102 protein-coding genes, 1 tRNA gene and 3 pseudogenes (1 of these 106 cut by a window edge) are annotated in these 115,343 nt (G+C 66.9%); 38 read left to right on the top strand and 68 right to left on the bottom strand.

Going from position 1 to position 115,343, the window contains the following annotated elements:
- The 3 genes in view from SKC41_RS10125 to SKC41_RS10115 are tightly spaced (at most 44 nt apart) and all read left to right on the top strand, a layout consistent with a single transcriptional unit that may run on beyond the window.
- A protein-coding gene (locus tag SKC41_RS10125) for an acyl-CoA dehydrogenase family protein (protein WP_330977504.1) crosses the window boundary here: on the top strand, window positions 1-865 show its 3' portion. It extends 71 nt beyond the left edge of the window; 865 of the gene's 936 nt are visible here — the last part of the coding sequence; its start codon lies off the left edge, out of view; its stop codon occupies window positions 863-865.
- Window positions 862-1,812 carry an acyl-CoA dehydrogenase IpdE2 gene (ipdE2, locus tag SKC41_RS10120; protein ID WP_330977503.1) on the top strand — a complete coding sequence of 317 codons (951 nt, stop codon included), beginning with the start codon at window positions 862-864 and terminating at the stop codon, window positions 1,810-1,812. Before SKC41_RS10125 ends, ipdE2 begins: the two co-directional genes overlap by 4 nt.
- Before the next feature lie 44 nt (window positions 1,813-1,856).
- Window positions 1,857-2,978 carry a pyridoxal phosphate-dependent aminotransferase gene (locus SKC41_RS10115; RefSeq protein ID WP_442931675.1) on the top strand — a complete coding sequence of 374 codons (1,122 nt, stop codon included), beginning with the start codon at window positions 1,857-1,859 and terminating at the stop codon, window positions 2,976-2,978.
- Here the strand turns inward: SKC41_RS10115 and SKC41_RS10110 are convergent.
- Window positions 2,968-4,791 (bottom strand): fatty acyl-AMP ligase, encoded by a 1,824-nt coding sequence (locus tag SKC41_RS10110; protein ID WP_330977501.1) that lies wholly within the window; start codon window positions 4,789-4,791, stop codon window positions 2,968-2,970. The genes SKC41_RS10115 and SKC41_RS10110 overlap by 11 nt on opposite strands.
- Before the next feature lie 260 nt (window positions 4,792-5,051).
- Window positions 5,052-5,882: an arylamine N-acetyltransferase family protein gene (locus tag SKC41_RS10105; protein ID WP_330977500.1), complete on the bottom strand. Its 831-nt coding sequence runs from the start codon at window positions 5,880-5,882 to the stop codon at window positions 5,052-5,054.
- A 165-nt stretch (window positions 5,883-6,047) separates the two neighbouring features.
- On the opposite strand from SKC41_RS10105, the gene SKC41_RS10100 reads away from it, so the two are divergent.
- The 3 genes from SKC41_RS10100 (at window position 6,048) to SKC41_RS10090 (ending at window position 13,320) form a co-directional block, all read left to right on the top strand.
- Window positions 6,048-9,155, top strand: a complete 3,108-nt coding sequence (locus SKC41_RS10100) for a Kelch repeat-containing protein (protein ID WP_330977499.1) — start codon at window positions 6,048-6,050, stop codon at window positions 9,153-9,155.
- 174 nt (window positions 9,156-9,329) lie between these two features.
- A complete protein-coding gene (locus SKC41_RS10095) occupies window positions 9,330-12,512 on the top strand; it encodes a Kelch repeat-containing protein (RefSeq protein WP_330977498.1) in 3,183 nt (1,060 codons plus the stop codon).
- A 373-nt stretch (window positions 12,513-12,885) separates the two neighbouring features.
- Window positions 12,886-13,320 carry a hypothetical protein gene (locus tag SKC41_RS10090; protein ID WP_330977497.1) on the top strand — a complete coding sequence of 145 codons (435 nt, stop codon included), beginning with the start codon at window positions 12,886-12,888 and terminating at the stop codon, window positions 13,318-13,320.
- Between the two features lie 21 nt (window positions 13,321-13,341).
- Here the strand turns inward: SKC41_RS10090 and hsaB are convergent, their stop codons facing one another.
- From hsaB to hsaA, 4 genes are all read right to left on the bottom strand, one after another.
- Entirely contained in the window at window positions 13,342-13,908 is a 567-nt protein-coding gene (gene hsaB, locus SKC41_RS10085; protein ID WP_330977496.1) for a 3-hydroxy-9,10-secoandrosta-1,3,5(10)-triene-9,17-dione monooxygenase reductase subunit, read from the bottom strand.
- Window positions 13,909-13,922: 14 nt separating this feature from the next.
- Window positions 13,923-14,825, bottom strand: coding sequence for an iron-dependent extradiol dioxygenase HsaC (gene hsaC, locus SKC41_RS10080; RefSeq protein WP_330977495.1), 903 nt, complete (start codon window positions 14,823-14,825; stop codon window positions 13,923-13,925).
- Window positions 14,825-15,706, bottom strand: a complete 882-nt coding sequence (gene hsaD / locus SKC41_RS10075) for a 4,5:9,10-diseco-3-hydroxy-5,9,17-trioxoandrosta-1(10),2-diene-4-oate hydrolase (protein WP_330977494.1) — start codon at window positions 15,704-15,706, stop codon at window positions 14,825-14,827. The genes hsaC and hsaD overlap by 1 nt, the downstream gene beginning before the upstream one ends.
- An 80-nt stretch (window positions 15,707-15,786) precedes the next feature.
- Window positions 15,787-16,971, bottom strand: a complete 1,185-nt coding sequence (hsaA, locus tag SKC41_RS10070; protein WP_330977493.1) for a 3-hydroxy-9,10-secoandrosta-1,3,5(10)-triene-9,17-dione monooxygenase oxygenase subunit — start codon at window positions 16,969-16,971, stop codon at window positions 15,787-15,789.
- 158 nt (window positions 16,972-17,129) lie between these two features.
- Between hsaA and SKC41_RS10065 the strand changes: the two genes are divergently transcribed.
- Together SKC41_RS10065 and SKC41_RS10060 are read left to right on the top strand one after the other, a co-directional pair.
- Window positions 17,130-18,224 carry a ferredoxin--NADP reductase gene (locus SKC41_RS10065; protein WP_330977492.1) on the top strand — a complete coding sequence of 365 codons (1,095 nt, stop codon included), beginning with the start codon at window positions 17,130-17,132 and terminating at the stop codon, window positions 18,222-18,224.
- 47 nt (window positions 18,225-18,271) lie between these two features.
- Window positions 18,272-18,808, top strand: a complete 537-nt coding sequence (locus SKC41_RS10060) for a hypothetical protein (protein WP_330977491.1) — start codon at window positions 18,272-18,274, stop codon at window positions 18,806-18,808.
- Window positions 18,809-18,814: 6 nt separating this feature from the next.
- Here the strand turns inward: SKC41_RS10060 and SKC41_RS10055 are convergent, their stop codons facing one another.
- From SKC41_RS10055 to SKC41_RS10015, 9 genes are all read right to left on the bottom strand, one after another.
- Window positions 18,815-19,666, bottom strand: coding sequence for an ABC transporter permease (locus SKC41_RS10055; protein ID WP_330977490.1), 852 nt, complete (start codon window positions 19,664-19,666; stop codon window positions 18,815-18,817).
- Window positions 19,663-20,529, bottom strand: coding sequence for an ABC transporter ATP-binding protein (locus SKC41_RS10050; protein ID WP_330977489.1), 867 nt, complete (start codon window positions 20,527-20,529; stop codon window positions 19,663-19,665). The genes SKC41_RS10055 and SKC41_RS10050 overlap by 4 nt, the downstream gene beginning before the upstream one ends.
- A gap of 1 nt (window position 20,530) precedes the next feature.
- Complete coding sequence (locus SKC41_RS10045) at window positions 20,531-26,071, bottom strand: type I polyketide synthase (RefSeq protein ID WP_330977488.1); 5,541 nt, start codon at window positions 26,069-26,071, stop codon at window positions 20,531-20,533.
- 100 nt (window positions 26,072-26,171) lie between these two features.
- Complete coding sequence (locus SKC41_RS10040; protein WP_330977487.1) at window positions 26,172-27,905, bottom strand: NAD(P)/FAD-dependent oxidoreductase; 1,734 nt, start codon at window positions 27,903-27,905, stop codon at window positions 26,172-26,174.
- Window positions 27,906-28,155: 250 nt separating this feature from the next.
- Window positions 28,156-29,457 carry a cation:proton antiporter gene (locus tag SKC41_RS10035; protein WP_330977486.1) on the bottom strand — a complete coding sequence of 434 codons (1,302 nt, stop codon included), beginning with the start codon at window positions 29,455-29,457 and terminating at the stop codon, window positions 28,156-28,158.
- 286 nt (window positions 29,458-29,743) lie between these two features.
- Window positions 29,744-30,334: an LppA family lipoprotein gene (locus tag SKC41_RS10030; RefSeq protein WP_330977485.1), complete on the bottom strand. Its 591-nt coding sequence runs from the start codon at window positions 30,332-30,334 to the stop codon at window positions 29,744-29,746.
- A 1-nt stretch (window position 30,335) separates the two neighbouring features.
- Window positions 30,336-32,126, bottom strand: a complete 1,791-nt coding sequence (locus SKC41_RS10025; RefSeq protein ID WP_330977484.1) for an alpha/beta hydrolase — start codon at window positions 32,124-32,126, stop codon at window positions 30,336-30,338.
- A complete protein-coding gene (locus SKC41_RS10020; RefSeq protein ID WP_330977483.1) occupies window positions 32,107-32,430 on the bottom strand; it encodes a WXG100 family type VII secretion target in 324 nt (107 codons plus the stop codon). The genes SKC41_RS10025 and SKC41_RS10020 overlap by 20 nt, the downstream gene beginning before the upstream one ends.
- A gap of 95 nt (window positions 32,431-32,525) precedes the next feature.
- Window positions 32,526-34,676 (bottom strand): acyl-CoA dehydrogenase, encoded by a 2,151-nt coding sequence (locus tag SKC41_RS10015; RefSeq protein WP_330977482.1) that lies wholly within the window; start codon window positions 34,674-34,676, stop codon window positions 32,526-32,528.
- A 265-nt stretch (window positions 34,677-34,941) separates the two neighbouring features.
- On the opposite strand from SKC41_RS10015, the gene SKC41_RS10010 reads away from it, so the two are divergent.
- Both SKC41_RS10010 and kstR read left to right on the top strand, forming a co-directional pair.
- Window positions 34,942-35,928, top strand: coding sequence for an alpha/beta hydrolase (locus SKC41_RS10010; RefSeq protein ID WP_330977481.1), 987 nt, complete (start codon window positions 34,942-34,944; stop codon window positions 35,926-35,928).
- Window positions 35,929-36,269: 341 nt separating this feature from the next.
- Complete coding sequence (gene kstR / locus SKC41_RS10005; RefSeq protein WP_175364543.1) at window positions 36,270-36,872, top strand: cholesterol catabolism transcriptional regulator KstR; 603 nt, start codon at window positions 36,270-36,272, stop codon at window positions 36,870-36,872.
- Here kstR and SKC41_RS10000 read toward each other — a convergent pair.
- On the bottom strand, window positions 36,869-37,948 hold the full coding sequence (locus SKC41_RS10000; protein ID WP_330977480.1) for a LacI family DNA-binding transcriptional regulator: 1,080 nt from the start codon (window positions 37,946-37,948) through the stop codon (window positions 36,869-36,871). The genes kstR and SKC41_RS10000 overlap by 4 nt on opposite strands.
- 149 nt (window positions 37,949-38,097) lie before the next feature.
- On the opposite strand from SKC41_RS10000, the gene SKC41_RS09995 reads away from it, so the two are divergent.
- From SKC41_RS09995 to SKC41_RS09970, 6 genes are all read left to right on the top strand, one after another.
- The gene (locus SKC41_RS09995) at window positions 38,098-39,027 is read left to right on the top strand and encodes a metal ABC transporter solute-binding protein, Zn/Mn family (RefSeq protein WP_330977479.1); all 930 of its coding nucleotides are present in this window, start codon (window positions 38,098-38,100) and stop codon (window positions 39,025-39,027) included.
- A complete protein-coding gene (locus tag SKC41_RS09990) occupies window positions 39,023-39,841 on the top strand; it encodes a metal ABC transporter ATP-binding protein (protein ID WP_330978824.1) in 819 nt (272 codons plus the stop codon). Before SKC41_RS09995 ends, SKC41_RS09990 begins: the two co-directional genes overlap by 5 nt.
- Window positions 39,838-40,698: a metal ABC transporter permease gene (locus SKC41_RS09985; RefSeq protein ID WP_330977478.1), complete on the top strand. Its 861-nt coding sequence runs from the start codon at window positions 39,838-39,840 to the stop codon at window positions 40,696-40,698. Before SKC41_RS09990 ends, SKC41_RS09985 begins: the two co-directional genes overlap by 4 nt.
- 66 nt (window positions 40,699-40,764) lie before the next feature.
- Entirely contained in the window at window positions 40,765-41,523 is a 759-nt protein-coding gene (locus SKC41_RS09980) for a LamB/YcsF family protein (protein ID WP_330977477.1), read from the top strand.
- The gene (locus tag SKC41_RS09975; protein WP_330977476.1) at window positions 41,523-42,443 is read left to right on the top strand and encodes an MBL fold metallo-hydrolase; all 921 of its coding nucleotides are present in this window, start codon (window positions 41,523-41,525) and stop codon (window positions 42,441-42,443) included. Before SKC41_RS09980 ends, SKC41_RS09975 begins: the two co-directional genes overlap by 1 nt.
- 3 nt (window positions 42,444-42,446) lie before the next feature.
- The gene (locus SKC41_RS09970) at window positions 42,447-43,688 is read left to right on the top strand and encodes an SLC13 family permease (RefSeq protein ID WP_330977475.1); all 1,242 of its coding nucleotides are present in this window, start codon (window positions 42,447-42,449) and stop codon (window positions 43,686-43,688) included.
- Window positions 43,689-43,820: 132 nt separating this feature from the next.
- Here SKC41_RS09970 and SKC41_RS09965 read toward each other — a convergent pair whose 3' ends face one another.
- On the bottom strand, window positions 43,821-46,442 hold the full coding sequence (locus SKC41_RS09965; protein ID WP_330977474.1) for a helix-turn-helix transcriptional regulator: 2,622 nt from the start codon (window positions 46,440-46,442) through the stop codon (window positions 43,821-43,823).
- Window positions 46,443-46,612: 170 nt separating this feature from the next.
- Here SKC41_RS09965 and SKC41_RS09960 point away from each other — a divergent pair, with 170 nt between their 5' ends.
- The gene (locus SKC41_RS09960) at window positions 46,613-48,007 is read left to right on the top strand and encodes an FAD-dependent oxidoreductase (RefSeq protein ID WP_330977473.1); all 1,395 of its coding nucleotides are present in this window, start codon (window positions 46,613-46,615) and stop codon (window positions 48,005-48,007) included.
- On the opposite strand, the gene SKC41_RS09955 is transcribed toward SKC41_RS09960, so the two are convergent.
- From SKC41_RS09955 to carD, 6 genes are read right to left on the bottom strand one after another with little or no spacing between them, the layout of a single operon-like run.
- Window positions 48,004-48,996 (bottom strand): glycerophosphodiester phosphodiesterase, encoded by a 993-nt coding sequence (locus tag SKC41_RS09955; protein WP_330977472.1) that lies wholly within the window; start codon window positions 48,994-48,996, stop codon window positions 48,004-48,006. The two genes, SKC41_RS09960 and SKC41_RS09955, sit on opposite strands and share 4 nt — an antisense overlap.
- A gap of 5 nt (window positions 48,997-49,001) precedes the next feature.
- Window positions 49,002-49,934 carry a 23S rRNA (guanosine(2251)-2'-O)-methyltransferase RlmB gene (gene rlmB / locus SKC41_RS09950; protein ID WP_330977471.1) on the bottom strand — a complete coding sequence of 311 codons (933 nt, stop codon included), beginning with the start codon at window positions 49,932-49,934 and terminating at the stop codon, window positions 49,002-49,004.
- 11 nt (window positions 49,935-49,945) lie between these two features.
- The gene (gene cysS, locus SKC41_RS09945) at window positions 49,946-51,355 is read right to left on the bottom strand and encodes a cysteine--tRNA ligase (RefSeq protein ID WP_330977470.1); all 1,410 of its coding nucleotides are present in this window, start codon (window positions 51,353-51,355) and stop codon (window positions 49,946-49,948) included.
- 52 nt (window positions 51,356-51,407) lie between these two features.
- On the bottom strand, window positions 51,408-51,887 hold the full coding sequence (gene ispF, locus SKC41_RS09940; RefSeq protein WP_330977469.1) for a 2-C-methyl-D-erythritol 2,4-cyclodiphosphate synthase: 480 nt from the start codon (window positions 51,885-51,887) through the stop codon (window positions 51,408-51,410).
- The gene (gene ispD, locus SKC41_RS09935) at window positions 51,884-52,555 is read right to left on the bottom strand and encodes a 2-C-methyl-D-erythritol 4-phosphate cytidylyltransferase (RefSeq protein ID WP_330977468.1); all 672 of its coding nucleotides are present in this window, start codon (window positions 52,553-52,555) and stop codon (window positions 51,884-51,886) included. Before ispD ends, ispF begins: the two co-directional genes overlap by 4 nt.
- 15 nt (window positions 52,556-52,570) lie before the next feature.
- A complete protein-coding gene (carD, locus tag SKC41_RS09930; protein WP_007166539.1) occupies window positions 52,571-53,059 on the bottom strand; it encodes an RNA polymerase-binding transcription factor CarD in 489 nt (162 codons plus the stop codon).
- Window positions 53,060-53,361: 302 nt separating this feature from the next.
- Between carD and SKC41_RS09925 the strand changes: the two genes are divergently transcribed.
- Genes SKC41_RS09925 through disA form a run of 3 tightly spaced genes read left to right on the top strand, consistent with a single transcriptional unit; the run spans window position 53,362 to window position 56,476 of the window.
- Complete coding sequence (locus SKC41_RS09925) at window positions 53,362-53,916, top strand: hypothetical protein (RefSeq protein WP_442931583.1); 555 nt, start codon at window positions 53,362-53,364, stop codon at window positions 53,914-53,916.
- A gap of 50 nt (window positions 53,917-53,966) precedes the next feature.
- Complete coding sequence (radA, locus tag SKC41_RS09920; protein WP_330977467.1) at window positions 53,967-55,376, top strand: DNA repair protein RadA; 1,410 nt, start codon at window positions 53,967-53,969, stop codon at window positions 55,374-55,376.
- Window positions 55,377-55,402: 26 nt separating this feature from the next.
- A complete protein-coding gene (gene disA, locus SKC41_RS09915) occupies window positions 55,403-56,476 on the top strand; it encodes a DNA integrity scanning diadenylate cyclase DisA (protein ID WP_330977466.1) in 1,074 nt (357 codons plus the stop codon).
- Here the strand turns inward: disA and SKC41_RS09910 are convergent, their stop codons facing one another.
- The gene (locus tag SKC41_RS09910) at window positions 56,477-57,283 is read right to left on the bottom strand and encodes a hypothetical protein (RefSeq protein ID WP_330977465.1); all 807 of its coding nucleotides are present in this window, start codon (window positions 57,281-57,283) and stop codon (window positions 56,477-56,479) included.
- A 113-nt stretch (window positions 57,284-57,396) separates the two neighbouring features.
- The gene (locus SKC41_RS09905) at window positions 57,397-58,014 is read right to left on the bottom strand and encodes a carbonic anhydrase (protein WP_330977464.1); all 618 of its coding nucleotides are present in this window, start codon (window positions 58,012-58,014) and stop codon (window positions 57,397-57,399) included.
- Window positions 58,015-58,044: 30 nt separating this feature from the next.
- On the opposite strand from SKC41_RS09905, the gene SKC41_RS09900 reads away from it, so the two are divergent.
- Entirely contained in the window at window positions 58,045-58,929 is an 885-nt protein-coding gene (locus SKC41_RS09900) for an A/G-specific adenine glycosylase (protein ID WP_330977463.1), read from the top strand.
- On the opposite strand, the gene SKC41_RS09895 is transcribed toward SKC41_RS09900, so the two are convergent.
- Window positions 58,879-59,667, bottom strand: a complete 789-nt coding sequence (locus tag SKC41_RS09895) for an alpha/beta fold hydrolase (RefSeq protein ID WP_330977462.1) — start codon at window positions 59,665-59,667, stop codon at window positions 58,879-58,881. The two genes, SKC41_RS09900 and SKC41_RS09895, sit on opposite strands and share 51 nt — an antisense overlap.
- A 64-nt stretch (window positions 59,668-59,731) precedes the next feature.
- Here SKC41_RS09895 and mhuD point away from each other — a divergent pair, with 64 nt between their 5' ends.
- A complete protein-coding gene (gene mhuD, locus SKC41_RS09890) occupies window positions 59,732-60,052 on the top strand; it encodes a mycobilin-forming heme oxygenase MhuD (RefSeq protein ID WP_330977461.1) in 321 nt (106 codons plus the stop codon).
- Complete coding sequence (locus SKC41_RS09885; RefSeq protein ID WP_442931582.1) at window positions 60,015-61,409, top strand: serine hydrolase; 1,395 nt, start codon at window positions 60,015-60,017, stop codon at window positions 61,407-61,409. Before mhuD ends, SKC41_RS09885 begins: the two co-directional genes overlap by 38 nt.
- Window positions 61,410-61,681: 272 nt before the next feature.
- On the opposite strand, the gene SKC41_RS09880 is transcribed toward SKC41_RS09885, so the two are convergent.
- From SKC41_RS09880 to SKC41_RS09790, 19 genes are all read right to left on the bottom strand, one after another.
- Window positions 61,682-62,230: a histidine phosphatase family protein gene (locus SKC41_RS09880; RefSeq protein ID WP_330977460.1), complete on the bottom strand. Its 549-nt coding sequence runs from the start codon at window positions 62,228-62,230 to the stop codon at window positions 61,682-61,684.
- Window positions 62,227-63,030 (bottom strand): CbtA family protein, encoded by an 804-nt coding sequence (locus SKC41_RS09875; protein ID WP_330977459.1) that lies wholly within the window; start codon window positions 63,028-63,030, stop codon window positions 62,227-62,229. Before SKC41_RS09875 ends, SKC41_RS09880 begins: the two co-directional genes overlap by 4 nt.
- A gap of 6 nt (window positions 63,031-63,036) precedes the next feature.
- Window positions 63,037-63,246 carry a CbtB domain-containing protein gene (locus tag SKC41_RS09870; protein ID WP_090607359.1) on the bottom strand — a complete coding sequence of 70 codons (210 nt, stop codon included), beginning with the start codon at window positions 63,244-63,246 and terminating at the stop codon, window positions 63,037-63,039.
- Between the two features lie 164 nt (window positions 63,247-63,410).
- Window positions 63,411-63,791 (bottom strand): YbjQ family protein, encoded by a 381-nt coding sequence (locus SKC41_RS09865; RefSeq protein ID WP_090607361.1) that lies wholly within the window; start codon window positions 63,789-63,791, stop codon window positions 63,411-63,413.
- Window positions 63,792-63,922: 131 nt separating this feature from the next.
- Window positions 63,923-66,457 carry an ATP-dependent protease ATP-binding subunit ClpC gene (gene clpC1 / locus SKC41_RS09860; protein ID WP_330977458.1) on the bottom strand — a complete coding sequence of 845 codons (2,535 nt, stop codon included), beginning with the start codon at window positions 66,455-66,457 and terminating at the stop codon, window positions 63,923-63,925.
- A 297-nt stretch (window positions 66,458-66,754) separates the two neighbouring features.
- Window positions 66,755-67,093, bottom strand: coding sequence for a histone-like nucleoid-structuring protein Lsr2 (gene lsr2 / locus SKC41_RS09855; protein ID WP_085223269.1), 339 nt, complete (start codon window positions 67,091-67,093; stop codon window positions 66,755-66,757).
- A gap of 120 nt (window positions 67,094-67,213) precedes the next feature.
- The gene (gene lysS, locus SKC41_RS09850) at window positions 67,214-68,722 is read right to left on the bottom strand and encodes a lysine--tRNA ligase (protein WP_330977457.1); all 1,509 of its coding nucleotides are present in this window, start codon (window positions 68,720-68,722) and stop codon (window positions 67,214-67,216) included.
- A gap of 57 nt (window positions 68,723-68,779) precedes the next feature.
- Window positions 68,780-69,595: a type III pantothenate kinase gene (locus SKC41_RS09845; protein WP_330977456.1), complete on the bottom strand. Its 816-nt coding sequence runs from the start codon at window positions 69,593-69,595 to the stop codon at window positions 68,780-68,782.
- A 2-nt stretch (window positions 69,596-69,597) separates the two neighbouring features.
- Window positions 69,598-70,053 (bottom strand): aspartate 1-decarboxylase, encoded by a 456-nt coding sequence (gene panD, locus SKC41_RS09840; protein ID WP_330977455.1) that lies wholly within the window; start codon window positions 70,051-70,053, stop codon window positions 69,598-69,600.
- Entirely contained in the window at window positions 70,053-70,982 is a 930-nt protein-coding gene (gene panC / locus SKC41_RS09835; RefSeq protein ID WP_330978821.1) for a pantoate--beta-alanine ligase, read from the bottom strand. The genes panD and panC overlap by 1 nt, the downstream gene beginning before the upstream one ends.
- 5 nt (window positions 70,983-70,987) lie before the next feature.
- On the bottom strand, window positions 70,988-71,899 hold the full coding sequence (locus tag SKC41_RS09830) for a Rossmann-like and DUF2520 domain-containing protein (RefSeq protein WP_330977454.1): 912 nt from the start codon (window positions 71,897-71,899) through the stop codon (window positions 70,988-70,990).
- A gap of 116 nt (window positions 71,900-72,015) precedes the next feature.
- Window positions 72,016-73,416: a DUF6779 domain-containing protein gene (locus SKC41_RS09825; RefSeq protein ID WP_330977453.1), complete on the bottom strand. Its 1,401-nt coding sequence runs from the start codon at window positions 73,414-73,416 to the stop codon at window positions 72,016-72,018.
- A 144-nt stretch (window positions 73,417-73,560) separates the two neighbouring features.
- On the bottom strand, window positions 73,561-74,037 hold the full coding sequence (locus tag SKC41_RS09820) for a DUF3180 domain-containing protein (RefSeq protein WP_330977452.1): 477 nt from the start codon (window positions 74,035-74,037) through the stop codon (window positions 73,561-73,563).
- Window positions 74,037-74,582 carry a 2-amino-4-hydroxy-6-hydroxymethyldihydropteridine diphosphokinase gene (gene folK, locus SKC41_RS09815; protein ID WP_330977451.1) on the bottom strand — a complete coding sequence of 182 codons (546 nt, stop codon included), beginning with the start codon at window positions 74,580-74,582 and terminating at the stop codon, window positions 74,037-74,039. Before folK ends, SKC41_RS09820 begins: the two co-directional genes overlap by 1 nt.
- Window positions 74,582-74,980, bottom strand: a complete 399-nt coding sequence (gene folB, locus SKC41_RS09810; protein ID WP_330977450.1) for a dihydroneopterin aldolase — start codon at window positions 74,978-74,980, stop codon at window positions 74,582-74,584. Before folB ends, folK begins: the two co-directional genes overlap by 1 nt.
- The gene (folP, locus tag SKC41_RS09805; RefSeq protein WP_330977449.1) at window positions 74,973-75,815 is read right to left on the bottom strand and encodes a dihydropteroate synthase; all 843 of its coding nucleotides are present in this window, start codon (window positions 75,813-75,815) and stop codon (window positions 74,973-74,975) included. The genes folB and folP overlap by 8 nt, the downstream gene beginning before the upstream one ends.
- Window positions 75,812-76,420: a GTP cyclohydrolase I FolE gene (gene folE, locus SKC41_RS09800; RefSeq protein WP_330977448.1), complete on the bottom strand. Its 609-nt coding sequence runs from the start codon at window positions 76,418-76,420 to the stop codon at window positions 75,812-75,814. The genes folP and folE overlap by 4 nt, the downstream gene beginning before the upstream one ends.
- 15 nt (window positions 76,421-76,435) lie before the next feature.
- Window positions 76,436-78,817 carry an ATP-dependent zinc metalloprotease FtsH gene (gene ftsH, locus SKC41_RS09795; protein WP_330977447.1) on the bottom strand — a complete coding sequence of 794 codons (2,382 nt, stop codon included), beginning with the start codon at window positions 78,815-78,817 and terminating at the stop codon, window positions 76,436-76,438.
- Between the two features lie 353 nt (window positions 78,818-79,170).
- Window positions 79,171-79,587: a VOC family protein gene (locus tag SKC41_RS09790; protein WP_330977446.1), complete on the bottom strand. Its 417-nt coding sequence runs from the start codon at window positions 79,585-79,587 to the stop codon at window positions 79,171-79,173.
- Window positions 79,588-79,682: 95 nt separating this feature from the next.
- On the opposite strand from SKC41_RS09790, the gene SKC41_RS09785 reads away from it, so the two are divergent.
- The 5 genes from SKC41_RS09785 to SKC41_RS09765 all read left to right on the top strand — a co-directional run bounded on the left by SKC41_RS09785 (window position 79,683) and on the right by SKC41_RS09765 (window position 85,306).
- Window positions 79,683-80,651 (top strand): alpha/beta fold hydrolase, encoded by a 969-nt coding sequence (locus tag SKC41_RS09785; protein ID WP_330977445.1) that lies wholly within the window; start codon window positions 79,683-79,685, stop codon window positions 80,649-80,651.
- Complete coding sequence (locus SKC41_RS09780; RefSeq protein ID WP_330977444.1) at window positions 80,648-81,835, top strand: LLM class flavin-dependent oxidoreductase; 1,188 nt, start codon at window positions 80,648-80,650, stop codon at window positions 81,833-81,835. Before SKC41_RS09785 ends, SKC41_RS09780 begins: the two co-directional genes overlap by 4 nt.
- Window positions 81,835-82,848 (top strand): zinc-binding dehydrogenase, encoded by a 1,014-nt coding sequence (locus tag SKC41_RS09775; RefSeq protein WP_330977443.1) that lies wholly within the window; start codon window positions 81,835-81,837, stop codon window positions 82,846-82,848. The genes SKC41_RS09780 and SKC41_RS09775 overlap by 1 nt, the downstream gene beginning before the upstream one ends.
- A gap of 56 nt (window positions 82,849-82,904) precedes the next feature.
- Entirely contained in the window at window positions 82,905-84,494 is a 1,590-nt protein-coding gene (locus SKC41_RS09770; protein WP_330977442.1) for an HNH endonuclease signature motif containing protein, read from the top strand.
- A 71-nt stretch (window positions 84,495-84,565) separates the two neighbouring features.
- Window positions 84,566-85,306 carry an SIMPL domain-containing protein gene (locus SKC41_RS09765; protein WP_330977441.1) on the top strand — a complete coding sequence of 247 codons (741 nt, stop codon included), beginning with the start codon at window positions 84,566-84,568 and terminating at the stop codon, window positions 85,304-85,306.
- Between the two features lie 29 nt (window positions 85,307-85,335).
- On the opposite strand, the gene hpt is transcribed toward SKC41_RS09765, so the two are convergent.
- Genes hpt through dacB form a run of 4 tightly spaced genes read right to left on the bottom strand, consistent with a single transcriptional unit; the run spans window position 85,336 to window position 89,367 of the window.
- On the bottom strand, window positions 85,336-85,989 hold the full coding sequence (gene hpt, locus SKC41_RS09760; protein WP_330977440.1) for a hypoxanthine phosphoribosyltransferase: 654 nt from the start codon (window positions 85,987-85,989) through the stop codon (window positions 85,336-85,338).
- 11 nt (window positions 85,990-86,000) lie between these two features.
- Complete coding sequence (gene tilS, locus SKC41_RS09755) at window positions 86,001-86,960, bottom strand: tRNA lysidine(34) synthetase TilS (protein WP_330977439.1); 960 nt, start codon at window positions 86,958-86,960, stop codon at window positions 86,001-86,003.
- On the bottom strand, window positions 86,939-87,985 hold the full coding sequence (locus SKC41_RS09750; protein ID WP_330977438.1) for a zinc-dependent metalloprotease: 1,047 nt from the start codon (window positions 87,983-87,985) through the stop codon (window positions 86,939-86,941). Before SKC41_RS09750 ends, tilS begins: the two co-directional genes overlap by 22 nt.
- Complete coding sequence (dacB, locus tag SKC41_RS09745; protein ID WP_330977437.1) at window positions 87,982-89,367, bottom strand: D-alanyl-D-alanine carboxypeptidase/D-alanyl-D-alanine endopeptidase; 1,386 nt, start codon at window positions 89,365-89,367, stop codon at window positions 87,982-87,984. The genes SKC41_RS09750 and dacB overlap by 4 nt, the downstream gene beginning before the upstream one ends.
- A gap of 125 nt (window positions 89,368-89,492) precedes the next feature.
- Between dacB and SKC41_RS09740 the strand changes: the two genes are divergently transcribed.
- Window positions 89,493-89,981, top strand: a complete 489-nt coding sequence (locus tag SKC41_RS09740) for an inorganic diphosphatase (RefSeq protein WP_330977436.1) — start codon at window positions 89,493-89,495, stop codon at window positions 89,979-89,981.
- Window positions 89,982-90,039: 58 nt separating this feature from the next.
- Window positions 90,040-90,732, top strand: coding sequence for a hypothetical protein (locus SKC41_RS09735; RefSeq protein WP_330977435.1), 693 nt, complete (start codon window positions 90,040-90,042; stop codon window positions 90,730-90,732).
- 1 nt (window position 90,733) lies between these two features.
- Here the strand turns inward: SKC41_RS09735 and SKC41_RS09730 are convergent, their stop codons facing one another.
- Window positions 90,734-91,813, bottom strand: coding sequence for a DUF475 domain-containing protein (locus SKC41_RS09730; protein WP_330977434.1), 1,080 nt, complete (start codon window positions 91,811-91,813; stop codon window positions 90,734-90,736).
- Window positions 91,814-91,950: 137 nt separating this feature from the next.
- Here SKC41_RS09730 and SKC41_RS09725 point away from each other — a divergent pair, with 137 nt between their 5' ends.
- Genes SKC41_RS09725 through SKC41_RS09715 form a run of 3 tightly spaced genes read left to right on the top strand, consistent with a single transcriptional unit; the run spans window position 91,951 to window position 94,299 of the window.
- Window positions 91,951-93,246 carry a hypothetical protein gene (locus tag SKC41_RS09725; RefSeq protein ID WP_330977433.1) on the top strand — a complete coding sequence of 432 codons (1,296 nt, stop codon included), beginning with the start codon at window positions 91,951-91,953 and terminating at the stop codon, window positions 93,244-93,246.
- Window positions 93,247-93,259: 13 nt separating this feature from the next.
- Window positions 93,260-93,961 (top strand): glycosyltransferase family 2 protein, encoded by a 702-nt coding sequence (locus tag SKC41_RS09720; RefSeq protein ID WP_330977432.1) that lies wholly within the window; start codon window positions 93,260-93,262, stop codon window positions 93,959-93,961.
- Window positions 93,958-94,299 (top strand): DUF2304 domain-containing protein, encoded by a 342-nt coding sequence (locus tag SKC41_RS09715; RefSeq protein ID WP_330977431.1) that lies wholly within the window; start codon window positions 93,958-93,960, stop codon window positions 94,297-94,299. Before SKC41_RS09720 ends, SKC41_RS09715 begins: the two co-directional genes overlap by 4 nt.
- On the opposite strand, the gene SKC41_RS09710 is transcribed toward SKC41_RS09715, so the two are convergent.
- The gene (locus SKC41_RS09710; protein ID WP_330977430.1) at window positions 94,296-95,240 is read right to left on the bottom strand and encodes a GDP-mannose 4,6-dehydratase; all 945 of its coding nucleotides are present in this window, start codon (window positions 95,238-95,240) and stop codon (window positions 94,296-94,298) included. The two genes, SKC41_RS09715 and SKC41_RS09710, sit on opposite strands and share 4 nt — an antisense overlap.
- Here SKC41_RS09710 and SKC41_RS09705 point away from each other — a divergent pair.
- The gene (locus SKC41_RS09705) at window positions 95,206-97,014 is read left to right on the top strand and encodes a hypothetical protein (protein WP_330977429.1); all 1,809 of its coding nucleotides are present in this window, start codon (window positions 95,206-95,208) and stop codon (window positions 97,012-97,014) included. The two genes, SKC41_RS09710 and SKC41_RS09705, sit on opposite strands and share 35 nt — an antisense overlap.
- A gap of 10 nt (window positions 97,015-97,024) precedes the next feature.
- On the opposite strand, the gene SKC41_RS09700 is transcribed toward SKC41_RS09705, so the two are convergent.
- From SKC41_RS09700 to SKC41_RS09685, 4 genes are all read right to left on the bottom strand, one after another.
- The gene (locus tag SKC41_RS09700; RefSeq protein WP_330977428.1) at window positions 97,025-97,330 is read right to left on the bottom strand and encodes a DUF3060 domain-containing protein; all 306 of its coding nucleotides are present in this window, start codon (window positions 97,328-97,330) and stop codon (window positions 97,025-97,027) included.
- 134 nt (window positions 97,331-97,464) lie between these two features.
- Window positions 97,465-97,728, bottom strand: coding sequence for a hypothetical protein (locus SKC41_RS09695; RefSeq protein WP_330977427.1), 264 nt, complete (start codon window positions 97,726-97,728; stop codon window positions 97,465-97,467).
- A gap of 118 nt (window positions 97,729-97,846) precedes the next feature.
- Window positions 97,847-97,922, bottom strand: a tRNA-Thr gene (locus tag SKC41_RS09690).
- A 65-nt stretch (window positions 97,923-97,987) separates the two neighbouring features.
- On the bottom strand, window positions 97,988-99,196 hold the full coding sequence (locus tag SKC41_RS09685) for a DNA polymerase III subunit delta' (protein WP_330977426.1): 1,209 nt from the start codon (window positions 99,194-99,196) through the stop codon (window positions 97,988-97,990).
- Window positions 99,197-99,306: 110 nt separating this feature from the next.
- On the opposite strand from SKC41_RS09685, the gene SKC41_RS09680 reads away from it, so the two are divergent.
- Entirely contained in the window at window positions 99,307-100,968 is a 1,662-nt protein-coding gene (locus SKC41_RS09680) for an adenylate/guanylate cyclase domain-containing protein (RefSeq protein WP_330978820.1), read from the top strand.
- A gap of 12 nt (window positions 100,969-100,980) precedes the next feature.
- On the opposite strand, the gene topA is transcribed toward SKC41_RS09680, so the two are convergent.
- The 3 genes from topA to cspA form a co-directional block, all read right to left on the bottom strand.
- The gene (gene topA / locus SKC41_RS09675; RefSeq protein ID WP_330977425.1) at window positions 100,981-103,794 is read right to left on the bottom strand and encodes a type I DNA topoisomerase; all 2,814 of its coding nucleotides are present in this window, start codon (window positions 103,792-103,794) and stop codon (window positions 100,981-100,983) included.
- Window positions 103,795-104,066: 272 nt separating this feature from the next.
- Window positions 104,067-104,666 (bottom strand): hypothetical protein, encoded by a 600-nt coding sequence (locus SKC41_RS09670; RefSeq protein ID WP_330977424.1) that lies wholly within the window; start codon window positions 104,664-104,666, stop codon window positions 104,067-104,069.
- Between the two features lie 178 nt (window positions 104,667-104,844).
- Window positions 104,845-105,048, bottom strand: coding sequence for a cold shock protein CspA (gene cspA, locus SKC41_RS09665; protein WP_090607448.1), 204 nt, complete (start codon window positions 105,046-105,048; stop codon window positions 104,845-104,847).
- Between the two features lie 248 nt (window positions 105,049-105,296).
- On the opposite strand from cspA, the gene SKC41_RS09660 reads away from it, so the two are divergent.
- The gene (locus tag SKC41_RS09660) at window positions 105,297-107,612 is read left to right on the top strand and encodes a DEAD/DEAH box helicase (RefSeq protein ID WP_330977423.1); all 2,316 of its coding nucleotides are present in this window, start codon (window positions 105,297-105,299) and stop codon (window positions 107,610-107,612) included.
- Between the two features lie 33 nt (window positions 107,613-107,645).
- On the opposite strand, the pseudogene SKC41_RS09655 reads toward SKC41_RS09660, so the two are convergent.
- From SKC41_RS09655 to SKC41_RS09645, 3 genes and pseudogenes are all read right to left on the bottom strand, one after another.
- Window positions 107,646-107,867, bottom strand: a pseudogene (locus SKC41_RS09655) (SDR family oxidoreductase); the annotation flags it as partial.
- 169 nt (window positions 107,868-108,036) lie between these two features.
- Entirely contained in the window at window positions 108,037-108,711 is a 675-nt protein-coding gene (locus SKC41_RS09650; protein WP_330977422.1) for a TetR/AcrR family transcriptional regulator, read from the bottom strand.
- Between the two features lie 50 nt (window positions 108,712-108,761).
- Window positions 108,762-108,905, bottom strand: a pseudogene (locus SKC41_RS09645) (amidohydrolase family protein); the annotation flags it as partial.
- 178 nt (window positions 108,906-109,083) lie between these two features.
- On the opposite strand from SKC41_RS09645, the pseudogene SKC41_RS31850 reads away from it, so the two are divergent.
- Both SKC41_RS31850 and SKC41_RS09640 read left to right on the top strand, forming a co-directional pair.
- A pseudogene (locus SKC41_RS31850) lies at window positions 109,084-109,194 on the top strand (hypothetical protein); the annotation flags it as partial.
- 309 nt (window positions 109,195-109,503) lie between these two features.
- Window positions 109,504-110,541: a PAS domain-containing protein gene (locus tag SKC41_RS09640; protein ID WP_330977421.1), complete on the top strand. Its 1,038-nt coding sequence runs from the start codon at window positions 109,504-109,506 to the stop codon at window positions 110,539-110,541.
- A gap of 1 nt (window position 110,542) precedes the next feature.
- Here SKC41_RS09640 and SKC41_RS09635 read toward each other — a convergent pair whose 3' ends face one another.
- The 7 genes from SKC41_RS09635 to ssd are packed head-to-tail and all read right to left on the bottom strand — an operon-like array spanning window position 110,543 to window position 115,021.
- Complete coding sequence (locus SKC41_RS09635) at window positions 110,543-110,839, bottom strand: Rv3654c family TadE-like protein (RefSeq protein ID WP_330977420.1); 297 nt, start codon at window positions 110,837-110,839, stop codon at window positions 110,543-110,545.
- Window positions 110,840-110,870: 31 nt separating this feature from the next.
- A complete protein-coding gene (locus SKC41_RS09630; RefSeq protein WP_330977419.1) occupies window positions 110,871-111,173 on the bottom strand; it encodes a TadE family type IV pilus minor pilin in 303 nt (100 codons plus the stop codon).
- A gap of 23 nt (window positions 111,174-111,196) precedes the next feature.
- Entirely contained in the window at window positions 111,197-111,388 is a 192-nt protein-coding gene (locus tag SKC41_RS09625; RefSeq protein WP_330977418.1) for a DUF4244 domain-containing protein, read from the bottom strand.
- Between the two features lie 36 nt (window positions 111,389-111,424).
- Complete coding sequence (locus tag SKC41_RS09620) at window positions 111,425-112,018, bottom strand: type II secretion system F family protein (protein WP_330977417.1); 594 nt, start codon at window positions 112,016-112,018, stop codon at window positions 111,425-111,427.
- Window positions 112,015-112,815, bottom strand: a complete 801-nt coding sequence (locus tag SKC41_RS09615) for a type II secretion system F family protein (protein WP_330977416.1) — start codon at window positions 112,813-112,815, stop codon at window positions 112,015-112,017. Before SKC41_RS09615 ends, SKC41_RS09620 begins: the two co-directional genes overlap by 4 nt.
- On the bottom strand, window positions 112,812-113,975 hold the full coding sequence (locus tag SKC41_RS09610; RefSeq protein WP_330977415.1) for a TadA family conjugal transfer-associated ATPase: 1,164 nt from the start codon (window positions 113,973-113,975) through the stop codon (window positions 112,812-112,814). Before SKC41_RS09610 ends, SKC41_RS09615 begins: the two co-directional genes overlap by 4 nt.
- Window positions 113,972-115,021 carry a septum site-determining protein Ssd gene (gene ssd / locus SKC41_RS09605; protein WP_330978819.1) on the bottom strand — a complete coding sequence of 350 codons (1,050 nt, stop codon included), beginning with the start codon at window positions 115,019-115,021 and terminating at the stop codon, window positions 113,972-113,974. Before ssd ends, SKC41_RS09610 begins: the two co-directional genes overlap by 4 nt.
- Between the last annotated feature and the right edge of the window lie 322 nt (window positions 115,022-115,343).

Raw genomic sequence — 115,343 nt, 5'->3', positions numbered from 1 at the left:
CCTGCCCGGTGCGCTGCGCGCGTGGTCCGACGGCGACATCGCGCCCGGCCGCAAGGTGTGGGAGCAGCTGGCCAACCTCGGCGTCACCGCGCTGATGGTGCCGGAGAAATACGATGGCCTCGACGCCCACCCCGTGGATCTGGTGGTCGCGCTCGAACGCCTCGGCCGCTGGTGTGTACCCGGCCCGGTCGCCGAATCCATCGCCGTGGCCCCTGTTTTGCTCGCTGACGACCAGCGTTGCGCCGAATTGTCCTCCGGTGAACTGATCGCCACGGTCGCGCTGCCGCCGCACACCCCGCGCGCGGTGGACGCGCGAGCCGCCGGGCTGGTGCTGCTGGCCACCGGCGAGGGCGTCAGCGAAGCGGACGCGGGTGGGTGCCACCGGTCCGTGGACCCCAGCCGGCGCCTGTATGACGTGGCGGCTACCGGTGCGACCTGGCAGGCAGATATCCAGCGCGCCTATGAGTTCGGTGCACTGGCCACCGCGGCGCAGTTGGTCGGGGCTGCCGAGGCCCTCCTGAATGACACCGTCGAATACGCCAAGCAGCGCGCGCAGTTCGGCCGGCTGATCGGCTCCTATCAGGCGATCAAGCACAAGCTGGCCGACGTGCACATCGCGATCGAACTGGCGCGCCCGCTGGTCTACGGCGCGGCCTTGTCGTTGGAGTCCCGTGACGTGAGCGCGGCGAAAGCCGCGGCGTCCGACGCCGGCCTGCTGGCCGCGCGGTCGGCGTTGCAGACGCACGGCGCGATCGGCTTCACCCAGGAAAACGACCTGTCACTGTGGCTGCTGCGGGTGCAGGCACTGCGGTCGGCCTGGGGCACGCCCGAGGCGCACCGGCGCCGAGTGTTGGAGGCATTGTGAGCGAGGAACGGGAACTGCTGCGCGAGACCGTCGCCGCGCTGGTCACCAAACACGCCAACCCCGCGGCCGTGCGGGCCGCGATCGAATCCGAGCACGGCTATGACGAATCGCTGTGGCGGCTGCTGTGCGAGCAGGTCGGTGCCGCAGCGCTGGTGATACCCGAGGAGCTGGGCGGGGCCGGCGGTGAATTAGCCGATGCCGCAACGGTTCTGCAGGAGCTCGGCCGCGCCTTGGTGCCCTCCCCACTGCTGGGTACCACGCTGGCGGAGCTCGCGCTGCTGGCCGCACCCGAGCCGGATGCCGAGACGCTGGAAGCGCTGGCCGCGGGCGCCTCGATCGGAGCGCTGGTGTTCGACGCGGACTACGTCGTCAACGGCGACATCGCCGACGTCGTGGTCGCCGCGGCCGATGGAGAACTGAGCCGGTGGACCCGGTTCAGCGTGCAGCCCACGACCGCGATGGACCCCACCCGACGACTGGCCCGCGTCCAGCCCGAAGACACCCTCGCGGTGGGCCCCGACCCGGGCCTGGCCGACACCGCGGCCATCCTGCTGGCGGCCGAGCAGATCGGGGCCGCCGAACGCTGCCTGGAACTGACCGTCGAATACGCCAAGAGCCGAGTGCAATTCGGCAGGCCGATCGGCAGCTTCCAGGCACTCAAGCATCGGATGGCCGATCTGTATGTCGCGATCTCCGCGGCCAAGGCCGTCGTGAACGAAGCATGCGACGACCCCACGCCCACCAACGCCGCAACGGCTCGGCTGGCCGCCACCGAGGCGCTGTGTACTGTGACGAGCGAGGGCATCCAGCTGCACGGGGGCATCGCGATCACCTGGGAGCACGACATGCACTTGTATTTCAAACGCGCACACGGCAGCGCACAGCTGCTCGACTCGCCGCGAGAGGTGCTGCGCCAACTCGAATCCGAGGTGCTCGAAACGTCGTGAACGCCTCCGTCGCGCTGCGCGCCGGCATCCCGCCCTTCCACGTGATGGATGTCTGGCTGGCGGCCGCGGAGCGCCAGCGCAGCCACGGCGATCTGGTCAATCTCTCGGCGGGGCAACCCAGCGTGGGCGCTCCGGAGCCGGTCCGGGCCGCGGCGGCAGCGGCCGTACAAGCCAACCAGCTGGGTTACACCGTCGCCCTGGGCATTCCCGAGCTGCGCGTCGCTATCGCGGCGAATTACCAACGCCTGCACGGTATCTCGGTCGAATCCGACGCGGTCGTAGTCACCACGGGATCCTCGGGCGGGTTCTTGCTGGCGTTTCTGGCGTGCTTCGACGTCGGGGATCGGGTCGCGCTGGCCAGCCCCGGCTACCCGTGCTACCGAAACATCCTGTCCGCGTTGGGATGCGAGGTGGTGGAGATCCCGTGCGGCCCGGAGACCCGATTCCAGCCCACCGCGCAGATGCTCGCCGAACTCGACCCGCCGGTGCGCGGTGTCATCGTGGCCAGTCCGGCCAATCCCACCGGCACCGTCATACCGCCCGAAGAGCTGGCGGCGATCGCATCGTGGTGTGACGCGTCCGACGTCCGGCTGATCAGCGATGAGGTCTATCACGGACTGGTCTACGAGGGCGCCCCGCAAACCAGCAGCGCCTGGCAGACGTCGCGAAACGCCGTGGTGGTCAACAGCTTTTCTAAGTACTACGCGATGACCGGCTGGCGGCTGGGCTGGTTGCTGGTGCCGCCGGAGCTGCGCCGCGCGGTGGACTGCCTGACCGGCAACTTCACCATCTGCCCGCCGGTGCTGCCGCAGATCGCCGCGGTCGCCGCGTTCACGCCGCAGGCAACCGCCGAAGCCGAAGGCAACTTGAATCACTACACGGTCAACCGCTCGCTGCTGCTGGACGGGCTGCGCGGAATCGGTATCGACCGGCTGGCTCCGACCGACGGTGCGTTCTACGTCTACGCCGACGTCTCGGACTTCACCGACGACTCGCTGGCATTCTGTTCAAAACTGTTGGCCGACACCGGCGTTGCGATTGCTCCGGGTATCGACTTCGACACCGCGCGAGGCAACAGGTTCGTCCGGCTGTCGTTCGCCGGACCGACCAGCGACATCGAGGAAGCCCTGCGCCGAATCGGGCCGTGGCTGTCGGTCAGCGGTTGAACTTGCCGGCGAGGTACTCGGCGCGGGCGGCACTGCGGGCGAGTTTGCCGCTGGTAGTGCGGGGAATGGTGCCGGCGGCCACCAGCCGCACGTCGGCGATCCGGACCTGGTGGTTGCGCGAAATGGCCGCCCGCACAATGTCGGCGATCTGACCCAGGTCGGTACGTCCGGCGCCGGCGGCTCGCTCGGCCACGATCACCAGCTGCTCGCCGGAGCCGTGATCGGTGGATCCGAGCGCCGCGGCGGGAACGGAGAAGGCGGCGACATAGCCGGTACGGATGGCGGGCGAGGACTCGCTGACCGTGGTTTCGATGTCGAACGGGTAGTGGTTGCGGCCGTCGATGATGATCAAGTCCTTGATCCGGCCGGTCAGGTATAACTCGCCGTCCAGGTAGACGCCGAGATCACCGGTCGCCAACCAGCAGCCGTTGTCGGCGGCGCCCTCGGCATGGCTGCCCTGGTTGAGCCGGGACTGCAGCTTGTTGCCGAACACGCGTCGGGTTTCGTCCTCGCGTCCGAAGTAGCCGCGGCCGATGTTGACGCCTTGCAACCAGATTTCGCCCACGGTGCCGTCGGGCACCTCGGCGCCGTCGGGGTCGGCGATCACCGCCCACTGATCGGGGATCGGCTGCCCGCAGGACACGTGAGCGACCGCGTTGGGATCGTCGGCCGCGACGATCACCGCGCGCCCGGACCCGAGCTGTTCGCGGTCGAGGTAGATCACGCTCGCCGCGGCCTCCTGCGAGATGCTGGCCACCGAGAGCGTCGCCTCCGCCATCCCGTAGGACGGCTTGACCGCATTCGCGGGCAACCCGTAGGGAGCAAACGCGTTGGTGAACTTCTCGATCGCCGACATCGTCACGGGCTCGGACCCGTTGAGGATGCACACGACGTTGCTGAGGTCGAGCGTCTCGCCGGCCGGCGGCAATCCACGCTCGGACGTCAGTTCGAAGGCAAAGTTCGGTGCCGCCGCGAAGGTGCGGCCGTAGGTCGACTCGATGCCCAATTGCTTGATCCAGCGGTAAGGCCGGCGAAGAAACGCCATCGGATCCATGATCGTGACATGCGCCCCGAAGAACGCCGTGAACATGATCATCATCAGCCCCATGTCGTGAAACAGGGGTAGCCAACTCACCGTGCGGACATCCACGTCCAGCCCGCCGGTCATGACCATCTGCATCGCGTTGGTGTAGACGGAGCGGTGGGTGATCTCCACCCCGGCCGGTGACCGTGTCGAACCCGAGGTGTACTGCAAGTAGGCAATGTCGTCGGTGTGCAGGTCAGCGCCGGTGAACATTGACCCGAGGGTCTCGGGCAGCGCGTCCACCGCAATCATCCGCGGGCGCTCGTTGGGCGCCAGCGTCCGGATAAACGTGCGGACAGACTCGGCGACGGCAGTCGTGGTCAATACCGCCGCGGGCCGGGCGTCTTCCAGTACCGCGGCCAACCGCTCGGCATGCCCGGACATGGTCGGCGCGAACAGCGGCACGGCGATGTTGCCTGCATAGACGCTGCCGAAGAACGCCGCGACGTAGTCGAGGCCCTGTGGCGCGAGGATCGCCACCCGGTCCCCCGGCTTGGTGACCTGCTGCAGCCGGGCGCCGATCGAACAGACTCGGACCCACAGCTGGTTCCAGCTGAGCACCACGGCCCGCCCATCTGGTTCGTGCGAGTAGTCGAGGAAACGGTAGGCCGGGCTGTCCCCGTGCTCAGCGCGGTTTTTGTCGAAGTACGACGTCAGCGTCAGGCCTTCGGGTACGACGATTGCAGCCTCGCGGGACGCGAAACGCTCCGCATCGTCCAAGGGGGCCACAACATCATCCAAACAAAGATCCCGACTCACGGTAGGACAGATTAATGGGCGCGTGTGCTATTCGCCGCACCGGTTCGATATGGCGGAGATCACGATCGGGCCGCTATCGGCGCATTTGTCACTGCTGGTGGCCTGATGGCACGGCCTGAGCTGCCCCGAAAAATTTGCCGGGCGACCATTTTGAGCAGACGTTTTTCGGTCGCCGAGACAGCCGGCGAAATGTTTCTTGCAAACTCCGCGCGGGTCGGAGATTTCGTTGCTCAATTGCCGACGATTTCGGCGATGCGCGCTTCGAGCCGGCCGCGCTCGCCGATCTCGTCGATATTGATGCCGAACCGGTCGCTCAGGGCGTCGATCACCGCGGCCGCATCCTCGAGAACGATCTTTTCGGTCCCGCCGTCGCGGTGGATGGCCAGGTTACGTCCGGACAGGTTGATCCGGGTGTCGCCGCTCACCCGGGCAACCATCAGGCCGGTCACGAAGTGCGAGGCCGGGTTTGTCGAGACGTACCAGCTACCCATCTGCAGATCGATCTGCGGCCGGGTTTGGGTGGTGAATTCGTACAGCGACTGCCACTCACCGCGCAGTTCGGCCTGTAGCACCAGGCCGTCGCCGCGGTCCTCGAGCCGATAGGGCTCGTGCGTGGTCTGCTGGGTGTTGCCGATTTCGAAGCGAATCGGAGACGTCAGGGTCTGGCCGCCGAAACCGACGTCGACGAGATAGGACCCCTGCGAACCGGGGAACGTCACGGCCAACACGGTGTGGGTCTGGGCGGGCACCGCAGCGTCGGGCGCCAGCATCCAGATCACCCGTCCGGTCAATCGCCGTACCCGAAAGCCGACTTCGGCCAGCACGTAACCCAACAGCCCGTTGTGCTCGTAGCAATAGCCACCGCGGCGCCGGTACACCAGCTTGTCGATCAGGGCGTCCGGACCCAGGTCGTCGACCGGCACGCCCATCATCGGATCGAGATTCTCGAACGGGATCGTCTGGGTGTGAGCGGTCATCAGACCCTGCAGCACCTCGAGGGTCGGTTCGACGGCACCGCCGTAACTGATGCGGTCGAAGTACGCGGTCAGATCCAGTGTCATGGCTCCATTCTGACTGAGGGTTAACCACCAGGAAACCCAAGGCGACAGAAGGTGTTTGGATCAAGTTCATGCCTCGCCCAGATAGTTCCGCTCACAGCGCGCGCAGGGTCGGAGTTTAGTTACGCTTGAGCCCGCGAGTCGCACTTACGCAGGAGGTTGCCCGCCGTGGCTGATGCACCCAAGACCGAAGGCCCGGCACCTGCATCCAAGGGAATCCCGGAGGAGTTGGCCGCCGCCGGATTCGACAACGCCCGCCAGGTCGGCAAGGGCGGCGCCGGGGTGGTCTACCGCTGTCACGAGACGGCGTTGGGCCGCAAGGTCGCAATCAAAGTGATGCCGTCGAGCTTCGACGAGGAGAGCCGGGAACGCTTTCTGCGTGAGGGCTATGCGATGGGCGGGCTCTCGGGGCACCCGAACATCCTGAACATCTTGCGGGTCGGGATCACCTCGAGTGGCCAGCCCTACATTGTGATGCCTTACTGTGCCGAGGATTCCCTGGCGGTGCGGCTGCGCCGCGAGGGTCGCATCCCGTGGCCGGAAGCCATGCGTATCGGGGTGAAGTTGAGTGGCGCATTGGAAACCGCCCACCGGACCGGCATTTTGCACCGCGACATCAAGCCCGCCAACGTGCTCGTCAGCGACTACGGCGAACCGCAATTGGCCGACTTCGGGATCGCTCACATCCAGGGCGGGTACGAAACGACGAGCGGATTCTTCTCCGGCACAATCGACTACACACCGCCGGAGTCGTTAGCGGGCAATCCTGCGACGGTGGCCTCCGATATATATTCGCTCGGCGCCACGATTTACACGCTGATCGCCGGAACCGCCCCCTACGAGCGCCTGGCGAGCGAAGACCTCGTCGCTCAGTACCTGCGTATCAGCACCACCTCGGTTCCCGATTTGCGCGCCAACGGAGTCCCCGACACGGTCTGCGCGGCAATCGAAAGCGCGATGGCGGTGGACCCCGCGGACCGCCCCGGATCCGCGGCGGAATTGGGCCGCGAGTTCCAGGCCGCCCAACGCAGCAACGGCCTGCCCGCCGACGCGATGGCAATCACCGACTCCGGTCGCTACTCGATACGTGCGGCGGCCGTTGAGATCTCCCAATTGGAGGGGCCCGCATCCGGCGACGACGAAGCTCAGGTACCGCCCGCGGCCCCGGCCACCCTGGTCCGGGAATCCGTTATCCAGCGCGAATTTTCGGATGCGGCCCCGGTCTTGCGCGCCGTCTACGACGCCGAGGTACAGCCAGAAATTGCGCAGGCGCACCAAGACGGTGACGGTGGCGCACCGCCGGAAGACGATTCGTCCGGCCCCGCCGGACCGCCCGGCGGAAAGCCTCCGATGGGGGCGCGGGCGGCGGGGTGGTTCTCGGAGCCGGGAAAGAAGCACAGCCGCATCGGATTAACCGCCGGCGCGGCCGTCATGGTCGCCGTGTTGATCGCCGGCGTCGTCTATGCCACGCTGCCGTCCGGCGCGGACAACCACACGACGGCCTCGAGTGCGCAACAGCCCTCGGTGCACCCCGCGCAACAGGCTGTTCAGTGGACGCCGATCTCGGATGCGCGGGTGGCCCGCTATGCGGTGGCAACGACGCAAGTCGACGGCACCGTTTGGGTTTTCGGCGGAATTCGAAGCGACGGCACCGTCACCGCGCGGCACGAGGGCTATGACCCGGCCATCGACGAATGGAAACGCGGCGACGATCTGCCGGTCGCGGTTTCGCACGCGATGGCGGTCACCTGGCAGGGCAACCCGGTGGTGCTGGGCGGATGGACGACTGAAGACGGTAAAAACGTTGCTGCAGACCAGGTTTGGCGGGTTGTCAACGGTCACTGGGTCGAGCTGCCGCACCTGCTGCAACCCAGGGCTGCGGCCGCGGCAGCGGTGGTGGGTGACCGCATCGTGGTCACCGGAGGTGTCGACGCGAACGGTGCCCTGCTGAGTACCACCGAAGTGTTCGACGGCAATGCGTGGACCCTGGGCGCGCCGCTGCCCACGCCTCGGCAACTGCTGGCCGCGGCATCCGACGGAAAGCAGGTGTACGCGGTTGGCGGAACGAACGGGGCCGACCTGGCGACGGTCGAGGCGTATGACCTCGGCACCAAATCGTGGACGTCGTTGCCGGCGTTGCCCAAAGCCCGCAGCGAGCTCGGCGCGACGGTCGCGGACGGACGGCTGGTGGCCCTTGGCGGCGTCTCGTCCGGCCAGGTCCTCAAGAGCGTTTCCATCTACGATCTGACGACCAGAACCTGGTCCGGCCTGCCGGATATGGCGACCGCACGACACGGCATGGCGGTCGCCTCGGTGGAGCAGTCGGTCTACGCGATCGGCGGATCGACGGCGATCGGTGATCAGCAAGCGGTCACGTCGGCCGAGATGCTCAAGCTGCCGCCCCGCAAGACCCAGCCGGCGCCGCCGTGGCGTCCACTCCCGGACGCTCCGACTCCCCGGCTGATGATGGCGTCGGCCGTGCTCAACAACAAGGTCTGGATCATCGGTGGCCTGCGCAACGGCGTTGCGCTGCAAACGGTTGAGAGCTACGAGCCACGCACCGGAATCTGGGCACCCGGTCCTGCGTTGCCGACTGCGCTGCACCACGCGGCGGCGGCGGCGTACCGCGGCGAAGTCGTCGTGCTCGGCGGCACAGGCGACAACATCGCCGACGGGTCCAACAAGGTATTCGCTCTGCGCGGCGGCAACTGGGTGGAGCTACCGTCGCTGCGGCACGGCCGGGCGGCGCCGGCCGCGGCGGTCGTCGGCGACAAACTGGTGGTCGTCGGCGGGCAGAACGGCAAGCAGCTCGTCCCGCAAACCGAGGTCTTCGACGGCACTTCGTGGAAGGACGCCGCCGACCTGCCGACCCCGCGCGAACATCTGGCCGCGGTATCGGATGACACCTACGTCTACGCGCTCGGCGGCAGGTTACTTTCCCCCGACCAGAACTCCGGGGCATTGGAGCGGTTCGACCTGGGGTCGGGAACATGGGCGAAGTTGGTGGGTATGCCGACTCCGCGCGGCAGCTACGGTGCCACCTACATCGACGGCCGCATCGTCGCGCTCGGCGGCGAAGAGCCGTCGACGGTGCTCAACGTCGGCGAGATGTACGACATCGCCACCGGGAAGTGGACGACGCTGCCGCCGATGCCCACCCCGCGCCACGCCGAGGTGGTGGCCGCCGTCGGCAACACCGTCTACGTCATCGGCGGCGCGAACCGCCCCTCACATGAAGGTCCCGTCGCGACCGTCGAGGCCCTCGATTTCAGCTAGTGCGGCTGTTCAGGACGCCTTTGCTGGTGGTCTCACGCGTCCGGCCACAGCACGTAGCGGGCCCCGGCGGGTTTCCGCCGACTGATCATGCTCGAATCATGTCCCCGAACAAGCACCTAGCGCTACTCTTGAGCTCGCGAATCGACAATCGCGGGGAAGTTGAGCGCCAAGAATATGGGTGATGGGTCCCCCAAAGACGCAACGCCGCCCAGCGGCATCATCGCGGAATTGTCCGACTCTGGATTCGAGGACGCACGCCAAGTCGCCAGGGGCGGCGCTGGAGTCATCTACTGCGCCTACGAGACAGCGCTGGGGCGCAACGTCGCGATCAAAGTGCTGCCGTCGCACATAGACGAAGAGAGCCGCGAGCGTTTTTTGCGTGAAGGCTATGCGATGGGCGGACTCTCGGGGCATCCGAACATCGTCAACATCCTGCGGGTCGGTGTGACCGACAGCGGCCGGCCCTACATCGTGATGCCCTACATGGCCTCGGATTCCCTGGCGGTCCGGTTGCGCCGCGAAGGGCCGATCGCCTGGCCCGAGGCATTGCGAATCGCCGTAAAGCTTTGCGGCGCACTGGAAACCGCACACCGAAGCGGCACCTTGCACCGCGACATCAAGCCCGCCAACGTGCTGGTCAGCGACTACGGCGAGCCCCTGCTGAGTGACTTCGGGATCGCCCACATCGAGGGTGGTTACGAAACAGCGACCGGGTTCTTCTCGGGCACAATCGACTACACCGCACCGGAGGTCATGACCGGCAAGCCGGCCACCGTGGCCTCCGACATCTACTCGCTGGGCGCCACGATCTATGCGCTGATCGCCGGCGCGGCCGCGCATGAACGCAAGAACGACGAGGACCTCGTCGCGCAGTACCTGCGCATCAGCACGACACGGGTTCCCGACATGCGTCCGGAAGGAATCCCGGAATCCGTCTGCGCGGCGATCGAACATGCGATGGCGATCGATCCGGCGGAACGGCCCGCGTCCGCCGCGGAGTTCGGCCGCGAACTGCAGTCCGCCCAGAAACTCAGCGGTCTACGACCCGACTCGATGGCAATTACCAGCACCGCAACCGAATCGGGCCGCACCCTCAACCCGCAGCCGGGCGTCGGTGCGCAGACGTCGATTGCCTCTACCGACGCGGTCGCGTCCGCACCGGACGGTACGACGTCGACCGTTCCCGGCTCGGTTCCCCCGGCCGCGGACCCGGGCCCCACCCAGGCGATCGGCGACGTCGCCGGGGGCGCTTCACCGCGTCTGCAGCCCGGGCCTCCCGATCCGCGCGAGTTCTCCGAAGCGGCAAACATCTTGCGCGGCGCCTCCGCCGCGGAAACCCAAGCATTGCTTGGAGCTTCGGCGAGCGGTGGCTCCGGAATGAGCCCGCCGAGCGGTCCGGGCCAACCGGCGTCGTCCGGTTCGGTCCCGCCCTCCTGGCGCAAACCGTTCTTGGTCAAGGTGCGAGAGTCGTTCTCCGAGCCCGGCAAGGGGCGCAAGCGCGTTGCGATGATCGCCGGCGCCGCCCTCGTCGTCGTGCTGTTGGTCATCGGCGGTTTGTTCCTGCTGACGCCCGACAACAAGAACCAGCAGCCGGTCGCGGGCCAGCCGACGACCCAAGCGCCAGTTGTGTGGAAGCCGATCACCAACGATCGCGTGTCACGCGTTGAGACGGCGACGACGCAGGTCGACGGAACCATCTGGGTATTCGGCGGGATCCGGAGCGACGGCGCGGTCACGGCACTGCAAGAAGGCTACGACCCCGTCATCGACAGCTGGAAAGGCGGCGACGATCTACCTGTCGCCGTGCAGGACGCGATGGCCGTCAACTGGCAGGGCAACCCGGTCGTACTCGGCGGCTTCAAAAGCGTCGGCGGCAAAAACGTTGCGACCGACCAGGTTTGGCGAGTCGTCAACAGTCGCTGGGTAGAGCTACCGCATCTGTTGCAGCCCCGTGCGGCGGCCGCGGCCGCGGTCGCGGGCGACCGCCTGGTCGTCACGGGCGGTGTGGACGCCAACGGCGCACTGCTGAACACCACCGAGGTCTTCGACGGCACCTCCTGGACCCTCGGCGCTCCGATACCGACTCCGCGCCAGCAGCTGGCCGCGGCCTCGGACGGCAAGCTCGTCTACACGGTGGGTGGAACCACCGGGGACTCCGACCAGGTCAACGTCGAGGCATACGACCCGGTCGCCAAGACCTGGACGACCTTGCCCCCGCTCCCCCAGGCGCGCAGCGACCTCGGCGTCGTCATCACCGACGGACGGCTGGTGGCCGTCGGAGGGGTGTCCGGCGGGCAGGTCCTCAAAAGCGTTTCGGTGTTCGATCTGATGAGCAAAACGTGGTCCGGTCTCCCCGACATGTCGACCCCGCGGCACGGCATGGCTGTCGCGGCGGTCGAGAAGTCCGTATACGCGATCGGCGGATCGAGCGCCATCGGCACTAGCGAGCCGACGTCGACGGCGGAGGTGCTGAAGCTGCCGGCCCGCAAGATTCAGCCTGCCGCGCAATGGCGTTCGCTGCCGGACGCGCCGACGGCCCGGCTGATGATGGCGTGGGCGGTGCTCAACGACAAGATCTGGATCATGGGCGGCCTACGCAACGGCGTTGCCCTACAAACGGTCGAGAGTTACACCCCGAAAACCGGTGCCTGGGAAACCGGGCCGCCGTTGCCCATCCCGCTGCACCACGCCGCCGCCGCGACCTACCGCGGTGAGGTGGTCGTGCTCGGCGGCGCGAGCGACAACATCGCCGACGGCTCCAACAAGGTGTTCGCGCTGCGCGGCGGCAACTGGGTGGAGTTACCGCCGCTGACGCACGCTCGCGCGGCGCCGGCCGCGGCGGTGGTCGGCGACAAACTCGTCGTTGTCGGCGGGCAGAACGCCAAGCAGCTCGTCCCGCAGACCGAGGTGTTCGACGGCAGCTCGTGGAAGGACGCCGCCGACATGCCTACCCCGCGCGAGCACCTCGCCGCGGTCTCCGATGGCACCTACGTGTACACGATCGGCGGGCGGTTCCTGTCCTCGGACAAGAACTCCGCGGCCCTCGAGCGGTTCGACCCGCAATCCGGTCAATGGACCAAGTTGGTGGGTATGCCGACGCCGCGCGGCAGCTACGGCGCGACGTACATCGACGGCCGGATTTTGGCGATCGGCGGCGAAGAACCGACCCGGGTGCTCAACGTCGTCGAGATGTACGACATCTCCGAAGGGAAGTGGACTACGTTGCCGCCGATGCCGACGCCGCGGCACGCCGAGGTGGTGGCCACGGTGGGCAACACGGTCTATGTCATCGGCGGCGCGAACCGGCCTACCCATGAGGGCCCGATCGCGACGGTCGAGGCCCTGGACTTCATGTAGCGGATCCTGCCAGCTGCCGCTGGCAGGTGCTCAAACAGCGGTCGAGGCGGCCGGCTGTAGCGGCGCTTTTTGGGCTTGTTTGATATATGTGTAATACGGGGATCCGCTAGAACGGATCGGCCCGGTGGCCCGCCCCCTCAACGGGCCACCGGGAACCCATCACCGCGATGCTCGGCAACGAGAGATCCTCTCTGAGATGCCCGAAGACGCGAGCATCGAAACCCACTCGACAGGGATCGGCCGGCCCGAGTTTCGTTGTTTTATTTGTGTGCAATACGGGGATTCGTCCAAAGGGCCGAAGCGCCAATAACACCCATCCTCGAAGACGGAGCCCATGATGAGTACCAACACGATGTGGATTGTGGTCGCAGTAGTGGCAATCGTGCTGATCGCCGCGCTTTTCGTGGTGATCAGCAAGAGCCGAAACCGCCACCGCATGCGGAAGGCCGAAGCGATCCGCGAGCAGGCACGAGTCGAGTCGGCCAGGGTCGAACGGCGAGAGGCACTCGCGCAGGAGACGGCCGCGAAGGCACGCGCTGCGCAGGCCGAGGCCGAGGTGAAAGCCGCCGAAGCCGCCCGGCTGCAGGAGCACGCGGCCAAACATCAGCGCGACGCGGCGGCATCGCGGGATCGACTTCAGGAACAGTTCGACCGTGCCGACAGCATCGACCCGAAGACCGGCAACAAGGACCGCGAGGAGGCAGAGTCCGCCCGGGACCGCGACGACGCATGGTCGTCCGAGTCGCCGGATGCGATGACGGACGCGGAAGCCGTCAAGCACGAGACCTATCGCGGCACGCGCGGCTAAGCCCGGGCCAGCGACACGGCGCTATAGCCAGGTGTCCTGGGTCGTCGCGGTGAGGAAGGCTTCCAGGTCGTCACGCCACTGAGCGGGCGTCGTTTTGTCCGGCTCGATCCCGGTGTATTCGCCGCGGTAGAACAGCAGCGGGCGCGGTTTGATCTTCGGCGCCTCGGACAGCGACCGCACCGCACCGAACACCACGAAGTGATCGCCGCCGTCGTGCACGGATGCCACCGTGCAGTCGATATGGGCAAGTGATCCGTCGATAATCGGCGAGCCGAGTTCTGATGCGTGCCAGTCGATTCCGGCGAACTTGTCGGGTTCTTTCGATCCGAACCGGGCCGAGACGTGTTTCTGGCTCTCGGTCAGCATGTTGACGCAGAAGCGGCCGCTGGCCTCGATGGCTTGCCACGACCGCGACACCTTGGTGGGGCAGAACAGCACCAGCGGTGGATCCAGCGATAGCGCCGCGAAGGACTGGCACGCGAAGCCGATTGGGACGTCGTCGTGCACGGTGGTGATGATCGTGATCCCGGTGCAGAACTGCCCCAGCACGCTGCGGAACGTGCGCGGGTCGATTGGCTCGGCGGTCATGGTGGGCCCCGAAGTCAACCCTTGAAGCCGACGCTGAAGTCGTGGCCCCACAGGCTGATCGCGGTGCTCTCCCGGGCGATCCAGTCGTCGTCTTCGACTTGTCTTCCCTCGCAACCGAATTCGATATCGAATCCGCTGGGCGTCTTCATGTAGAAGGACAGCATCAGATCGTTCACGTGACGGCCCAGCGTGGCCGACATGGGCACCTTCTTGCGCAGCGCCCGGTCCAGGCACAGCCCGACGTCGTCGGAGTTCTGCACCTCGACCATCAGGTGCACGATGCCGCTGGGGGTCTGGCCCGGCATGAAGGCCAGACTGTGGTGCCGAGGGTTGCAGCCCAGAAAGCGCAGCCAGGCCGGCGGGCCGTCGGCGGGCCGGCCGACCACCTGCGGCGGCAGCCGCATCGAGTCCCGCAGCTTGAAGCCCAGCACGTCGCGGTAGAAGTGCAGCGTCTCTTCGTCGTCGCGAGTGGTCAAGACCACGTGGCCCAGGCCCTGCTCCTCGGTGACGAACTTGTGCCCGTACGGGCTGACCACGCGGCGGTGCTCGAGAGCGGCGCCGTGAAAGACCTCCAGGCAGTTACCCGACGGGTCGGAGAACCGGATCATCTCGTCCACCCGGCGATCGGCCAACTCGGCGGCGGTGGCCTCCTTGTAGGGCGTGCCCTCGACGTCGAGCCGGTTGCGGATCTCTTGCAGCCCTGCGGCATTGGCGCATTCCCAGCCGGCTTCGATGAGCCGGTCTCCCTCGCCCGGCACGATCACCAACCGGGCCGGAAAATCGTCCATCCGCAGATAGAGCGCACCTTCGGTGCTGCCCTTTCCCTCGACCATGCCGAGGACCTTCAAGCCGTATTCACGCCAGGCCGCCATGTCGGTGGCCTCGATGCGCAGGTAACCCAGAGAACGGATGCTCATCACGCACCTCCCAGGAAATCGATGGTGAGCTTGTTGAACTCGTCGAACTTCTCCACCTGTGCCCAGTGCCCACATTGCCCGAAAACGTGTAGCTGTGCACGCGGGATGGTCTTCAGCGCGACCAGTGCGCCGTCAAGCGGGTTGACCCGGTCCTCGCGGCCCCAGATCAGCAACACCGGCTGGCGCAACTTGTGCACCTCTCGCCACATCATTCCGAGCTCGAAATCGGCTCCGGCGAAAGACATTCCCATCGCCCGAGTGGCCATCAGCGATTCGGGCGTGCTGGCCAACTCGAAACGCTGCTCGACCAATTCAGGGGTGATCAGTTTCTGGTCATAGACCATCACCCGCAGAAACGCCTCGAGATTCTCCCGGGTGGGCTCGGCGGAGAACTTGCCCAGCCGCTTGACGCCCTCGGTCGGGTCGGGCGCGAACAGGTTCACGCTCACCCCGCCGGGACCCATCAGCACCAGGCGCCCGGCCTTGTCCGGGTAGTCCAGCGCGAACCGGACCGCGGTGCCGCCGCCCAGCGAATTGCCCACCAGCGGAACACGTCCCAGGCCAAGCTGGTCGAAGAGCCCTTTGAGCGCGCGGGCCGCGTAGTGGTTGAACTGCCCGTGTTCGGCGCGTTTGTCGGAGTGGCCGTAGCCGGGCTGGTCGACGGCCAACACATGAAATTGCTTGGCCAGCACCGGGATGTTGCGCGAGAAGTTCGTCCAACTCGCCGCGCCCGGCCCGCCGCCGTGCAGCAGCACGATGGTCTGGCCGTTGCCTTTAAAGGACAAACCCGCCTCGTGGTAGTGCAGCTTCAGCGGCCCATCCACGTCCACCTCGGCGAAGCGCGAGGTGGACTCGAACGTCAATTCCTCGGTAGCGGTCACAGTGCGCCGCTCCTCTCCCCCGCAAGCGGGAGGTGCCCCCACATCGCTTTTGCGCTCTGCATCGTCGCGGCACGCACGGCTTAGACCATGGTGTCGCCGGGCGGCAACCCGAACTCGTTGTTCCCGAAGATCTGGTAGGCCCGCTCGGGATCGTTGGCCGCGTGCACCCGACCAGCGTGCGCGTCTCGCCAGAACCGTTGCACCGGTTGGTCATTGCCCAGGGCGGTGGCACCGGACGCCTCGAACAGCCGGTCGATGGAAGCGATCGCACGCCCGGTGGCGCGCACCTGGTCGCGACGGGCGCGGGCGCGCAGCTCGAACGGGATCTCCTTGCCGGCCGACAACAGGGCGTACTCGTCGGCGACGTTTCCGCTCAGCTGGCGCCACGCGGCGTCGATGTCGCTGGCCGCCTCGGCGATACGCACTTTGGCGAACGGGTCGTCCTTGGCCTTCTCGCCGGCGAACGCGGCCCGCACCCGCTTGCCCTGGTGCTCGACGTGTGCGTCGTACGCACCGTAGGCCATCCCGACGATCGGAGCCGAAATGGTGGTGGGATGCATTGTGCCCCAAGGCATCTTGTAGACCGCCGCGGTGTTGGTCTGATACCCGCCCGCGGTGCCGTCGTTCATGGCCTTGTAGGACAGGAACCGGTGCCGCGGCACGAAGACGTCCTTGACGACGACGGTGTTACTGCCGGTGCCGCGCAGGCCGACGACATGCCACACGTCGTCGATGCGGTACTCGCTGCGCGGGATCAGGAAGCTGCCGAAGTCGACCGGGCGGCCGTCCTTGATGACGGGACCACCCAGGAACGCCCAGGTGGCGTGGTCACAGCCCGACGACCAGTTCCACGATCCGTTGACCAGGTAGCCTCCGTCGGTCACGACGCCGGCGCCCATCGGCGCGTACGACGACGAGACCCGGGTCTTGGGGTCGTCGCCCCAGACCTCTTCCTGGGCCTGCTGGTCGAACAGCGCCAGGTGCCAGTTGTGCACGCCGATGATCGAGCTCACCCAGCCGGTGGAACCGCACGCGCTGGCCAGCCGCCGCACCGCCTCGTAGAACAGCGCGGGGTCGCATTGCAGACCTCCCCACTGTTCGGGCTGCAGCAGTGTGAAGAAGCCGACCTCGTCGAGCTCGGCAACGGTCTCTTCGGGCAGCCGGCGCAGGTCCTCTGTCGCCTGAGCGCGCTCCCGGATCTTCGGGAGCAGATCGTCGATCCCCGCTAAGACCGACTGCGCGTCACGCTGTTGAATGGACGTCACTTAGGTTTGCCTCCTGGGCCAGACTTACTCAGTGGACTTACACAGCAGACTAGAACATGTTCTGATTCGTGTCGAGCAAGGGTATTCCTGCGCCTGGTAGCGATATGAATCGGGTTTTCTGTAACATGTTCTAGTTGTTATGAAAGGGAGGGCGGGTCTTGACGGAAGCCGATCTGGACCAAGCACCCGACGAGCCGCTCGGCGACCACGTCCTTGAACTGCAGATCGCCGAGGTCGTCGCCGAAACCGGCGATGCACGCTCGCTGGTGTTCGCGGTGCCCGACGCGTCGGGCGACCCGCAGATCCCGCCGGAGCGGCTGCGCTACGCGCCCGGCCAGTTCCTGACGTTGCGGGTGCCCAGCGACCGTACCGGCTCGGTGGCGCGCTGCTACTCGTTGTGCAGCTCGCCGTTCACCGATGATGCGCTCACTGTCACGGTGAAACGGACCGCGGACGGATACGCGTCCAACTGGCTGTGCGACAACGCACACCAGGGCATGCGGATCCACGTGCTGGCCCCGTCGGGCAACTTCGTCCCCAAGACGCTCGACCAGGATTTCCTGCTGCTGGCCGCCGGCAGCGGGATCACCCCGATCATGTCGATCTGCAAGTCGGCGCTGTCCGAGGGCAGCGGCCAGGTGACGCTGGTCTACGCCAACCGCGACGAAGGCTCGGTGATCTTCGCCGATGCGCTGCGCGAGCTGGCCGCCAAGTATCCCGACCGGCTCACGGTGCTGCACTGGCTGGAATCGCTGCAGGGTCTGCCCGGCGCCGCGGCGCTGGCGAAGCTGGCCGCGCCGTTCACCGATCGGCACGCCTTCATCTGCGGACCGGGCCCGTTCATGGACGCGGCCCGCCAGGCGCTGGAGACGCTGGAAGTGCCTGCGCCACAGGTGCATATCGAGGTGTTCAAGTCGCTGGATTCCGATCCGTTCGCCGCGGTGACGATCGAGGACACCGACGAGGGCGATCAGCCGCCGGCCACCGCGGTGGTGGAACTGGACGGCGAGACCCACACCGTGTCGTGGCCGCGCAGCGCCAAACTGCTCGACGTGCTGCTTGCCAAGGGCCTCGACGCGCCGTTCTCCTGCCGGGAGGGCCACTGCGGGGCATGCGCCTGCACGTTGCGCAGCGGCAAAGTCAACATGGAGGTCAACGACGTGCTCGAGCAGCAGGACCTCGACGAGGGGCTAATTCTGGCCTGTCAATCTCACCCGGAATCTGATTCGGTAGAAGTCACGTACGACGAATAGTCGCGGAGTTGGGTTTCGCTCGAGGGGTTCGACGGAAGGAATCGCCGATGATGCGATCGGTAACCGGGTTGGCGGCCGTCGGACTGATGTTGACTTTTCTGCCGGCTCCCGCGGCCGGCGCGGCGAGCAACACCGCTACCACGTTGTTTCCCCTCGACGGGCCGAACCAGCTCGAAACGCACATGTTCCTCAACTGCTTCAAGTCCGATGGCCACTGCGACTTCGTCGCCGGGGCCGACACCCGCACCCCCGACGGCGGCGTGATCGGCTTTCCACCCGGCCTGTGGGCACGCCAGACCACCGAGATCCGGTCGAACAACCGGATGGCCTACCTGGACGCGCACGCCAACGGGCAGTACGAGCGGGTGATGAAATCGATGGGTACCGACGAGATCACCACGGTCTACTTCGGCGAAGGCCCACCGGACAAATACCAGACGACCGGACGCATCGACTCCACCGATTGGGGCACGGGCCAGCCCAAGACGGATGAGAACGTCATCACCTGCACTCACATTCAGGTGGTCTACAGCGGCGTCAACATCACCTCGCCCAGCACCTGCGCGGTCACGACGTTCTCGTAGGCCGGGCTAGCGCCTCTCCGACCACCGAAATACCCGAAGGCACGCGAACAAGCCGCACAGGCTCCATGCGGTCAGGACGAAGAATGTCGTCCAATGCTCCCAGCTGCCGGCCGGTTCGAATGCTGCCATCTCCGGCGGTAGCAGCACCGAGCGAAACCCTTGCGCCATCCATTTCACGGGGAACAACGATCCGAGCGTCAACATCCAGCCGGGCAACGCCATCAGCGGCACGTACGTGCCGGAAACGAACTGCAATGCCACCGCCGGACCATTGGTTATCACAGCCGCCGAGACGGCGTTGCTGGCCAAGTTGCTGACAAATATTCCTAACAGCGAGCAACTGAGGATCCCCAAGAGAAACACCCATGTCAGCGTGAACCATCCGAAGGCGTCCGTAGGCAGGCGCAGCTTGAAGACGGTCACCCCGACTGTCAGAAGGACAACGGCCTCGGCGAGGCTGGCGGCGGCGACCAGAAATATCTTGCCGACGAAATAGGAGACGGCAGTGGTCGGTGTCCCTCGAAGTCGCCGCAGCGCGCCGGACTCGCGGTCGGCCGCAATGCTGATGCCCAGATTGATGAACGAAGTCGACAGAATCCCGTAGGCCAAGATGCTTGCCGCGATCACGGCGCCGGTACTCGTGTCGCTATTGGGCAGTTTGGTCGAGAAGATCGAACCCAACAAGATTCCGATAACCGCCGGCATCGAAAAGGTAAGAACCAGCTGTTCGGGCCGACGATAAAACATCTTCAGCTCCGGGATGATTCGTGAGACTCCGATGCGCAGCGGTCCGGGCAACGGCGACGCGTGCTCAGCCGGTCGATGCGTAACGGAACGGCGGGCCTGATCTACCTTCATCCGGCGTGGCCGATCAAATGTAGGTATGCGTCTTCAAGCGTGGGCCGAGAGACCGTCAGCTGCTCCAATTCCGCCCCACCCTCCGACCGCTGCCGGATCAATTCAGTCGGGTGCTCGGTCTCCTCGACGTGAACCGTGTCTCCTTCGATCCAACGGACCGTCGCGGCCGAGCTGACGTAGCCGGTGAGTCGTGCCGGCGAGTCCATTGCCACGACGCTCCCGTGGGCAAGCACCGCTACCCGATCCGCCAGGGCCGCAGCCTCTTCCAGGTAGTGGGTGGTCAGCAGAATCGTCGTCCCGTCGGCCGCCAACCGTCTGATCAGGTCCCAGAAGCGCCGACGGGCGTCCGGGTCGAAGCCGGTTGTCGGTTCGTCGAGAAACAGTATTTCCGGCATGCCGATGATGCCTAACGCAACGTCAAGTCGGCGACGTTGCCCGCCGGACAGCGTTCTGACCTTCGAGCCGGATGCCGAGTCGAGGCCGACGAGGCCCAACACATCGGCGGGATCTCGGGCCTTGCCGTAGGACTTGGTGAACATGCGCACGGTTTCCGACACCGTCAGCATCCCGGCGTCACTGGCCTCCTGCAGCACGATGCCGATCTTGGCGCGCCAGCTCCGGCCGGCGGTTCCGGGGTCCTCACCCAGTACCAGCACCTGCCCGGCGTCGCGTTTCCGATGTCCCTCGAGAATTTCGATGGTCGTCGACTTGCCTGCGCCGTTGGGACCCAATATCGCAAAGATTTGGCCATAGCCGACGTCGAGATCAAGGTCGCGAACTGCCCGGAGTTGCCCATACGCCTTCGACAACCCCCGAACATGTACCGCGGATGACCGACCGGCGCCCGTCATTGCGACTGCCATGTCACGGGTGCGCCTCCGAGGTGTCCTGTTCGACAGGTTGTTCCTGCAGTGCGGCAAGAACTTCGCGCAGGTCGGTCTCGGATAACCGTTCGATCAGCCGATCGACCTCATCCACCGTGGTGAGCTCGGGCACGTCACCGGACGCATGTCGGTCCGGAACGGCCGGCGCGAGCTCGTCAAGTATGCGCGCGGCAAGGGAGTTGACGCTGACGCCCCTGAGCAGTTCGAGCACCGGCACGTCGATGGCGAACAATGCGTTGATCCTGGACCTGAAATCCATTGCCATCATTGAATCGAGGCCAAGGTCGTCGAGTCCATCGTCGGGTGCGATATCAGTGACGGCCAGGTCGAAGACGGCGGAGACGACTTGGCGCACTTGGCGAGCGACCAGGCCGAACCGGTCGGCCTCTGGGCAGGCAGCTAGCAATTCTCGAATTGACGATGTCGAATCCGTATCCGCGCAGGATGATTCGGTGACACCCAGCTCGGAGAACATTGGCGGCAACTGTCCGCCGAGCCCGCTGCGCACCCGCGCCCAGTCGGCGCCGAATGCGATCACGGCGGAGAGCTTCTGGTTGATAAGCCGATCCAGAATCTTGGTACCCGTTGCCGCAGTGATGAGCTCAATTCCTCGCTGCGCGTACAGTTTCTCCAGTTTCAGCTCTTTGACCATGCCGACTGACCAAGGTCCCCATCCAATGGTGAGAGCCGGCAGCCCGTTGGCTCGACGGTAGTGCGCGAAGGCGTCAAGATACGCGTTGGCCGCCGCATAGTTGCCTTGACCGGGTGAGGCGATGACCGAACCGGCCGATCCGAACATCACAAAGAACTCCAGATCGTGCTCCAGGAAGGTTTCGTGCAGCACTCGGGTGCCGGTGACCTTGGGCGCCAACACCCGCTCGAAGTCGGCTTCGGTCATGTTCACCAAGAGTTTGTCATCGACGACTCCCGCGGCGTGGAATATTCCGCGCACTGGCGCACCGCCATGACGAATATGGTTGGCAATCCACGACTTAACCTGGTCGACGTCGGTGATGTCCACGCTGGCGGTGGTCACCCGGGCACCGAGACGCTCGACTTTTCCGATGGTTTCGATGATCGCGTAATGCCGGTCTTCGGGTCCGACCCGCGCCCAACTGTCTCTTGGCGGAACTTTGCTTCGGCAGAGCAGGGCAATATGTCGCGCGCCCCGCTCGGCGAGGTAGGTTGCGACAACTCGACCAAGAGCCCCAGCCCCGCCGGTGACGATGTATGTCGCGTCGGGAGGAAGTTTGGTCGGAAAGGTTTTGGCCGCCAGGGTGCTGCTCTTCCGAAGACGGGGTACCAATGTCGCGCTCTCACGGAGGGCAATCTGGTCTTCGGGATCACCGTCGAGAATGTGCTCGCAAACGCGGACAGCACTGTTGGCCTGGTCGTCGCGCTCGTCGATGTCGATGAGCCCGCCCCAGTGTTTGACGAATTCTTGATGACCGATCACTCGGCCGAGTCCCCACAGGGCCGCGTGCGGTGCAACCGGAGTGTCGCTGGGCAGCGCCGGCTGCGCATTGGCGGTCACCACATAGAGGCGTGGTGCAACGGTGTCATGGTCTACGAGAGCCTTGACCAAGTGAAGTATCGCGAAAAGGCCTAGGCGGTGGTCTGTTTCCGAGGAAATATCAAGCGGCCAGCAGTCGATGATCCCGGCGAGGCCACCCTCACGGTCGAGTTGAGTTTGGAGTAGCTGCCTCAGCTGCTCCGGCTGTGACGGGTCGAGCGTGTACTCGCCGTCGACTCGGCTAAGCGCGGCTACGGACTGATGGCCAACGGTGTAGACGCGTTCACCGCAGCGCCGCATCTGCTCGGCGAGCGTTGCCCCGAAGCCTGCGTTGTCCGCCAACACGAGCCATGAGCAACCGGCTGTCGGAGTTGACGCCGCCCGTTGCGGACGTTGGCTGTCCGGACGTGGCACCCACTCGATTTCCAGCAGACCCTTGTCCACCCGTTCGGGCGACATCCGAGACGCGGCGCCCAATGAGCGCACGGTGAAACCGTTGAATACGGCGAGCGGCTCGCCTTGCTCAGCCGTGATGGTGATATCGCTTTCGATCTCGTCCTCGTTGGCGGCGACGACGCGTACGTGCACAGTCATGTGTTCTTCGGGCCGACGATAGACGGCGCTGTGCCGCAGGCGAACTGGAAGATAGGGACTTTCATTCGACTCGGATTCGAAAAGTGGTGTTCCCAAGAGTGTTTGGAATGCGCCGTCTATGAGAGCGGGATGGAAGCGGAATGCGTCGAGGGTTTCGCGCAGCGCTGCCGGAATGATGAGCCGGGCCGTGGCCCACCCTTCTCCGGCAGTGACATCGGCGACGGTTCGAAATGCGTCGCCGTATGCCAAACCGACGGCTTGGGTTCGTGCGTAGAACTCGGCGCCGGCGATGCTGGCGGCCTCCCCTGCCCCACTCACGATGTCATTCGGCCGCGGCGCCCGAGGCAGCGTGTTGAGCTCGGCGGTGGCCGTTATGGTCCACTTGACGTCCCCACCGGCCGTTGCTGTGAACGAAGCGAATTCCAGTGTGCCGCTGTTTTGGTCAAGGGTGGTCCGCAGTATGGGATCGCAGGTGTCATCGAGGATGACGGCGCGGTGCAGCGTCAGGTTGTTGACGCTGTACTCGGCCGATCCGTAGGCTTCCGCGGCGGCGGCGAGGGCCATCTCGACGTATACCGCCCCGGGCACCAGGACGCTTCCCTGCACTTGATGATCCGCGAGAAACGGGATGCGGGTAGCACTCAGCTCGACTTCCCAGGTCGGGTGTATGGCGCTCACCGGCTGCCCCAATAGCGGATGTACCGGTTTGTAGTGCAACTCCTCGATCGCTTCGGGGGTCTCGTTCCAGTAGCGCTTGGACTGCCACGGGTACGGCGGAAGCTTCAGCAGGCGTGCGTGCTGCTGGGCAAAGAACGAGTCCCATGCGATCGAGCGCCCGTGACAGTGCAGTGCGCCAATGCAATTCATCAGCGCGCGACTGTCGTCTGTATCGCGCCGTTGCGCCGGCAGCACGACCACGTCGGTCTGCTGGGAGGCGGCGATCTCGACCAACGAGGTTGCCAGCACAGGATGCGGGCCCAGTTCGACGAAGTGGGTATACCCGTCCTCGAGCATCCGGCGCACCGCCGGTTCGAAAAGCACAGTGGCGCGGGTGTTTTGCCACCAGTAGGCGGCCCCTGCGGCGTAGCGGTCCAACCGGTCGCCGGTCACCGTGGAATACAGCGGAAGCGACGCTGCGGCCGTGCACAGTCCGTCCAGCGACGCATAGAGTTCGTCTTTCACCGCCTCCATGTAGTGGGTGTGGTACGGCACCTGCACCGCGAGGAACCGATTGAAGACCTGGCGCTGATCGAGTTGACGGGCAATATCATTCAGGGCATCGTCGGCTCCCGCGACCGTCACGGCGGTCGGGCTGTTGACGGCGGCGACGGAAATCCGTTGTCGGTGGTCGGCGAGCGCCGTGTCGTCAATGATTGCGGTGAGCGATTCCACGTCGAGACCGACGGCGAGCATGCGCCCCAGTCCACTCGTTCGCTGCTGCAGGCGGCTTCGATGGTAGATCACATGGATCGCTTGCTCGAAGGTGAGCACCCCGGCCAGGTAGTGCGCGGCGACCTCACCCGCGCTGTGACCGATCACGGCGTCGGGAGTGATGCCGAATGCCTGAAATTGCGCGGCCAGTGCTACTTGGATTGCGAAGTTGGCCGGCTGGGCGATATGCGTTTCAGCCATCCGCGAATGGGTCTCGTCTGCTGTCAGCTCCTCGATCAGCGACCAGTCAGCGTAGCGGGAGAGCTCTCGATCGCATCGTGTGATGCAGTCGGTGAAGGCCGGATAGACGCCTAAGAGTCCCCGGCACATCTTCCACCACTGCGGGCCCATGCCGGTACACACAAACGCCACCTTGGGGGCACTCGCTGGTGTGCGACCCACCACCGCGCGCTCACTTTCCGCGAGGCCTCGCAGCTGGTCTCGTGCGTCAGCGGTGCTTGCCGCGATGACAGCACGGCGATAATTCATATGTGAGCGACGTTGGCTGAGCGTGTAGCCGAAGTCCTGCGCCGTGACGTCGGGATGTTCACTCAAGTATCGGGCCAGCTGGTCGGCTGTCGCCGCAAGCGCTTCCTCGGAGCGCGCCGAGATCGGAAATATGGCCAGCGGCAACGGCGGCGAAGGTTTGGGGTCCGGCACGCCGATCGGCTCCGGGGGTTCGGCAAGCACGACATGCGCGTTGGTGCCGCCGAAGCCGAAAGAATTGACCCCGGCGATCCGTCGTTTGACATCCGGAAACACGCGACCGGTCCGGGGAATATCGATGTTCCATTTGACTAGCGGCATCCGGCTATTCGGCGTCTCGAGATGCAGAGTCGGTGGGATGTAAGCGTGCTTGAGGACCAAGGCCGCTTTGATCAATCCGGCCACCCCGGCACCGGCCTCAAGATGCCCGATATTGGTTTTGACCGATCCGATCAGCAACGGATCGTTTGCAGGCCGGCCGGCGGCCAACGCGCGGGCGAGCGCCTGCACCTCCACCGGGTCGCCGACTGGGGTTCCGGTGCCATGCGCCTCGACATAGCCGATGTCGTGGGGGTGAACGTTGGCATCACGTAATGCCCTGGCAATGGCCGCTTCCTGCGCCCGGGCGCTGGGTACGGTGATGCTGTCGGTGCGGCCGTCCTGACTCACCGCGGTACCCAGGATCTGGGCGTAGATTTCATCCCCGTCGCTCAGTGCTTGCTTCAACGGTTTGATGACTACGACGGCGCCGCCCTCGCCTCGCGCGTATCCGTCAGCGGACTCGTCGAAAGCCTTGCAGCGTCCGTCGGGGCTCAGGAACCCGCTTTTGGATTCGGCGATCGCGGTGTTGGGGCCGATCATGATGTTGACCCCGCCGGCAAGCGCGAGAGCGCATTCGCCGTTCCAAATACTCGACGCCGCAAGGTGTACCGCGACCAGCGAACTCGAGCATGCCGTATCTATGGTCATGCTCGGTCCGCGGAAGTCAAACGCGAACGAGATGCGGTTGGCCAGCATGGTCATCATCATTCCCGTGGCGGAATGGGTCTTGAATCGGTAGCGACTGGTTCTGCCTTGGTTTTGCAGCAATTGATAGTCGAGCGTGAACCCGCCGACGAATACCCCGACTTCGCTGCCGGCGAGGCGGTCTGCGGGTATTCCGGCATCCTCGAGTGCCTCCCACGTGGTCTGCAGTAAGAGACGCTGTTGCGGATCCAGCAGATGCGCCTCACGAGGCGATATGCCGAAAAATTGCGGATCGAATTGGTCGATCTCGCGCAGGAATCCGCCTCGGCGGGTCACCATCTTTCCGGCTTTTGCCGCGTGCGGATCGTAGTATTTATCCGCGTCCCAACGTGTTTGGGGAACCTCACGGGTGGCGTCCATGCCGCTGCGCAGCAAGTCCCAATAGCGTTGCGGGGTGTCGGCATCGCCGGGAAATCGACACCCGATTCCGACGATCGCCAACGGTTCGCGCGCGTCGTGCGCAGTGGGCATGCTCATCCTTTCGCCCCACGTAGCACAGCTTTGGGCATCGGCGGCCGCGACGCCGAATTTGCAGCACCGAGATGAGGGCTGTGCGAAATCCTATTGAATATCAATGAAGTTGGAGTGCTGGTGTTGTCTGGATCAACCAGGTGTGACTGATCGGATTGACGGTCTGCCGTCGGCGGTAACCGGAACGGAGTTCACGTAGATACGGATCGCGCTGCCACGCCTGAGCCTGCCGCATGACGTTGTCCTCGGTGAAACGACTGCTCTTGTCCGAAATGACCGCTTCCACCAGCTGTCCCGCCAGCTGATGCAACAACTGAGAATTCGCCTCGAACCCGGCGATGAATTCCGAGGGCTGACCCATCATGGCGGTGTGCAGTGTCGTCATGAAATTCAGCGGCGCGTACAAATCCACGAATCGCCTTGAGGGCTGGGCGGTTTCGACCGCTGCCCACTCCCGAAAGAAACGTTGAGTGCGATTGCTCAGCGTGATCAATCCCTCCAGGTATGGCACCACTTGAGGATCGTCCGCGACACTCACAAACCGACCGTTAACGTACAAGAAGCCGACAAACCCCCAGTAGAACGCGATGTCCCAGATCACCTTCGCCGACATCACGGCCGGTGAGCCCATCAGCGGGTATTGATGGCAATACACCGCCAGCCACATCTCGGTGAGGGACCGAAAGAGGGAGTCGCTCACCGCGGCCCGGGCGATGACGTTTTCCCCGTCGAGCTCTCGGGCGATCATGTCCGTGATGAGGCCGTTACCGATCGCTACTAGATCGAGTCCCGAGGAATACAGGGGATCCAGGAAGACCCCCGAGTCACCCGTGAGGCACCAACGGCTACGGCCGTCGTAGACCTGCGTGGCGCCGTGACTGTAGTTCTTCATGACCCGGAAATCTTTGATCAGATGTTCGTGCTCTGCCAGAACCGCGGCGCATTGCGGCTCTCGGTCGCCAAGCCACGCCAAAGCCTTTGCGAGGGTGTTGAAATCGTCGAATTCGTGCACTGCTGGGTCGGCGACGATGCCGACGCTGGTCGACCCGGATGCGAGTCGGATCAGCCATACCCAATACCCCTCGCCCATAAGATGATTGGTCGACAGCGCCCGGTCGCCCTCGACAAGTCGCGCTTGCCAGGCCGGGTCATCGCTCCATTGGCCGACATCGATTTCCGTTGCCACGCGAAGCCAGACGGCGTTGCAGTTGTGCTCGTTGGCGCGCCGCAACCCCAGCCGTCGCGACAACGCCCGGTTTCGTCCCGATGCATCGACCACCCAACGAGTCGTCGTGTGCGTCACCGTCTCACCACTCTGCACTGAGACCGTGTTCGGCCGACCCGCCACACCGAACTCAACGTCGACAACTCGGCCGCTGAGGATTTGCACACCGTGCGCCATGCACCGTTGGTGGAGTTCGTTTTCCAACCGGCCGCGATCGATCTGATAGGTGACTTGAGGGACGAACGTGGAGCTGCCGAGCTCCATTCGCGCAGCGATATCGGTGTTGGCTTCGTGAGTGAAGAACATGCGCAGGCCCATTTTGCGTAGCTGCGCTGATTGCAAATGATCGGTGAGGCCAAGACGGTCCCGAAAATAATGGGCGGACACCTCCACGGTCGACTCGCCGACGGTATGGGTGATCTCGGGTACCGGATACGAGGTCGGTGAAACGATCAGGATGCGCGTCTGAGGCCGTGCCGTGCCGATTTCGAGTGCCAGCGTCAGTCCCGCCACACCGCTGCCGATGATCGTGACGTCGTGGTCGGGAGCGTCTGCGTCGGTCTCCAACAGTCCCGCGATCCGGCGCGCCAACTCCTCACGTGCGTCCACGCTCAACTTTGAGAGCTGCGCTCGCGCGTCCATAAGTCTCAACTCCCCCAGCCGATGATTCACTCACTTAATAGTTAAGAACTTACACGGAAATACATTTCTGGCAACACTTGTGACGTAGCCGGTCGCAGCCCGCCGGGACGCCGTGCTCCTGGCTAAACGCACTGCGCGACAACGGCTCTCCGACGTACGCACTTGAGCCGCCACCGCGCAGCAGCGCCGGGGCGGAAATGAAATCTATTATCTTTACTTAACTAATCTCTAATTGAACCTCTTCAGTGGCCGCGTCCTCACCAGTCGCATCCGTGGGCAGCGATTCGTCTACGCGCCGGCGACCGTATACCCATTCGAATAGCGGTGTCGCCATCAGAGTGGTGACGATGGCAACCAAGACCAAAATGCTGAACAGCGTCGGCGTGATGATTCCGGAGTGGAGTCCGATGTTGAGAAGAATGAGCTCGATCAAGCCGCGCGCATTCATGAGTGACCCTATGGCGATGGCTTCACGAACTGGCACTTTCCTCAGCCACGCGGCCAATGCGCACGCGACTCCCTTTCCCGCGACCGAAACGACGAGGATTCCCGCCGCCACCAGCCAAAGCTTCCCACTGTTGACAAGACCGACCTGGGTGTTGAGGCCCGAGTACACAAAGAACAGTGGCAGCAACAGGGTGGTGACGAGTGGCTCGAGGCACGCGGTGAGTTGGTGAGCGAAGCGTCCTGAAGGCATAGCAACCCCCAGCACGAAGGCTCCGAATATCGCATATATGCCGATACTGTCGGTGAACCACGCGCAGGTCATGAGCAGAATCAGAACCGTGCTGAGCGTCGATGCCGACACCGAATTCTCGCGTTCCGATTTGGTGCCCAATCGAGCCAATGCCCGGCGACCGAGGGTCAACAGCAACAGCGTGTAGAAGATTCCGCCGACAATTGCGGAGACGGCCATCATGGGGCTGCCACGGTGGACGGCCAGAACAACCGCGAGGATGCACCATGAAAACGCGTCATCGGTTGCACCGCATATCAGGGCGAGGGTGCCTAAAGGTGTCCCTGACAGCCGTTGTTCGAAGATTATTCGGGCGAGCATAGGGAAAGCGGTGGTAGCAATCGACGCACCCAAGAACATCATTGCCAGGACGAGCGAGACACCCTTTTCGAAATAAAATCCTTGCGCCAGAAGGGGAACGGCGATGAGAGCCCCCAGGGCGAGTGGCGTGACGATGCCCGCGGCCGACACTGCCACCGCGGTGCCGGCGCGATGTCTGAGCAGGTTGACGTCGAAGTTGAGCCCGACGAGAAACATGTACAGGACTAAGCCGATCTGTGCTGCGGTGTAGAGCACAGTGTTAGCTGCTCCCGGCGGAAACAGCTGATGTTGCAGCCCTGGCGCTACCCGCCCCAGCAGTGACGGGCCTAGAAGTACACCGGCGATCATCTCGCCGACGACTTGCGGCTGTCCGAGTCGTTGCGAAACAAGTCCCACGAGCCGGCAGACTCCGAGGATGACGGCCAGTTCGAGAAAAAAATGTATGGCGGTAGCCGCGGTCATGATCTACGACCCCGGATCCGAAGCGTCGACCAGCGATCCGAAGACGGCGGTCATTGAAACCCCGGAAGGTGCTCTGCACGCGGGCACGGCGGCGCCAGCGTCGTCTCCGGTTGAGCGTGCGGGCACGTGTTCCTCTCAACGTTTCGGGCGAAGCCTCGCGGTGTCCGCCCGGTGATTCGTTGCCGTCACGCGTCTGGATGGGACCGTTTCGATAGGCGCCGGCCTCTAGTTCGTCGAGCCGGCTTGGGCCGCCGGCCCAGTAGATCCCGGCTGACGAGTTAACTCGCTACCGTGGCGACGTGGGTGCCGGCGGGATGTCCCACGGACCTGGGCCGGGCGCCGCATGATGACATCCGGTCGCTCCTTTGACACTCATCAGTGCGGGATTCGAGCCGGCCGGAGGGCTGATGATCAACCGGATTCCGCCGTGCTCGGCGGGCAACTCCGCGCTCACCGATTGGCCGTTGGTCACGACGACGTGCTCAGCGTGGTGAGCCCGCAGTACGTCGGCGGCAGCGGCGATCACCGCATCGCGATCACCCGCTGATACCGGAGCCGTCGCCAACCACTCCGGTAGCTGGTAGATCGATCCGGACAAAAAGGTAAACGGCGGCTCGCAGCCGGACTGACCGCCCGGCAAAGCCGGCGCGATCGACCACTGGGCTGCTGGGTAGACCCGTTGAACCGCATCGCGCATCGCGGTTGCCACGCCGATCAGGTCGTTGGCGGCCTCTTGGAGCGAATCACGTTCGTTGAGTTGAGATTCCAGCACCGTCGCGGACGGCTGACCCGCGCGAGGCGACGGATACGGATCGTAGTGACAAGAAGACAACACGGCGGCGGTCGCCAACACCGCCGGATAGAACCGCCGATTCACCTTAATTCCCCGTCTTCGTCGCGCCCTGGATTCCGGATAACACCGCCGCCAAGTTGTACCCGGACATCCTCAAATTGTGGTTGGCGGTCCCGTCATCGCGCGGGTATTCCGCATGTCCGCTGGCGCCGGCGCGTTGCTCTCCGAGTACTGGATCAACGCCGGCCGATGTAGACAACTGCGAGATCCCGGGCATTTGGTTGGGCGTCTCCCCGAAGCGCTCACCGGTGTCTCCGCTGCCGAGGAGCAAATTAAGCTCCGGACCGATGATGGGTACCGCATCCAAAATGGCCGGCCCGCGCTGTACCCACACGATCGGGTCGGCGTCCGCTTGTTCGTAGTACGCGTGGCCCCCGGGTGCGAGGTGCAGATCGCCGGGCTGACCCAATTCCAGTCCCGGCGAACCGTAGAAGACGACGTTTTTCACCGGGCTGCCTTGTTGCAGGGCGAGGCTGGTGACCAGGGACCCGTAGGAATGCCCGAAGGCCGTGATTTCCTGATGCGGGTTCTGCGTCGTCGCGGCCAGCCCATTGAAGAAGCCGTTCAGGCGCGGCGCGGCGTCGCGCGCCAAGCCATCGCCCAAGACTCGCATGTCGGACAAATCGGCCGGCGGCTCGTAACCCACCCACGCGATCGTGGCCACCGACCCCGGGTTCGGGTCTCCGGCATGGGTGAGGATCTCGGCCGTGGTGTGCCGCAGATTGGTCGCCTCATCAACCATGCCGGGCAGGCTGCCGGCATTGGTGGCGACACCACCGGTCGTCACCCCGACATGTGCGGCGCGGTCGACGTCCCCGATCCCGATGGCGCCGAACACATGTCGCGGATTCGAAGCCGGATCCAGCGTAACAAGGCTGCGGCGATCGCTCGGATCGATCTTGCGTGGCGTTCCGTCCGGGTTCGTCGGATACATCGCACTCTGGATGCCGATCAGATCGTTGTACCGGGACTCCGCGTTGGCGAGTGCTGCCACGGGGTCACCGGTCATCCCGGGCGGTGCATCGCCATGATGAGTATTCACGTACTCCCAATACCGGGACTCGTTGCCGCGGGCGGTATCCAAGGTTGTTTTCGCTACCGCAAGCTCATGCGGCAGGCGAATGCGGTTGGCGGCATCCCGGATATCGGCGGGAATCCCTTCCTTGTCGATTGCGGCAGGGTCTTGGCTCAGCAAGTCCACCTGCTGCTGCGGGGTCAGGCCGTCCCACCACTTCTTGCGGTCCGCGGGCGACGCCGAATCCGGTGGAGGCTTCGCCAGCGGCCGGGGCGGCTGGCCGCCGGCCGGATCGGCGGGTGTGGTGGCAGCCCCGTCAGCCGTCTGGATGGCGGTGGCCAGATCGCGGTCGGCGTTGTCCGCATCGGCGAGCAGCTGCTTGATGCGAGCCACGAGATCCTGCATGACGGCCTTTTGCTGCTGAAGCTGGCTGGCGGTCAATACGGCGGTCTTCGGGCTGACCGCGCCGGTCTGGTCGTCGATGCGCAGGAACGCCTCCGCGGCATCGCCTTTGATCTTCGACAGTCGGTATTTCAGGTCGGCGACCTCGGCCGAGGCTTTCTTCGCCGCCTCCGCGACGCGCCGGCACTGATCTCCGTGGTCGTTCAGCGTGACTTTGATGAGATGGGCCGAATCCCGCGCCGCATCGGCGGCCCGACCGTCCCACGGGATGAAGGACAGCAAGTCACCAACGGTGTTTCCGGTGTTCTGCGCGCCCTCGGCCCGAGACATCGCCGCGGCAAACACCTGATCGATCGCTGCGACATCCCAGATTTCGATATCAGCGAGGGTCAGCGCCATACACGCGACTCAGCTGCTGAGCGTTGTCCCGCTCCATGTCGACAAATCCGGAGGCCGCGGCATCGAGGCCCTCGTGATGATGGTTAAGCATCGCGTGGTGCTGCGTCGCGTCGGACTGCCATCGATCGAGCAATCCCGAAAGGGCCACGGCTGAACTGCCGACCCATCCACCCTCGGCGTCCCACCCCTGCGATTGAGTCGATGCGTAGGTGACCGCCAACTCCTCGTGCTGCCCGCGTCCCTCGGTCGCGGCGTGAAAGACCAAACCGGGGACGACATCGAGGTTCTCGCCAAACGGCGACATTAGGAGCCTCCGTCATCAAGTAGACGCACGTGTTACTGCGCGACAAGACCCGAAGTCCTGATGCTATTGCGGCACTCGGCGACCCGACAAGCCACCTAACGCGGCAGGCCCAGCAGCCGCTCCGCCGCAACGGTCAGCAGGATCTGCTCCGTGCCGCCCGCGATCGTCAGGCAGCGCGTGTTGAGGAAGTCGAACACCGCTCGGTCGTTCTCCTCGCGGCGGTCAACCAGGCCGCCGCCCTCGGCGACGTCCATCGTGAATTCGGCCAGCGCCTGCCGGTAGCGCACGCCGATCAGCTTGCGCACGCTGGATTGCGCGCCGGGGTCCTGGCCCCCCACCGCCAGCTGGGCGATGCGCTGATCCAGCAGCGCGCCCGTTTGGGCCAAGATGATCAGCCGCCCCAGCCGGTCCTGCTCGGCGACGTCGAGGTCCCGCTGCGCCAGCAGCTTGAGCAGCTCTTCCATCGGGTTGCCCAGCGCCGTCCCGCTGGCCATCGCGACCCGCTCGTTGGCCAGCGTGGTGCGGGCCAGCCGCCAGCCGTCGTTCACCGTGCCGACGACCATCTCGTCGGGCACGAAGACGTTGTCCAGGAACACCTCGTTGAACAGCGAGTCGCCGGTGATCTCGCGCAGCGGTCGGATGTCGATGCCGGGCGATTTCATGTCGATGAGGAAGTAGGTGATGCCCTTGTGCTTCGGGGCGTCGGGATCGGTGCGCGCCAGGCACACGCCCCAGGCCGCTTTGTGCGCGGCCGACGTCCACACCTTCTGCCCGGTCAACAACCAGCCGCCGGCTGGATCTTCGGTGCGCACTGCTTTGGTGCGCAGCGACGCCAGGTCCGAGCCCGCTCCCGGCTCGGAAAACAGCTGACACCAAAGGAATTCGCCACGCGTGGTGGCCGGCACGAAGCGCTCGATCTGCTCCGGCGTGCCGTGCTCAAGGATCGTCGGCGCCGCCCACCAGCCGATCACCAGATCGGGTCGCTCGACTCCGGCCGCGGCCAGCTCCTGGTCGATCAGCAGCTGCTCGGCGGGCGACGCGGCGCGACCGTACGGCTTAGGCCAGTGCGGCGCCTGCAGCCCCGCATCGGCCAGGGCCACCTGCCGCTTCTCGGCGGGCAGCGCCGCGATCTCGGCGACGGTCGCGGCGAGCTCGGCGCGCTGATCCTCGACCTCCGTCAAGTCGATGCTCAGCCGTCGGCGCACCCCGTCCTGGGTGAGCTCGGTGATGCGGCGCAGCCAGCGCTCGGCCCCGCCGAGATACCGGCCGATCGCGTGCGCGCGGCGCAAGTACAGGTGCGCGTCGTGTTCCCAGGTGCAGCCGATGCCGCCGAGCACCTGAATGCAGTCCCTGACGTTCGCCTTGACCGCGGGGATCGCGACGCCGGCGGCCAGCGCGGCGGCAATCGAGAACTGCCTCTCGTCGGAGGCGCCGGCGGCCCCGGCCGCGCGTGCTGCGTCCGAGGCGGCCACCTCGGCCTGCTCGGCGCGGCACAGCATCTCCGCGCACAGGTGCTTGATGGCCTGAAAGCTCCCGATCGGCTTGCCGAACTGCTCGCGCACCTTGGCGTAAGCGACGGCAGTCTCGAGCGACCAGCGAGTGATGCCGGCGGCCTCGGCGGCCAGCACGGTAGCGGCCAGTTCCTGCACCCGCTGCCGCGATTCGTCGATCGGGGTCGCCGGTGCCGACGTCAGCACCACGCGTGCCAGCGGCCGGGAAAAATCGGCGGCCCGCAATGGCTCCAGCCGCACGCCGTCGCTGCCGGTGTCGACGAGGACCCACCTCTCGCCAGCGGGCAACAGCAGCAGCCCTCCGTCGGCGCCGCCCAGCACGAAGTCGACGGTGCCCGACGCCTGCGCGCCGTCGAACTGGACGTCACCCTCGAGCGCCACACCCGCGAACCGCTCCCCCGACGCGAGCGCGGCCAACACGCCGGGATCGGTGACCACCAGTGTGGCCAGCGCGGTGGTGGCGATCGGCCCGGGCACCAGCGCCTTCGCCGCCTCCTCGACCATCGCGCACAGATCTTCGATGCTGCCGCCGGCCCCGCCGGCGTCCTCTGAGATGGCCACCCCGAACAGGCCGAGGTCGGCCAGCCGGGCGAACACCGCACGCCAGGCGTCCGGGTTGCCCTGCTCGACCTCGCGTATCGCCGCGGTTCCGCCGGGACCGGAGGTGGCGTTGCGGGCCCAATCCCGCACCAACTCACGTGCCGCTAGCTGTTCGCCGGTAACGGTCGCTACCACGTAGAGCCCTCCGGGTTCCGAATGAAACGTGACGACAGGGAGCACTAACTCCCACTAGAACGTGTTCTAATAGTGCCAGCGATCGACCGTCAAGTCGAATGCCATCGCGCCGACAGTCGGTCCGTCCGCCCCATCACGAAGAATGCCTCGGCGCGACCTCTTCTCCGCTCGCTCTAGCATTGCTCGGCCGATCATCTACCGCGACGGATGCTGCATTCGCGCCTGATCACGCCCGACTCGATGGGGTAAGTGTTTCAATTTCTTAATGACCTTGGGTTCGCTAGCGCGACGCGCCGGCGGCAATTTCGTGGCCGTGCTCAGCGCGGCTGCGATCGCCGCAACTGTGGCTGCCCCGCGCCCAGCCCGGGGCGATTCCATCGCGGCCGACAGCACCACTGACGTTGCGTGCGCGACCTCGACCCGCCAGGTACCGACGACATGGTATGTCCCGAGCACGGCGCCGCTCGGATTGGTGTGGTTGCAGCACGGCTTCGTCGAGGGCAAGAACGTGTGGTCTGCCTTTGCCACCGAGGTTGCCAACAGCGGATACCTCGTGATGGCCACCACGCTACCCACCGTCAACCCCTTCGGTTGCACCGTGGAGCACCTGATCGACAACACCGGCTTCCTCGACAACATCGCCGATGTGTTTGCCCACAAAGATGATCCGAATGGCGCCTTGGCATCGTCGCTCGCGGCGGCGACGTCGGATCTGGGCCGACCCGTCACGCCGTTGCCCGAGAAGTTGGTGTTCGTGGGGCATTCGGCCGGGGCGGAGGCCGTCGAATACGTCGCCGAGCGCCTGCATAGCGCCTACCCGGCCGCCTTCAGTCAGCTGCGTGGCATCATCAGCGAAGACGGCGTGAAGTCATTTATCGGCTCTAATACCGACAAAGCGTTGGCCGGGCTGGCCAGCACCACCCTGCCGATCTACGCCACGGCGTCACCGCACCTGCTCTGCAACGCTTTCCGAAGCGGCACCAGGGCACTCGAACGGTATCTGCCGGATCGAGCATTTCTCGGAGTGAAGCTGACCACCGGCGCCCACGGTGACGCGCTCGGCATGTCGTCGCCGGGTTACGAAAACCTGGTGTGCGGTCGTCCGAAGCCCGCGAATGTGGCGGCGGTATGGGGTCTGACGCGAGGCTGGATCACCGACATGTTCGCGGGAACAATCACGCCCGATTTCTACCCGGGTGGCAGCTACTACGCCGACCTACTGACCTCCGGCACCATCACCACCCTGCCGTGAGGAGCCTCGACGGCGCCGTGGGGAGGGCAGCGCCGGAAGAGACTGCGGCACTCAATTGGCCAGACGCATCACGCGCTTGCGCGAACCCCTTCATGCGTCGCGTGCGTTCTCGTTCTTCTCCACTAGAACGTGTTCTAATAGTGCCAGCGATCGACCGTCAAGGCGAACGCCATTACAGCAGGACAGCTCGCTGCCCCGGCGGGACGGAGGTGGGAAATTCACACACGACTTGGTTATCGTTTGCGAACGAACCACCCGAAAGAGGAGCAACCCGTCAGATGTCGTCAGCGAACGCTAACTCTGGCCACGTCCCTGACTCGCAGCCACGCGAGGTCATGAACGTGGCAGTACTTGCCGAATCCGAGCTGGGCTCGGAGGCACAACGCGAGCGTCGCAAACGCATCTTGGACGCCACCATGGCCATTGCGTCCAAGGGCGGCTACGAGGCAGTTCAGATGCGCGCGGTGGCGGATCGCGCGGACGTGGCGGTCGGGACGCTGTACCGCTACTTCCCCTCGAAAGTGCACCTGCTGGTGTCGGCCCTGGGCCGTGAGTTCGGTCGCATCGACGCGAAAACCGACCGCTCCGCGATGGCGGGCGGCACGCCGTTTCAACGGCTGAATTTCATGGTCGGCAAGCTCAACCGCGCGATGCAGCGCAACCCGCTGCTCACCGAGGCCATGACACGTGCCTACGTCTTCGCCGACGCGTCGGCGGCGAGCGAGGTCGATCAGGTGGAAAAGCTGATCGACAGCATGTTCGCCCGCGCGATGAGTGACGGCGAACCGACCGAGGATCAGTACCACATCGCCCGGGTGATCTCCGACGTGTGGTTGTCGAACCTGCTGGCCTGGCTTACCCGGCGCGCCTCGGCAACCGATGTCAGCAAGCGGCTCGACCTGGCAGTGCGGCTGCTGATCGGCGACTCGGAGTCGTCCGGCTAAACCGGCGGACCGGAGGTCCGGCCGCGGATCAGCTCGGTCTCCAGCAGCTCGACGACCGGCAGGCCGGACCGCGGTGGGCTGAGTAGCAGTTCCCCGGCCCGATGACCCTTACGCAGGCTCGGCTGCGACACCGTCGTCAGGCCGCGGCTGATCGCCTCGGGCACACCGTCGAATCCGGTGACGCTGATCTGCCCGGGCACGTAAATGCCATGTGCGCGAAGGTAATCCATCGCCGACAGCGCCAAGATGTCTGCGGTGCACATCAATGCGGTGATCCGCGGATTGGCCTCCAGCGCCACCCTGGCCGCCTCGCCACCCGATTCCGGCAGGTGTTCGTAACTCTCGACCACGGTCAGCGAATCCGGGTCCACGCCGGCGGCCTGCATGGCGTCCCACACGCCGGTGATGCGTTCGCGCTGAACGTCGAAAGTCAACGAGCGCAGCCGATCCGCGTCGGCCACGTCTTGGCGGCACTCCTGGCCCAATCGCATTGTCAGCAGCCCGATCTCGCGATGCCCCAAGCCCAGCACGTAGTCGGCGAGCTCGCGCATCGCCGCCCTGTCGTCGATGCCCACTCGCGACACCCCGGCCAGGTCCTTGGGCTGGTCGACCACCACCACCGGCACCCGCCGCTGCAGCACCACCTGCAGGTAGGGGTCGTCGTCGCGGACCGAATACACCACGAAGCCGTCCACCCCGGCGGCCAGCACCGCGGCCTCGCCGTCCTGGCGGCTGCGGCTGGGCCCGACTGCCACCAGCAGTAGGCCCTGCCCCTGCTCTTCGCACGACTGCGCCACTCCCGTGACGAAATCACGCGCCGCCGGGTCGCTGAAGAAATACGTCAGCGGCTCGGCCATCAACAATCCGACCGCCCCGGCCTTGCGGGTGCGCAACGACCGGGCCACCGGGTCGGGTCCGGCGTAGCCCAGCCGCTTCGCCGTGGCGAGCACCCGCTCGCGGAGGTCGGGTGAGAGCTGATCCGGCCGGTTGAAGGCGTTCGAGATGGTAGTGCGGGAGACTTTGAGTTCGGCCGCCAACGACGCCAGAGTCGCACGCCGGCGCGGTGTGGGACTCACGATCGCCGACGCTACAGCGCGTCCTCGCCCGCGCCTAAGCCGCCGCGATCTGCTATTTTCTAATGGAAACGGTTTTCATTAGTATTATGACTCGGCAGACCGGACCGCCACCGGAATTTCACGCCCCCGGGCAGCGCTGATGGGACGAAATGGGACAAGTTAACGGGCGCACGCGCATCCTGACGGCGTTGGCCGCCTGCGTGATCGGAGCGACGGCGATCACCGGCTGCGGCGGCGCCGGTTCCCCGCACTCGAAGGGGGCCACCGTGGTGGCCTCCACCGATGTGTGGGGCAGCGTCGCCCATGCGGTCGCCGGACGCCACGTCAACGTGAAGTCGATCCTGTCCGGCGCCACTATCGATCCCCACACCTATCAGGCCAGCGCCTCTGACGCCGCCGCCATCCTGGACGCCGGATTGATGGTCTACAACGGCGGTGGCTACGACCCCTGGGCGACGCAGGTGCTCAGCGGCCATCCGGACATCAAGTCGGTGGATGCCTACGCGTTCGCGCCGAAGGCGGACCACGGAAATCCGCCCAACGAGCACGTTTTCTACGACCTTGGCGTGGCCAAGACCGTTGCCAACACCATCGCCGACCGCCTCGCAGCCATCGACCCGGACAATGCCGCCGACTATCGGGCCAACGCCGCCGGGTTCGGCCGCGACGTCGACAACATTGCCGCGTCGGAACGCACCCTCGCCAACACGTTCCCCAACGCCTCCGTCGTCGCGACCGAACCGGTGGCGTACTACCTGCTGAAGGCCACCGGCCTGGTGGATCGCACCCCCGAAAGTTTCATGTCCGCCAACGAGAACGGGACCGATCCGTCGCCGGCCGACATGGCGTTCGTCCTCGACCTGGTCAACCGCCACCAAGTCGCGGCAGTGCTGGTCAACCCCCAGACCGCCACGCCCGCGATCAACGGCCTGCAGGATGCGGCGCGTCGAGCGGGCGTTCCCGTCACGCTGGTGACCGAGACGCTGCCCGACGGCGCCGACTACCTGACCTGGCAGCGCAAAACCGTCGACCAATTGCAGGCCGCGCTGCGATCGGGTGAGGCCAGTGCCGGTAATTGACCAAGCGCTCGAGACGGCCGGCCAACGGCCACCCGCCGTCTCGCTGACCGGGGCTCGGCTGGCATTCGGCGACCGCGTGCTGTGGGACGGCCTCGACCTGTCGGTGTCGCCGGGGGAGTTCATCGCGGTGCTCGGCCCCAACGGCACCGGCAAGACCTCGCTGCTCAAGGTGTTGCTCGGACAACTCCTGCTGAGCGCCGGCGTCGCGTACGTCGACGGCAAAGAGGTCACCTCGGGCAGCGGAGCCATCGGCTATGTGCCCCAACACCGCCCGATCGACCGGGAGGTGATGCTGGTCGGGCGCGACCTGGTGCGGCTGGGCATCGACGGGAACCGCTGGGGTGTCATGCCGCTGCGTTCGACCGAGCGCAGCCGGCGGAAGCTGGCCGTGCGGCAAGCGCTGGCCCAGGTGAACGGCGAGTCGCTGGCCGACGTCCGGGTCGGGCTGATGTCGGGCGGGGAGTTGCAGCGCGTGCGCATCGCCCAGGCCTTGGCCAGCGATCCGATGGTGCTGCTGTGTGACGAGCCGCTGTTGGCTCTGGACCCGGCCAACGCCAAGCTGGTCGCGGCGCTGATCGACCGCCGCCGCCGGGAGTCCGACACCACGGTCATGGTGGTGACCCACGAGATCAACACGATCGTGCCGTACGTCGACCGGGTGCTGTACCTGGTCGACGGCCGCTTCCGGATCGGCACCGTCGAGCAGGTGATGAACACCGAAACGCTGTCGACGTTGTACCGGGCGGACATCCAGGTGGTGAAGGTCAACGGCCGCTACGTGGTGATCGGAGACGACAGCGGGCACGCGTTATGAACAACCAGCTCTCCGGTGTGCTGGATCATCTGTTCTCGTTTGACATCACGGCTGCACTGCTCAGCCACGACTTCGTCCAGCAGGCGCTGCTGGCCGCCGCGCTGCTGGGCCTGGTCGCCGGGCTGATCGGCCCGTTCATCGTGATGCGGCAGATGTCGTTCGCCGTGCACGGATCCAGCGAGTTGTCGCTGACCGGAGCCGCTTTCGCATTGCTGGTCGGGTTCCAGGTGGGCCTGGGCGCGCTGATCGGCAGTGCCGTGGCGGCCGCGCTGTTCGGTGTTCTCGGGCAGCGGGCCCGGGAACGCGATTCGGTGACCGGGGTGGTGCTGGCGTTTGGGCTGGGCCTGGCGGTCCTGTTCATCTACCTCTATCCCGGACGCACGACGACGAGCTTCGCGTTGCTCACCGGTCAGATCGTCGGGGTGGGCTACACCGGACTGGCGACGCTCGCGCTGGTGTGCCTGCTGGTCATCGGGGTCCTGACGGCCTGCTACCGGCCGCTGTTGTTCGCCACGGTCGATCCCGACGTCGCGGCGGCCCGCGGGGTGCCGGTGCGGGCGCTGGGCATCGTGTTCGCCGCGCTGGTCGGCGTGGTGGCCGCTCAGGCCGTGCAGATCGTCGGCGCGCTGCTGGTGATGTCGTTGCTGATCACGCCCGCGGCCGCGGCCGCCCGGGTGGTCGCCTCGCCGGCGGTGGCGATCCTGGCGTCGGTGGTCTTCGCCGAGGTCGCCGCGGTGGGAGGCCTCGTGCTGTCGCTGGCGCCCGGCGTCCCGGTGTCGGTGTTCGTTGCAACGATCTCGTTTCTGATTTATCTATCTTGCTGGCTGCTGGGACGACGGCGCGAGGCCGGCACTTAGGCTCGCGCGCGTCCAGTCCGCGGCGAAGGTGGCTAGGCAGCCAGGATCCCGCAATAAGCTAGGCAGGTGGCCGCTATCGACCTGAACGCCGACTTGGGTGAGGGCTTTGGCGTCTGGAGCCTGGGCGATGACGACGCCATGCTCGGAATCGTCACGAGCGCCAACGTCGCGTGCGGTTTCCACGCCGGCGATCCCGCCAGCCTGTTGCGGGTGTGCAGATCGGCCGCCGAGCGTGGCGTACGCATCGGAGCTCAAGTCAGTTACCGCGACCTGGCCGGGTTCGGCCGGCGGTTCATCGATGTCGCCGTCGAGGATCTCGTCGCCGACGTGGTGTATCAGATCGGCGCTTTGCAGGCGATCACCCGCGCGGCGGGCTCGACGGTTTCCTACGTCAAACCCCATGGCGCGCTGTACAACACCATCGTGACCAACCACGAGCAGGCCGCCGCCGTCGCATCGGCGATATGTCTGGCCGACGCCACGCTGCCGGTGCTGGGCATGGCCGGCTCGGCGTTCTTCGAAGAGGCCGCCCGCGTCGGATTGCACACCGTCGCGGAGGCTTTCGCCGATCGGGCCTACCGGCCGGACGGCCAACTGGTTTCGCGCCGAGAGGCCGGCGCGGTGCTGGACGACCCGGCGGCGATCGCGCAGCGCGTGGTGGCGATGGTGTCCTCCGGGCAGGTCACCGCCGTGGACGGCTCCCAGGTTTCGGTGAGCATGGAATCGGTTTGCGTGCACGGTGATTCACCCGGCGCGGTGCAGATCGCCACCGTGGTGCGCGACCAGCTCCAGGCCGCGGGCATCGACATCAGGCCGTTCTGCTGATGCGGCTCAAGCTCGGTCGCCCCGACATCGCGCGCTATTTGGATCGATTCGACGCGCCCGCTGCCGACGCCAATGGCCTCTCGGCGACCTGGATGGGTGTGGCAACGCTGCTGATTGACGACGGCTCGTCGGCACTGATGACCGACGGCTATTTCTCGCGCCCGAGCCTGGCGCAGGTCGCGGCCGGCAGGCTGTCGCCGTCGCCGGTGCGGGTGGACGGCTGCCTGGCCCGCGCGAAGGTGTCGCGGCTGGCGGCTGTCATACCCGTGCACACCCACATCGACCACGTGATGGATTCCGCACTGGTCGCCGACCGGACCGGAGCACAGCTGGTCGGTGGTGAGTCCGCGGCCAATGTCGGGCGCGGCTACGGCCTGCCGGAGAACCGCATGATCGTCGCGGTGCCGGGCGAACCAATCCGGTTGGGCGCCTTCGACATCACGCTCATCGAGTCACACCATTGCCCGCCCGACCGGTTCCCCGGCGTGATCGACGCGCCCCTGGTGCCGCCGGTGAAGGCGTCGGCCTACCGCTGCGGCGAGTCGTGGTCGACGCTGATCCACCATCTGCCGTCGGACAAGCGACTGCTGATTCAGGGCAGCGCCGGCTTCGTCAAAGGCGCGCTGGCCGGACAGCGCGCCGAGGCCGTCTACCTATCGGTCGGCCAGCTGGGTCTGCAGCCGCGGTCCTACCTGCTCGACTACTGGGCCGAGACGGTGCAGGCGGTGGGCGCGCGCCGGGTGATCCTGATCCACTGGGACGACTTCTTCCGTCCGCTGTCGAAGCCGTTGCGGGCCTTGCCATATGCGGGTGACGACCTGGACGTCTCCATCCAGGTGCTCGATGAGCTGGCCACCCGCGACGGTGTCGCATTGCACATGCCGACGGTGTGGCGACGCGAAAACCCTTGGATGGTATAGGCCTTGGCTTTAACCGTTGCGTTGCTGCTGCTTGCCGTGGTACTGGGGTTCGCCGTCGCGCGCCCGCGAGGATGGTCCGAGGCACTGGCCGCGGTTCCCGCTGCGCTCATCGCGGTTGCGATCGGCGCGATTTCGGTCCACCAGGCGGCCCGCCAGGTCGCCGACTTGTCAGGGGTGGTCGCGTTCCTGGGCGCGGTGCTGGTGCTGGCCAAGCTGTGTGACGACGAAGGCCTGTTCGAGGCCGCGGGCGCCGCGATCGCCCGAACGCCGCGCGGCTCGCACGGACTGCTGCGGCAGGTGTTCGTCATCGCCGCCACCATCACCGCCGTCCTGAGCCTGGACGCCACCGTGGTATTGCTGACCCCGGTGGTGCTGGCCGCCGTGCGCCGGTTGCGAACTCCCTTGCGCCCCTACGCCTATGCCACCGCCCACCTCGCCAACGGCGCCTCGCTGCTGCTGCCGGTGTCCAACCTGACCAACCTGCTGGCGTTTCACGTCGCGAACGTCTCCTTCACCAAGTTCACCCTTGCGATGGCGCTGCCGTGGCTGGCCACCATCGCCACGCTGTACCTGGTCTTCCGCGGCTTCTTCGCCCGCGACCTGCGTGTCGCGCCCGACCCGGACCAACTCGGGCCGGCACCACGGCCGCCGGTGTTCGTGTTGGTGGTGGTGGCGCTGACCCTGGCCGGGTTCGCCTTCTCCGAGCCGCTGGGCGTGCCCCCCGCGTGGGTGGCACTGGCCGGCGCCTCGGTGCTCGCGGTGCGCAGCCTGCGCCACCGGCACACCACCGTGATGGAAATCCTTCGCTCGGCCCAGGTTTCGTTTCTGGTGTTCGTGCTGGCGCTGGGCGTCGTGGTGCAGGCGGTCACGCTGAACGGGATGGACCGCGTGATGTCCGCCGTGCTGCCGCACGGGTCGGGGCTGCCGGCGTTGCTTGGCATCGCCGCGGTGGCCGCCGTGCTGGCCAACGTCGTCAACAATCTGCCGGCCACGCTGGTGCTGCTGCCGCTGGTCGCCCCCGGCGGCCCGGTCGCGGTCCTGGCGGTGCTGATCGGGGTCAACATCGGGCCGAACCTGACCTACGTCGGTTCGCTGTCAAACCTGCTGTGGCGGCGCGTGCTTCGCCAGCACGACGTCGAAGCCGGTGTCGGCGAATACACCCGGCTGGGCCTGTGCACGGTACCCCCGGCTCTGGTGGTGTCGGTGCTAGCGCTGTGGGGGTCGGCGCGGCTGCTGGGCCTCTAGACGTACGTCGGCGTCGTCGCCCCCAGGCTAGATGTGGGCGCCAATGGGCTTTGAGGCCACGACCGTGAACGGCATGGCCAGCGGGAAATCGTCGTCGAGTGAAGCGATTTCAGCGCTGCGGGCAGCGCTGTGTCAGCCTCGTCCGCAGGGTCCCGATCGAATGATCGACGCCAGTTCCTCGCGCGACTGGGCCCCCACTCGCTGGCAAGCCCGGTACACGTGGCCCTCGACGGTGCGCACGGACATCACCAGCTGCTCGGCGATGTCCCGGTTGGACAGACCGGCCACCACGAGCTCGACGACGTCACGCTGGCGGCCCGAGAGTTTGATACCCGTCGGCGTCCGCAGCGCCGGCGTCTGCAGCCCACCGCATTCATCGGCTAACTCCCTGGCCAGCGCCGCGGCGTACATTCCGCGCCGATGGTGCTGGCCTTCGTCGAACGCCACGGACGCCTGCGCTGCCGCGTCGGCGGCAGTGGCCCGGTCACCGATCTCACGGTAGGCCGCCGAGGCCGCGAGCAGGCCCTCACCGTCCCCAGCGTGCAGGGCCACCGCGTGTGCACCGATGGCGGCGGCCAGCGGCAGCGCCAACTCATCGGCCAGCTCGCGTGCCCGCGCGGCCTGCGAGGCGTCGCCCCATTGAGCCGCGGCCTGAATGCAGGCGAGTTCATGGGTGGGCTGGCCGCGATCGCGGGCCAGGCGTGCCGCCTCCTGTGCGCTTGCCACGGCCTCGGTCAGGTGGCCGCTTGCCGCCATCGCCCAGCCGTCGGCCAGCGCCAACGCGGTGTGCATGAACAGAAAGTCCGGCGGCACGCACGACCGCGCGGCTGCGACCGCTTCATTGGCCTCGCCTGCTTGTCCGAGCTTGGCGTGGGCTTCGGCCAGCGCGAAATAAGTCGCTGGCCGTAATCCCGTTGTGACGGAGTGTATTTGCACTCCGGCAACCGCTTCGTGCACCAACCGGGCCGACTCCGCGACGGCACCGCGGGCCAGCGCGGCGTTGCCCAACAGGAAGGAGAGGTTCGCGTAGGCCAGGCCGGGGATCTCGCGGGCCGAGTCGGCCAGTTTCTTTGCCATGCTGACGAATTCATCGATCCGTCCGACCAGCCGGCAGGCGCGGCCATAGACGGCGCCGAACCAATATCGCATATGGGACGCCTGAAACGACGTCGTCGCGCGCCGCAGGGCCTGCTCCGCGATACCCGAGAGATCGTCGACCCGACCGAGCGCGCCCATCGCCATGATCAACGCCAGGGATGCCATCATCGCGTGAAACCCCGGTAGCTCCGGGAAATCCAATGCGGCCCGGGCGTTTACGACCGCGATCTCGCAGCGCGCCGACACCGCGTCCAGGCACGCCTGCACTGCCAACCGCTCCGCCCGCTGCGCCGGCGTCTCGGGGTTCGCGGCCAGGCCGGCCAGAATCGGGGCCGCGTCGTGCGGTCTGGCGAGCCACCAGATCAGGTTGGCCGCCCGCACGGTCGCCCAGTGGTGGCAGCCGGGCTGGTCGTCGCAGGCCATCTCGCGCAACGCCGCCTCGGCGGCCTCGCCGCGCCCAAGCAGCACCAGGTTCATCGCCCGCACCTCGGCCGCACCGGGCGCGCCGGCCGCCGTGGCGGCGGTGGCGAACCGGTCGGCCAGATCGAGATCAAGCAACGTCATGGCGTGCCGCGCCGATTCCAGGTATAGCCCGGGGTCGGGATCGAGGTCCGACTCGAGCCGCAGCAGCGCGCGGCGCACGGTGGCCTGCATGTCGGCGTCACCGTCGTCAGCCAACCGCGTCGCGAGCCGACCCCGGATTTCCGAGAGATACAGCTCGCCGGCGCTCGCGCGGCGCAGCTCGCCGAACAGCGGGTGGGCGAGCCGGGCCGTCAATCCGGCCGCGGTGCGTTCGATGCTCACCAGGCCCATCCGCTCGGCGGCAGCCACGTCGCTGCGGTCCACCAAGTCGCAGAGCACGCCGATGGCCAGCGGCTCGCATTGCGACAACGTGTCGACCACCATCGCCATACCCGGGCTCAGGCGGCCCATCTGGCGGCGCAGCGTGTCGGACAGGCTCGCCGAGACCGCCACATCACCGTCCCACATCCATACCCCGGCGGTTTTGCGCATCCGCCCGGCGGCCACCTGGTCGGCCACCAGCTGCCGCAGGAACAGGGCGTTGCCGCCGGTCAGCTTTTGGAAGCGGGCCGCGCTGCGCGCATCGACGGGACCGTCCAGCCTGCTCTCGATGACCTCGCGGGTGGCCGCCGCCGAAAGCGGTTCAAGATCAAGCCGTTCCAGCAGCCCGTCCTTCCACAACGCCGTCACCGCGTCGGGTTCGTCGCTGCCGGTGCGGATTGTGACCACCAGTCGGACCCCGCCCGATTGCGCTAGCTGATGAACGACGAGGGCAGACAATCCGTCCAGCAGGTGCGCGTCATCGACCCCGACTACGACCCTGCCTCGACGCTGTTGCGCGACAAACGAATTGATGACCCGTTGTACATCGGTCAACGGGTTCGACATCGCTTCACCCAGCGAGCCGATAAACGCTCCCAGCGGCAGCGCATGCGCCGAGTCGGTACCGACGATCCACTTCGTCCGCTCCCCCGCCGCCGCGGCCCGCCGCAGCGCCTCGTGGGCCAGCCAAGTCTTGCCCACGCCAGCGGCTCCGGCGACTACCACGCCCGAGTGATTGCCTGCTGCGCTGAGGGCGCGGCGAATGATCCCCAATTCACTGTCGCGCCCGGTCAGCGGCTCAGCGCCGATCACTCGGCGACTATAACGGTGCAGGAGCATCGAATGGGCGGCTTTGCCGACGTTTCGGTGAGCCGATGTGTAGTGGACACGTATCAGTCGCGTAGTCGACTACGCTCCCGCCGCCGGTCAGCGGCCACCAGCATGGCTTTCGTCAGATAAACGCTCAGCACAGGCGGTGGGCTATGGCGAAGATCGGTATTCACGCGGTGGTACTGGGAGCGAGCATGGCCGGTCTGCTGGCCGCGCGGTCGCTCAGCGAGTTCTACGACGTGGTGACGGTGGTGGAGCGCGACCCGCTGCCCGACATCGGCGTACCCCGCCGGGGTGTGCCGCAGGGCAAGCACCTGCACGGCCTGCTGCCTCGCGGCGCGCAGGTCCTTGAGCAATTCTTCCCCGGCATCCTCGACGAGCTGGTCGTCGACGGCGCGCATTATGTCGACGGCCGGGATCTGTCGCAGCTGTACTACCACGTGGGCGGGCACCTGATGATGCGCAACGGCAGCGCCACCTCGTTCACCGCCTATCTCGCCACCCGGCCGTTCCTCGAGGATCACGTCCGCGCGCGGCTGCGCGCCATCCCTAACGTCACGCTGCTCGACGAGCACGACATCGTGGAATTGACCGCGACAGCGGACCACCATCGCGTCAACGGGGCACGGGTGGTCGACCGTCGCACCCGCGAAGACCTCACGCTGCGGGCCGATTTGGTGGTCGACGCGACCGGACGGGGCGCCCGCACCCCGGCGTGGCTGGACAGCATGGGCTATGACCGACCGCGCGAGGACGAGGTCACGGTCGAGCTGACGTATGTGAGCCAGTTGTTGAGCATGGCACCCGATGCACTGCACGAACTCGGCTTCGTCGTCGGCCCCGTGCCGGGCCGGCCGCGCTCGCTGGGCATTCTGCACTCGGAGAACGACACCTGGATGTTCACCGTTTCCGGCCTCGCGGGTCACGGTCCGCACCCCGACCTGATATCGATGTGCGAGTTCGTCGAGGACTTCGCACCGCCCCACCTGCTGGCCGCGATTCAGGCCGCCGACCCCATCGGAGAACCCACGCGGCACCGTACGCCGTCCAGCCGGTGGCGCCGCTACGACAAGATGCGGCGATTCCCCCAGGGCCTGCTGGTCATCGGCGACGCGATCTGCAGCTTCAACCCGATCTACGGCCAGGGCATGACGGTAGCCGCCCTCGAGGCGCTGACACTGCGTGACTGCTTACTCAGCGGCACAAGGGATTTGGCGCATCGATTCTTCCGGGCCGCGGCGGTGCCGATCCGCCAGGCGTGGGAACTGTCGGCCAGCCCCGACCTCTGCCTACCCGAAATCGAGGGCACACCATCGTTGCTCACCCGGCTGCTCAACACATACGTCGATCGGGTGCTGACCGCCGCCGAATACGACGCCGACGCCGTCGATCAATTCTTCAGAGTGACCGCGCTCGTCGACCCCGCCACTGCGCTACTGCGCCCGGGCATGCTGTGGCGTGCTGCCTTGGCCAACCGCCGCCGACAGCGACACGTCGGCCAGCAGGCCGACGTGGTTCTCGGCCTGGCCGGCAACGTAGCCCGCTAACCGCGACGACAGGCCGGCGGTAACGGCATACCGAGGTCGGCCATCACGGCGCGCAGCAGCGTCGGGTAGTCGGTGATGAGGCCGTCGACACCAAAGCCGATTTGCTCACGCATCGCCGCGGCGTCGTTGACGGTCCATGGAATGACCTTGAGCCCCAACGCATGCGCGTGATCGACATACGGCTTGCCGGTGACCAACTGGTATCTGGGCGAGACGATGCTGGCCCCCACCATCAGCGCCCCGATCATCGCATCTCCGACGGCTGTGGCGTCGATGCCGGCCAGCCACGGCGAATCCGGCGCCCAGGTCTCCTCGTTGTACAAGGCCACCAACGGAATCGACGGTTCGGCCCGGTGCACCATCGGCAGGGTTCGCCAGTCGAAGCTCTGAATGTCGACGGAAGAGACCTTGCCCGCCGACCTGACTGCTCCCAGGATTATGTCGACGAATTTCTGGGGCTCGGCCGATCGGCTCGGCCGGTCGGCCTCCACCTTGGTTTCGATGTTGTAACGCACCCCTGTTCCGTTCGGAGCCCGGTAGGAGTCGGCGAGCGCGAAGACTTCCGGCAAGGTCGCTATCTTGTTGCCCCGCACCACTTCAGCTCGGGGAAACTCGGTGAGCAGGCGACCGCAGTCCAATGTTCGTAGCTGCGCCAGAGTGAGTTCGTGCACCAGCTTTCCGACGTACGGGTATTGCGGATCGCCGGCAATCGCGGGCCCGGTGTCGACGCATTTTTCGGCGTCGATCGTCGGATCGTGCCACACCAGGGGCTGCCCGTCTTTGGTGATGACGATGTCGAGTTCGAGTGTGCTGACGCCTAGTTCGAGTGATTTGGCGAAGGCACGCAGCGATTCCTCGGTGGTCTCACCACGACCGCCGCGATGTGCCTGGAGATCGAAGTCGGGTGCTTGCGCCCCGGACACCGGCAGCGGCACCAGCAGTGCGACCGCGGCCAGCACCGCGCCCAGACACGCGATCCGGCCCGGCAACCCGGTTAACTCCTGCGCTGACGCGCGATTTCGGCGAGCACCACCCCGGCGGCCACCGAAGCATTCAACGATTCGGCATGACCGGCCATCGGTATCGACACCACCTGGTCGCAGTTCTGCCGCACCAACCGGGAGAGGCCTTTGCCTTCGGACCCGACGACCACCACTATCGGGTCGGCGCCGTCCAGGTCGTCCACCACGGTGTCACCGCCGGCGTCCAATCCGACCACCCGCACTCCACGGTCGGCCCAATTCTTCAGTGTTCTGTTGAGATTGGTGGCGCGCGCCACCGGCAGGCGGGCCGCGGCGCCGGCGCTGGTGCGCCAGGCCACCGCCGTCACCGAAGCCGAACGGCGTTGCGGGATAACCACTCCGTGTCCGCCGAAGGCCGCGACCGAGCGGACGATTGCCCCGAGGTTGCGGGGGTCGGAGATGTTGTCCAGCGCGACCAGCAGCGCCGGCGGCGACTGCAGTGCGGTGGTGAGCAGGTCGTCGGGGTGGGCGTAGTTGTACGGCGGCACCTGCAGCGCGATGCCCTGGTGCAGATGATTCGCGGTCATCTTGTCCAGGTCGGTGCGGGGCACTTCCAAGATCGCGATGCCCAAATCGGCTGCCCGGGCAACGGATTCGGTCACCCGCTCGTCGGCTTCGGTGCCGAGCGCGATGTACAGGGCCGTCGCGGGCACCCCGGCGCGCAGGCATTCCACCACCGGATTGCGGCCCAGCACGGTTTCGGTTTCGTCGGTGCGTTTGGCCGGCCGGCGTTGTTGTGGCTGGGCGGCGCGCTTGGCAGCGGGATGGTTGGGGCGCAGACGCGCGGGCGGCGTGGGGCCACGACCCTCCAAGCCACGACGCCGCTGGCCGCCCGAACCTACGGTCGGGGCCTTCTTGCTGCCGGACTTACGTATCGCCCCTTGGCGCCGGGAGTTGCCGGCCATCTACTCGTCCATCACTTTTCTAGGCCGGCTTGCAGCTCCCACTGCGGCCCGTCGGCGGTGTCGGTGACCTCGATGCCGGCGATTTTGAGCCGGTCCCGGATCTGGTCTGCGAGAGCCCAATTGCGCTCCTCGCGGGCTCGCTTGCGGCTTTCCAGCTCGGACTGAACCAGCACGTCGACGGCCGCGAGGGCGGCCGACGTCTCGTCGCGCGTCTCCCAGCGTTCGTCCAGCGGGTCGCAGCCCAGGATGCCCATCATCGCGCGGATCGAGCCGGCCTGCCGCAGGGCACCTTCGTGATCGCCCGCGTCGAGCGCCCGATTGCCCTCGGCGCGGGATTGGTGGATCTCGGCCAACGCGATCGGCACCGCGAGGTCGTCGTCGAGTGCGTCGGCGAATCGCGGCGTCCACTCGCCGGGGACCACGCCCCCGACCCGGACGCGCACGCGATGCAGGAAGTCCTCAACTCCCACATAGGCTTTCACCGCATCCTGCAGGGCGGTATCGGAGAATTCGAGCATCGAGCGATAGTGGGCGCTACCCAGGTAGTAGCGCAGCTCCGGCGGCCGCACCCGCTGCAGCATCGCCGGGATGGACAACACGTTGCCCAGCGACTTACTCATCTTCTCCCCGCCCATCGTCACCCAGCCGTTGTGCAGCCAGTAGCGGGCGAACCCATCCCCGGCCGCGCGGCTCTGGGCGATTTCGTTCTCATGATGCGGGAACACCAAATCCATTCCACCACAATGGATGTCGAATTCGGGACCCAAATAGGTGCGCGCCATCGCTGAGCATTCCAGGTGCCAGCCCGGGCGCCCGCGGCCCCACGGCGAGGGCCATGAGGGCTCACCCGGCTTCTCGCCCTTCCACAAGGTGAAATCGCGCTGGTCGCGCTTGCCGGTGCCCGCCCCCTCGCCCTGGTGGACGTCATCGATCCGGTGGCCGGACAGCTGCCCGTACTCGGGGTAGCTGAGCACATCGAAGTAGACGTCACCGGCGGCGGCATACGCGTGACCATTTTCGATCAGGCGTTCCATTAATTCGACCATCTGGGTGATGTGGCCGGTGGCTCGCGGCTCCGCCGACGGCGGCAAGACGTCCAGGGCGTCGTAGGCCGCGGTGAATGCGCGCTCGTAGGTCGCCGCCCACTCCCACCACGGCCGGCATGCTGCTGCGGCCTTGGCGAGGATCTTGTCTTCGATATCGGTCACGTTGCGGATGAACGCGACGTCATAGCCGCGCGCCATCAGCCAGCGCCGCAGGATGTCGAAGGCCACGCCGCTGCGGACATGGCCGATGTGCGGCTGGCCCTGAACGGTGGCGCCACAGAGATAGATGGACACGTGCCCCTGGCGCAGCGGAACGAAATCACGCACAGCACCGGCTGCGGTGTCGTGTAGCCGCATGGGGGGGCGATCGGTCACGACGTGCCAGCTTACCTGCTACTTCAGCTCGGCCGACCGCAGCTCGCGGGCGCTATCCGTCGGCGACAACGAGGGCCGTCGCGATCGCGGCCAAACCCTCACCCCGGCCCGTCAGGCCCAGCCCGTCGGTGGTGGTCGCCGAGACCGATACCGGTGCCTGCAGCAGATCCGACAGCAGTTGCTGCGCCTCGGCGCGGCGCGGGCCGATCTTCGGCCGATTGCCGATCACCTGCACGGCGGCGTTGCCGACCCGAAACCCCGCCTCCGATACCAGCTCGACGACGTGGCGCAGCATGTCGGCGCCGCTGACGCCCTTCCAGCGCGGATCGTCGACCCCGAACACGCCACCGATGTCGCCCAACCCCACGGCCGACAACAGGGCATCGCACAACGCGTGCGCGGCGACGTCGCCATCGGAATGGCCGGCGCAACCGTCGGTGTCGGGAAATTGCAGACCCAGCAACCAGCAGGGCCGTCCGGGCTCAATCGGGTGTACGTCGGTACCCAGGCCGACCCGAGGCAGCGCGTTCACCGGCGCACAATCGCTTGGGCCAGTAACAGATCCAGCGGAGTGGTGATCTTGAATGCCAGCGGGTCGCCGTCGACCACCTGAACCTGGCCGCCGACGTACTCCACCATGGACGCGTCGTCGGTGAAAACCGCGCCCGCCGCTCGCTGGTACGCGCGCAACAGCAGTTCGGTGGCGAACCCTTGCGGCGTCTGCACCGCGCGCAGCCCGGCCCGTTCCGGCGTGCTCAGCACCACGCCGTCGGCATCCACGGCCTTGATGGTGTCATGCAGCGGCAACGCGGGCACCACGGCGCCGTGACCGGCCCGCAGCGCGTCCACCACGCGCACGATCAGCTCCGGCGGTGTCAACGCACGGGCGGCATCGTGAACCAGCACGAAGTCTGGTTCGCCAGCCACGGCCGACAACGCCAGATTGACCGATTCGGTGCGCCCGGCTCCGCCGGCCACCACGGTGGCCTGGCTGCCTAGAACTTGCTTGGCCTGCTCCACGCGATCGGCGGGTACCGCCGCCACGACATGACTAACGACGCCCGAATTCAGCAGGCCCGCAACGGCCCATTCCAGCAGCGTGCGCCCATCGAGTTCGCAAAATGCCTTCGGGATACCGGCACGCAGCCGTTCCCCCAACCCCGCGGCCGGGACCACTGCGACAACTGTGCCCCCGACCACGTGAGCTCAGGGCCTTCAGGAAGCTGCGGCCAGAACCTCGTCGAGAATGGTCTCCGCTTTGGCGTCGTCGGTGCTCTCAGCGAGCGCCAACTCACCGACCAGAATCTGCCGGGCCTTCGCCAACATGCGCTTTTCGCCCGCGGACAGGCCGCGTTCCTGGTCGCGACGCCACAGGTCGCGGACAACTTCGGCAACCTTGTTGACGTCGCCGGAAGCAAGCTTTTCGAGGTTGGCCTTGTAACGCCGTGACCAGTTGGTGGGCTCTTCCGTGTGGGGAGCGCGCAACACCTGGAAGACCTTGTCCAGGCCTTCTTGTCCGACGACGTCGCGCACGCCGACGTACTCGGCGTTGTCGGCGGGAACTCGAACGGTCAGGTCACCCTGCGCAACTTTCAAGACGAGATACTCTTTTTGCTCCCCTTTGATGGTGCGGGTTTCGATCGCCTCGACTAACGCAGCACCGTGGTGTGGATAAACAACGGTGTCGCCGACCTTGAAGATCATCAGATTCGAGCCCCTTTCGTTACTTCAGTCTAACACGGCGGTCCAACACACGCGAAGCAACAGTGCAGGTCAGGGGCACAACGTGCGCTGAATAGGGGTTGACAGACGGACGAAGACGTGCAATGGAACACACTAGCAACGCCTGGTCGTGGCCCCGGCAGTGCCCCTGCCACCGGCGCTGCGGTGCTGGTCTTGCTACCTGCGCTACCGCTTAAACGTCGTTCCTACTACTGTGCATAGTTGCACGCGTCATCGTGCCGCGACTTGCTCTGAACAGCCAGACCGAGCCCAGGAGGCATCGAGTGAACCGCTTCAAGACCAGCCTCGCGGTCGGCCTTCGTACCCGAGTCGTCCTGGTTGGCCTGGCTGCCCTGGTCGCCACCGTGCTCACCGGCTGTGGCGCCGGACAGATCTCGCAGATGGCCACCCAGGAGCCCGCCGTCAACGGCAACAAGGTCACGTTCAACAACGTGGCACTGCGCGACATCCGCATCCAGGCCGTGCAGACCGGCGACTACCTACGCCCGGGTAAGAATGTGGACCTGGTGCTGGTAGCAGTGAATCAGTCCCCCGATGTCGAGGACCGGCTGCTGGGCATCACCAGTGACATCGGCACCGTGACGGTGACCGGCGACGCTCGGCTGCCCGCCAGCGGCATGCTGTTCATCGGCACGCCGGAAGGCCAGAGGGTGGCGCCGGGCCCGCTCAATCCCAACAGCGCGGCCAAGGCATCCATCAACTTGGCCAAGCCCATCAGCAACGGGCTTTCCTACAACTTCACCTTCACCTTCGAGAAGGCGGGCCAAGCCAGCGTGCAGGTGCCGATTTCGGCCGGGATGGCTCCGCCGGAGGCCTAAACGGCCGTGTCCCGGCTGGTCTTGTCGGCGCGGGCGGATACCGTCATGACGTGGCTAATGCGCGCTCGCAATATCGTTGCTCGGAGTGCCGACACGTCACCGCCAAATGGGTTGGCCGCTGCGGAGAATGCGGCACCTGGGGCACCGTCCATGAGGTGACCGTGCTCGGCGCGGTGGGCGGCCGTCGGTCGCTGAATCGGACGTCGCAGGCGGTTCCGATCAGTTCCGTCGAGGCGGGCGCCAGCCAGCACCGCGCGACGGGCATCGACGAACTCGACCGCGTACTCGGTGGCGGCGTGGTCCCCGGCTCGGTCACGCTGCTGGCCGGCGATCCGGGCGTCGGTAAATCGACGTTGCTGCTCAAGGTCGCCCACCTGTGGGCGCAGTCCGGGCGGCGCGCGCTGTACATCTCCGGCGAGGAGTCCGCGGGCCAGATCAGACTGCGCGCGGACCGCATCGATTGCGGCAGCGACGAGCTCTACCTGGCCGCCGAATCCGACGTGCACACGGTGCTCGAGCACATCGCGACGGTCAAGCCCGCGCTGGTGATCGTCGACTCGGTGCAAACCATGTCCACCGCCGGGTCCGACGGGGTCGCCGGCGGGGTCACGCAGGTGCGCGCCGTGACGGCGGCGCTGACGGCAGCGGCCAAGTCCAACGGCGTGGCGCTGATCCTCGTCGGCCATGTCACCAAGGACGGCGCGATCGCCGGCCCGCGCTCGCTGGAACACCTCGTCGACGTCGTTCTACATTTCGAGGGCGACCGCAACGGCTCGCTGCGGATGGTCCGCGGCATCAAGAACCGATTCGGCGGCGCCGACGAAGTCGGGTGTTTCACGTTGCACGACAACGGAATTGAGGGTGTTGCCGACCCGTCGAACCTGTTCTTGGATCAACGCCCCGCCCCGGTGCCCGGCACCGCGATCACGGTGGCGCTGGACGGCAAACGGCCGCTGATCGGCGAGGTCCAGGCGCTGCTGGCCACCCCGAACGCCGGCTCACCGCGCCGCGCGGTCAGCGGGATCGACCACTCCCGTGCCGCGATGATCACCGCCGTGCTGGAAAAGCACGCCAAGCTGCCACTGGCCGCCAACGACATCTACCTGTCCACCGTGGGCGGCATGCGGCTGACCGATCCGTCTTCGGACCTCGCCGTCGCGATCGCGCTGGCTTCGGCCCTGGCCGACCTGCCGCTGCCCACCACCGCGGTGATGATCGGCGAGGTCGGCCTGGCGGGCGATCTGCGCCGGGTCAGCGGCATCGACCGGCGCCTGGCCGAAGCGGCCCGGCAGGGATTCACCATCGCCCTGGTTCCGCCCGGGTGCGAGGCCGTTCCGCGGGGCATGCGCGCACTGAGTGCGCCCAACATCGGCGCGGCGCTGCAGCACATGATCGACATCGCCCACGACCGCGCCGTCGGGCCCCCGGGACCCAAACGGCTATACATTGCGACGCCATAAGCCCTGGCGTAGCAGAATGACACGCTGTGACGCGTCCGACGCTACGTGAAACAGTCGCCCGCCTGGCACCGGGAACCGGGCTCCGGGACGGCCTGGAGCGCATCCTGCGCGGCCGTACCGGTGCGCTGATCGTGCTCGGCAACGACGAGAACGTCGAGGCCATCTGCGACGGCGGGTTCGCCCTGGATGTCCGATACGCCCCGACGCGACTGCGTGAGCTGGCCAAGATGGACGGTGCCGTTGTGCTGTCCACCGACGCCAGCCGCATCGTGCGGGCCAACGTGCAGCTGGTGCCCGATCCGTCGATACCCACCGACGAGTCGGGCACCCGGCACCGCTCGGCGGAACGCGCCGCGATCCAGACCGGCCACCCGGTGATCTCGGTCAGCCACTCGATGAACATCGTCACCGTCTATGTCGGCGGGGAGCGTCATGTGCTGGCCGATTCCGCGACCATCCTGTCGCGGGCCAACCAGGCCATCGCGACCCTGGAGCGCTACAAGACCCGCCTCGACGAAGTCAGCCGGCTGTTGTCACGGGCCGAGATCGAAGACTTCGTCACGCTGCGCGACGTGATGACCGTGGTGCAGCGACTCGAGTTGGTCCGCCGCATCGGGCTGGTGATCGACTATGACGTCGTCGAACTGGGCACCGACGGACGTCAGTTGCGGCTTCAGCTCGAGGAGCTGCTGGGCGGCAACGACACCGATCGGGAGTTAATCGTGCGCGACTACCACGCCAGCCCCGAGCCGCTGTCCGATGTGCAGATGATCGGGACGCTCGACGAGCTGGACTCCTTGTCGGACACCGAGCTGCTCGAAATCACTTCGCTGGCAAAGGTTTTCGGTTATCCGACGACGGCGGAGGCGCAGGATTCGGCGCTGAGCCCCCGTGGCTACCGCGCGATGGCCGGTATCCCCCGGCTGCAGTTCGCCCACGTCGACCTGTTGGTCCGCAACTTCGGGACGCTGCAGGGTCTGCTGGCGGCCAGCGCCAACGACCTGCAATCGGTCGACGGCATCGGCTCGATGTGGGCCCGCCATGTGCGGGAAGGCCTGTCCCAACTGGCGGAGTCGACGATCGCCGACCCGCTCAACTGACTAGCCCGCGGGCGACGGACCGGGAGCTGCCCCGGGCGGAGCCTCGGGCTGCGGCACCGCCGGCTGACCCGGCACCGGCCCCGGCGGGGGCGGCGGCTGGTTCAGAATGAACGGCACCGCGATCGAGCGCAGGTTGCCCAGCTGCACGACGAGGTTGTAGGTGCCCGGTCCGATCGCCGGGCGCGGCAGCGGGCAGTGCGGCGAGGATCCCATCCCCGTCCAAGTCACCGCCGTCGTCACCTGTTCGCCGGGCGTGAAGGTCTTGACCAGGGTCTCGTTGGACGGCGCGCAGTCCAGATTGGACCACAGCCGCTTGTTGTCCAGCGAGTACACGTAGGCGGCCAGTACGGCGGCGCCGACGTCACGCTTGCACGCCACCAGGCCGATGTTGGTGACGACCATCGTGAACTTCGGCTGGTCACCGATGAAGTACTGGGGGGCGTTGGTCAGGCCCTTGACGGCCAGCGTCGAGTCCGGGCAGTCGTCGCCCTCCTTGAGCACCGGAGGCGGCTGTACCGCCGCGGTCGGCGTCGGGGCCTCGGGGTTTTGCCCCTGCGGAGCCGGCACCGGGGTGACGCCTTCCTGCCCCGGCGGGGGCGGCACTTGCGGCGGAGGTGCCACCGCGGCGCTTTGACCCGGGCCGGCCTTGTTGACGCTGGCAGGCTTGGCGCCCGCGCTGTTGCCCATAAAGGCGATGACAGTAGCGACAGCGATGCCGATCACGACGACCGCGATCCCCAGGGCCAGCCCCCTGCGCCGCCAATAGATCTCCGTGGGTAGCGGGCCACGCGGTTCCAGATCCAGCACGGTCACACCATAAGTCCAGGTCACACCGATTTGTCCGATCCGACTCGGCGTGTCGCGATGTTAGCTGGCCAACCGCCGTGTTAGTGGCCCGTGCTGCTGGCGAGGCCCGCCCGTTATTCGCCGATGTCGCCGACGTGATCGACCAGCGCCGCGCGCCCGTCGGAGAGGTGGTAGGTGACCCCGGCCAGCGCCAGCGTGCCAGCCGAAACGCGCTCGGCGATGGCGGCAGAACGCGATGTGAGCTGCGCCAACGTCTCGCATACATGCCGTGCCTCGAACTCGTCGACACGACTCAGCCCCTCACGGCGCCCCAGCAGAATCGACGGCGCGACCCGCTCCACCACGTCGCGCACAAAACCGCCTGGGATCGCGCCGTCGTCGACCGCGCCGATGGCGGCCTTGACGGCGCCGCAGCTGTTGTGGCCGAGGACCACGATCAGCGGAACGTCGAGCACGGTGACCGCGAACTCGATCGAGCCCAGTACCGCGGAGTCGATCGCCTGCCCGGCGGTGCGCACCACGAACATGTCGCCCAGGCCCTGATCGAAGATGAGCTCGGCGGCCACCCGGCTGTCCGCACAGCCGAACACAACCGCTGTGGGCTTCTGCCCGGAAGCCAGGCTGGCACGATGCTCGACGCTCTGGCTCGGGTGCGCAGGCTGTCCGGCGACGAATCGCTCGTTACCCTCTTTGAGTGCTTTCCATGCGGATACCGGATTGGAGTTGGGCATGGGAGACATTCTGGCTTGCCGAGGGCGCCGATGACTAGCCAGGGGCAAATCCCGGCGGGTGAACTTCTGGGGTGGTACGAACTCTCGCGCCGCGATCTGCCCTGGCGGGAACCGGGTGTGGACGCGTGGCAGATCCTGGTCAGCGAATTCATGCTGCAACAGACTCCGGTGGCCCGGGTGCTGCCGATCTGGACGGACTGGGTACGGCGCTGGCCCACACCGTCGGCGACCGCGGCGGCCAGTGCGGCCGACGTGCTGCGGGCGTGGGGCAAGCTGGGCTACCCGAGGCGGGCAAAGCGCTTGCACGAATGCGCCATCGTCATTGCGCGTGATCACGGCGACGTCGTTCCCGACGACGTCGAAATCCTATTGGGGTTGCCGGGCATCGGCAGCTATACGGCGCGAGCCGTGGCGTGCTTCGCCTACCGCAAGCGGGTGCCGGTGGTGGACACCAATGTGCGACGGGTGGTGGCCCGCGCCGTGCACGGCCTAGCCGACGCCGCTGCGGCGTCCACAACCCGCGACCTTGCCGACGTTTCGGCGCTGTTGCCGAAAGACGCTACGGCGCCGCAGTTTTCGGTGGCACTGATGGAGCTGGGCGCCACGGTGTGCACTGCGCGCGCTCCGCGCTGCGGGTTGTGCCCGCTAGAGCACTGTGCGTGGCGGCAGGCCGGCTTTCCGCCCGCGCAAGGGCCGGCCCGCCGCGTTCAGACGTATGCCGGAACGGATCGCCAAGTCCGCGGACGGTTGTTGGATGTCTTGCGCGCCAAGGATTCTCCAGTGAGCCGGGCGGAGCTGGATGTCGCGTGGCTCACCGATACCGCCCAGCGCGACCGGGCACTGTATTCGCTGCTTGCCGACGGCCTAGTGACGCAGACCAGCGACGGCCGGTTCGGGCTCGCCGGCGAGGAATGACTCGACGGCTTCACGGTAGACCTGCGGGGCATCGTCGTGAATCAGATGACCGGCCTCGGGAACCACCAGATATGTTGCCGTCGAATGCTTTTCGTACATACCGCGCATCTGGCCGGGCGGAGTGACGGAGTTGCCGGCCTCGAGCAGCAACGCCGGCACCCGGACCGCCAGCCAGTGCTCCCAGTAGTCCCGGGTGCCCCATTCTGCGGCGATCTCGATCCATCGCGAGGTGTGACCGTGTAACCGCCAACCGGAGTCGGTATGGTCGAAGGCCTCCAGAAAATATCGGCCTGCGACCGGACCGAATTCGTTGTAAACCTGTTCGGCAGTGTCGAATTCGACCGGAAGCGCGTGCAGCCACGGCTCCCACGGACCGGTGGTACGGCCGCGAAAGTCGGGTGCCATGTCCTCGAGGACCAGGGCCGAAACCAGCTCGGGGTGCTGCGCGGCCAGACACCAGGAGTGCAGTGCCCCCATCGAATGGCCCACCAGCCGCACCGGCGTCGCCAATGTGGTTACCGCGTCGGCGAGGTCGGCCACGAAGCGTTCGGTGCTGATCGGGTACGGGTCCTCGACATCGCGGCCGCGATGCCACGGCGCATCGTAGGTGTAGACGGTGCCCAGCCGGGTCAGCCATGGCAGCTGGCGCGACCAGGTGGTGCCGCGGCCCATCAGGCCGTGGACCAAAATCAACGGCTCGCCTTGCCCGCCCCGGCAGGTCAACAGATCGGTGGGCATTGCACCATCTTGCGTGGCCCGCCCATGAGCAGGACAGGGCAGGGTGCGGGGTAGCCTAGCGAACATGCCGTCAGTGGTGAAGATCAACGCAATCGAAGTGCCCGCCGACGCCGGCCCTGAGCTGGAAAAGCGCTTCGCCCATCGCGCCCATGCGGTGGACAACCAGCCCGGCTTCCTCGGCTTTCAGCTGCTGCGTCCGGTGAAGGGCGAGAACCGCTACTTCGTCGTGACACACTGGGAGTCCGATGAAGCATTCCAGGCGTGGGCGAGTGGGCCCGCCGTCGAAGCCCATGCTGGTCAGCGTGCCAACCCGGTGGCGACCGGTGCGTCGCTGCTGGAATTCGAGGTTGTCATGGACGTCGCGGGGAGTAAGCCGTCTGAATAGGCCCGACAGGCTGGGTCCCGCACGACAACGCGTGCTGGCGGTGACGGCGGCCGCGGCACTCGTGGCGGCTCTGGCTCCGGGTTGCTCGTCTTCCCGGTCACCGCAGGCGAACGCGGCCAACCCGGGACGTGCGATCGACACCCGGACACCTCCCGGACTGCGGGCCCAGCAGACCGTCGACATGCTCAACTCCGACTGGCCGATCGGCCCGATCGGAGTGGGCACGCTTGCCGCGCCCGGCGAGGTGGACTCGGTCGAAAAGACCATGGAAGAGCTCTGGTGGGATCGCCCCTTCACCCTGGACGGGGTAGACATCAGCGCCAGTGTCGCCACGCTGCACCTCACCTCTTCCTACGGCGCGCGGCAAGACATCCGGATCCACACCGACGACGTCGGCCGGGTTGATCGATTCGAGCTCGACACGATGGCGCCGACGATCACCTCATGGCATGACATCGACGCGACGCTGAGCAAGACCGGTGCGCGATACTCCTATCAGGTTGCCAAGGTCGACAAGTCCGTTCCGGGCCACTGCGATCCCGTGATGGGGACCAATACCGTCGAATCTCTGCCGCTGGCATCGATTTTCAAGTTATACGTGCTGCACGCGCTGGCCGGCGCGGTACGCAACCACACGGTGTCCTGGGACGAACAGCTGACCGTTACCGACAAAAGCAAGGCGGTGGGCTCTTCGGGCCTGGGACTTGCTCCCGGCGACCATGTCTCGGTGCGCACCGCGGCCGCGAAGATGATCGCCAACAGCGACAACATGGCCACCGACTTGCTGATCGAAAGAATGGGCAAGCACGCCATCGAATCCGCGCTCGCCTCGGCCGGCCATCACGACCCGGCCAGCATGACCCCGTTCCCCACGATGTACGAGCTGTTCTCGATCGGCTGGGGCGAACCGGATCTGCGCAGCCAGTGGCAGAACGCGACCCCGCAGGTCCGCGCCCAGCTGCTGGCGCAGGCGAATTCGGCTCCCTACCAACCTGATCCGGCGCGCGCCCACACTCCCGCCTCGGCCTCCGGGGTGGAGTGGTATGGCAGCGCCGAGGACATCTGCCGGGTTCATGCCGCGCTGCAGGCCGACGCCGTCGGCGAAGCCGCACCCGTCAAGCAGATCCTGTCGGCTGTGTCGGGGATCCAGCTGGACCGAAACGTGTGGCCGTACATCGGCGCGAAAGCCGGTGGGCTGCCTGGCGATCTGACCTTCAGCTGGTACGCCGTCGACAAGACGCAGCAACCATGGGTGGTCAGTTTCCAGCTGAACTGGCCCCGCGACCACGGCCCGAAGGTGACCGGCTGGATGCTGGGAGTGGCCAAGAAGACTTTCGCGCTGGTCGCGCCGCAGTAGTCACTGCAGCCGCAGCTGTACTCCGGTGGTTGTCTCGACGTCGCCGATTTCGACGTGAAAGACCCTGAGCTACGCCAGCTCGACGCCGTGTCGCTCGCGGCCCTGACGGCGCTACCCACGTTTGACTCGCCGCAGAGCCACCGAGATCGGAATTCACGCCGCGCCGGCTCCAGAGCCGTTGACTCTCGGGCATAAGAGACTTACGAATTCGATAACGTATGCGCTATCGAATGTCCGGCCAGCCGCATGGTCCGAAGAACTCGTAGAACGCATTACAGCCTGAGTGTCCAACGGTTTTCGCGAAAGTTTATGGCGACGCAGCTCAGCGGTGCAATGTCGATGCGCCAGAAGGACTTCGGCGGTGCGTCGAGAGCCGTCAGGATCGCCGCGCGGACCACCCCCGGATGGGTGACCGCAACGGTGCGCGGTGGGCCTTCGGTCAACGACGCCAGCCAGCCGGCGACCCGCTCGGTGAGGTCGACGATGGACTCGCCGCCGTGCGGCGCCGCAGCCGGATCACTCAGCCATGCCTCGAGATCGGGCGCGGGGACGCCTTCGAGAGTCCGCCCACGCCAGCGCCCGCAATCGAGATCGGCCAGCCGCGGCTCGGTCGTGGCATCCAGGCCGAGCAGCTGCGCGGTTTGCCGGACCCTCATTTCCGGGGCCGCCAGCTGGCGGGCCCCGCGAATGTCAAGGCCCGCAGCGGCTTCGGCCTGACGACGGCCGGTTGCACTGAGCGGCTCGTCGGCCGGAAAACGCACGGCCGCCATCGCATCGGTCATCGCGTGCGACACCATTACCAGTCGCACGACCTCCGTCACGCCGCGGTGCTCGATACCCGTCCGCTCTCGGCGCGCTCTCCCAGCAACCGCCCCGCCAGCGTCGCGAAGACCAGGCCGATGGTCGCCCAGAGCAACAGCTGCGCGCCGAGCGACAGCAGCCTGAATTCGTAGAGGACATCGGCGGGAAAGCCGGGATAGACGATCGCACCCGACGCGTCGCGCAACGGTTCGGGCGTCTCGTCGACCGCGGGCAACAGCGCCATCACGACTGCGACGGCCACCAGGTAAGCCCCCGCGGCGAGCAGCCGTCCATTCCACGCGCCGAACCGATCGGTCAACGGCCGAGCCAGCCAAACCGCCGCGATCGCCAGCACCACCGACACCAACACCATCGTCAGGTACCAGGCGGTGCGCACCCCGATCGTGTCGGACTGGCCGACGGCCGGTGGATTCGGCGGATATTTCACGAACGGGACCAGGTACACCGCCACGAACGCGCCGACCGCTAGAAGCAGCGAAAGCCGGCGGGGCGCAGGGCTTTCCGCGCGGCCTGTCGCGCGGGCGTAGACGACGCAGAACAGCACCGCGAAAAGCGCGCCCATCGCGAGACCGAAGATCAGTACCCCGAAACCCAGTCCGGGATTGGCCTGCACACCACGGGTGAACAGCTCGGCGCCATGTTCGTGCACGCCGTGGGCGTTCTCGGCGTCGGTTCGACCGTCCTCAAATTCGATCGCGCGGGCGATGACGGGTTCGGCACACACACGGGCGAAGATGAATGCCAGCGCGGCGCCGATTGCGCCCGCCAACAGCCCGCGTCCGATCAGACGCTTCTCCACGCCGGGTCAGTGGCAGGGGAAGCCGAGGAGATGGCGCGCATCGTGCACGAATTCGTGCACATGCGTGTCGCTGCCGAACAGCGACACCGCGCCCTGATCGACACCGACGAAATAAAGAGCCAATAACGCCAGGAAGGCGGTTGCCGCCAACCAGAGCGCGGCACGTGCCGCCGACAAATCAATCGAACGGGCGCCCGTCGTCTCGGAACTGGACACAGTTGACTCCTTCTGGGAATGACGCGTCCCACCTTGGTGACGGGTTCCGGGTCTGACTTTCTACAGTGGCGCGACCGTTCTGGAATTTCACCAGGATTCCGTTGCCCGTCCGAAAAACAGTTAACAGTCGTCAGTCTAAGCGGACTGCACGATGGAGCAAACCATCACTGCTGCGCGGGGCCGCCACCGTAGCCGAGCTGGCTGGCCGTGTACTTCGCCCCATCCGTGACCGGCACCGCCTCCACGGCCGTACCGTAGGCGCAGATCTCGGTCCAGACGTCGCCGATCTCGGTGGTGTCGAAGCGCATCGCGATGATCGCGTTGCCGCCGCGGTTGCGCGCCTCGGAGATCAGCCGGCCCATCGCCTCGTTGCGGCTTTCGGCCAGATTCTTGGTCATGCCGGCCAGCTCCCCGCCGAACATGGCCTTGAAGCCCGCGCCCATCTGGGAGAACGCATTTCGCGATCGAACGGTCAGCCCGAACACTTCGCCGCAGACTCGTCGAATCTCCCAGCCCGGCAGGTCATTTGTGGTGACGATCAGCACAGGTAAGCCCCTTAGCCCTAAGCACAGCAAAACGGGTGGTTAGTCCGGTCAGAGACTAGACCGGTTGTGGCTACCCGCTTCGCCCGGCTCCGCCGCGCGCGCGATCGCCACGCCACCCGTTTGCTGTAGTGCTACTGGTTCTCGGGAGCCGCGTGCGCTCCGGCCTTCTGCAGCTCCGGCTCGGCCGGCGGCTTGCGCCTTCCGACGAACGTGAACTTCGCTTCCTCGCCGGTACCTTCGCCGTCCCAGTCTTCGACATCGACGGTGACGACCTGTCCGGGTCCGACCTCGTCGAAGAGGATCTTCTCCGACAGCTGGTCCTCGATCTCGCGCTGGATGGTGCGCCGCAGCGGGCGAGCACCCAGCACCGGGTCGAAGCCGCGCTTGGCCAGCAACGACTTGGCCTTGTCGGTCAGCTCCAGAGCCATGTCCTTGGTCTTGAGCTGCTTGCCGACGCGCTCGATCATCAGGTCCACCATCTGGATGATCTCGTCGCGAGTCAGCTGGTGGAAGACGATGATGTCGTCGATACGGTTCAGGAACTCCGGGCGGAAGTGTTTCTTCAGCTCGTCGTTGACCTTCTGCTTCATCCGCTCGTAGTCGTTCTCCCCGCCGCCTTGGGTGAAGCCCAGGCCGACCGGCTTGGAGATGTCCGACGTACCGAGGTTGGACGTGAAGATCAGCACGGTGTTCTTGAAGTCGACCGTGCGGCCCTGCCCGTCGGTGAGCCGGCCATCCTCGAGGACCTGCAACAGGCTGTTGTAGATCTCCTGATGTGCCTTCTCGATCTCGTCGAACAACACCACGGAGAACGGCTTGCGGCGCACCTTCTCGGTGAGCTGACCGCCCTCCTCGTAGCCGACGTAGCCCGGCGGGGCACCGAACAGCCGCGACGCGGTGAACCGGTCGTGGAACTCGCCCATGTCGATCTGGATGAGCGCGTCATCGTCGCCGAACAGGAAGTTGGCCAGTGCCTTGGACAGCTCGGTCTTACCGACACCGGAGGGGCCGGCGAAGATGAACGAACCGGACGGGCGCTTGGGGTCCTTCAACCCGGCGCGGGTACGGCGGATCGCCTTGGAGACGGCCTTGACCGCATCCACCTGGCCGATGATCCGCTTGTGCAGCTCGTCCTCCATGCGCAGCAGGCGCGTGGTCTCCGCCTCGGTGAGCTTGAACACCGGGATGCCGGTCCAGTTACCCAGCACCTCGGCGATCTGCTCGTCGTCGACCTCGGCGACCACATCGAGATCGCCTGACCGCCACTGCTTTTCGCGCTCGGTCCGCTGGGCGACCAGTTGCTTCTCCCGGTCGCGCAGACTGGCGGCCTTCTCGAAGTCCTGAGCGTCGATCGCCGATTCCTTCTCCCGGCGCGCCTCGGCGATCTTCTCGTCGAACTCGCGCAGGTCTGGCGGCGCGGTCATCCGGCGGATGCGCATCCGGGCGCCCGCCTCGTCGATCAGGTCGATCGCCTTGTCCGGCAGGAACCGGTCGTTGATGTAGCGGTCGGCCAGTGTGGCGGCCGCGACCATCGCGGAATCGGTGATCGAAACCCGGTGGTGCGCCTCGTACCGGTCTCGCAGGCCCTTGAGGATCTCGATGGTGTGCTCCACCGTCGGCTCGCCCACCTGCACCGGCTGGAAGCGGCGTTCCAGGGCGGCGTCTTTCTCGATGTACTTGCGGTACTCGTCGAGTGTGGTGGCGCCGATGGTCTGCAGCTCGCCGCGGGCCAGCTTCGGCTTGAGGATCGACGCGGCGTCGATCGCACCCTCGGCGGCACCGGCACCCACCAGGGTGTGTAGCTCGTCGATGAACAGGATGATGTCGCCGCGGGTGTTGATCTCCTTGAGCACCTTCTTCAGGCGTTCCTCGAAGTCACCGCGGTAGCGGCTGCCGGCGACCAGCGATCCCAGGTCGAGGGTGTAGAGCTGCTTGTCCTTCAGCGTCTCGGGCACCTCGCCGTGCACGATGGCCTGCGCCAAGCCCTCGACCACGGCGGTCTTGCCGACGCCGGGCTCGCCGATCAGCACCGGGTTGTTCTTGGTGCGCCGGCTCAGCACCTGCATCACCCGCTCGATTTCCTTCTCGCGGCCGATGACGGGGTCCAGCTTGCCTTCCATCGCGGCAGCCGTCAGGTTGCGCCCGAACTGGTCGAGCACCAACGACGTGGACGGGCTGCCCGACTCGCCGCCGCGGCCACCGGTTCCGGCCTCGGCGGCCTCCTTGCCCTGGTAACCGCTGAGCAGCTGAATCACCTGCTGGCGCACCCGGGTCAACTCGGCGCCCAGCTTGACCAGCACCTGCGCGGCCACGCCTTCGCCCTCACGGATCAGGCCCAGCAGGATGTGCTCGGTGCCGATGTAGTTATGGCCCAGCTGCAACGCCTCACGCAGGCTCAGCTCGAGGACCTTCTTGGCACGCGGGGTGAACGGGATGTGCCCGGACGGGGCCTGCTGGCCCTGGCCGATGATCTCCTCGACCTGGCTGCGGACACCCTCGAGCGAGATCCCCAGCGACTCCAGCGACTTCGCGGCGACGCCTTCACCTTCGTGAATCAGACCCAGCAGGATGTGCTCGGTGCCGATGTAGTTGTGGTTGAGCATCCGGGCCTCTTCTTGGGCCAGGACGACCACCCTGCGGGCACGGTCAGTAAATCGTTCGAACATCGGTGGTTACCTGCTCTCCCTCACCATCGGTACTTCATCGTTGTCGGCACAGGGGCCGCGACGCGTACCTGGTGTCCACTGTAATGGTCGGCCCGTCGGGGTTCTAACCTTGCGGTGCCTTGCCGTTCGGGCCTGGTCGGCTGCGTGGCGAGGAATCCCCCGTGACGACCGAGCCATAGCTGGAGAAACGAGATTAACCATAAAATCGTTTCCCCCGAGCGCCGATGATCGTTTCGCCGCCAGCGAAAACAGAAACCGGCGCCCAGGCCTTTGCGACCGGGCGCCGGTAACGCTTTGTTAGGTGGCCGCGTGGAATGCGTCGATCACGTCGGCCGGGATGCGGCCGCGCGTCGACACGTTGTGTCCATTTCGGCGGGCCCATTCGCGGATCGCGGCGCTCTGCTCGCGGTCGATCGCCCCGCGGCCGCGCCCCGTTCCGGAACGCCCCCGACGACGACCCCCGACGCGGCGGCCGGCTGCCACCCACTGCTTCAGATCACCGCGGAGTTTCGCCGCATTCTTCGTTGAAAGATCAATCTCATAGGTCACCCCGTCAAGCCCGAATTCGACGGTTTCGTCGGCGGCGCCTGCACCGTCGAAATCATCAACCAAGGTGACGGTGACTTTTTTCGCCATTAGCTTACCCTCGCGTTCTTCCTGAGCAGTTGCTGGGCAGTTTGGACCCACTCCCCGGTCACTAATCTGCCATATGAACGCAGCATACTCAATCTGAGCGCAACACAGTGTGTTCGGCTTTCAGCTGGAGTGCGGTCGAACAATCGGGAACAAAACTGTCTCTCTAATTGACAGGCCGGTCAAAGTCATCAACAACCGGTCGATACCCATTCCCGTTCCGGTGGTTGGCGGCATCCCATACTCCAGTGCCGTGAGAAAATCTTCATCAAGCAGCATAGCCTCGTCGTCGCCGGCCGCCGCGGCGCGCGCTTGTTCGGCAAATCGTTCGCGCTGGACGACCGGATCGTTTAATTCCGAGTACCCGGTGGCCAACTCCACTCCGCGCACATAGAGATCCCACTTCTCGGTCACACCCTCGATGCTGCGGTGTTGGCGAGTCAAAGGTGTTGTCTCGACGGGGAAATCCTTGACAAACGTCGGCGCGGTCAGCGTATTACCCACCGCGTGCTCCCACAGTTCCTCGACGAGCTTTCCGTGTCCGTAGCCGCGGTCGGTGGGTATCTCTGGGAAGTCCGGGCCGAGCTGCTCCGCGATGGCCCATAGCCGCTCGACCGTGGTCTGCGGTGTGATCTCTTCACCCAGTGCCGCCGACAGCGACGGATACATTTGTATCGACGCCCATTCTCCGTCTATGTCGTAGACACTGCCGTCCGGCAACGGGAGTTGTCGGGTACCGATCGCCTCGTCGGCCACCTCTTGAATAAGCTCTCGCGTGACGAGTGCCGAATCGTCATAGGTGCCGTACGTCTGGTACGTCTCCAACATCGAGAATTCCGGAGAATGTGTCGAATCAGAACCTTCGTTTCTGAAGACGCGATTTAGCTCGAAGACCTTGTCGAATCCACCGACGATGCATCGCTTGAGGAACAGTTCCGGTGCGATCCTCAGGTAGAGATCGATGTCAAGCGCATTGGAATGCGTGACGAACGGCCGAGCAGCGGCGCCACCCGCCAACGTCTGCAAGATTGGCGTTTCAACTTCGAGAAACCCGCGCCGTTCCAGCGCGTTGCGTATGGCGCGGACAACGGCGATTCGCTGCCTGGCCACCTCGCGCGCTTGGGGGCGAACGATCAGGTCGACATAACGCTGCCGCACCCGCGATTCCTCGCTCATGTCCTTATGCGCGACGGGCAGCGGCCGCAGTGACTTGGATGCGATCCGCCAGGAATCGGCAAGGACGGACAATTCGCCCCGTCGTGAGCTGATCACGTTGCCATGCACATAGACGATGTCGCCGAGGTCGACGTCGGCTTTCCACGCGTCCAGCGAATCCTGTCCGACCTTGTCCAGGCTGATCATTACCTGCAGCGTGGCGCCGTCACCATCTTGCAGCGTCGCAAAACACAATTTGCCGGAATTGCGCGCGAATATGACCCGTCCCGCCACACCGACGACGTCGTCGGTCGCGGTGTCGACCGCCAGGTCGGGGTGGGCGGAGCGGACCTGAGCCAGCGTGTGGGTGCGTTCGATGGCCACCGGGTAGGGGTCGAGCCCCTCGGCCAACAGCCGAGCACGCTTGTCCCGGCGAATTCGGAACTGCTCGGGAAGGTCTTGATCGGCGGCACTCACGACGTGCCAGCTTAAATGACATCGCGGCGGGTCCGCCGCAGGCGTTGCACGCGAGAGTCAGCGTGCGGTTTTCAGCCGGCCGCGGCCGGAGTCGCGGTTGCGCTCAAAGACCAGCCGCAGCCCCTGCAGTGTCAGGTGCTGGTCGTACTGGGCGACGGTCTGCAGCTCGGACAGCAGCAGCGGCGCGGTGTGGCCGGTCGCCACCACCACCACGTCGTCGCCGGAAAAGCCGTCGACGTCTTCGCGAATGCGCCCCACCAGGCCGTCGACCAGTCCGGCGAAACCGAACACCGCGCCGGCCTGCATGCACTCGACGGTGTTCTTGCCGACCACCGACCGGGGCCGGGACAACTCGACCCGGCGCAGCGCGGCAGAGCGGGCCGCGGCGGCATCCGAGGAGACCTGAATTCCGGGCGCGATGGCGCCGCCGAGGAACTCGCCCTTGGCCGACACCACGTCGACACAGATCGACGATCCGAAGTCGACGACGATGCAGGGCTTCCCGAATTTCTGAAAGGCCGCCAGGCAGTTGACGATCCGGTCGGCGCCCACTTCTTTCGGATTGTCGACCAGCAGCGGGATCCCGGTCCGCACGCCGGGCTCGATCAGCACATGCGGCACCGACGGCCAGTACTGATCGAGCATGACCCGCACCTCGTGCAGCACCGACGGGACGGTGGACAGCGCCGCGGCGCCGGTCAACTGCTCGGAGTCGTCGCCGATCAGGCCGTCGATGGTCAGGGCCAGTTCGTCCGCGGTGACCTCGGATTCGGTGCGGATCCGCCACTGCTGCACGACTTTTGCGTGCTCCTTGGCGCCGGATAGCAGCCCGACGACGGTGTGCGTGTTGCGGACGTCGATCGCCAGCAGCACGGCTATCGCGCGCCGATCCGGGGATTGTGGGGGTACCGCCCGCGGGCGGGGAGCAATTCGGCCGCTCCGAGTATTTCGAAGTCGGGCACGAATGCCGGATCGCTACCCAGGTCGATCTGCTTGTTGTCGGCGTCGACGAAGACGATGCGCGGCTGGTAGGCGCGTGCCTCGGCGTCTTCCATCGTGCCGTAGGCGATAAGGATCACCAGGTCGCCGGGGTGCACGAGATGTGCTGCTGCACCATTGATTCCGATGACGCCGGTGCCACGCTCGCCGGTGATCGCGTAGGTGACGAGGCGGGCGCCGTTGTCGATGTCGACGATGGTCACCTGCTCTCCCTCGAGCAGGTCGGCCGCGTCCATCAGGTCGGCGTCGATCGTCACCGAGCCGACGTAGTGCAGATCAGCCTGCGTGACGGTGGCACGGTGGATCTTCGATTTCAGCATCGTGCGAAACATCAGTTCCTCCAAGGTGATTCAACATGCCCGTCCGGCCCCCCAGAGGTGCCGGCGAGATTACCGATTTGGATTGCGACATTGTCCAGCAGTCTCGTGGTGCCGAGCCGGGCGGCGACCAGCAGCCGGCCGGCTCCATCGACGGGATCCGGCCCCAGCTCGGTGCTGCGCAAAACCAGGTAGTCGAGCACGACGCCGGGTGTGGCGTCGAGCACCGCGCGGGCCGCGTCCAGCGCAGCCTGGACACCATGTATCGCCGCGTGCGCCCCGGCCGTCAGCGCCGCCGAAAGCGCCACGGCCAGTTCGCGCTGCTCGGTATCGAGGTAGCGATTGCGCGACGACATCGCCAGCCCGTCGGATTCCCGGACGATCGGCACACCGACGATCTGCACGTCGACGTTCAAGTCGGCAACCATCTGTCGGATCAGCACCAATTGCTGGTAATCCTTCTCGCCGAAGAACGCACGGTCCGGGTGCACGATCTGAAGCAGCTTGCACACCACTGTCAGCATCCCCGCGAAATGCGTTGGCCGCGAAGCACCTTCGAGTTCACCGGCCAACGGCCCGGGCGCCACGGTGGTGCGCATGCCGTCGGGATACATCGCCGCGGCGGTCGGGGCGAACACGATCTCGACACCTTGGCCGCGCAGCAGCGCCAGGTCGGCGTCGAGCGTGCGCGGGTAGGCGTCGAGGTCTTCCCCGGCACCAAACTGCAACGGATTCACGAAGATCGAAACCACCACCACCGAACCGGGCACGCGTTTGGCGGCGCGCACCAGGGCAAGATGCCCGTCGTGCAGTGCGCCCATCGTCGGCACCAGCATCACCCGGCGGCCGGTGTGGCGCAGCGCGCGGCTGACGTCCGACACCTCGCGCGGCGACGAGTAGACGTTGAGTTCGCCCGGTTTGAAAGCCGGTGGCCGGACCGTCATCGCGTTCATCGAACCAGTACCTCGACAACGGCCTCGGGAGCGTGGGCGCGCTGCGCGGTGCGCAGGGCGTTCACCCGGTAGGCCTGGGCCAGTTCCGGGTCGACCTGCGTGAGCGCGCGCAGATGGTCGGCAACCGCGGCGGCGTCACCGCGGGCGACCGGACCGGTGAGTGCGGCCTGCCCGCGCTGCAGCGTGTTCTCCAGCGCCGCCCGGGCCAGGGGGCCGACGATGCGTTCGGCGAGTCCCCCGGGCTGGTCGTCGACGGTCTGTTGCCCGAGTACCTCGCTGCCCCGCAGCGCGGCCCGCAACGCGTCGAGCGCATCGGCCAGCACCGCGACGATGTGATTGCCCGCGTGGGCCAGGGCGGCGTGGTAGAGGACGCGCGCCTCCTCGGGGACGCAGAACGGCTCGCCGCCCATCTCCAGCACCAGCGACTGCCCGATCGCCTGGCCGACCGCGTCGGCCGCGGTGATGCCGAAGCAGGTGTCGGGCAGCCGGCTGATGTCCTCGTCGGAGCCGGTGAACGTCATCGCCGGGTGAATCGCCAGGGGTATGCAGCCGTGCCGCGTCAGCGGCGCCAGGATGCCGACCCCGTTGGCTCCCGATGTGTGCACCACGATCGTTCCGGCCCGCACCGCGGAGGTGGCGGCCAGCCCGGACACCAGGCCGGCGAGTTCGCTGTCGGGAACGGCCAGCAGCAGCAGTTCGGCCGCCGCGGCCACGTCGGGCGGTGCGGCCACCGTCGTGTCGGGCAGTCGGTGGGCCGCCCGCCGGCGCGACGCGTGGGAGATCGCACTGCACGCCACCACGACGTGCTCAGCACGCTCCAGCGCGACACCCAAGGCGGTACCCACCCGGCCGGCCGAAATGATCCCTACCTTGAGCCTGGCGGGGCGCAACCCGTCGAACTGCTCCATCGCAGACGACCTCACAGTGTTGATTCGTTCGTTCCAGTCCCAGCTACTGGGTACCGGACGGTCACCAAGACTCTAGTCGATTCGCGACGCTGCCCCAATGTGAGGAATGTCCCAGCTCAGCCTTCCCGGCGGCGACGCCGGCCACCGCCGGATGGCTGCACCTGCAGCCGCGCCAGCAGGTCGGCAACCGACTGACCGCCGGATTGCGAGCCGTCGCCGCCGCTGTCCGACGCCTCGTCCGCGCCCAGGTGGCGGGGGGCCGGCTCCAGGTGTGGCGGGGGAGCCAGTCGCGGCGGTGGTGGCGCCCCGTCGTCCGGGACGTGGCCGGTGTGCGGCGGCGGGGGCGGTGCGGTCGCGGCGGCAGGGGGCGGCGGCGCGGCGGGCTCGTTTGTCGGGATGAAGTTCCGGACGCTGTAGTCGCGGTACTCCGCGGAGTGGCGCGAGCGCGCCCTACGACCGGATTCGCCCGCCGGCGGCGGCGGTTCGTTCGATGACGGCGGGCCGTCGACCTGCCCCCCGGAGTCGGCGTGCCGGCGCCGGCGGCGGCCCGACGACGCGGCAGCGGGTGCGTCGGGCACATCGGCCCAGTTTCTGCCCGGAGCGCCCGGGGGCAGCCAGAGCCCGTCGGCGTTGACCGGTTGCCAGTCCGGCACCAACCCGGGCGGCGGCTCCGGGGGCGGTACCGGCTGCCAATGCTGGGACTCGTATCGCTGCTGCTCGGGCTCCGCTGCGGCGGGCATCGGCGGAGGCGCAAACGAGACCTCCTGCGGCGGCACATACGGCGGCGCCTCGGGATATTGGACCTGCTGCGGGGGCGGGTAGTACGTCTCTTGCTGGCCCTCGTATCGGAACCGGGCGCGCTCCCGCGAGCGGGGCGGGAGCAGCGGTTCTTCGGGCACGTCGATGATCGCGGATTCGTCGGTGCGGGGTTCGTCCGAGCTGACCGAGGCTCCCTCACGGACCGAGGTGACGCGATCGCTGGTCACCCAATCGACGCCCGCGCCTTCGCCATTGCGGTCCCAGTCGCTGTAGGCGCGCGCGGGAGGCGTATCGGTCTCCAGGGTCTCCAGCGCGGGTCGCTGCTCGAGATCGGTGTCGAACAGGATTTCCAGGCTGGTCCGCAGCGCGGAGACTTCCGCCCGCAGCGCGGCCAGATCGTCGGCGGCTTGGGCGCGTATCTCGGAGGCCAGCTCGCGACGCAGCTGGGACTCGACGGTCAACTCGTACTCCCGGCGGGCCGAGATCTCCCGATCCAGTTGCAGGTCGTAGACCAGCTTCAAGTCACGCACCCGCGATTGATCGGCGTCGCTTTGCCGGCGGTACAGCACCGACACGAAGGCACCGGCGACTGCGGCCCACAGCGCCAGGATCACAGCGAGCTTGAGCAGTTCCACGCGATTGGTGAAAACCAGTGCGGAACTGGCCCCTATTGCGAGGACCAGCAACGTCGTCAAGAGCACCCACCCCGGCCTGCGGCCGCCGCGCCGTACGCGGGCGCCGCGGGACAGAACGGTCATGGCCTGACTGTACCTGTGCGACGTCATTGAGCGTGTCGCGCTACTCCGGCGATTCTCACCTGGGTTAATTCGTTGATTCATCGCTGTTAATCGGCCCGTAGTTCTGGCCTGCCCCGGTCGCCGCCCGCAACCTCGGCGGGCGTCCTAGCTTTCCGCCCCCTCGGCGTGGTCGGTCGGATCGGGTGGGGACTTGCAGCAGTGCTGCAACCACAGCGCGGCTACCAACAGCGCCAGCGCGCTGACGGCCGCCACCACCGTTCCGGTGGTGTCCTCCGCGGCGACCCGCAGCCACGATCGGCGCGGCAAGAAAAACACCAGGATCCCGATCCACCAACCCAGCACCAGTGCCCCCACCCAGGCCGACGCCTTGGCGACCATCACGCTGCGGGCCACCGAAAGCGGGTGCAACCAGCCGGGTCCGTCACCGATTTCCCCGTCGTTGACCTTGGCCCGCACGTAGCGCCCCCACAGCGCCTCGGCGATGGCGACGACGAGCAGCGACAGACCGGTCCACACGGTGATCTGCGGAAACCACCGAAACAGCACCTTGACCAGCAGATACCCTAGAAAAGCAGCCCCGACCACAGCGGCCGTCAGGTCACGTTTTCTGGTCGGCCCCATCAGCTCTGCGATTCTCGATCGTCCGGGCACGAGTGCTCGAGGGTGCTCCTCGACGGCTGGACGGCCTGTCGATCGGCGGGGTCGAGCTCGGCCAGCAGTTCGGCGACGGGACGCGGCCCGCCGGCGACGGTGAGCACGGCATTCGGGTCGACCGCCAGCCAGGGCACCAGCACGAAGGCCCGCAGATGGGCCAGCGGGTGCGGCAGCGTCAGGTTGTTTTCGCGACTGAGCACTTCACCGTCGGCCGAGTAGCAGGCGATCAGGTCCACGTCCAGGGTGCGCGGGCCCCAGCGCTCGCCGCGAATGCGGCCCGCGGCCTGTTCGAACTCCTGCGCCCGGCGCAGCCAGCCCTGCCCGTCGAGGCCCGGGTCGTCGGCGATGAGCACCGCGTTGAGGAACGGCCCCTGCTCCACCCGCCCCCACGGGGCGGTCTCGTACACCGGAGAGACAGCCAGCAGCGCTTCGCCGAGGCCGTCGACAACCGATTGCAGCCGCGCCAGCCGATCGCCGAGGTTGGAGCCGATGGACAGTACGACGCGCGTCATCACACGCCGCCCACGGGAATCACCGAACCGCGCCCGCCGCGGCGCGACCGCCGGATCACCACCGCCAGGTCGGCGAACTGCTGCTCGAGCGGGGCATGTGGCTTGTGCACCGTGACCTCGACGGCGTGCACGCGTTCGTCATCCATCACGAAGTCGGCGATCTCGGCGCCCACCGTTTCGATCAGGTTGTGCGCGGGGCCCCCGACGATCGCGGCGGCCCGGGCGGCCAGGGTCGCGTAGTCGTAGGTGTCGGCCAAGTCGTCGCTGGCGGCGGCGTCGACCAGGTCGATCCACGCGACGATGTCGACGACGAACTCCTGCCCACTTACCCGTTCGAATTCGTAGACTCCGTGCCGGCCATGAACTGTCAAGCCGCGCAACTCGATTCGGTCAGCCATCGTTCTCAGTCCGCTCCGTCTGGGTCCACGCACCCACGACCTTGAGGGCGTCGACCGAGGCCCGTACGTCGTGCACTCGCACACCCCAGGCCCCGTGGAGGGCGGCCAGCGCGGAAATCACCGCGGTCGCCGTTTCGCGCCCGTCGGGCGGTCGCGGCGACCCATCCGATCCGGCCAACAGCGTACCGAGGAACCGTTTCCGCGAGGCACCCAGGAGTACCGGCACCCCGGTGGCCACGAACTCGGGCAAGGCATGCAGCAGGGCCCAATTGTGTTGTCCCGTCTTGGCGAATCCGAGCCCCGGGTCGATGACCAGCTTCGCCGGATCGACGCCGGCGGCCACCGCGTCCTCGACGCTGGCCAGCAATTCCGAACGCACCTCGGCCACCACGTCGCGATAGTGCGGGGCCTGGTGCGGACGGTCGGATGAGACCGATCGCCAGTGCATCAATACCCACCGCACTCCGGCTTCGGCCACCAGCGGCGCCATCGCGGGATCGGCGCGTCCACCGGAGACGTCGTTGACGATCCGCGCGCCGTTCTGCAGGGCCGCACGCGCGACCTCCGCGTGCATGGTGTCGATACTGACGGTAATGCCTTGCGCGGCAAGCTCTTTAACAACCGGAACCACGCGGGAACTCTCGATGCGGGGATCGATCCGGGTGGCACCGGGCCGGGTCGACTCCCCGCCGACGTCGACGATGCCCGCGCCTTCGGCCGCCAATGTCAGGCCGTGGGCGACGGCGTTGTCAACACAGAGGTAGCGCCCGCCGTCGGAGAAGGAGTCGTCAGTGACGTTCACCACCCCGACTACCTGCACAGGCAGCGAATTCACTTACGCAGGATGAGGTCGAGCGCTTCGGCTCGTGAGGCGGCATCGGTCTTGAATTGTCCGCGGACCGCCGAAGTGGTGGTGGTGGCGCCGGGCTTGCGCACGCCTCGCATCGCCATGCACAGATGCTCGGCCTCCACCACGACGATCACCCCGCGTGGGTCGAGCCGGTTCACCAGGGCGTCGGCGATCTGGCTGGTGAGCCGCTCTTGGACCTGCGGCCGCTTGGCGTAAAGGTCAACCAGCCGCGCGATTTTCGACAACCCGGTCACCCTGCCGTCCTGGCCGGGGATGTAGCCGACGTGAGCCACCCCGTGAAACGACACCAGGTGATGCTCGCACGTGGAGTACAGCGGGATTTCCTTGACGATCACCAGCTCGTCGTGCTGTTCGTCGAACATGGTGTTGAGCACATCGGAGGGGTCGGTGTAGAGCCCGGAGAAGATCTCCCGGTATGCGCGAGCCACGCGGGCCGGAGTGTCCCGCAACCCATCTCGATCGGGGTCTTCGCCGATCGCGTACAACAGCTCGCGGACTGCCGCCTCCGCACGTGCCTGGTCGAACGCCCGTACGCGATCCAGCGCGGCCCGGGTATCCGGCAGCACCATTGAATTCTCCGTTCGTCAGCCTCGGGCCGGCGGATTGGGCCGGCTCACGTCCTCATCCGGTTGGTCAGGAGATTTTGCCGGATCCGGGCTGGGCTGCGCCGGCGGGGGGTAAGGGGGATAGGGCGGGTAGGACGGCTGACCCGGGCTCTGGCCCTGGCCACGACGCGGCTGGCCCGGATAACTCGGGGCCGGCTGGGGCCAATACGGCTGCGGCGGAGGCGGATACCAGTGGCCTTGGGGTTGTTGCTGCTGTGGTGGCGGTGGCCATCCGGGCGCGTACCAGCCGGCCGGGGCGCCATAGTCCGGCTGGGTGGGACGGCGCGCTGCGCCCTCGCGGTCGCCGGCGCCCAGACCGCCCTGAGAACCGTTGGGGCCGTGTGCTTTTCTGTCGGCCTCGGCGCGCGCGGCCTCGGCAGCCTGGCTGGCCGCGGCGATGGCGGCTTTGAAAGCCGGTTCGGGAACCGGCGGCGGCCACGGCTCCCCGCGCTCGATCGCCAACTCGCCGGGCGTCTTGATGGGCGGCTTGTCCGACGGGATGCGGCCGCCGAAATCGTCGAACACTGTGAGCCGGGGCCGCTTTTCGACGCCGGAGAAGATCTGTTCCAGCTCGGGCCGGTGCAGGGTTTCCTTCTCCAGCAGCTCGCCCGCCAGCGTGTCGAGGACATCACGATATTCGGTGAGGATTTCCCAGGCCTCGGTGTGCGCGGCCTCGATGAGCTTGCGAATCTCGTCGTCGATGTCGCGGGCGACCTCGTGCGAATAATCCGCCTGGTTGCCCATAGTCCGGCCCAGGAACGGGTCGCCGTGCTCGGAACCGTATTTGACGGCACCGAGTTTGGAGCTCATGCCGAATTCGGTGACCATCGCGCGCGCGGTTTTGGTGGCCTGCTCGATGTCGGACACCGCGCCCGTGGTCGGCTCGCGGAAGACCAATTCCTCGGCAGCGCGCCCACCCATCGCGAACACCAACTGCGCGATCATCTCCGAGCGGGTGCGCAGGCCCTTGTCCTCTTCGGGCACCGCGACGGCGTGTCCGCCGGTGCGCCCGCGCGCCAGAATCGTCACCTTGTAGACGGGGTCGATGTCGGGCATCGCCCACGCGGCCAGGGTGTGCCCACCTTCGTGGTAGGCGGTGATCTTCTTCTCGTGCTCGCTGATGATCCGGCCCTTGCGGCGCGGTCCGCCGATCACGCGGTCCACGGCCTCCTCGAGGGCGGCCCCGGTGATGACGGTGCCGTTTTCACGCGCGGTCAGCAGCGCGGCCTCGTTGATCACGTTGGCCAGGTCGGCGCCGGTCATGCCGACGGTCCGCTTGGCCAGCCCCTCGAGGTCGGCGTCCGGGGCGATCGGCTTGCCCTTCGAGTGCACGGCCAGCACCGCACGCCGGCCCGCCAGGTCGGGGTTGGACACCGGGATCTGCCGGTCGAAGCGGCCCGGGCGCAACAGCGCCGGGTCGAGGATGTCGGGCCGGTTGGTCGCCGCGATCAGGATGACCCCGGCGCGATCGCCGAAGCCGTCCATCTCGACCAGCAACTGGTTCAGCGTCTGCTCACGCTCGTCGTGGCCACCGCCGAGCCCGGCGCCGCGCTGGCGGCCCACCGCGTCGATCTCATCGACGAAGATGATGCACGGACTGTTCTGCTTGGCCTGTTCGAACAGGTCGCGCACCCGGGAGGCACCGACGCCGACGAACATCTCGACGAAATCGGAACCCGAGATGGTGAAGAACGGCACCCCGGCCTCACCGGCCACGGCGCGGGCCAGCAACGTCTTACCGGTTCCCGGCGGCCCGTAGAGCAGCACGCCCTTGGGGATCTTGGCGCCCAGCGCCTGATACCGCGACGGATTTTGCAGGAAGTCCTTGATCTCGTAGAGCTCCTCGACCGCCTCGTCGACACCGGCTACGTCGGCGAACGTCGTCTTGGGCATGTCCTTGGAGAGCTGCTTGGCGCGCGACTTGCCGAAGCCGAAGCCCATCCGGGCGCCGCCCTGCATGCGCGAGAACATCACGAACAGCCCGACCAGCAACAACAGCGGCAGCAGGTAAACCAGCAGCTCGCCCAGGATGCTGCCTTCGTTGACGACGGTACTGACCTTGGCGTTCTTCGCATTCAGCGCGTTGAACAAGTCGACGGCGTAGCCGTTGGGGTACTTGGTGATGACCTTGTCGGAGTTGTCGGTGTCGTTGTTGCCCTTCTTCAGGGTCAACCGCACTTGCTGCTCACGGTCGTCGATCTGCGCGCTCTTGACGTTGTCGCCACTGATCTGCGACATCGCCACCGACGTGTCGACGGGCTTGTATCCGCGGGTGTCATCGCTGAAATAAAAGAACGACCAGCCGAGCAGCACTACCACAGCGATTGCCGTGACTATGCGAATCACGTTTTTCCGGTTCATCAATCATCGGCCGTTTCGGCCAGGTCCTTCCCCGATACACGCAGCTGGAAAAGTTCAGGTTACCTCTGTGGCGATTGCCAGCTCCGGTTAACCGGAGTGCAGCAGATCGCCACCGTCGTCTGTAGTGGCGATTGCCAGCTCCGGTTAACCGGAGTGCAGCGGATCGCCACCGTCGTCTGTAGTGGCGATTGCCAGCTCCGGTTAACCGGAGTGCAGCGGATAGGCGCCACCCAGTCCATTCAACGAGCGACGGTTCCCGTTAGGAACGAGAGCACCGCAAATTGAGTTCGCGGACGCCTCGCATTGGCAGAAGCCACACTGGCACGACACCGCTCGTGCGCTCGGTTGAGCGACTAGTCGTAATAGCGGGCTTCGATCACGTTGCCGTCCGGATCGCAGAAGTAGTAAATGTGCGGCGCCCATCCCCGGGCTCCGTAGCTGCGGTCGAGGCGGGCGCTGGTGTCCACACCGGCGGCCTGCAGCCGCCGATCCAGGGCCTCGTATTCCGGCCGCGACATCGCCAGGCAGACGTGGTTGACCGGGTGTCCGGCGCTGCCCGCGACCTTGGTCAGCACGTCGGTGGCGTCGATGCCGGTCGCCGGCATCAGGTCGATGATCGAGTCCTCGCACACCCGCACGCTCGGAAACGGCGCTTCCCCGGCCGCGAACTCGTCGAACCGCACCGGCGCCAGCCCGACCACGTTCGTATAGAAGTCCATCGCTGCCCGAACATTCTTCGTCCACAACACGATGTGGTCCAGCCGCCTCACGCCTACAGGCAACCAGAACCCGCCGCGAAATGAACGGCCATTTTCAACCCCGCTCACTACTTCTCAGGCCAGAGGGGTTGTGATTTGGTGTGTTGGTGCCCACATCAACCGAACGGTTAGTAGAGACCAACGGGGTGCGGCTGCGAGTCGTCGAAGCCGGCGAGCGCGGTGCGCCGGTGGTTGTCTTGGCTCACGGCTTCCCTGAATTGGCCTACTCCTGGCGACACCAGATTCCGGTGCTCGCCGAGGCCGGCTATCACGTGCTGGCACCCGACCAGCGCGGGTATGGCGGCTCTTCTCGCCCCGACGCGATCGAGGCCTACAACATCCGCGAGCTGACGACCGACATCGTCGGCCTGCTCGACGACGTCGGTGCCGAGCGCGCCGTCTGGGTCGGCCACGACTGGGGCGCCCCCGTGGTGTGGCATGCGCCGCTGCTGCATCCCGACCGGGTCGCCGCCGTCGCCGCGCTGAGCGTGCCGGCCACGCCGCGCTCGCACGTGGCGCCGACGCAGGCCTGGCGCAAGACATTCGGCGAGAACTTCTTCTACATCCTGTATTTCCAGGAGCCAGGCGTCGCCGACGCCGAACTCAACAGCGATCCTGCCCGCGCGATTCGCCGGTTGATGGGCGGCCTGCGCACAGACGGTGACAGGGCCGCGGGGATGCGGATGGTGGCACCGGGCCCGGAGGGTTTCATCGATCGCCTTCCCGAGCCCGATGCGCTGCCGGACTGGATCAGCCAGGACGAACTCGACCACTACATCAGCGAGTTTTCCCGCACCGGCTTCACCGGCGGCCTGAACTGGTATCGCAATTTCGACCGCAACTGGGAGCTGACCGCCGACCTCGCCGACACGAAGATCTCGGTGCCGTGCTTGTTCATCGGCGGCACAGCCGATCCCGTGCTCGCCTTCACCCGCGCCGACCGCGCCACCGAGATCGTCTCCGGGCCCTACCAACAGCTGATGATCGAGGGCGCCGGCCACTGGCTGCAACAAGAGCGGCCCGACGAGGTCAACACCGCATTGCTGGAATTTCTCAACGGATTGGAGCTGCGGTGAACGCACCGCTTCGTTTCGGCGTGTTCATCACGCCGTTTCACCCGATTGGCCAATCACCCACGGTCGCACTGGAATACGACATGGACCGTGTCGTTGCGCTGGACCGCCTGGGATTCGACGAGGCCTGGTTCGGCGAACACCACTCGGGTGGCTACGAGTTGATCGCCTGCCCAGAGGTGTTCATCGCGGCCGCCGCGGAGCGGACCAAGCACATCCGGCTGGGCACCGGTGTGGTCTCGCTGCCCTACCACCATCCGCTGATGGTGGCCGACCGCTGGGTGCTGCTGGATCACTTGACCCGCGGCCGGGTGATGTTCGGCACCGGCCCCGGCGCGCTGCCCTCGGATGCGTACATGATGGGCATCGATCCGGTCGATCAGCGGCACATGATGCAGGAGTCGCTCGAGGCGATCCTGGCATTGTTCCGCGCCGGACCCACTGAGCGCATCGACCGTCAGACCGACTGGTTCACGTTGCGCGACGCACAGCTGCACATCCGCCCGTACACCTGGCCCTATCCCGAAATATCCACGGCGGCAATGATTTCACCGTCCGGTCCGCGCCTGGCCGGCGCGCTGGGCACATCGCTGTTGTCGCTGTCGATGTCGGTGCCCGGCGGTTTCGCCGCGCTGGAGACCACCTGGGACGTGGTGCGCGAGCAGGCCGCCAAAGTCGGGCGGGACGAACCGAATCGGGCCGACTGGCGGGTGCTGTCCATCATGCACATTGCCGACACCCGCGAACAGGCGATCACCGACTGCACTTATGGGCTGCAAGATTTCGCGAACTACTTCGGCGCCGCGGGATTCGTCCCGCTCGCCAACACTGTGGAGGGTACGCAGACCCCTTACGAGTTCGTCGAAGACTATGCGGCCAAAGGGAATTGCTGTATCGGCACACCCGACGAGGCGATCGCACACATCGAGGACCTGCTGGATCGGTCGGGCGGCTTCGGGACGCTGCTGATGCTCGGTCATGACTGGGCCTCGCCCGAAGCGACCTACCACTCCTATGATCTGATGGCCCGCAAGGTGATTCCTCACTTCAAGGGACAGCTGGCGGCATCGCGGGCCTCGCACGACTGGGCCAAAGATCATCGCGACCAATTGATCGGCCGCGCCGGCGAGGCCGTCGTGAAAGCCATCACCGAGCACGTCGGCGAGCACGAAGGGGCGGCGACCTGATGCGCGCCTCGGTGCTGCGCGACGGCCGGATGGTCTATCGAGACGACGTTGCGGATCCGGTACCCGAATCCGGCCAGGTGCTGGTGGCCATCAAGGCCTGCGGAATCTGCGGCTCCGACCTGCATTTCGCCAAGCACGGCGAACGGGTGATGGAGATGACCGAACGGGTCGCACGTGGTGCGGGCGGCCTGAACGTCGACCTGAAGCGCGACATCTTCATGGGCCACGAATTCAGCGCCGAGGTGCTCGAAGCCGGACCCGACACCGACACCCATCCGCCCGGTTCCCTCGTCACGTCGATCCCGGTTTTGTTGTCCGCCAAGGGCGTAGAACCCATCGTCTACAGCAACCACACCATCGGCGGCTATGCCGAACGGATGCTGCTCTCTGCTGCGCTGCTGCTGCCGATCCCCAATGGCCTGGACCTCAAACACGCCGCCCTGACCGAACCGATGGCGGTCGGGCTACACGCCGTCAACAAATCGAACATCGAGCCGGGCGAGACCGCTCTGGTGCTGGGCTGCGGCCCGATCGGCATCGCGATCATCGCATCCCTGCGGGCGCGCGGCGTGGAAAATATTGTGGCATCCGACTTTTCGCCAAAACGCAGAGAGCTTGCCGCCACGATGGGCGCGCATCAGACACTGGATGCCGCGCAGGGTTCGCCATTCGACACGGTCAAGCCCGCGGTAGTGTTCGAGGCGATTGGCGTACCGGGAATCATCGACGATGTGCTCTTGCGGGCGCGGGCGGGCACCCGGCTGGTCGTCGCCGGAGTGTGCATGGAGGCCGACACCTTCCATCCTTTCTTCGCGATTGCCAAAGAGATCAACGTCCAATTCTGTTTGGCCTATGGCCCCGAGGAATTCGCCGAGTCGCTGCGCTCGCTGGCCGAGGGTGAAATCGATGTCAGCCCGTTGATCACCGGCGAGGTGGGCCTGGACGAGGTCGGCGCGGCCTTCGACGACCTCGCCGACCCCGAGCGGCACTGCAAGATCCTCGTTACGCCTTAGGCCCACGGGTTTCGCGCTCCGCAAACTTGTCGGACGTCGGGGCTATTATCGAATGTATGTTCGATTGCATGACCGATCCGGCCGCATTGATCGAGGTCGTCGAATCGACACATCGGCAGGAGTCGACGTTGGTTGCGCGTCGGCTGGCAGCCGTCGCGGCCTTGCTGCGGCACCGACTCGCCGCGACCGAGCGGACCGAGGCTCAACACCGGTACGCGGTGATCGACGGGTTCGAGCAGACCTCGGCCGAGGTGGCCGCCGCTATGAACCTGTCTCCCATAGCGGCCAGTTACCTGGTATCGGATGCCGATGCCCTGCACACCAGACTGCCCCAGATCGCGGCCCTGCTGGCAGAAGGGCAAACCGATTGGCGCACTGTGCAATTGATCATCAGACGCACAGATCTGGTCACCGACGCTGAGCTGGTCGCCCGGCTTGACCAGTCGCTGGCTACCCGTATCGGCAACTGGCACAGCTGGTCGAGGCAGCGCATCGTCAACGCCGTCGATGCCACGGTGCGCGCCGTGGACCCCGATGCCGCCCGTGAGCGCCGCGCCGGCGCCGAGAAAGATCGCCACATCGCGATCGCGCCGCTGGCCAACGGGATGGCCGACATCTACGGCACCGTGGGTGCGGCGGCCGCGACGGCCTTTGATCGCCGACTCTCCGAACTTGCCAAGCAGGTGTGTCCGGCGGACCCTCGGACATTCGATCAACGCCGCGCCGATGCGCTCGCCGCGCTGACGCAGGGCCACCGCCTCCGGTGCGCTTGCGGGCAATCGGGTTGCGCCGCCGGACCACCCGTCGAAGCCTCCGAATGCGATCGAGGCAGCGCACGGGTGGTGATCAACGTCGTCGCCAGCGATCAAACCGTCCTGGCCAATGGCACGCAGCCCGGTTACCTCGAAGGTTACGGCATCATCGACGCCGAGCAGGTTCGTGAATTGGCGCACTCTGCAACACAACTGGTCGCCGATCCGACCATTAGCCCACTGGAGGCGCTGCGTTATCAACCATCGGCAGCGCTCGAGCGGGCGATCCGCAGCCGGGATCTCACCTGCCGCTTTCCCGGATGTAGTCGGCCCGCCTCTGTTTGCGACATCGACCATACCGTCCCGTTCAATCACGAGAACCCGGCCGCCGGTGGACCGACTACGGCGCAAAATCTCAAATGCCTTTGCCGCCAACATCATCGACTCAAGACTTTCGGTGCATGGCGCGATGCTCAACTGACCGACGGGACCGTCATCTGGACGTCACCCACCGGGCGCATTTACAAAACCAGCCCGGCCGGCGGTGACCTTTTTCCACAGCCACGCGGGCCCGCGTGTGTCGCACCCGTGCCCCGCGGACTGAACACGTTCAAGCGACGAAGTCTACGAATCACGCAGGCACGCAGCCACAATCGAGAACAGCGCGTCATCAACGACGCTGGACGAGAACTCGCGCAGGCCAGAAAGCAAGAGATCGCGGCTCGACAGTTCCGAAATCACGCGCGCGATATGCTGTTCGCCTTCAAGGGCTCGCCGAGTACCAGCCCCTTCTGCACCTGGATCAATGATCCCCGAGAGCCAGAAGTCCTGCCCGCGGACTGGACTCCTGACATTCCGGCCTTCCCGCCCCTGCCCGACGACCCACCCTTCTAGAAGCTTGGGTGCAGGTCGTCGCATCACCTGCTCGTCATGGCAGTCATCTCAAAACAGCTAGGGTGCCATGCATGGCGATCGAACACCGCGCTAGAAGTTTCGTCCGCTGGTCGATCGTCGTGGCCACGGCCGCCTTGGCCATTGCCACGGTGTCGGCATGTGATTCCCATGATGCGACACCCGCACCGGGAGCGAATCCTCGTCAGGTCACCGTGGTGGGATCGGGGCAAGTGCAAGGCGTACCGGACACGTTGACCGCCGACGCCGGCATCGAATTCAGCGCGCCCGACGTCACCTCGGCGATGAACCAGACCAACGATCGCCAGCAAGCCGTCATCAACGCGCTGGTGGGTGCCGGTATCGACCGCAAGGACATCAGCACCACCCAGGTGACGCTGCAGGCGCAATACGGCGGTCCCGAGTCCACGATCACCGGGTACCGCGCCACCAACGCCATCCAGGTCAAGATCCACCCGACCGATGCCGCGTCGCGAATGCTCGCGCTGATCGTCAGCACCGGCGGCGACGCCACCCGGATCAGTTCGGTCAGCTACTCGATCGCCGACGACTCTCAGCTGGTCAAGGATGCCCGGGCGCGAGCCTTCAACGACGCCAAGAGCCGTGCCGACCAGTACGCCCAGCTGTCCGGGCTGCGGCTGGGCAAGGTGCTGTCCATCTCGGAGTCGACCGGGGGTTCACCGGTGGCCGGGGCGCCCCCGGCGCCGCCCAAAGCCATGGCCACCGCGGTACCGCTGGAGCCGGGCCAGCAGACGGTGAGCTTCTCGGTGACCGCGGCGTGGGAGCTGGATTAGCTCTCGGCCGATGGCGGCGACCCAGCTAGCTACTGCTCGTAGACCCTGGGGTCCAGGGTTCCGATGTACGACAGGTCGCGGTAGCGCTCGTCGTAGTCCAGGCCGTAGCCGACCACGAAATCGTTGGGAATGTCGAAGCCCACGTACGCGATCTCGGCGTTGGCCCGGACCGCGTCGGGCTTGCGCAGCAGCGTGCACACCCGCAGCGAGCGGGGGTGGCGGGTCTTGAGGTTGCGCAGCAACCAGGACAGGGTCAGCCCGGAGTCGACGACGTCCTCGACGATCAGCACGTCGCGACCGTTGATATCGCGGTCCAGGTCCTTGAGGATGCGCACCACGCCCGACGACGACGTCGAGGTTCCGTAAGAGCTGACGGCCATGAATTCGAACTGCGTCGGCACCGGAATCGTGCGCGCCAGGTCGGTGACAAAGATCACGGCGCCCTTGAGCACGGTGATCAGCAGCAAGTCCTGGCTGGTCTCGGCGATCGACTCCCGGTAGTCGTTGCCGATCTGCTCGCCGAGCTCGCCGATGCGGGCCTGGATCTGCTCGGTCGTGAGCAGCACGGATTTGATATCCCCCGGGTACAGGTCCGCGGGCTGCTCGGGGGTTATCGCCGAGGAGGTCTGGGCCACGCCCACAGCGTGCCATGCCGGCGGCCGAACAACCAACGGCGACGACAATTTGCGGCCATTTACACAGGCTCACGCCGCAACGTCAGCACGCCGTTGCGACGTCCCGCGACCAACCGCTCGCCGCGCAAATCCGAACCGACCGCCACCCCGCCCTGCCCGCGCCACGCGGTAACCAGTGCGTCCACCCCGCGGATCTGCTTGTCGGTCAGCCCGGTAGCCCCGCCGGTCAGCAGCCAGCCCCGGATCACCCGGCGCCGCACCGGGTCGGCCAACGCGGCCAGCGCCTCGGCCCGCAGGCCCGGCTCAGCCTGCACGCCGGGCAGCGCCTGGGCCGCCAGCGTGTCGATGAACTCGGTGTCCTCCCGCAGCGCCGTCGCGGTGCGGGCCAGCGCCTCAGCCACCCCGCCGCCCAGCACGTCCTCGAGCAGCGGCATCACCTCGTGCCGCAGCCGGGACCGGGTGAAGCGGCGGTCGCTGTTGTGCGGGTCGTGCCACGCGGTCAGTCCCAGCTCGAGGCATGCGGCATGCGTGGTGGCACGCCGGACCCCCAGCAGCGGCCGGCACCAGGGCGGATCGTGCGGTCGCATCCCGGCGATCGAGCGCGCTCCGGAGCCGCGGCCCAGCCCGAGCAACACCGTCTCGGCCTGATCGTCGAGGGTATGCGCCAGCAGCACCGGCCCCAGCTGGTAGGCGCTCAACGCGGCGTAGCGCGCCGCGCGGGCCGCGGCCTCGGGCCCCCCGTCATTGCCCACCTGGACGCGAATGACTTCTGCGTCAGCACACCCCAACGCGATGGCCTGGTTGCGCGCGGTTTCGGCGACGGCGGCCGACTCGGGCTGCAGACCGTGGTCGACGATCAGCGCCGTGGTGGGCCGCAGCCGGGCCGCGACCGCGGTGAGCGCCAGCGAATCCGGCCCGCCCGATAACGCCACACCCCATTGGTCCGCGGTGGCCAGATAGGCCTTCGCGAACGCCTCGACAGCCGCCAGCAGCTGCCCTACAGGACCCTGTCGATCCATCGCTGGGGGTCTTCGATCTCGGCGGGCAGCGGCAGCGTCTCGGGGCCGGACCACACGGTGTTGAACCGCTCCATCCCGACCCGGCCCACCACGTGGTCGACGAACGCCTTGCCGCGGGTGTACTGGTTGAGCTTGGCGTCCAGGCCCAGCAGGGCGCGCATCAGGCGCTGCAGCGGCGGCGGCTTGCGGTGACGGCGATCGTCGAATCGGCCGCGGATGGTCGCCACCGACGGCACCGCCTTGGGGCCGACCGCATCCATCACGTGGTCGGCGTGGCCCTCCAGCAAGGTGCCCAGCACCAGCAGCTGATCCAGCGCCTGGCGCTGGGGCTCGGACTGAACGGCGCGCACCAGGCCGACGATCCCCGACGCGGACGCGTCGGGCACGCCGAGACCGCGGTTGCGCACGTACTCGGCCAGCCGGCCCGCCACCTGGCCGAAATCGTCACCCGCGTCGCGGGTCAACAACGCCAGCGCGTCCGACATGTAGTGCGGCAGCCAGCGGTTGGCGGTGAACTGCACCCGGTGCGTCACTTCGTGCAGGCACACCCACAGCCGGAAATCGGCCGGATCGACCCGCAGCTGGCGCTCCACGGCGATCACGTTGGGATACACCAGCAGCAGGCAGCCCTCTTTGTCGGCAAAGAACGGGTCGTACTGGCCGAGAATCCCGGACGCCACGAACGCCAGCACGGCACCGGTCTGTGCACCGGTGAGCCGTCCGGTGATAAACCCACGCGGCTGGTCGGCCCCGTTGGTCATCACCCGCATCGAGTCCGCCGCGGCGCGGACCCACTCGCCGCGGTCGACGATGCGGGCCGCGGGCACCTCGCCGTCAGTGGCCAGGTCCGTCACGTCGCGCACGAGTGGTTCGGCTTTCGTCGCCGAACTCGCCAGCTCGTCGATCGCCTGACGGCGGGTGTATTCGCTGGCGGGCGGACCGGGCCGGGCCAGCCGGGCGCCGACCGTCGCAGCGAACCGCCAGTCGACGGCGGTGCCGAGAGTCAGGTCGGGTTGGGCGGTCATGTGCACCCGCAGGTCCACAGGCGCGTCGCCAGGGCGTCCATTGCGTTGCGCCCGTTGGGGCCGGCGGCGTTGGAGATGAACGCGAATGTCAGCACGCGCCCGGTGCGGTCGGTGACGACTCCGACCAGCGAGTTGATCGCGGTCAACGAGCCGGTCTTGGCACGCAACCAGCCGGCCGGTCCGAGATTCGTGGCCGGGTCGAGAAAGCGGTCGGCCAGTGTCCCGCTGCCGCCGGCGATCGGCAGCAGATCCAGCAGCGCCCGCAGCGACGGCTGGTCCGGCCCCGCCGCGGCCTGCACGGTTCCGTCGAGGGTCTTGGCGGTCAGCCGGTCGTCGACCGACAGCCCGCTGGAGTCCACCAGCATGGCGCCGCTGGTGTCGACATGCGCGGTGCTCAATCGGTTCGTCACCGCGTCTACCGCGCCGGCGAAGCTGCGCGGCCGGTTGATCGCCGCGGCCACCTCGCGGGCGATGCATTCGGCCAGCACGTTGTCGGAGTGATCCATCATCTCGCCGAGCCGCTGGACCAGCGGCGCCGATTGCACGACCGCCAGCTGCCGCGCCCCGGACGGGGCAGACGCGATCGTCACCGCGGCGGGATCCAGGCCCAGGGCCTTGGCCAGCTCGCGCCCGGCGTCCAGCGCCGGGGTTTTGGACCGCCGGGAGTTGACGGTGCTGGGCTGAATGCGGCCGGCGTCGATCATCACCGACTCGATCGGCGCGATGTCGCCGTTGTCGATATCGGCGGGATCCCAGCCCTGCGCCATCGTCGGGCCGGTGAACGCCGAGGTATCCACCTGCACGGTTGTCGGCGTCATGCCGCTGCGGTGAATCTGCTCCACCAGGTCGCTGATGCGTGGCGCGCCGCGGTACCAGGTCGGCACGTCGGGCGGTGCCGCCGACAGCGTCGGATCACCGGCACCCACCAGCACGATCGGCCCCTGGGCGTTCTGGCTGCCGGCCACCACGCGAGTGCTGATGCGGGCCTGACGATCCAGCGTCAGCAACGCCGCGGCCGCCGACAGGACCTTGTTGGTCGACGCCGGCACCAGGGGCACGTCGTCGGCGACCTGCCAAAGCTCTTTGCCGGTGAGGGCATCGGTGATCCGACCCCCAAGCCTGCCGAGGTTGAGGTCGGCGGCCACCGGGGCCAGCACGGCCGCCAGCGCACCGGCCGAGGGCGTCTCGGCGGTGTCGGCGACGGGCACCATTCCCGGCTTCACGACCGGTGCCCGCGGCGGCGGTACCGCAACGTGTGCGCCGCTGCTGCCGTGCCCACCCGAGGTGAAGAAGGTTGCCGCGGCCACCACGGCGGCGACGAACGCCAGCACGGCCAATCCGATGAACACCTGGGTGGATTTCCGCCAGCGAGTACGACCCATCACTCTCCTGACTGTTTGGTCCTATTCTGCCGAATCTGCCGCGACTCGCTCGACTAGGGTGATCCGCGACGAACCGATCTACCCGGGTCCACCCAGACTTACTTTCTTCAAAGGAGCGTCAGACAGTGCAATTCGACGTGGTCATCGAGATCCCGAAGGGCCAGCGGAACAAGTACGAGGTCGATCACGAGACGGGGCGGGTGAAGCTGGACCGCTACCTGTACACGTCGATGGTCTACCCGACCGACTACGGCTTCATCGAGAACACCCTCGGCGAGGACGGCGACCCGCTGGACGTGCTGCTGTTGCTTCCCGAGTCGGTGTTCCCCGGCGTGCTGGTCGAGGCGCGGCCGGTGGGGATGTTCAAGATGGTCGACGAGGCCGGCGGTGACGACAAGGTGCTGTGTGTTCCGGCCGGCGACCACCGCTGGGATCACATCCAGGACATCGGCGACGTTGCGTCCTACCAGCTGGACGTCATCAAACACTTCTTCTCGCAATACAAGGCTTTGGAGCCGGGCAAGTACGTCAAGGCGGCGGACTGGGTCGGTCGCGCCGAAGCCGAGGCGGAGGTCGAGCGCTCCATCGCCCGGTTCAAAGAAGGCGGCCACTAACGCTGCCGGCGTAATTGCGCCCGCCCCGCGCACCGATTCTCGGTGGCATCCTGGCGATGTGACCCCGGTGCTGCATTTCGCCGCGAACTTCTGGTGGCTGATCTTCCCGTTCGCGGGTGCGATCGGAACCGGCGTGCGGGCGGTGGCCGCCGCCAACGAGCGCCGGGCGCAGCGACGGCAGGAACGGTACCGGCTCAAACAGCAGGCCAAGATCGCCGTCGCCCAGGCGTCCGGTCGGGTCCGCGGCGACGAGGAAAACGCCCGCCGGGATCTCACGAAACTGCTTGCCGCACATGACCGTACGGATGCACGGTGGCTGGAGTACGAGGTCGACGTCGCCAAGCTGCTGGATTTCCCGCTGATGACGAACATGCGCGATCCGCTGACCATCGCGTTCCACAAGGCCAGGCGGCATGCGGACCTGCTGCGGCCGGAGCGGCCCGAGGACTTCGCCGGCGATCGGTCGGCGTACCTGGACTACCGCGACGCGGTCCACGAGTACATCAGCGCATTCGAGATCGCCGAGGCCGAGGCAATTCGCCGCCGCCGCAGCGATTTCGCCGAAGACGAACAACAGCGGCTGGCCCGTGCCCAGAACCTGCTGCACCTGGCGCAGGACGAGGGGGCCACGCGCGAGGAGCGCCAGATTGCCTACGCGCGAGCCGGCAAGGAACTCGAGGGGCTCATCGCGCTGCCGGCGCCCGCGCGGGCCAGCATCGAACGCCGCATCGCCGGACAGATCGAGGCGTGACTCAGGCGGTCGCGGCGTCGCGCCTGTTGCGCAGCACACTCCATCCGAACGCCGCCCCGATGAAGACCACGCCGACGGAGGCGGTGGCGACCTCGGGGATCTCATAGCGCGGCTCGATCGACAGCAGCATGATCACCGACAGCGCGCCGATCGCCCAGTGCGCGCCGTGTTCCAGGTACACGTAGCGGTCCAGCGTCTGCTGCTGGACCAGGTAGACCGTGATCGACCGGACGAACATCGAGCCGATCAACCCCAGGCCCAGGGCGATGACGATGGGGTCCGAGGTGATGGCAAAGGCGCCGGTGACGCCGTCGAACGAGAAGGCCGCGTCGAGCACCTCGAGGTACACGAACAGCATCAGGCCGGCCTTGCCCACTGCCACGGCCGCCGCCGACGGCTCGGCGCTGTCGACGTCGGGCGGCCGGAACGCCGTACTCAACCCGTTGACGATCAGATACGTCACCAGGCCGAGCAGCCCGGCCGTCAGCACCGTCGCGCACTCGTCACGGGAGTGGGTCAACTGCGTGCCGACCAGCACCAACACGATGACGGTGGCGACCACCGAAACCTCGGCGAGACGGCCGATCCGGGCGAAGGGGACTTCAATCCACTTGAGCCACTTGATGTCTCGGTCGTAAACGACGAAATCCAGGAACAGCATCAGCAGAAATATCCCGCCGAAAGCCGCGATCTGCGGGTGGGCCGACAGCACCAGCTTCGCGTAGCCGGGCGAGCCGTCCGGGAATTCCGGTGCGCCGTGCGGCGGCGGATTGAGCGCCAGGTGCAGCGCGCGAACCGGGTCGAGGCCTGCGGTCGCCCACACGATGAGCAGCGGGAACACCAGCCGCATACCGAACACGGCGACCAGAATCCCGATCGTCAGGAACATCTGCCGCCAGAACGTGGTCATCCGCTTCAGCACCGTGGCGTTGATGATCGCGTTGTCGAAGGACAGCGACACCTCGAGGACGCCCAGGGCTACCAGAAGAAACAGGGCATTGAGCCCGCCGTGGGCATAGCCGAGCGCAAGGGCCGCCAACGTGACCAACAGCGAAATCCCGAAGATGCGAGCGGCGGCCATGGGTCCTTCCTAGACAGCCGCTCACATTAAGGCGAAGGTGGTCGCCACCGCCAGCCATGGCGACGGCGCACTTACTATTTTCAAATTGTGGCGAAACTGGCGGTAGCTAGGGGCAGCCGGCCGAAAGCGCCGCGCCGATGACCGAAGTCGGCGGTGCGGCGTCCCCACTGGGCGCTGCCGGGTCCGCGGGAGCATCCCAGGGACCGGTGGCACGTAGCAGCATGGCCCGGGTCGGTGCCGCGACAGCATTGACCGCGGTGTGCGGTTACGCGGTGATCTATCTGGCGGCCCGTGACCTGGCGCCGAGCGGCTTCTCGGTGTTCGGGGTGTTCTGGGGGGCGTTCGGCCTGGTCACCGGCGCCGCCTTCGGCCTGCTGCAAGAAACCACCCGCGAGGTCCGCGCCACCCGCTACGTCGACGCGTTGCCGGGGCCCGACTTCCGCAACCACCCGCTGCGCGTCGCCGCGATGATCGGCGTCGCCGCGGCCGTCCTGATCGCGGGCAGCTCGCCGCTGTGGGGTGGGCGGGTGTTCGCCGAGGAGCGCTGGTTGTCGGTGGCGCTGTTGTCCGTCGGCCTGGCCGGGTTCTGCCTGCACGCCACCCTGCTCGGCATGCTGGCCGGCACCGATCAATGGACCCAGTACGGGGCACTGATGGTGACCGACGCGGTCATGCGGGTGGCGATCGCGGTGGCCACGGTGGCGCTCGGCTGGGGTCTGACGGGCTTTCTGTGGGCGACGGTGGCCGGCGCGGTGGCCTGGCTGGTCGTCCTGGTGACCTCACCCACGGCCCGCGCGGCGGCCCGGCTCCTGACACCCGGCAACACCGCGACGTTCCTGCGAGGCACCGCGCACTCGATCACCGCCGCCGGCGCCAGCGCGATCCTGGTGATGGGATTCCCGGTGCTGCTCAAGCTGACATCGAATCACCTTGGGGCACAAGGCGGTGTGATCATCCTGGCGGTCACGTTGACCCGCGCGCCGCTGCTGGTGCCGTTGACGGCCATGCAGGGCAACCTGATCGCGCATTTCGTGGACGCGCGCAGCGATCGGCTGCGGGCGCTGCTCGCACCGGCGGCGATCATCGCCGGCATCGGCGCCGTTGGGGTGCTCGCGGCCGGCCTGGTGGGGCCATGGCTGCTGCGCGGCGCCTTCGGTGCGTCCTACGACGCCGGCGGCGCGCTGTTGGCGTGGCTGACCGGTGCGGCGTTGTCGATCGCGATGCTGACGCTGACCGGCGCCGCGACCGTGGCCGCCGCGCTGCATCGGGCCTACGCGCTGGGGTGGGTCGGGGCCACCGCGGCCTCGGGGCTCTTGTTGCTGCTGCCGCTGCCGCTGGAGACCCGGACCGTGGTCGCGCTGCTGTGCGGTCCGCTGGTGGGAATCGGCGTACACCTGGCGGGCCTGGCGCGCGCCGGGCGCCTAACCGGCTGATCCTGGCTACCCTGTGAACATCGAAACGGATTACCAGGGCGTCTGGATCGTGATTCCCGCCTTCAACGAAGCCACGGTCATCGGCGAGGTGGTCGCCGATGTCCGCTCCGTTTTCGACCACGTCGTCTGCGTCGACGACGGCAGTACCGACGGCACCGGCGAGATCGCCCGGAAGGCCGGGGCTCATCTGGTGCGCCATCCGGTCAACCTCGGACAGGGCGCGGCCATCCAAACCGGCGTCGAGTACGCCCGCCGCCAGCCCGGTGCGCGGATCTTCGCGACGTTCGACGCCGACGGGCAGCATCGCGTCAAAGACGTGTGCGCGATGGTCGACCGGCTCGTCGCCGAAGACGTCGACATCGTCATCGGGACGCGCTTCGGCGGGCTGGAGAGCAGCCGGCCGCCGTTACTGAAACGGATCGTGCTGCAGACGGCGGCGCGGTTGAGCCCGCGCGGTCGCCAGCTCGGCCTGACCGACACCAACAACGGGCTGCGGGTGTTCAACAAGACGGTGGCCGACGGGCTGGACATCACGATGAACGGGATGAGCCACGCCAACGAATTCATCATGCTAATCGCCGAAAACCATTGGCGCGTAGTCGAACAGCCGGTCGAGGTGCTCTACACCGACTACTCGAAGTCGAAGGGCCAGCCGCTGCTCAACGGCGTCAACATCATTTTCGACGGGTTCCCGCGAGGAAGGATTCCGAGATGAACTGGCTCCAGGTGCTGCTGATCGGGTTGATCATCGTGCTGTTGATCTACCTGCTGCGGTCGCGGCGCAGCTCGCGCTCGAAGGCCTGGGTCAAGGTCGGCTACATCTTCTTTGTGCTGGGCGGCATCTACGCCGTGTTGCGGCCCGACGACACCACCGTGGTCGCGCACTGGTTCGGGGTGCGCCGCGGCACCGACCTGATGCTCTACGCGCTGATCATGGCGTTCAGTTTCACCACCCTGAGCACGTATATGCGGTTCAAGGACTTGGAGTTGCGCTATGCGCGCCTGGCCCGGGCCGTCGCGCTGGAGGGCGCCCAGGCGCCGGAGCCGCGCTAGCCGGCGTGAGCCTGCCGGAAGAACTCGACGGTGCGACGCACGCCTTCTTCGAGTTCCACCCGCGGATGCCAGCCCAAAACCCTTGCCGCTGAACTGATATCGAGACACGACCGCCGCAGATCGCCGAGGCGATCCGGATGGAAGTCCGGATCGTCCGGTCCGCCAACGGCTTTGGCGACCGCCGTGTGCAGCTGGCGGTCGGAGGTCTCAATTCCGGTGCCGATGTTGAACCGCTGCGCGCCGCCGGCCTCGCCGGAGGCTTTGACGAATGCGTCCACGACGTCGTCGACGAACACGTAGTCGCGGGTCTTGCTGCCGTCCCCGAACACTTTGGTGGGCTTACCGGACAGCAGCGCCTGCGCGAAGATCGCCACCACGCCCGCCTCGCCGTGCGGGTCCTGCCGCGGGCCGTAGACGTTGGCCGGCGCGATGTGCGAGCAGTCCAGGCCGTACAGGTGCCGGAAGGTGTTCAGGTAGATCTCGCCTGCCACCTTGCCCGCGGCATAGGGCGACGCCGGGTCGGTGGGCGTGGTCTCGGGCGTCGGGTACTGCGGCGGGGTGCCGTAGATGGATCCCCCCGACGAGGTGTGCACGATCTTGCGGACGCCGGTGCGGCGCGCGGCCTCGGCCAGCCGCACCGTGCCGATCACGTTGACCGAGGCGTCGAACTGCGGCTCGGCCACCGAGTGGCGCACGTCGATCTGGGCGGCCAGGTGGAACACCACCTCGGGCCGGTACTCGTCGAGAATCGCCTCGAGGTCGGCGGTCACGATGTCCGCCTCGATGAAGACGTGTTCGGGATTGTCGGCCAGATGCTCGAGGTTGCGCGCCTTGCCCGACGCGAAATTGTCCAGGCTCACCACCGAATGGCCGTCCGCCAGTAGGCGGTCGACTAGCGTCGACCCGATGAATCCGGCTCCCCCGGTGACCAGTGCGCGCACCGGCCCACCATACATAGGGGTGGCCGCGGCGGTATTGATCGTGGTCGCGCTGGTGATACGCGCGGTGCTGGCCTTCGGCGGCTACTTCTACTGGGACGACCTGATTTTGATCGGGAAGGCCGGAACCGAGGGCCTGCTGTCGCCGTCGTATCTGTTCGACGACCACGACGGCCACGTGATGCCGGGGGCGTTTCTGATTGCGGGCGCGCTGATCCGGCTGGCTCCGTTGGATTGGACCGGGCCGGCGATCAGCCTCGTGGTGCTGCAGCTGCTGGCCTGGCTGGCGCTGTTGCGCGCGCTGTACGTGATCCTCGGCTGGCGTCGCGTGCTGCTGATCCCGCTGACGTTCGCGCTGTTCACCCCGTTGGGAGTGCCGGGATTCGCGTGGTGGGCGGCGGCGCTGAATTCGCTGCCGATGCTCGCGGCGCTGGCCTGGGTGTGCGCCGACGCGGTGCTGCTGGTGCGCACCGGCAACCAGCGCTACGCGCTGACCGGCGTGCTGGTCTATCTGGGTGGGTTGCTGTTCTTCGAGAAGGCCGCGGTGATTCCGTTCGTCGCCTTCGCCGTGACAGCGCTGCTGTGCCATGTGCGCGGTGAGGGCTCGGCGCTGCTGACGGCCTGGCGCGGCGGCCTGCGGTTGTGGGTCGCGTCGCTGATCCTGACGGTCGCCTGGGCGGCGCTCTACCTCGCGGTGGTCAATCAGCAGCGATGGAGTTCCGACCTGGCGATGACCGGGGATCTGCTGGCGCGGTCCGTCACCCACGGCATCGTGCCGGGGCTGGCCGGCGGGCCCTGGCACTGGGACCGCTGGGCGCCGGCCTCTCCGTGGGCCACTCCCCCGCCGTTGGTGATGGCGCTGGGCTGGCTGGTGCTGATCGCGGTGCTGGCGCTGTCGCTGGTCCGCAAGCAGCGCCTCGGCCCGGTGTGGCTGACCGCCGCCGGTTACGCCGTGGCCTGCCAGGTGCCGATCTATCTGATGCGCTCCTCGAAGCTCACCGCGCTGGAACTCGCCCAAACCCTGCGCTATCTGCCGGATCTCGTCGTCGTGCTGGCGCTGCTGGCCGCCGTCGGGCTGTGCGCACCGAACCGGTCACTGGGTGCGCGCTGGCTGGACACCTCGGCGCGACGGGCCGTCGTGACGACGGGTCTCGCCGCGCTGTTCGTGGCCAGCAGCCTGTACTCGACGGCGACGTTTTTGACCAGTTGGCGCGACAACCCAACCGAGCGCTATCTGCGCAATGCGCAAGCCAGTTTAGCTGCGGCCCAAGCGAATTCGACTGCCCCGCTGCTGGATCAGGAGGTCGATCCGCTGATCCTGCAGCGGGTCGCCTATCCCGAGAACCTGGCCAGCCACATGTTCGCCCTACTGCGCGACAGACCGGAATTTGCCACGGCCACAACTCAATTGAGAATGTTCGACAGTGCGGGCCGACTGATCCCGGCACGGGTCACCTGGATTCGGACCATCAAACCCGGACCGATGCCGCAATGCGGGTATTTCGCCCAGCCGGACAAACCGGCGCGCATGATGCTCGACGGGCCGCTGCTGCCGGCCGACTGGACCGTCGAATTCAACTACCTGGCCAACAGCGACGGCTCGATGACGGTCTCGCTGCCGGAGGGTCCCGGCGTCAAGGTTCCGGTGCACCCCGGACTCAACCGGGTCTATGCCCGGGTGCCGGGCGCCGGCGACGCGATCATGGTTCGGGCCAACACCACCGCGCTGGCGCTGTGCATTGCGTCGGGGCCGGTGGGATTCCTGGCGCCGGCCTGACAGCGCTGAACTAGCCGATCTGAAGGCCGCCTGGTCCCCGGATGTCGTTGCTGCGGCCCGGGTTCCTGACTTGCGGGACGCCACCTCCTGGCCCCTTCTCCCAGGTGATGTGATTTCCGGTGCCGATGGCCAAGATGGCGGCCACGGTTTGCAGGTTCACGGTGTTGGCAACGCCGCTGACGTCGACCTCGCCGCACGACCCGGTCAAGGTGATCGTCGAGTCCTCGCCCACGATCCTGATCGGCGATTGGTTTCCGCAGTCATAGGTCGCGTCGGAGAAGCTGATGTCGATCGTGGCCGGCGACCCGCTCGTCAAGGCGATATCACTTGGCGCAGAAGCAATTCCAGAAAAAACCATACCCACGATCAGCACTCGAAGCATGGGCAACCCTGTCACCGGCCGCCGGCACAGACGAGGATTTAAAACGCCGGAGTTTTAATGCGCTGCGGCTACGCGGCGCTGGGCCCCTGGATCGGCGTCGCTACCGGGTGCCGGTGAACCGCCGGCGCCGGGCGCAGCTGAGTCACCGGAGCCAAGTCCCCGTCGTGCTGCTCGCGATGCACTTGGCGATAGCTCCAGACCGCGGCAATCACGCCCGCGATCACCAAGGCGAGAGCGAGTACGACCAGAACATCGCCGAAGGCCAGTAGCAGGATGATTCCCGCCACGCCCCATACCGCCTCGCCGAAGGAGTAATGGAATTCGTTGTGCATCACGGCCTCGCTCGAAATAGTGCCGCCCTTTGATCGAGCGACTGCATTACGCAACGCCGCAGCGACCCGGAGGCTGCCCCAATGAGGGCTGAAGGTGACCCAACTCACGGTGGGCTGATGGAGCCGCCTGGGGGAATCGAACCCCCGACCTATTCATTACGAGTGAATCGCTCTACCGACTGAGCTAAGGCGGCGCACCCTCAAGCTGGGCGGCACGAGTCTACGGCAGCCGGGCGCGCACGCCCAAAAACCGGCCCGCTCAGTCCCGCAGTTCCTGACCGATGGTGGCCACCATCGCGTCGACGGCGAACTTGGGTTTGACGTTGACCGCCAGCGCTTCGCGGCACGCAAGCACCGCCTCGATGCAGCGCAACAGCCGATCGGGTGCGGCATGCGCGGCCAGCGCCGCCACCCGCTCGGCCATGTCGGGATGGTTGGCCCGCACCCCACCCGCGCGGGCCGAGACCACCAGCGCGTCACGGAAGTAGGTGGCCAGGTCGATCAGCGCTCGGTCCAGCGCATCGCGCGAGGCCCTGGTCTGGCGGGACTTCTGCCGACGCTCGAGATCCTTGATCGCGCCCGCGGCGCCGCGCATGGCCCCGGCGGTGCCTTTACCGGTGCCCCCGGCCCCCAGCGCCGTCCGCAGCTCCTCGGTCTCGGCCTCGGCGCGGTCAGCGGTCAATACGACGGCCTCGGTTTCGGCCGCGGCCACCAACTCTTCGGCGGCGGCGTAGGCGCGCGCCGGGGTCGCCGCATCGCGCACCAATGCCAACGCCCGCTCCCTCCGCTCCCGTGCCTCCGAGTCGGTCGCCAACCGGCGCGCCCGCCCCACGTGGCCGCCGCTGACTGACGCCGCCCAGTTCGCCGTGTCGGCGCTCAGGCCGTCGCTGTCGATCAGCACCTGCGCGATCGACTCGGTCGAGGGCGTCACCAGAGCGACGTGCCGGCATCTCGACCGCAGCGTGACCGCGATGTCTTCGGGATCGACCGACGGCGCGCACAACAGGAACACCGTCGACGGCGGCGGTTCCTCGACCACCTTCAACAGCGCGTTGCCGGCACCCTCGGTCAGCCGATCGGCGTCCTCGACCACCACGATCTGCCAGTGCCCGGTCGTCGGGCGCCGCGACGCGGTCTGCACGATCGCACGCATCTCGTCGACGCCGATGGAGAGGCCTTCGGGGATCACCCGGCGAACGTCGGCGTGGGTGCCGGCCATCGTCGTCGTGCAGGCCCGGCACTGCCCGCAGCCGGGCTCGCCGTCGGACGTGCATTGCAGCGCGGCCGCGAAGCACAACGCGGCAACCGAACGCCCCGACCCCGGCGGGCCGGTGATCAGCCACGCATGTGTCATAGTCCCGTGGTCCCCATCGCTGTGATCGGGATCACTTCGGGCGGCCCTCGCAGCGCCGAGCAGCGCGGCCTCAACCGCGTCTTGGCCTACCAGCCGCGTAAACACTCCGGACATCACCGGCAACATTAGTGAGATAGAACGACGTCCACCCCCCGGCTACCGTATCGCGATAGTTCCGTGATCTTTTCCGGCATTTCGCCAGGACCCGGCGACTTGCCGAAGCGATTAAGGGTTACCGGGTAGTCCCTGCTGACCGATACGGTGGGTTGGTGGCAACACCGGGTGCTCTGCCCGGGCGAATCAGCGCGTTCGTCCGGTGGGTAGTGCGCACTCCATGGCCACTGTTCTCGCTGAGCATGCTGCAGGCCGACATCATCGGCGCCCTGTTCGTGCTCGGCTTCCTGCGCTACGGCCTCCCGCCCCAGGACCGTATTCAACTGCAGGATCTGCCCACGCTCAACCTGGCGATCTTCGCCAGCACGCTGGTCATCCTGTTTCTCGTTGGTGTGGTGGTCAACCTCAGACTGCTGCTGCCGGTGTTCCGCTGGCAACGCCGCGACAACATGCTCGCCGAGACTGATCCCGCTGCCACCGAACTGGCCCGCAGCCGTGCCCTGCGGATGCCGTACTACCGCACCGTGAGCACGGTCGTGTACTGGTGCATCGGCGGCGTGGTTTTCGTCGTCGCCAGCTGGTCGGTGGCCCGGTTCGCCGCGCCCGTCGTCACCGTCGCGACCGCATTGGGGGCCGCTGCAACCGCGATCATCGGCTACCTGCAATCCGAACGAGTACTGCGGCCGGTGGCCGTGGCCGCCCTGCGCAGCGGCGTACCGGAGAACGTCAAGGCGCCCGGCGTCATCCTGCGCCAGATCCTGACCTGGATGCTGTCCACCGCGGTGCCGCTGCTGGCGATCGTGCTGGCCGTCGTGGCCGACAAGGTGTCGCTGCTCCGTGCCGCACCCGAGAGCCTGTTCAATCCCATCCTCTTGCTGGCCCTGACCGCGCTGGGCGTCGGGCTGATCAGCACCCTGCTGGTGGCCATGTCGATCGCCGACCCGCTGCGCCAGCTGCGCTGGGCGCTCTCGGAGGTGCAGCGCGGAAACTACAACGCGCACATGCAGATCTATGACGCCAGTGAGCTCGGCCTGCTGCAGGCCGGCTTCAACGACATGGTCCGCGACCTGTCCGAGCGGCAGCGGCTGCGCGACCTGTTCGGCCGCTACGTCGGCGAGGACGTGGCCCGCCGGGCGCTGGAACGCGGCACCGAATTGGGTGGCCAGGAACGCGACGTCGCGGTGCTGTTCGTCGACCTGGTCGGCTCAACCCAGCTCGCCGCGACGCGTCCGCCCGCCGAGGTGGTCCACCTGCTCAACGAATTTTTCCGGGTGGTGGTCGACACCGTCGGGCGCCACGGCGGCTTCGTCAACAAGTTCCAGGGCGACGCCGCGCTGGCCATCTTCGGCGCGCCGATCGAACACCCGGACGCCTCCGGTGGCGCGCTGGCGGCCGCCCGGGAGCTGCACGACGAACTCCTGCCGGTGATCGGCGCGGCCGAGTTCGGCGTCGGGGTGTCCTCCGGGCGGGCCATCGCCGGCCATATCGGCGCGCAGGCCCGCTTCGAGTACACCGTGATCGGCGACCCGGTCAACGAGGCGGCACGGCTGACCGAGCTGGCCAAGCTCGAGCCCGGGCATGTGCTGGCGTCGGCGATCGCGGTCAGCGGCGCGCTGGACGCCGAAGCGCTGTGCTGGGATGTCGGCGAGGTGGTCGAGCTACGCGGGCGCGCCGCGCCTACTCAGCTGGCCCGGCCGTTGAATCTGGCTGTGCCGCAGTCGGTTTCTTCCCCGCGCGCCGTCAATCAAGACGTAGCCAGCGAAATTATGTGATTGCCTCGGGCGCTAACTGCGCTTGGCGGCCTTTTTCGCCGGCGCCTTGCGCGTGGTCTTCTTCGCGGGCCGTTTCGCCGGACCCCGGGCCCGCCGGTCGGCCAGCAACTCGGCGGCGCGCTGGTCAGTGATCGACAGCACGTCGTCGCCCTTGCGCAGGCTGGCGTTGGTCTCGCCGTCGGTGACATACGGCCCAAATCGGCCGTCCTTCACCACCATTGGGTTGCCCGACGCCGGGTCGTTGCCCAGCTCGCGCAACGGCGGAGCCGAAGCAGCTTGCCGGCCACGGCGTTTCGGCTCAGCGTAGATTTTGAGCGCCTCGTCCAGGGTGATCGTGAACATCTGCTCTTCGGTCGCCAGCGAACGAGAATCCGTGCCGCGCTTCAGGTACGGGCCATAGCGCCCGTTCTGCGCGGTGATCTCCTCGCCCGACGCAGGGTCGACACCGACCACCCGGGGCAACGACAGCAGTTTCAGCGCGTCCTCGAGCGTGACGGTCTGCAGATCCATGGTGCGCAGCAGTGAGCCGGTGCGTGGCTTGGGGCCGGTGGGCTTCTTGCCCTTCTTCGCCGGGGCCGCGTCACCGTCGTCCGGCGGCGGCTCGGGCAGGACCTCGGTGACGTACGGCCCGTAACGGCCGTCCCTGGCCAGGATTTCGTGTCCGGTCTGCGGGTCCACGCCCAGCGAGCGACCCTCTTGCGGGGTGGCGAAAAGCTCTTCGGCCACCTCCAGCGTCAGCTCGTCGGGAGTCAGCGAGTCGTTGAGGTTGGCACGCTGCGGCTTCGTCTCGCCGTCCTCGCCGACGACCGTGCGCTCCAGGTACGGCCCGTTCTTGCCGACCCGGACGTAGACCGGGCGGCCTTCCGAATCATCAAACAGCTTGATGGAGTTGACTTCTCGAGCGTCGATTCCCTCGAGGTTGACACCGACGAGCTTCTTGAGCCCTCCGGCGCGCGCCACCGAATCCTGCACGCCGTGGTCGCCGCCGAAGTAGAAGTTGTTGAGCCAGTTGGTGCGTTGCTCGCTGCCCGACGCGATCGCGTCGAGCTCGTCTTCCATCGCCGCGGTGAAGTCGTAGTCGACGAGACGGCCGAAATGCTGTTCCAGCAGGCCGGTGACGGCGAACGCGACCCACGAGGGCACCAGCGCGCTGCCCTTCTTGTGCACGTAGCCGCGGTCTTGGATGGTCTTGATGATCGACGAATACGTCGACGGACGGCCGATACCCAGCTCCTCGAGCGCCTTGACCAGCGAGGCCTCGGTGTAGCGGGCCGGCGGGCTGGTGGCGTGGCCGTCGGGGGTGAGCTCGAGGGCCGCCAGCCGTTGCCCCTCGGTGAGCTGGGGCAGCCGGCGCTCGGCGTCGTCGGCCTCGCCGCCGGCCAATTCGTCCACGGTTTCCACGTAGGCCTTCAGGAAGCCGGCGAAGGTGATTGTTCGACCGCTGGCCGAGAAGACGACCGGCTGGTCGCCTTCCGGGCCGGCCCCCTGGTTTCGCGAGGTGCCGGCGATCCGCAGACTCAGCGTGGTCCCGCGTGCGTCGGCCATCTGCGAGGCCACCGTGCGCTGCCAGATCAGCTCGTAGAGTCGGAACTCGTCGCCGTCGAGTTCACGGCGCACCGCATCCGGGGTGGCGAACGTCTCGCCCGCCGGGCGAATCGCCTCGTGGGCTTCCTGGGCGTTCTTGACCTTGCGGGTGTACTGCCGCGGCGACGGGGACACGTACTCGTCGCCGTAGAGCTGACTGGCCTGGGTGCGCGCCGCGTTGATCGCCGACTGCGACAGCGTCGTCGAGTCGGTACGCATATAGGTGATGTAGCCGTTTTCGTAGAGCCGCTGCGCGATGCTCATCGTCCGCTCCGACGAGAACCGCAGCTTGCGGCCGGCCTCCTGCTGCAACGTCGACGTCATGAACGGCGCGTACGGCCGTCGGGTGTAGGGCTTCTCCTCGACCGAGGCCACCGACAGCTGAGCTCCCCGCAAACCGGTGGCCAGCTCCGTGGCCCGCGCCTCGTTGAGCACCACGACCTCGTCGGCCTTACGCAGCGTGCCCAGCGAGTCGAAGTCACGTCCGGTCGCGACCCGCAATCCGTCGACAGAGGTCAGCCGGGCGGTGAAGGTGGGCGGCTGCGCGTTGGCGTCGGACACGCTGGCGTCCAGCTGGGCAACGATGTCCCAGTACGCCGCGCTGCGAAACGCCATGCGGTCGCGTTCGCGCTGCACGATGATGCGGGTGGCCACCGACTGCACCCGGCCGGCCGACAGCCTGGGCGCGACCTTCTTCCACAGCACCGGACTGACTTCGTAGCCGTATAACCGGTCCAGGATGCGGCGGGTTTCCTGCGCGTCGACCAGGTCGATGTCGAGGTCGCGGGGGTTTTGCGCGGCCTCGAGGATGGCCGGCTCGGTGATCTCGTGGAACACCATCCGCTTGACCGGAATGCGCGGCTTCAGCGTTTCCATCAGGTGCCAGGCGATGGCCTCACCCTCGCGGTCACCATCCGTAGCCAGGTAGAGCTCGTCGACGTCTTTCAAAAGGCCCTTGAGCTCGGTGACCGTGCTCTTCTTTTCCGGGCTGATGATGTAGAGCGGCTCGAAGTCGTGGTCGACGTTGACGCCCAGCCGCGCCCACGGCTCGGACTTGAATTTGGCGGGCACGTCGGCGGCGGCGCGCGGCAGGTCGCGGATGTGCCCACGCGACGACTCGACGATGTAGGCGGAGCCCAGGTAGCCCGCGAGTTTGCGCGCTTTAGTCGGCGACTCGACGATCACAAGTCGCCTCAGGCTGCCATTGCCGCTGCTGTCGCGGCCTTTTGTTGGATCAGCCACCTGCGCTTACGCTCCATCTCTTCTCTCGGCCTCCGTTCGAGGCCGCCCTGCAGGAAGAATGACCGGCAGACGTCTGAAATTCCGCTGAAATTCAGATACGCCGGCGTTCCTTCCCTTCGGGCACCTGACAATTTCGCACCCTGAGGCGGGCAGACGCAAACCGACTCCCCGAAGACGCAGGTCTTAGCGACGGCCAAACCGGTGTGTCGGGTGCCGTCCCGGGCGCCTGCAAATCGTCGCTTTGCACGGTTTCGCGATCCGGGGCTGCGCGGTTAAACCCGCGGCCACAGCGCCAACGCCTCGGCACCGTCAGGATGTTCCCCCACGTTCTCTACCAGCCGCGACAGCCTGCGGCGGCCGCTGATCCGCAGCGCCGGGCGCCCCCCGCGGGTGCCGATCAGGGTGGGCGCGATCCCGACCCGCATCAGCGCCGACGCCAGCGGCGAATGGGTGTCGGGGGCATGGGGATCCAGACCGAGCTGGTAGTGCTCGCCCTCGGGCGTGCCCGCGGCGATGGTCCACGCCCGCAATTCGCGCGGACCGGGCAGCCACCGCGGCGGCACCGTCTTGACCGCGCCGCGGGTCCATTCGGCCGCGATCGCGCTCAGCGACGGGTCGATCGCCGTCCGCACCAAAGGTGTGTCTTCGTCCGTGCGGCCGATCTCGGGGACCAAGCCGGCCTCGGAGATCATCTCGGCCAGCGCCGTGGCGCGCCAGAGCTGATCCACGACGACCGATAGCCGGGCGCCACGGCCCTCGGAGACATCTGGGGCGCCCACGGTCACGATTTGGCCAGAGGCCGCCAGCACCCCGCACAGATCGGCGACGGCGGGCGGTACCGCCTCCGCTGTGAAGAAGGAAAGCTGGCTCACCACACCGACAGTAAGCCAGGCCGGCCGTCCCCGCTTTCAGGCATCCGGCGCGGCGAGACAGGTGGCGTGTCGCCCGCTTCCAGCCAAAGGTTGCGCAGGAATGAATAGATAGTGAAAACCCCCCGGCGACACCCGCAGGGCGGGTTGCACGGGGGGTTTTCGTCCGAATCTGCTCGATTTAAGCGGAGCGGACTCCGGTGGCCTGGGGGCCCTTAGGGCTGTGGCCGATCTCGAACTCGACCTGCTGATTTTCTTCGAGGGTGCGGAATCCCGAACCCTGGATCTCCGTGTAGTGGACAAAAACGTCCGCGGAACCATCTTCAGGGGCGATGAAGCCGAACCCCTTCTCCGCGTTGAACCACTTCACAGTTCCCTTCGGCATTTCTCGATCTTTCCTTTTCTTCAAGGTTCGGAGCACCGCTTTTCGGTGCTCCGGGCCCGTTGTCACCGCCATACCTCGCGGAGTCGTCGGAACTTCACCCGACCGTTAACCTCGCAGGAACCGCGGGTCGCAACGTCGATCCTGCGAAGTTTTGACACGAACACAGAAGCTACGACCGCAAACAGTCAATCATGTTCGTCGCGTCGGCGACAGACTTGTGTCCCCGACTGATCCTTGGAGGGTGTGACGTGGCGAGTTTCGGCAGCGACCTGCTCGCGGTCGCGCTCGCGGGAACTGCCCCGGACGAGCATCCGCTGCGCCACGTCGCGGAGCTGCCCGCGCGCAGTGGCCGGCCGCACAGTTGGCCCCAATGGGCCGAATCCGACGTCATTGCGGCCTTTACCGACCGCGGCATCACCACACCGTGGTCACACCAGGCGCAGGCCGCCGAATTGGCCCACGCCGGTCGTCATGTCGTGGTCAGCACGGGTACCGCATCGGGCAAGTCGCTGGCCTATCAACTGCCGGTACTCAACGTGCTGGCGACGGATCCGTTGGCCCGGGTGCTGTACCTGTCTCCGACGAAGGCCCTTGGTCACGACCAGTTGCGCGCTGCGCACGCTCTGACCACCGCGGTGCCGCGATTAGCGGATGTCGCACCCACCGCGTACGACGGCGACAGCCCCGCCGAAGTTCGCCGGTTCGCGCGCGAGCGTTCCCGCTGGCTGTTCTCCAACCCGGACATGATCCATCTGTCGATCTTGCGAAATCATCCGCGCTGGGCCGTCCTGCTGCGCGGGCTGCGCTTCGTAGTCGTCGACGAATGTCATTACTACCGCGGTGTTTTCGGCTCGAACGTGGCAATGGTGTTGCGCCGCCTGCTGCGGCTGTGCGCGCGTTACTCGGCTCGACCAGGATTCCAGCCGACCTTCATTTTCGCCAGCGCGACGACGGATTCGCCCGGCGAGACGGCGGCCGAACTCATCGGTCTGCCGGTCGAGGAGGTCACCGAAGACGGCTCACCGCAGGGCGAGCGCACCGTCGCGTTGTGGGAACCGGCGCTGCGCACCGACGTCACCGGCGAACACGGCGCCCCGGTGCGACGGTCGGCTGGCGTCGAGGCGGCGCGGGTGATGGCCGACCTGATCGCCGAGGGCGCCCAGACCCTGACGTTCGTGCGTTCCCGGCGGGCTGCCGAGCTGACCGCGCTGGGCGCCCGTGCGCGGCTGGCCGACATCGCCGCGGACCTGTCGCAGAAGGTGGCGTCATATCGGGCCGGTTATCTCGCCGAGGACCGCAACGCACTGGAGCGCGCGCTGGCAGAGGGCCGATTGCGGGGATTGGCCACCACCAACGCGCTGGAATTGGGCGTAGACATCGCCGGGCTGGATGCGGTGGTGCTGGCCGGTTTTCCCGGGACGGTTGCCTCGTTCTGGCAGCAGGCCGGCCGGTCGGGGCGCCGTGGGCAGGGTGCACTGGTGGTGTTGATCGCCCGCGACGATCCGCTGGACACGTATCTGGTGCACAATCCCGCAGCGCTGCTGGACAAACCGGTCGAGCGTGTGGTGATCGACCCGGCCAACCCCTATCTCCTCGGGCCGCAATTGCTTTGTGCTGCAACAGAATTGCCGCTTGAAGAGGTGGAGGTTCGAGAATTCGGTGCCGTGCAGGTGGCCGAGGGGTTGGTCGACGACGGGTTGTTGCGCCGGCGCGCCGGCAAGTACTTCCCCGTGCCCGGGCTAGAACCGCATGGGGCGGTGGACATCCGGGGCTCGGCAGGCGGCCAGATCGTCATCGTGGAGGCCGACACCGGGCGACTGCTGGGCAGCACCGGCCTCGGTCAGGCTCCCGCCTCGGTGCACCCCGGCGCGGTGTATCTGCACCAGGGCGACACGTACGTCGTCGATTCGCTGGATCTCGAGGAGGCAATCGCGTTCGTGCACGCCGAGGATCCCGGTTATGCGACGTTCGCCCGCGAAATCACCGACATCAAGGTCACCGGCAGCGGCGAGCAGTCGACGTTCGGCCCGGTGACCCTGGGCGTGGTGCCGGTCCGGGTCACCCACCAGGTCGTGGGGTACCTACGTCGGCGTCTGTCCGGGGAGGTCATCGATTTCATCGAGCTGGACATGCCCGAGCACGTCCTGGACACCACTGCGGTCATGTACACCATCACGCCGGAAGCATTGGCAAGCAAGGGAATTGACGCAACGCGGATTCCCGGCTCGTTGCACGCCGCCGAACACGCCGCGATTGGGTTGCTGCCGTTGGTGGCCAGCTGCGATCGCGGGGATATCGGCGGAATGTCCACCGCCCTCGGTCCGCTGGGCGAGCCCAGCGTATTCGTCTATGACGGGTATCCGGGCGGGGCGGGCTTCGCCGAACGCGGTTTTCGGCAGGCGCGAACCTGGTTGAGTGCCACTGCCGCGGCCGTCGAGGCGTGTGAATGCCCGATGGGCTGTCCGTCGTGCGTCCAGTCCCCCAAGTGCGGCAACGGGAATGACCCGCTGGATAAGGCGGGAGCCGTACAAGTGCTGCGACTGGTGCTTGCGGAGTTGCCCTAGCTGCCGGCTACCCGGGCCTACGCACCCGACGCGTCAGACGTGGTAGTCGTACCACTTGAGGTAGCCCCCCGCATCAACACGCAATTGCGTACCCGTGATGTAGCTGGCCTCGTCGGAGGCCAGGAACAGCACCGCGCGACCGATGTCGGCCGGTTCGATATAGGGAATCGGCATTGCCTGCTGGACCGGGAATGCGAGCTCAGCATCGGCTCGGGTGGGATTCTCTAGATCAGGCCGGAACAACCGGTAGCAGGGGTCGTTGTGGATCAAGGCGGTGTCGCAGTTGGCTCGGGCGCAGAAACGGCGCGGCCGGATTCCGTGCATACCTGGAGATCAAGACCATGGGACTACCTGTCTGACAACGACACTCAGAGGTCTGCGGTCCCGCCTCGACGGGAGTCGCGCAGGCGATGTCGGGGAACCCCTAGCCGGCTTTGCCGGCTCGGCGACGACGCGGTTTGGGTTCTTCTCGGTATTCGGCCGCGACGCCATCGGCGACGGCCCGCAACAGCCGATCGAGTTGTTCGGCGTCACGTATGAAACGGTCGCCGCCGATCAGAGCGATATGCACACCGCCAAGGAAGCACATCGTGGCCGCCGTCTGCTCCTCGAGCACGTCCGGCTCGGGCTCGAAGCCAGGTTTCGAGCGCGCGAGGATCTCACGGCGGTGCAGGTCGGCGAACACTTCGTTGTTGTGCCGGAACACTTCGGCAAGTTCTCGATCACGGTTGGCCTGCAGCATGAGTTCGAAGCGTGCCTTGGTGCGGCTCAGGCGCGGCTCGGCACCCGAAAGCATGACCATGGTCGCGAGCCGGGGCGCGTGGGCCGAGACGACGGCGTCCTCCGAGCCGGTGGGCTCGGCCACCGACATGAGGTCGACCAGATCCAGTTCCGCCAGCCGTTGGGCGGTCGCCATCAGCAGCGCCGAGCGGGTCCGGAAATAGAACGACGTGGTGCCGTTGGGGACTTCGGCGAGTTTGTCGACTTTCGGGTGACTCAAGCCCTTGGCGCCTTCGTCGGCCAGCAACTGGATCGCCGCATCGCACAGGATGCGGCGTCGCTCTTCGGGGTTGGGGCTACGTCTCTTTTGGATGCCCACAGCTTATCCACTGCCGTGCCGGCGGCGGGATCTCCCGCGCCGCCGCCGGATCATGCCTTGGCGAGCTGTCTTTCGGCGTAGCGGCGCGCCCATTCCTTACGCGGCCGGATGGTGACGTCGATGTCGGTGGCTTTGGCGCGCAGGGCCTTAACGGTCGCCGGTTCGCGGGAGGTGTGGGCGAAGGGGTCCCAGCTCGGCATACCAGAAAACTAGCGCCCGACCGGCGTTACCACGACCACGGAATGCAAATAGCGCGACCACCATATCGCCGGCAGGCATGGGGAACCCGCTAACGGCGACACATCTCCCCCGAGACGCAATGACCACGAATGGGACTAACAACAATGGCTGCGGTGATGCCGGCCATGGGTGGGGTGTCCGTCGTGCGTCCAGTCCCCGAAGTGCGGCAATGGGAATGACCCGCTGGATAACGCGGGAGCTGTGCAAGTGCTCAGACTGGTGCTTCTCGGAATTGCCGTAGAGATCGCGCTGATCAATCCACGGACGGCGACCGACCCCTCGACGGTCGACCTCCACGGAACTGCACACAACAACCGCCGAATGCGTTTCCTGTTTGCTAAAGAAACGCCGACGTGCTGTCTCAAAGCGCGACCAACGGCCGGAGCAGAAAACCTACCAAGGCCGTGATGGCGTTTGCAAACTTACCAGTAACTTAGCGCTGCCGAAGTCGATTCGAAGCATCGCTGAACTGGTGTCGCGACGGCTTTGCTGAGGCGATGACGGCGCGACCGGGGATCCTCAGATGCGCCCACGCGCCCTAAAATCGAGCACATGGCCCACGACTGGTTGCTCGTGGAGACACTGGGGGAAGAGCCTGCCGTGGTTGCACAGGGGCGGCAGCTCAAGAACCTTGTCCCTATCAGTACCTTCCTCCGCCGCAGTCCCCATCTCGCCGCCGTCCGGACCGCGATCGCTGAGTCGATTCGCACCGGCCAGAGCCTGACCAGCATCACTCCCAAGCACGACCGCGTGATCCGCACCGAACCGGTGGTGATGTCCGACGGCTGCATCCACGGCGTGCATGTGTGGACCGGTCCCGCCGACATCGACCCGCCCGAGCGGCCCACCGCGGGCCCGCTGAAGTGGGACCTGACCCTCGGGGTGGCCACGGACACCCGCGAATCGCTGGCCATCAGCGGCAAAAACCCCGAAGTCGAAGTCACCTTCGGCAGGGCCTTTGCCGAAGATCTTCCTTCACGCGAGCTCAACCCGAACGAAACCAAAGTGCTTGCCATGGCGGTCAAGGCCGAGCCTGGCCAAACCATCTGCAGCACATGGGATCTCACCGACTGGGAGGGAAACCCCATCCGGATAGGCTTCATCGGGCGCAGCGCGCTCGAGCCCGGCCCCAACGGCAAGGACCACCTCGTCGCACGCGCGATGAACTGGCGCGCCGAGCTCAAGGGCCCGATCGTTTCCACCGACGATCTGGCGTTGCGGATCCTCAACGGGCTGCGGCAGGCCGGCGTCCACCGGGCACTCGTCGACCTCAACAACTGGACCCTGCTGAAATGGCTCGACGAACCGTGCACGTTCTACGATTGGCGCGGATCCGATAAGGACAGGCCGAAGGTCCATCCCGACGACGTCCCCCAAATGTCAGCCATGACCAAGGAATTCGGCAAGGGATCGACCAACCGGGTGCTGCGGATGCGCGGCTTCGACGGCGACTGGGTGCCCGTGCACGTGACGGCCAACCGAGTGGAACTCGAACCGGAGACCTTCGTCGGGCTGGTCTCGCTGCGCTTGCCCAGCGACGAAGAGCTCGCCAACGCCGGGCTACCAAAAACCCCGGACGACAACAAGTGAGCTACGCCGCGTCGACCGGACCCGCCCGAGCGGCGGCCTGAGCCACGCCGCCGAAGAGAACCGCCACGCGCACGGTGACGACGACGTCGAGATCGTCCACCCGGCAGCCGACGTCGTCGACTCGCATCGTGCGGGCTATCGCACTCGCCCGGGCACAGGCCGCCTCGGCTCCAGAAGGAAGCCGCGCCGCGGCGGCCAGCGCGGCCAGATCGGCAGCCGCCTGCGCACGATGGCGTGCCACCACCACCGAGCCGATGTATGCGCCCGCGCCCGTGATGCACAGCAGCACCGCGACCATTGCCGCAGCAAGGACGGTTGCCGAGCCGCGCTCATCGCGACGGCTCCGCGGCGGAGACTGCGCTAGCGCTAATATCCAACGCGGGCAATAACTTTGAGTGCACGACGACCGTGGCCAGCACGAAATCGCCGTCGCGGCGCACCTGGATCCGGGATCCGTCCGGCGCGATGCTGCGCGCGGCGTCGACGGCCGAACGTTCGTCACCGCGCGCGGCCAGGCGGGCCGCCTCGCGGGCGGCATCGACACAGCGAACCTGCATCGACACGGCCGAGATACCGGCCAGGCAAAGCGCCAGCACCACCACCAGTGCGGCGATCGCCAAAGCCGCTTCCACGGTGCTCGCACCGGCGCAGCCGATCAGACCTTGGTGTTGAGCGCGCGACCGATGATGTTGGTCAACGCCGACACGATCGAATCGCCGGTGACGACGGTGTAGAGAATCGCGCCGAACGCGGCCGCCGCGATGGTGCCGATCGCGTATTCCACCGTGGACATCCCCGACTCGTCGGCGGCAAGGACCGCCATCCGCGCCATCGTTACACGAAACATGTTGATCACCAATGTATCCCCTCTGTTGTAGTCTCTTCACAGCAAGCCCGACTGCAGGACGTCTCCGGCCAGCCCCGCGACCACGGGGACAATGCCCAGGCAGACAAACGCCGGCAGGAAGCACAACCCGAGCGGGCCCGCGATCAGCACGCCCGCGCGCTCGGCGGCCGCAGCGGCGGTATGCGCGGCGTCGTGTCGAGACTGGTCGGCCAGCTCGGCGACGCCGCTGGCCAGCGCCGCACCCGATGACGCCGAACGCCGGGCCAGTCGCAGCAGCGCATCGGTCTGCGCGTCGACCTTCTTCTCGGGCGAGATCGACCATGCGACAGCGGGATCGGATCCCAGCGCCAGCAGATCGGCGGCCCGCCGCAGTACGCGGGCCAGCCTCGGCGGCGCGGACGCCGCGGTCGCAGCGGCGGCGGTCGACACGGCCATCCCGGCCTCCAGACACACGGCCAGCACGTCGAAGCTGGATGCGACTGCCAGCGGGTCCGCCCCGCGAGCTGTCTCGTCGGTCCGCCCGATCCGAAACCGTTGCGCGCGGGGCGTTGTGCCGGCACGCGCCCGCACCACCGACGGGCCAGGCCCGATCAACAGCGCCACGGCGAGCAATACCGCCGCAATGCTCACGCCCCGGCTCCCGCTCGCGCGATGATTCGGTCCGACCACAGCAGCCCGGCGCACGTCAGCACGGACCCGACAACCAGTAACCACCCACCCGCGTGCCCACTCAGCAGGAAGCGCAGCGGGCGCGCCCCGATCAGTTGGCCCAGCAATACTCCCAGCACCGGCAGTCCCGCCAGTATCGCCGCGGTGGCGCGCGCACCGGCCATGCCGGAGTCAACACGCGACGAGAACCGCTGCCGCTCAACGATATCGCGTTGGGCGGTGCGCATCAGGGTGGCGATCGCCAGACCGTGATCGCTGGCCAGCTGCCAGCACGCGGCCAGTCGATGCCACTGCGTAGGCTGAGCCGACACGCATGCCGCGGCGCGCAAGCCGGCCACGACGTCGGCGCCCAACCGCGCTCGCGCCGCGACACCCCGTAGCGAGTTCGACACCGCGCCAACGGTTTCCTCGGCAGCAACACCAAACGCCCGCACCGGATGCACGCCCACTCGCAGCTCTCCGACCAACACATCCAGCGCGGCTTCCAATGTCCGGCCCTCGTCGGTGGCGCGCAGGCGATGACGACGCCGGCGGTAACGCAGGCTCACCGTGACGACCACCACCGCGCCGGCCAGGACGGTCGTCAGCGGCAGCACCACCGCACCCGCAACGGCGGCGCACACCGCCAGACAGCCCGCCCCGCGCCCGCCGACGGCCCGGCGGCGCGCCGGCGTCGGCCGCAGCCGCCGTCGCGGTGACGGTGGAAGGGCCAAGAGTGCCAACGCCACCAGCAATGCACCGGCCGGGACACTGTTCATGCCGGCAACCGGCTTCGCAGCAAGAAATGCAGTTCGTCGGCATGATCGGTCATCCCTCGCTCCGCATGCCACGCCGTGACCACCCGAACCCGTCCCTCGACGTGGCGCAGCACCGCGATCTCAGCGAGCCGACGCCGGCCGCTGCGATCCCGGGCGACGTGCAGCAGTACCTGGACCGCCGCCGCGAGCTGACTGTGCAACGCGACCCGGTCCAAACCGCCGAGCGCGCCCAGCGCCTCCAGCCGGGCCGGGACCTCGCCCGGATTGTTGGCATGCACCGTGCCGGCCCCGCCATCGTGGCCGGTGTTCAGCGCCGCGAGCAGGTCGACCACTTCGGCGCCCCTGACCTCTCCGACCACTATGCGGTCGGGCCGCATCCGCAGCGCCTGCCGCACGAGTTGGCGCAGCGGAACCTCGCCTACGCCTTCGACATTGGCGCACCGCGCGACCAGCTTGACCAGATGCGGATGCCGGGGCGCCAATTCGGCCGCGTCCTCGACGCACACGATCCGCTCGGCCGGCGACACCGCACCCAGCATGGCCGCCAGCAAAGTCGTCTTGCCGGCGCCGGTGCCGCCACACACCAGGAATGCCAACCGGGCCGCGATGATGTCGGCCACCAACTCCGCAGCCGCCGGCTCGATCGCGCCCGACGCGGTCAGCGCCGCCAGATCCTGGGTAGCCGGCCGCAACACCCGCAGCGACAAGCACGTGCCACCGGCAGCCACCGGTGGCAACACCGCGTGCAACCGGACCGCAAATCCGCCGGCGCCGATACCGCTCAGTTGACCGTCGACCCACGGCTGTGCGTCGTCGAGACGGCGCCCGGCGGCCAACGCCAGCCGCTGCGCCAGCCGCCGCACCGCCGCCTCGTCGGCAAACCGGATTTGGCTGCGACGCAAACCGTTTCCATCGTCGACCCACACCGCGTCCGGCGCGGTGACCAGGACGTCGGTGGTGCCGTCCGCACACAGCAATGCGTCGAGAATCCCGGCGCCGGTCAGTTCGGTCTGCAGCAACCGGAGGTTGGCCAGGACCTCGGTATCACCGAGCATCCCGCCGGATTCGGCCCGGATCGCGGCGGCCACCACGTTGGGCCGCAATGGCGCCGCTTCGGTCGCCAAACGCTCGCGCACCCGCTCGATAAGCGATTCGCTCACGCCGCACCGGCTTTCGGTCGGGATCCCGCGCGCGGCAGTACCGCGAGCACCCGGCGAGCTGCCGCCGTCAGGGCCGATCGCCGCCCCAAACGCAGACCGCCGTGTTCGAGTTGGTCGGCCAGTTGCGGCTGAGCTTTCATCGTCGCGAGCAGCGGCAGGCCGCAGATGTCGGCGACTTCGGCCGCACGCAGTCCACCCGGCGACGGGCCACGGACCACCAACCCGAGATTGGGATTGATCGCGGCCAGCACCGGCGTCATCGCTGCCGTCGCCGCGCAGGACCGCACGTCGCACGGGCTGACGACGACGACAAGGTCGGCGGCGTCGAGCGCGGCCCGGGTGGCGTCGGTCACACGACGGGGCAGATCGCACACCACCGTGACGCCTCCGCGGCGGCCCGCATCGATGACCGCGTCCACCGGCCCGGCGTCCAGTTCGTAGCCACGCCGCGTGCCGGACAGCAAGCTGATGCCGTGCGGGCGCGGCAGGGCGTCGCGCACGGCCGGCCAGCTGAGCCGCCCGCCCTGCAATGCCAAGTCGGGCCACCGCAGGCCGGGTGTGCTCTCACCGCCCAGCAACAAATCGAGGCCGCCGCCCCAGGGATCAAGATCAACTAGCAGTGCATCATTGGCGGCCCGCGCCAGTGCGGCCGCGAACAACGACGCGCCGCCCCCGCCGCGGCCACCGACCACCGCGACGACGTGGCCGCGCAACTCGTCGTCCCGGACGGATTCAGCGGACTCCGCGAGCTCGCGGATCAATTCGTGCTCCTGCGCCGGCATGCTCAGCACGTGCTGCGCGCCGACCGCGATCGCGGCCGACCAGGTGGCGGTCGCGGGTTCGGCGGCGCACAACACGCTGACGTGCGTGCGACGCGGTAGACCAGCGCACCGACAACGGTCCGCGCCCGCCGCATCGAGCACCACCGCCGCGGCCGCCGACCACGTTTTCCGTCCCACCGCCGCACCGCCGGCGTGCACCACTCGAACGCCGACCGCGGCGGCCACCCGGTCCAGCTCGTCGCGCAATATCGGGTCGGTCAGCACCGCGAGTACACCCGCGGAACCCCTCGGCTCGGCACTGGTCGCGATTGTCACCCCACCACCGTGCGGGCAGCTCGGGATGGCACACCAGTGCCAGATCTGGATTTGTGGAGAGATACGAGGGTGTGCACAAAGTTCGGGGTTCGGCGCTTGCCCGCCCGAGGGATAACACTGTGCCCGCAACGCACCCAAGGCGGAGTCGGAAGGCTTGTTTTTGGGGAAAATTACCCCAGAAAAGGGACGACCCCCGCCAGGGGGGGAGGAGGCGGAGGTCGTCGTGCATCAGCCCCGGGGGGTCGGGCTGATACACCCTCGGCTCAGGCCG

The sequence above is a fragment of the Mycobacterium sp. 050128 genome, assembly GCF_036409155.1.
Lineage (GTDB): Bacteria > Actinomycetota > Actinomycetes > Mycobacteriales > Mycobacteriaceae > Mycobacterium.
Note: the sequence above shows the minus strand (reverse complement) of the source record. Positions and strands in the feature narration are given on the sequence as shown.

Bases quoted from the DNA above. Each gene is read 5' to 3' on its own strand.
- SKC41_RS09685 (WP_330977426.1), bottom strand. From the start codon at position 99,196: ATGTCCGGAGTGTTTACGCGGCTGGTAGGCCAAGACGCGGTTGAGGCC.
- SKC41_RS10060 (WP_330977491.1), top strand. From the start codon at position 18,272: ATGATGCGATCGGTAACCGGGTTGGCGGCCGTCGGACTGATGTTGACT.
- SKC41_RS10035 (WP_330977486.1), bottom strand. From the start codon at position 29,457: ATGACCGCGGCTACCGCCATACATTTTTTTCTCGAACTGGCCGTCATC.
- folB (WP_330977450.1), bottom strand. From the start codon at position 74,980: ATGGCTGACCGAATCGAGTTGCGCGGCTTGACAGTTCATGGCCGGCAC.
- SKC41_RS09985 (WP_330977478.1), top strand. From the start codon at position 39,838: ATGAACAACCAGCTCTCCGGTGTGCTGGATCATCTGTTCTCGTTTGAC.
- tilS (WP_330977439.1), bottom strand. From the start codon at position 86,960: ATGGATCGACAGGGTCCTGTAGGGCAGCTGCTGGCGGCTGTCGAGGCG.
- SKC41_RS09820 (WP_330977452.1), bottom strand. From the start codon at position 74,037: ATGGGGCCGACCAGAAAACGTGACCTGACGGCCGCTGTGGTCGGGGCT.
- SKC41_RS09775 (WP_330977443.1), top strand. From the start codon at position 81,835: ATGCGCGCCTCGGTGCTGCGCGACGGCCGGATGGTCTATCGAGACGAC.
- SKC41_RS09960 (WP_330977473.1), top strand. From the start codon at position 46,613: ATGGCGAAGATCGGTATTCACGCGGTGGTACTGGGAGCGAGCATGGCC.
- ftsH (WP_330977447.1), bottom strand. From the start codon at position 78,817: ATGAACCGGAAAAACGTGATTCGCATAGTCACGGCAATCGCTGTGGTA.
- SKC41_RS09895 (WP_330977462.1), bottom strand. From the start codon at position 59,667: ATGCCCACCGATCTGTTGACCTGCCGGGGCGGGCAAGGCGAGCCGTTG.
- SKC41_RS09975 (WP_330977476.1), top strand. From the start codon at position 41,523: ATGCGGCTCAAGCTCGGTCGCCCCGACATCGCGCGCTATTTGGATCGA.
- mhuD (WP_330977461.1), top strand. From the start codon at position 59,732: ATGCCGTCAGTGGTGAAGATCAACGCAATCGAAGTGCCCGCCGACGCC.
- folK (WP_330977451.1), bottom strand. From the start codon at position 74,582: ATGACGCGCGTCGTACTGTCCATCGGCTCCAACCTCGGCGATCGGCTG.
- SKC41_RS10055 (WP_330977490.1), bottom strand. From the start codon at position 19,666: ATGAAGGTAGATCAGGCCCGCCGTTCCGTTACGCATCGACCGGCTGAG.
- SKC41_RS10020 (WP_330977483.1), bottom strand. From the start codon at position 32,430: ATGTCGCCGTTTGGCGAGAACCTCGATGTCGTCCCCGGTTTGGTCTTT.
- SKC41_RS10115 (WP_442931675.1), top strand. From the start codon at position 1,857: ATGGATGTCTGGCTGGCGGCCGCGGAGCGCCAGCGCAGCCACGGCGAT.
- SKC41_RS09730 (WP_330977434.1), bottom strand. From the start codon at position 91,813: ATGGCCGCCGCTCGCATCTTCGGGATTTCGCTGTTGGTCACGTTGGCG.
- SKC41_RS09770 (WP_330977442.1), top strand. From the start codon at position 82,905: ATGTTCGATTGCATGACCGATCCGGCCGCATTGATCGAGGTCGTCGAA.
- panC (WP_330978821.1), bottom strand. From the start codon at position 70,982: ATGACGGTCCGGCCACCGGCTTTCAAACCGGGCGAACTCAACGTCTAC.
- SKC41_RS09615 (WP_330977416.1), bottom strand. From the start codon at position 112,815: ATGAACAGTGTCCCGGCCGGTGCATTGCTGGTGGCGTTGGCACTCTTG.
- panD (WP_330977455.1), bottom strand. From the start codon at position 70,053: ATGTTTCGCACGATGCTGAAATCGAAGATCCACCGTGCCACCGTCACG.
- SKC41_RS09640 (WP_330977421.1), top strand. From the start codon at position 109,504: ATGGCCCACGACTGGTTGCTCGTGGAGACACTGGGGGAAGAGCCTGCC.
- dacB (WP_330977437.1), bottom strand. From the start codon at position 89,367: ATGGGTCGTACTCGCTGGCGGAAATCCACCCAGGTGTTCATCGGATTG.
- SKC41_RS09995 (WP_330977479.1), top strand. From the start codon at position 38,098: ATGGGACAAGTTAACGGGCGCACGCGCATCCTGACGGCGTTGGCCGCC.
- SKC41_RS10045 (WP_330977488.1), bottom strand. From the start codon at position 26,071: ATGCCCACTGCGCACGACGCGCGCGAACCGTTGGCGATCGTCGGAATC.
- SKC41_RS10105 (WP_330977500.1), bottom strand. From the start codon at position 5,882: ATGACACTGGATCTGACCGCGTACTTCGACCGCATCAGTTACGGCGGT.
- SKC41_RS09715 (WP_330977431.1), top strand. From the start codon at position 93,958: ATGAACTGGCTCCAGGTGCTGCTGATCGGGTTGATCATCGTGCTGTTG.
- carD (WP_007166539.1), bottom strand. From the start codon at position 53,059: ATGATCTTCAAGGTCGGCGACACCGTTGTTTATCCACACCACGGTGCT.
- folE (WP_330977448.1), bottom strand. From the start codon at position 76,420: ATGGTGCTGCCGGATACCCGGGCCGCGCTGGATCGCGTACGGGCGTTC.
- cspA (WP_090607448.1), bottom strand. From the start codon at position 105,048: ATGCCGAAGGGAACTGTGAAGTGGTTCAACGCGGAGAAGGGGTTCGGC.
- SKC41_RS10025 (WP_330977484.1), bottom strand. From the start codon at position 32,126: ATGGCGCTGACCCTCGCTGATATCGAAATCTGGGATGTCGCAGCGATC.
- SKC41_RS09635 (WP_330977420.1), bottom strand. From the start codon at position 110,839: ATGGTCGCGGTGCTGCTGTGCATCACGGGCGCGGGCGCATACATCGGC.
- SKC41_RS09625 (WP_330977418.1), bottom strand. From the start codon at position 111,388: ATGTTTCGTGTAACGATGGCGCGGATGGCGGTCCTTGCCGCCGACGAG.
- hsaB (WP_330977496.1), bottom strand. From the start codon at position 13,908: ATGACCGCCGAGCCAATCGACCCGCGCACGTTCCGCAGCGTGCTGGGG.
- SKC41_RS10095 (WP_330977498.1), top strand. From the start codon at position 9,330: ATGGGTGATGGGTCCCCCAAAGACGCAACGCCGCCCAGCGGCATCATC.
- SKC41_RS09900 (WP_330977463.1), top strand. From the start codon at position 58,045: ATGACTAGCCAGGGGCAAATCCCGGCGGGTGAACTTCTGGGGTGGTAC.
- SKC41_RS10050 (WP_330977489.1), bottom strand. From the start codon at position 20,529: ATGGCAGTCGCAATGACGGGCGCCGGTCGGTCATCCGCGGTACATGTT.
- SKC41_RS09830 (WP_330977454.1), bottom strand. From the start codon at position 71,899: ATGGAGCAGTTCGACGGGTTGCGCCCCGCCAGGCTCAAGGTAGGGATC.
- hsaC (WP_330977495.1), bottom strand. From the start codon at position 14,825: ATGAGCATCCGTTCTCTGGGTTACCTGCGCATCGAGGCCACCGACATG.
- SKC41_RS09750 (WP_330977438.1), bottom strand. From the start codon at position 87,985: ATGACCGCCCAACCCGACCTGACTCTCGGCACCGCCGTCGACTGGCGG.
- SKC41_RS09705 (WP_330977429.1), top strand. From the start codon at position 95,206: ATGAATCCGGCTCCCCCGGTGACCAGTGCGCGCACCGGCCCACCATAC.
- clpC1 (WP_330977458.1), bottom strand. From the start codon at position 66,457: ATGTTCGAACGATTTACTGACCGTGCCCGCAGGGTGGTCGTCCTGGCC.
- lsr2 (WP_085223269.1), bottom strand. From the start codon at position 67,093: ATGGCGAAAAAAGTCACCGTCACCTTGGTTGATGATTTCGACGGTGCA.
- SKC41_RS09825 (WP_330977453.1), bottom strand. From the start codon at position 73,416: ATGACCGTTCTGTCCCGCGGCGCCCGCGTACGGCGCGGCGGCCGCAGG.
- SKC41_RS09905 (WP_330977464.1), bottom strand. From the start codon at position 58,014: ATGCCCAACTCCAATCCGGTATCCGCATGGAAAGCACTCAAAGAGGGT.
- SKC41_RS09765 (WP_330977441.1), top strand. From the start codon at position 84,566: ATGGCGATCGAACACCGCGCTAGAAGTTTCGTCCGCTGGTCGATCGTC.
- SKC41_RS10010 (WP_330977481.1), top strand. From the start codon at position 34,942: ATGACCTTGGGTTCGCTAGCGCGACGCGCCGGCGGCAATTTCGTGGCC.
- SKC41_RS09725 (WP_330977433.1), top strand. From the start codon at position 91,951: ATGACCGAAGTCGGCGGTGCGGCGTCCCCACTGGGCGCTGCCGGGTCC.
- rlmB (WP_330977471.1), bottom strand. From the start codon at position 49,934: ATGGCCGGCAACTCCCGGCGCCAAGGGGCGATACGTAAGTCCGGCAGC.
- SKC41_RS09695 (WP_330977427.1), bottom strand. From the start codon at position 97,728: ATGCACAACGAATTCCATTACTCCTTCGGCGAGGCGGTATGGGGCGTG.